The organism is endosymbiont of Acanthamoeba sp. UWC8 (assembly GCF_000730245.1).
Lineage (GTDB): Bacteria > Pseudomonadota > Alphaproteobacteria > Rickettsiales > Midichloriaceae > Jidaibacter.
On the sequence record NZ_CP004403.1, the window covers coordinates 1266040 to 1381382 of the forward strand.

General features: G+C 35.3%; 112 protein-coding genes, 4 tRNA genes and 1 pseudogene (2 of these 117 only partly in view). 51 read left to right on the top strand and 66 right to left on the bottom strand.

Features of this window, described 5'->3' with window-relative positions; genetic code table 11:
* The 3 genes from I862_RS06165 to nuoE all read left to right on the top strand — a co-directional run.
* Nucleotides 1–174, top strand: the end of a protein-coding gene (locus tag I862_RS06165) for an RMD1 family protein (RefSeq protein WP_038540149.1). 639 nt of this gene lie to the left of the window's left edge; 174 of the gene's 813 nt are visible here — the last part of the coding sequence; the start codon falls outside the window, past its left edge; its stop codon occupies nt 172–174.
* 97 nt (nt 175–271) lie between these two features.
* Complete coding sequence (locus tag I862_RS06170) at nt 272–1462, top strand: NADH-quinone oxidoreductase subunit D (protein WP_038540152.1); 1191 nt, start codon at nt 272–274, stop codon at nt 1460–1462.
* Nucleotides 1463–1466: 4 nt separating this feature from the next.
* On the top strand, nt 1467–2048 hold the full coding sequence (gene nuoE, locus I862_RS06175; protein ID WP_038540153.1) for an NADH-quinone oxidoreductase subunit NuoE: 582 nt from the start codon (nt 1467–1469) through the stop codon (nt 2046–2048).
* 63 nt (nt 2049–2111) lie between these two features.
* Here nuoE and dprA read toward each other — a convergent pair whose 3' ends face one another.
* On the bottom strand, nt 2112–3254 hold the full coding sequence (gene dprA, locus I862_RS06180) for a DNA-processing protein DprA (RefSeq protein WP_038540156.1): 1143 nt from the start codon (nt 3252–3254) through the stop codon (nt 2112–2114).
* A 71-nt stretch (nt 3255–3325) separates the two neighbouring features.
* Here dprA and I862_RS06185 point away from each other — a divergent pair, with 71 nt between their 5' ends.
* The 5 genes from I862_RS06185 to lpxK are packed head-to-tail and all read left to right on the top strand — an operon-like array spanning nt 3326 to nt 8146.
* Nucleotides 3326–4924: a DNA polymerase III subunit gamma/tau gene (locus I862_RS06185; RefSeq protein ID WP_052646510.1), complete on the top strand. Its 1599-nt coding sequence runs from the start codon at nt 3326–3328 to the stop codon at nt 4922–4924.
* Nucleotides 4925–4935: 11 nt separating this feature from the next.
* On the top strand, nt 4936–5247 hold the full coding sequence (locus I862_RS06190; RefSeq protein WP_038540159.1) for a YbaB/EbfC family nucleoid-associated protein: 312 nt from the start codon (nt 4936–4938) through the stop codon (nt 5245–5247).
* A gap of 16 nt (nt 5248–5263) precedes the next feature.
* Nucleotides 5264–5926, top strand: coding sequence for a lysophospholipid acyltransferase family protein (locus I862_RS06195; protein WP_038540163.1), 663 nt, complete (start codon nt 5264–5266; stop codon nt 5924–5926).
* Between the two features lies 1 nt (nt 5927).
* The gene (locus tag I862_RS06200) at nt 5928–7178 is read left to right on the top strand and encodes a 3-deoxy-D-manno-octulosonic acid transferase (protein WP_038540166.1); all 1251 of its coding nucleotides are present in this window, start codon (nt 5928–5930) and stop codon (nt 7176–7178) included.
* Nucleotides 7175–8146 carry a tetraacyldisaccharide 4'-kinase gene (gene lpxK, locus I862_RS06205; protein ID WP_075260599.1) on the top strand — a complete coding sequence of 324 codons (972 nt, stop codon included), beginning with the start codon at nt 7175–7177 and terminating at the stop codon, nt 8144–8146. The genes I862_RS06200 and lpxK overlap by 4 nt, the downstream gene beginning before the upstream one ends.
* Here the strand turns inward: lpxK and glmM are convergent.
* The 4 genes and pseudogenes from glmM to prfB all read right to left on the bottom strand — a co-directional run bounded on the left by glmM (nt 8143) and on the right by prfB (nt 12208).
* A pseudogene (gene glmM / locus I862_RS06210) lies at nt 8143–9487 on the bottom strand (phosphoglucosamine mutase). The gene lpxK and the pseudogene glmM sit on opposite strands and share 4 nt — an antisense overlap.
* A 113-nt stretch (nt 9488–9600) precedes the next feature.
* The gene (gene nuoI / locus I862_RS06215) at nt 9601–10089 is read right to left on the bottom strand and encodes an NADH-quinone oxidoreductase subunit NuoI (protein ID WP_038540169.1); all 489 of its coding nucleotides are present in this window, start codon (nt 10087–10089) and stop codon (nt 9601–9603) included.
* Nucleotides 10090–10168: 79 nt separating this feature from the next.
* A complete protein-coding gene (murB, locus tag I862_RS06220) occupies nt 10169–11071 on the bottom strand; it encodes a UDP-N-acetylmuramate dehydrogenase (RefSeq protein ID WP_038540171.1) in 903 nt (300 codons plus the stop codon).
* A gap of 5 nt (nt 11072–11076) precedes the next feature.
* Nucleotides 11077–12208, bottom strand: a protein-coding gene (prfB, locus tag I862_RS06225; RefSeq protein ID WP_148299501.1) for a peptide chain release factor 2 whose coding sequence is annotated in 2 segments (ribosomal slippage) — nt 11077–12138 and nt 12140–12208 — 1131 coding nt in all. Because the reading frame shifts where the segments join, the coding sequence is not laid out codon by codon here.
* A 149-nt stretch (nt 12209–12357) separates the two neighbouring features.
* On the opposite strand from prfB, the gene miaB reads away from it, so the two are divergent.
* From miaB to I862_RS06240, 3 genes are all read left to right on the top strand, one after another.
* The gene (miaB, locus tag I862_RS06230; RefSeq protein ID WP_038540173.1) at nt 12358–13692 is read left to right on the top strand and encodes a tRNA (N6-isopentenyl adenosine(37)-C2)-methylthiotransferase MiaB; all 1335 of its coding nucleotides are present in this window, start codon (nt 12358–12360) and stop codon (nt 13690–13692) included.
* Nucleotides 13693–13801: 109 nt separating this feature from the next.
* On the top strand, nt 13802–14224 hold the full coding sequence (locus I862_RS06235) for a phasin family protein (RefSeq protein WP_038540176.1): 423 nt from the start codon (nt 13802–13804) through the stop codon (nt 14222–14224).
* 209 nt (nt 14225–14433) lie between these two features.
* The gene (locus I862_RS06240) at nt 14434–15537 is read left to right on the top strand and encodes an ankyrin repeat domain-containing protein (protein WP_038540179.1); all 1104 of its coding nucleotides are present in this window, start codon (nt 14434–14436) and stop codon (nt 15535–15537) included.
* A 137-nt stretch (nt 15538–15674) separates the two neighbouring features.
* Here the strand turns inward: I862_RS06240 and I862_RS06245 are convergent, their stop codons facing one another.
* Complete coding sequence (locus tag I862_RS06245) at nt 15675–16061, bottom strand: hypothetical protein (protein WP_148299502.1); 387 nt, start codon at nt 16059–16061, stop codon at nt 15675–15677.
* 202 nt (nt 16062–16263) lie between these two features.
* Here I862_RS06245 and I862_RS06250 point away from each other — a divergent pair, with 202 nt between their 5' ends.
* The 4 genes from I862_RS06250 (at nt 16264) to erpA (ending at nt 18656) form a co-directional block, all read left to right on the top strand.
* Nucleotides 16264–17046 (top strand): 3-hydroxybutyrate dehydrogenase, encoded by a 783-nt coding sequence (locus tag I862_RS06250; RefSeq protein ID WP_038540186.1) that lies wholly within the window; start codon nt 16264–16266, stop codon nt 17044–17046.
* Nucleotides 17047–17074: 28 nt separating this feature from the next.
* Nucleotides 17075–18112 (top strand): patatin-like phospholipase family protein, encoded by a 1038-nt coding sequence (locus tag I862_RS06255; protein WP_038540191.1) that lies wholly within the window; start codon nt 17075–17077, stop codon nt 18110–18112.
* 101 nt (nt 18113–18213) lie between these two features.
* Nucleotides 18214–18300, top strand: a tRNA-Leu gene (locus I862_RS06260).
* A 23-nt stretch (nt 18301–18323) separates the two neighbouring features.
* Nucleotides 18324–18656: an iron-sulfur cluster insertion protein ErpA gene (erpA, locus tag I862_RS06265; RefSeq protein WP_038540194.1), complete on the top strand. Its 333-nt coding sequence runs from the start codon at nt 18324–18326 to the stop codon at nt 18654–18656.
* A 94-nt stretch (nt 18657–18750) separates the two neighbouring features.
* Here erpA and I862_RS06270 read toward each other — a convergent pair whose 3' ends face one another.
* Nucleotides 18751–19890, bottom strand: a complete 1140-nt coding sequence (locus I862_RS06270; RefSeq protein ID WP_038540197.1) for a hypothetical protein — start codon at nt 19888–19890, stop codon at nt 18751–18753.
* Between the two features lie 56 nt (nt 19891–19946).
* A complete protein-coding gene (locus I862_RS06275; protein ID WP_095666403.1) occupies nt 19947–20534 on the bottom strand; it encodes a ribonuclease HII in 588 nt (195 codons plus the stop codon).
* A 188-nt stretch (nt 20535–20722) separates the two neighbouring features.
* On the opposite strand from I862_RS06275, the gene I862_RS06280 reads away from it, so the two are divergent.
* The gene (locus I862_RS06280; RefSeq protein ID WP_158499288.1) at nt 20723–21826 is read left to right on the top strand and encodes a polyprenyl synthetase family protein; all 1104 of its coding nucleotides are present in this window, start codon (nt 20723–20725) and stop codon (nt 21824–21826) included.
* Between the two features lie 145 nt (nt 21827–21971).
* Here the strand turns inward: I862_RS06280 and I862_RS06285 are convergent, their stop codons facing one another.
* The 5 genes from I862_RS06285 to I862_RS06305 all read right to left on the bottom strand — a co-directional run bounded on the left by I862_RS06285 (nt 21972) and on the right by I862_RS06305 (nt 27039).
* Complete coding sequence (locus tag I862_RS06285) at nt 21972–22502, bottom strand: SspB family protein (RefSeq protein WP_038540205.1); 531 nt, start codon at nt 22500–22502, stop codon at nt 21972–21974.
* A gap of 144 nt (nt 22503–22646) precedes the next feature.
* A complete protein-coding gene (locus I862_RS06290; RefSeq protein ID WP_038540207.1) occupies nt 22647–23051 on the bottom strand; it encodes a dihydroneopterin aldolase in 405 nt (134 codons plus the stop codon).
* Nucleotides 23052–23055: 4 nt separating this feature from the next.
* Complete coding sequence (gene rpsD, locus I862_RS06295; protein WP_038541628.1) at nt 23056–23673, bottom strand: 30S ribosomal protein S4; 618 nt, start codon at nt 23671–23673, stop codon at nt 23056–23058.
* Nucleotides 23674–23910: 237 nt separating this feature from the next.
* Nucleotides 23911–25677 carry a hypothetical protein gene (locus I862_RS06300; RefSeq protein ID WP_038540210.1) on the bottom strand — a complete coding sequence of 589 codons (1767 nt, stop codon included), beginning with the start codon at nt 25675–25677 and terminating at the stop codon, nt 23911–23913.
* Between the two features lie 147 nt (nt 25678–25824).
* Nucleotides 25825–27039: a pyridoxal phosphate-dependent aminotransferase gene (locus I862_RS06305; protein ID WP_038540213.1), complete on the bottom strand. Its 1215-nt coding sequence runs from the start codon at nt 27037–27039 to the stop codon at nt 25825–25827.
* Between the two features lie 144 nt (nt 27040–27183).
* Between I862_RS06305 and I862_RS06310 the strand changes: the two genes are divergently transcribed.
* Complete coding sequence (locus tag I862_RS06310) at nt 27184–27954, top strand: type III pantothenate kinase (protein WP_038540217.1); 771 nt, start codon at nt 27184–27186, stop codon at nt 27952–27954.
* Here I862_RS06310 and I862_RS06315 read toward each other — a convergent pair.
* From I862_RS06315 to I862_RS06340, 6 genes are read right to left on the bottom strand one after another with little or no spacing between them, the layout of a single operon-like run.
* Nucleotides 27944–28591, bottom strand: coding sequence for an O-methyltransferase (locus tag I862_RS06315; protein ID WP_038540220.1), 648 nt, complete (start codon nt 28589–28591; stop codon nt 27944–27946). The two genes, I862_RS06310 and I862_RS06315, sit on opposite strands and share 11 nt — an antisense overlap.
* 6 nt (nt 28592–28597) lie before the next feature.
* Entirely contained in the window at nt 28598–28966 is a 369-nt protein-coding gene (locus tag I862_RS06320) for a HesB/IscA family protein (protein ID WP_052646513.1), read from the bottom strand.
* A 4-nt stretch (nt 28967–28970) separates the two neighbouring features.
* Nucleotides 28971–29375: a Fe-S cluster assembly scaffold IscU gene (gene iscU / locus I862_RS06325; protein WP_038540223.1), complete on the bottom strand. Its 405-nt coding sequence runs from the start codon at nt 29373–29375 to the stop codon at nt 28971–28973.
* A 44-nt stretch (nt 29376–29419) separates the two neighbouring features.
* On the bottom strand, nt 29420–30637 hold the full coding sequence (locus tag I862_RS06330; RefSeq protein ID WP_038540226.1) for an IscS subfamily cysteine desulfurase: 1218 nt from the start codon (nt 30635–30637) through the stop codon (nt 29420–29422).
* 9 nt (nt 30638–30646) lie between these two features.
* A complete protein-coding gene (locus I862_RS06335; protein WP_038540228.1) occupies nt 30647–31768 on the bottom strand; it encodes a cysteine desulfurase family protein in 1122 nt (373 codons plus the stop codon).
* Nucleotides 31769–31776: 8 nt separating this feature from the next.
* A complete protein-coding gene (locus I862_RS06340; RefSeq protein ID WP_052646514.1) occupies nt 31777–32205 on the bottom strand; it encodes an Rrf2 family transcriptional regulator in 429 nt (142 codons plus the stop codon).
* A 177-nt stretch (nt 32206–32382) separates the two neighbouring features.
* Between I862_RS06340 and I862_RS06345 the strand changes: the two genes are divergently transcribed.
* A complete protein-coding gene (locus I862_RS06345) occupies nt 32383–33087 on the top strand; it encodes an alpha/beta hydrolase (RefSeq protein ID WP_038540231.1) in 705 nt (234 codons plus the stop codon).
* On the opposite strand, the gene I862_RS06350 is transcribed toward I862_RS06345, so the two are convergent.
* From I862_RS06350 to ispH, 3 genes are read right to left on the bottom strand one after another with little or no spacing between them, the layout of a single operon-like run.
* Complete coding sequence (locus tag I862_RS06350; protein WP_038541637.1) at nt 33044–34144, bottom strand: anhydro-N-acetylmuramic acid kinase; 1101 nt, start codon at nt 34142–34144, stop codon at nt 33044–33046. The genes I862_RS06345 and I862_RS06350 overlap by 44 nt on opposite strands.
* Nucleotides 34145–34164: 20 nt before the next feature.
* A complete protein-coding gene (locus I862_RS06355) occupies nt 34165–34833 on the bottom strand; it encodes a glutathione S-transferase family protein (RefSeq protein ID WP_038540234.1) in 669 nt (222 codons plus the stop codon).
* Nucleotides 34834–34841: 8 nt separating this feature from the next.
* Entirely contained in the window at nt 34842–35783 is a 942-nt protein-coding gene (gene ispH, locus I862_RS06360; protein WP_038540237.1) for a 4-hydroxy-3-methylbut-2-enyl diphosphate reductase, read from the bottom strand.
* A gap of 230 nt (nt 35784–36013) precedes the next feature.
* On the opposite strand from ispH, the gene I862_RS06365 reads away from it, so the two are divergent.
* Nucleotides 36014–36481 (top strand): hypothetical protein, encoded by a 468-nt coding sequence (locus I862_RS06365; protein WP_148299505.1) that lies wholly within the window; start codon nt 36014–36016, stop codon nt 36479–36481.
* Here the strand turns inward: I862_RS06365 and I862_RS06370 are convergent.
* From I862_RS06370 to rseP, 5 genes are all read right to left on the bottom strand, one after another.
* Nucleotides 36478–37350: a hypothetical protein gene (locus I862_RS06370; protein WP_038540241.1), complete on the bottom strand. Its 873-nt coding sequence runs from the start codon at nt 37348–37350 to the stop codon at nt 36478–36480. The genes I862_RS06365 and I862_RS06370 overlap by 4 nt on opposite strands.
* A gap of 156 nt (nt 37351–37506) precedes the next feature.
* The gene (locus I862_RS06375) at nt 37507–39354 is read right to left on the bottom strand and encodes a peptidylprolyl isomerase (protein WP_038540244.1); all 1848 of its coding nucleotides are present in this window, start codon (nt 39352–39354) and stop codon (nt 37507–37509) included.
* A 72-nt stretch (nt 39355–39426) separates the two neighbouring features.
* Nucleotides 39427–39993, bottom strand: a complete 567-nt coding sequence (locus tag I862_RS06380) for an OmpH/Skp family outer membrane protein (RefSeq protein WP_038540247.1) — start codon at nt 39991–39993, stop codon at nt 39427–39429.
* Nucleotides 39994–40013: 20 nt separating this feature from the next.
* Nucleotides 40014–42284: an outer membrane protein assembly factor BamA gene (gene bamA / locus I862_RS06385; RefSeq protein WP_052646516.1), complete on the bottom strand. Its 2271-nt coding sequence runs from the start codon at nt 42282–42284 to the stop codon at nt 40014–40016.
* 83 nt (nt 42285–42367) lie between these two features.
* Nucleotides 42368–43480, bottom strand: a complete 1113-nt coding sequence (rseP, locus tag I862_RS06390) for an RIP metalloprotease RseP (RefSeq protein ID WP_038540250.1) — start codon at nt 43478–43480, stop codon at nt 42368–42370.
* Between the two features lie 60 nt (nt 43481–43540).
* Here rseP and I862_RS08280 point away from each other — a divergent pair, with 60 nt between their 5' ends.
* The 4 genes from I862_RS08280 (at nt 43541) to I862_RS06405 (ending at nt 46756) form a co-directional block, all read left to right on the top strand.
* Nucleotides 43541–44455, top strand: coding sequence for a deoxyribodipyrimidine photo-lyase (locus I862_RS08280; protein WP_052646517.1), 915 nt, complete (start codon nt 43541–43543; stop codon nt 44453–44455).
* On the top strand, nt 44391–44966 hold the full coding sequence (locus I862_RS08285) for an FAD-binding domain-containing protein (protein WP_084173814.1): 576 nt from the start codon (nt 44391–44393) through the stop codon (nt 44964–44966). Before I862_RS08280 ends, I862_RS08285 begins: the two co-directional genes overlap by 65 nt.
* 153 nt (nt 44967–45119) lie before the next feature.
* Nucleotides 45120–46520 carry a hypothetical protein gene (locus tag I862_RS06400; RefSeq protein WP_038540253.1) on the top strand — a complete coding sequence of 467 codons (1401 nt, stop codon included), beginning with the start codon at nt 45120–45122 and terminating at the stop codon, nt 46518–46520.
* A 161-nt stretch (nt 46521–46681) separates the two neighbouring features.
* Nucleotides 46682–46756, top strand: a tRNA-Thr gene (locus tag I862_RS06405).
* 285 nt (nt 46757–47041) lie between these two features.
* On the opposite strand, the gene I862_RS08430 is transcribed toward I862_RS06405, so the two are convergent.
* Nucleotides 47042–47218 (bottom strand): hypothetical protein, encoded by a 177-nt coding sequence (locus tag I862_RS08430; RefSeq protein ID WP_158499290.1) that lies wholly within the window; start codon nt 47216–47218, stop codon nt 47042–47044.
* 113 nt (nt 47219–47331) lie between these two features.
* On the opposite strand from I862_RS08430, the gene I862_RS06410 reads away from it, so the two are divergent.
* Genes I862_RS06410 through I862_RS06420 form a run of 3 tightly spaced genes read left to right on the top strand, consistent with a single transcriptional unit; the run spans nt 47332 to nt 48868 of the window.
* On the top strand, nt 47332–47631 hold the full coding sequence (locus I862_RS06410) for a transposase (protein ID WP_038540256.1): 300 nt from the start codon (nt 47332–47334) through the stop codon (nt 47629–47631).
* Nucleotides 47621–48556 carry an IS3 family transposase gene (locus I862_RS06415; protein WP_158499291.1) on the top strand — a complete coding sequence of 312 codons (936 nt, stop codon included), beginning with the start codon at nt 47621–47623 and terminating at the stop codon, nt 48554–48556. Before I862_RS06410 ends, I862_RS06415 begins: the two co-directional genes overlap by 11 nt.
* Before the next feature lie 48 nt (nt 48557–48604).
* On the top strand, nt 48605–48868 hold the full coding sequence (locus I862_RS06420) for a hypothetical protein (RefSeq protein WP_038540259.1): 264 nt from the start codon (nt 48605–48607) through the stop codon (nt 48866–48868).
* 257 nt (nt 48869–49125) lie between these two features.
* On the opposite strand, the gene I862_RS08435 is transcribed toward I862_RS06420, so the two are convergent.
* Both I862_RS08435 and I862_RS08185 read right to left on the bottom strand, forming a co-directional pair.
* A complete protein-coding gene (locus I862_RS08435) occupies nt 49126–49275 on the bottom strand; it encodes a hypothetical protein (protein WP_158499292.1) in 150 nt (49 codons plus the stop codon).
* 28 nt (nt 49276–49303) lie between these two features.
* Entirely contained in the window at nt 49304–49456 is a 153-nt protein-coding gene (locus I862_RS08185) for a transposase (RefSeq protein ID WP_075260601.1), read from the bottom strand.
* Nucleotides 49457–49933: 477 nt separating this feature from the next.
* Between I862_RS08185 and I862_RS06430 the strand changes: the two genes are divergently transcribed.
* Nucleotides 49934–50965, top strand: coding sequence for a class I SAM-dependent methyltransferase (locus I862_RS06430; RefSeq protein WP_038540262.1), 1032 nt, complete (start codon nt 49934–49936; stop codon nt 50963–50965).
* Nucleotides 50966–50972: 7 nt separating this feature from the next.
* Here the strand turns inward: I862_RS06430 and radC are convergent, their stop codons facing one another.
* The 4 genes from radC to I862_RS06450 form a co-directional block, all read right to left on the bottom strand.
* Nucleotides 50973–52532 carry a RadC family protein gene (gene radC, locus I862_RS06435; RefSeq protein ID WP_038540265.1) on the bottom strand — a complete coding sequence of 520 codons (1560 nt, stop codon included), beginning with the start codon at nt 52530–52532 and terminating at the stop codon, nt 50973–50975.
* Between the two features lie 634 nt (nt 52533–53166).
* Nucleotides 53167–53289: an IS3 family transposase gene (locus tag I862_RS08870; RefSeq protein ID WP_411572132.1), complete on the bottom strand. Its 123-nt coding sequence runs from the start codon at nt 53287–53289 to the stop codon at nt 53167–53169.
* 611 nt (nt 53290–53900) lie between these two features.
* Nucleotides 53901–55103 carry an ankyrin repeat domain-containing protein gene (locus tag I862_RS06445; protein ID WP_038540268.1) on the bottom strand — a complete coding sequence of 401 codons (1203 nt, stop codon included), beginning with the start codon at nt 55101–55103 and terminating at the stop codon, nt 53901–53903.
* Nucleotides 55104–55311: 208 nt separating this feature from the next.
* Nucleotides 55312–56265 carry an RluA family pseudouridine synthase gene (locus tag I862_RS06450; RefSeq protein WP_052646519.1) on the bottom strand — a complete coding sequence of 318 codons (954 nt, stop codon included), beginning with the start codon at nt 56263–56265 and terminating at the stop codon, nt 55312–55314.
* 48 nt (nt 56266–56313) lie between these two features.
* Between I862_RS06450 and fliI the strand changes: the two genes are divergently transcribed.
* Entirely contained in the window at nt 56314–57648 is a 1335-nt protein-coding gene (gene fliI / locus I862_RS06455) for a flagellar protein export ATPase FliI (RefSeq protein ID WP_038540271.1), read from the top strand.
* Nucleotides 57641–58024, top strand: coding sequence for a cytochrome c-type biogenesis protein (locus I862_RS06460; protein WP_052646520.1), 384 nt, complete (start codon nt 57641–57643; stop codon nt 58022–58024). The genes fliI and I862_RS06460 overlap by 8 nt, the downstream gene beginning before the upstream one ends.
* A gap of 74 nt (nt 58025–58098) precedes the next feature.
* Here I862_RS06460 and I862_RS06465 read toward each other — a convergent pair whose 3' ends face one another.
* The 3 genes from I862_RS06465 to I862_RS06475 form a co-directional block, all read right to left on the bottom strand.
* Nucleotides 58099–58284, bottom strand: a complete 186-nt coding sequence (locus tag I862_RS06465; protein ID WP_038540274.1) for a hypothetical protein — start codon at nt 58282–58284, stop codon at nt 58099–58101.
* Between the two features lie 20 nt (nt 58285–58304).
* Nucleotides 58305–60380 (bottom strand): zeta toxin family protein, encoded by a 2076-nt coding sequence (locus I862_RS06470; protein ID WP_038540276.1) that lies wholly within the window; start codon nt 60378–60380, stop codon nt 58305–58307.
* 223 nt (nt 60381–60603) lie between these two features.
* Nucleotides 60604–61959 carry an Npt1/Npt2 family nucleotide transporter gene (locus I862_RS06475; RefSeq protein WP_038540279.1) on the bottom strand — a complete coding sequence of 452 codons (1356 nt, stop codon included), beginning with the start codon at nt 61957–61959 and terminating at the stop codon, nt 60604–60606.
* Nucleotides 61960–62162: 203 nt separating this feature from the next.
* Here I862_RS06475 and I862_RS06480 point away from each other — a divergent pair, with 203 nt between their 5' ends.
* On the top strand, nt 62163–64058 hold the full coding sequence (locus tag I862_RS06480; protein ID WP_038540282.1) for an LTA synthase family protein: 1896 nt from the start codon (nt 62163–62165) through the stop codon (nt 64056–64058).
* Nucleotides 64059–64062: 4 nt separating this feature from the next.
* On the opposite strand, the gene I862_RS06485 is transcribed toward I862_RS06480, so the two are convergent.
* The 16 genes from I862_RS06485 to I862_RS06560 form a co-directional block, all read right to left on the bottom strand.
* Nucleotides 64063–65670: an NAD+ synthase gene (locus tag I862_RS06485; protein WP_038540285.1), complete on the bottom strand. Its 1608-nt coding sequence runs from the start codon at nt 65668–65670 to the stop codon at nt 64063–64065.
* A gap of 40 nt (nt 65671–65710) precedes the next feature.
* A complete protein-coding gene (locus I862_RS06490) occupies nt 65711–66085 on the bottom strand; it encodes a hypothetical protein (RefSeq protein WP_038540288.1) in 375 nt (124 codons plus the stop codon).
* A 170-nt stretch (nt 66086–66255) separates the two neighbouring features.
* On the bottom strand, nt 66256–67065 hold the full coding sequence (gene pgeF / locus I862_RS06495) for a peptidoglycan editing factor PgeF (RefSeq protein WP_038540291.1): 810 nt from the start codon (nt 67063–67065) through the stop codon (nt 66256–66258).
* A 20-nt stretch (nt 67066–67085) separates the two neighbouring features.
* On the bottom strand, nt 67086–69119 hold the full coding sequence (locus I862_RS06500; protein ID WP_038540294.1) for a TrbL/VirB6 family protein: 2034 nt from the start codon (nt 69117–69119) through the stop codon (nt 67086–67088).
* 197 nt (nt 69120–69316) lie between these two features.
* Entirely contained in the window at nt 69317–72037 is a 2721-nt protein-coding gene (locus I862_RS06505) for a TrbL/VirB6 family protein (RefSeq protein WP_038540297.1), read from the bottom strand.
* Nucleotides 72038–72053: 16 nt separating this feature from the next.
* Nucleotides 72054–74657: a TrbL/VirB6 family protein gene (locus I862_RS08565; RefSeq protein ID WP_038540300.1), complete on the bottom strand. Its 2604-nt coding sequence runs from the start codon at nt 74655–74657 to the stop codon at nt 72054–72056.
* Nucleotides 74654–77065, bottom strand: coding sequence for a VirB4 family type IV secretion/conjugal transfer ATPase (locus I862_RS06515; protein ID WP_038540303.1), 2412 nt, complete (start codon nt 77063–77065; stop codon nt 74654–74656). The genes I862_RS08565 and I862_RS06515 overlap by 4 nt, the downstream gene beginning before the upstream one ends.
* A 6-nt stretch (nt 77066–77071) precedes the next feature.
* Nucleotides 77072–77362 (bottom strand): VirB3 family type IV secretion system protein, encoded by a 291-nt coding sequence (locus I862_RS06520; protein WP_038540306.1) that lies wholly within the window; start codon nt 77360–77362, stop codon nt 77072–77074.
* A gap of 185 nt (nt 77363–77547) precedes the next feature.
* Nucleotides 77548–78936 (bottom strand): hypothetical protein, encoded by a 1389-nt coding sequence (locus I862_RS06525; protein ID WP_038540308.1) that lies wholly within the window; start codon nt 78934–78936, stop codon nt 77548–77550.
* 124 nt (nt 78937–79060) lie between these two features.
* The gene (gene holA / locus I862_RS06530; protein ID WP_038540311.1) at nt 79061–80074 is read right to left on the bottom strand and encodes a DNA polymerase III subunit delta; all 1014 of its coding nucleotides are present in this window, start codon (nt 80072–80074) and stop codon (nt 79061–79063) included.
* Nucleotides 80075–80134: 60 nt separating this feature from the next.
* Nucleotides 80135–81445, bottom strand: coding sequence for a methylenetetrahydrofolate--tRNA-(uracil(54)-C(5))-methyltransferase (FADH(2)-oxidizing) TrmFO (gene trmFO, locus I862_RS06535; RefSeq protein WP_038540314.1), 1311 nt, complete (start codon nt 81443–81445; stop codon nt 80135–80137).
* A gap of 19 nt (nt 81446–81464) precedes the next feature.
* The gene (locus I862_RS06540; RefSeq protein WP_038540317.1) at nt 81465–82070 is read right to left on the bottom strand and encodes a 50S ribosomal protein L25/general stress protein Ctc; all 606 of its coding nucleotides are present in this window, start codon (nt 82068–82070) and stop codon (nt 81465–81467) included.
* Nucleotides 82071–82094: 24 nt separating this feature from the next.
* A complete protein-coding gene (locus tag I862_RS06545) occupies nt 82095–83027 on the bottom strand; it encodes a ribose-phosphate pyrophosphokinase (RefSeq protein WP_038540318.1) in 933 nt (310 codons plus the stop codon).
* A gap of 81 nt (nt 83028–83108) precedes the next feature.
* Nucleotides 83109–84542 (bottom strand): hypothetical protein, encoded by a 1434-nt coding sequence (locus I862_RS06550; protein ID WP_038540321.1) that lies wholly within the window; start codon nt 84540–84542, stop codon nt 83109–83111.
* The gene (locus I862_RS06555) at nt 84535–85977 is read right to left on the bottom strand and encodes an ATP-binding protein (RefSeq protein ID WP_052646521.1); all 1443 of its coding nucleotides are present in this window, start codon (nt 85975–85977) and stop codon (nt 84535–84537) included. The genes I862_RS06550 and I862_RS06555 overlap by 8 nt, the downstream gene beginning before the upstream one ends.
* A 7-nt stretch (nt 85978–85984) precedes the next feature.
* Complete coding sequence (locus I862_RS06560) at nt 85985–86722, bottom strand: prepilin peptidase (RefSeq protein ID WP_038540324.1); 738 nt, start codon at nt 86720–86722, stop codon at nt 85985–85987.
* A 106-nt stretch (nt 86723–86828) separates the two neighbouring features.
* Here I862_RS06560 and I862_RS06565 point away from each other — a divergent pair, with 106 nt between their 5' ends.
* Genes I862_RS06565 through I862_RS07950 form a run of 3 tightly spaced genes read left to right on the top strand, consistent with a single transcriptional unit; the run spans nt 86829 to nt 89597 of the window.
* Nucleotides 86829–87776 carry a type II secretion system protein gene (locus tag I862_RS06565; protein WP_038540326.1) on the top strand — a complete coding sequence of 316 codons (948 nt, stop codon included), beginning with the start codon at nt 86829–86831 and terminating at the stop codon, nt 87774–87776.
* Between the two features lie 13 nt (nt 87777–87789).
* The gene (locus I862_RS06570) at nt 87790–88722 is read left to right on the top strand and encodes a prepilin-type N-terminal cleavage/methylation domain-containing protein (protein WP_038540329.1); all 933 of its coding nucleotides are present in this window, start codon (nt 87790–87792) and stop codon (nt 88720–88722) included.
* An 8-nt stretch (nt 88723–88730) separates the two neighbouring features.
* Complete coding sequence (locus tag I862_RS07950; RefSeq protein ID WP_052646522.1) at nt 88731–89597, top strand: type II secretion system protein; 867 nt, start codon at nt 88731–88733, stop codon at nt 89595–89597.
* Here the strand turns inward: I862_RS07950 and def are convergent.
* Nucleotides 89589–90182 carry a peptide deformylase gene (def, locus tag I862_RS06580; protein WP_038540332.1) on the bottom strand — a complete coding sequence of 198 codons (594 nt, stop codon included), beginning with the start codon at nt 90180–90182 and terminating at the stop codon, nt 89589–89591. The two genes, I862_RS07950 and def, sit on opposite strands and share 9 nt — an antisense overlap.
* A gap of 162 nt (nt 90183–90344) precedes the next feature.
* Between def and I862_RS08725 the strand changes: the two genes are divergently transcribed.
* The 6 genes from I862_RS08725 (at nt 90345) to I862_RS06605 (ending at nt 92373) form a co-directional block, all read left to right on the top strand.
* On the top strand, nt 90345–90785 hold the full coding sequence (locus I862_RS08725) for a UDP-3-O-acyl-N-acetylglucosamine deacetylase (RefSeq protein ID WP_199398798.1): 441 nt from the start codon (nt 90345–90347) through the stop codon (nt 90783–90785).
* Complete coding sequence (locus I862_RS08730; RefSeq protein ID WP_199398799.1) at nt 90769–91227, top strand: UDP-3-O-acyl-N-acetylglucosamine deacetylase; 459 nt, start codon at nt 90769–90771, stop codon at nt 91225–91227. The genes I862_RS08725 and I862_RS08730 overlap by 17 nt, the downstream gene beginning before the upstream one ends.
* A gap of 6 nt (nt 91228–91233) precedes the next feature.
* Nucleotides 91234–91431 (top strand): DUF6898 family protein, encoded by a 198-nt coding sequence (locus tag I862_RS06590; protein WP_038540335.1) that lies wholly within the window; start codon nt 91234–91236, stop codon nt 91429–91431.
* A gap of 88 nt (nt 91432–91519) precedes the next feature.
* A tRNA-Val gene (locus I862_RS06595) sits at nt 91520–91595 on the top strand.
* Between the two features lie 58 nt (nt 91596–91653).
* Nucleotides 91654–91730: transfer RNA gene (locus tag I862_RS06600), tRNA-Asp, on the top strand.
* Between the two features lie 16 nt (nt 91731–91746).
* On the top strand, nt 91747–92373 hold the full coding sequence (locus I862_RS06605; RefSeq protein WP_158499294.1) for a YdcF family protein: 627 nt from the start codon (nt 91747–91749) through the stop codon (nt 92371–92373).
* A 12-nt stretch (nt 92374–92385) separates the two neighbouring features.
* On the opposite strand, the gene I862_RS06610 is transcribed toward I862_RS06605, so the two are convergent.
* The 8 genes from I862_RS06610 to rpmH all read right to left on the bottom strand — a co-directional run bounded on the left by I862_RS06610 (nt 92386) and on the right by rpmH (nt 97747).
* A complete protein-coding gene (locus tag I862_RS06610; protein WP_038540338.1) occupies nt 92386–93123 on the bottom strand; it encodes a hypothetical protein in 738 nt (245 codons plus the stop codon).
* 258 nt (nt 93124–93381) lie between these two features.
* Entirely contained in the window at nt 93382–93705 is a 324-nt protein-coding gene (locus I862_RS06615) for an HI0074 family nucleotidyltransferase substrate-binding subunit (protein WP_324604787.1), read from the bottom strand.
* Between the two features lie 37 nt (nt 93706–93742).
* On the bottom strand, nt 93743–94081 hold the full coding sequence (locus I862_RS06620; RefSeq protein WP_052646524.1) for a nucleotidyltransferase family protein: 339 nt from the start codon (nt 94079–94081) through the stop codon (nt 93743–93745).
* Nucleotides 94082–94172: 91 nt separating this feature from the next.
* Nucleotides 94173–95252, bottom strand: coding sequence for a tRNA 2-thiouridine(34) synthase MnmA (gene mnmA, locus I862_RS06625; protein WP_038540341.1), 1080 nt, complete (start codon nt 95250–95252; stop codon nt 94173–94175).
* 73 nt (nt 95253–95325) lie between these two features.
* Nucleotides 95326–97011, bottom strand: a complete 1686-nt coding sequence (yidC, locus tag I862_RS06630; protein WP_038540344.1) for a membrane protein insertase YidC — start codon at nt 97009–97011, stop codon at nt 95326–95328.
* Nucleotides 96990–97274: a membrane protein insertion efficiency factor YidD gene (yidD, locus tag I862_RS06635; RefSeq protein WP_052646525.1), complete on the bottom strand. Its 285-nt coding sequence runs from the start codon at nt 97272–97274 to the stop codon at nt 96990–96992. Before yidD ends, yidC begins: the two co-directional genes overlap by 22 nt.
* Nucleotides 97271–97600, bottom strand: coding sequence for a ribonuclease P protein component (gene rnpA, locus I862_RS06640; RefSeq protein ID WP_075260602.1), 330 nt, complete (start codon nt 97598–97600; stop codon nt 97271–97273). Before rnpA ends, yidD begins: the two co-directional genes overlap by 4 nt.
* 6 nt (nt 97601–97606) lie before the next feature.
* A complete protein-coding gene (gene rpmH, locus I862_RS06645) occupies nt 97607–97747 on the bottom strand; it encodes a 50S ribosomal protein L34 (RefSeq protein ID WP_038540347.1) in 141 nt (46 codons plus the stop codon).
* A gap of 93 nt (nt 97748–97840) precedes the next feature.
* On the opposite strand from rpmH, the gene I862_RS06650 reads away from it, so the two are divergent.
* From I862_RS06650 to I862_RS06690, 9 genes are all read left to right on the top strand, one after another.
* On the top strand, nt 97841–98566 hold the full coding sequence (locus I862_RS06650; protein ID WP_038540349.1) for a uracil-DNA glycosylase: 726 nt from the start codon (nt 97841–97843) through the stop codon (nt 98564–98566).
* Nucleotides 98567–98568: 2 nt separating this feature from the next.
* Nucleotides 98569–99507: a bifunctional riboflavin kinase/FAD synthetase gene (locus I862_RS06655; RefSeq protein ID WP_038540352.1), complete on the top strand. Its 939-nt coding sequence runs from the start codon at nt 98569–98571 to the stop codon at nt 99505–99507.
* A gap of 100 nt (nt 99508–99607) precedes the next feature.
* The gene (locus I862_RS06660; RefSeq protein ID WP_052646581.1) at nt 99608–101860 is read left to right on the top strand and encodes a DNA translocase FtsK; all 2253 of its coding nucleotides are present in this window, start codon (nt 99608–99610) and stop codon (nt 101858–101860) included.
* A complete protein-coding gene (locus I862_RS06665) occupies nt 101860–102996 on the top strand; it encodes a ribonuclease D (protein WP_038540355.1) in 1137 nt (378 codons plus the stop codon). Before I862_RS06660 ends, I862_RS06665 begins: the two co-directional genes overlap by 1 nt.
* Before the next feature lie 38 nt (nt 102997–103034).
* Complete coding sequence (locus I862_RS06670) at nt 103035–104237, top strand: CCA tRNA nucleotidyltransferase (protein WP_052646527.1); 1203 nt, start codon at nt 103035–103037, stop codon at nt 104235–104237.
* A 53-nt stretch (nt 104238–104290) separates the two neighbouring features.
* Nucleotides 104291–105265 carry a pyruvate dehydrogenase (acetyl-transferring) E1 component subunit alpha gene (gene pdhA, locus I862_RS06675; protein ID WP_038541684.1) on the top strand — a complete coding sequence of 325 codons (975 nt, stop codon included), beginning with the start codon at nt 104291–104293 and terminating at the stop codon, nt 105263–105265.
* Between the two features lie 6 nt (nt 105266–105271).
* Nucleotides 105272–105832 carry a flavodoxin family protein gene (locus tag I862_RS06680; protein WP_038540358.1) on the top strand — a complete coding sequence of 187 codons (561 nt, stop codon included), beginning with the start codon at nt 105272–105274 and terminating at the stop codon, nt 105830–105832.
* A gap of 12 nt (nt 105833–105844) precedes the next feature.
* Complete coding sequence (locus tag I862_RS06685; RefSeq protein WP_038540361.1) at nt 105845–106831, top strand: pyruvate dehydrogenase complex E1 component subunit beta; 987 nt, start codon at nt 105845–105847, stop codon at nt 106829–106831.
* A gap of 176 nt (nt 106832–107007) precedes the next feature.
* On the top strand, nt 107008–108759 hold the full coding sequence (locus I862_RS06690) for an ABC transporter ATP-binding protein (RefSeq protein WP_038540363.1): 1752 nt from the start codon (nt 107008–107010) through the stop codon (nt 108757–108759).
* Nucleotides 108760–108802: 43 nt separating this feature from the next.
* Here I862_RS06690 and I862_RS06695 read toward each other — a convergent pair whose 3' ends face one another.
* On the bottom strand, nt 108803–110059 hold the full coding sequence (locus I862_RS06695) for an NAD(P)/FAD-dependent oxidoreductase (RefSeq protein WP_038540366.1): 1257 nt from the start codon (nt 110057–110059) through the stop codon (nt 108803–108805).
* Between the two features lie 185 nt (nt 110060–110244).
* Between I862_RS06695 and I862_RS06700 the strand changes: the two genes are divergently transcribed.
* From I862_RS06700 to I862_RS06710, 3 genes are read left to right on the top strand one after another with little or no spacing between them, the layout of a single operon-like run.
* Nucleotides 110245–110820, top strand: a complete 576-nt coding sequence (locus I862_RS06700) for a carboxymuconolactone decarboxylase family protein (protein WP_038540369.1) — start codon at nt 110245–110247, stop codon at nt 110818–110820.
* 16 nt (nt 110821–110836) lie between these two features.
* Nucleotides 110837–112174: a ribosome biogenesis GTPase Der gene (gene der / locus I862_RS06705; protein WP_038540373.1), complete on the top strand. Its 1338-nt coding sequence runs from the start codon at nt 110837–110839 to the stop codon at nt 112172–112174.
* A gap of 52 nt (nt 112175–112226) precedes the next feature.
* Nucleotides 112227–112670 carry a GNAT family N-acetyltransferase gene (locus I862_RS06710; RefSeq protein ID WP_052646528.1) on the top strand — a complete coding sequence of 148 codons (444 nt, stop codon included), beginning with the start codon at nt 112227–112229 and terminating at the stop codon, nt 112668–112670.
* A 146-nt stretch (nt 112671–112816) separates the two neighbouring features.
* Here I862_RS06710 and recN read toward each other — a convergent pair whose 3' ends face one another.
* The 3 genes in view from recN to I862_RS06725 are tightly spaced (at most 10 nt apart) and all read right to left on the bottom strand, a layout consistent with a single transcriptional unit that may run on beyond the window.
* A complete protein-coding gene (gene recN, locus I862_RS06715; RefSeq protein ID WP_038540377.1) occupies nt 112817–114472 on the bottom strand; it encodes a DNA repair protein RecN in 1656 nt (551 codons plus the stop codon).
* A 6-nt stretch (nt 114473–114478) separates the two neighbouring features.
* Nucleotides 114479–115165: a MotE family protein gene (locus I862_RS07955; RefSeq protein WP_052646529.1), complete on the bottom strand. Its 687-nt coding sequence runs from the start codon at nt 115163–115165 to the stop codon at nt 114479–114481.
* Between the two features lie 10 nt (nt 115166–115175).
* A protein-coding gene (locus I862_RS06725) for a DUF6468 domain-containing protein (protein ID WP_038540381.1) crosses the window boundary here: on the bottom strand, nt 115176–115343 show its end. Its footprint extends 321 nt past the window's final position; only the last 168 of its 489 coding nucleotides appear in the window; its start codon lies off the right edge, out of view; its stop codon occupies nt 115176–115178.

Below are 115343 nucleotides of genomic sequence, written 5' to 3' on the forward strand. Positions count from 1 at the left end.
ACTCGTATTGAAATACTTAATAAAAGGCTTAATGTAGTCCATGAACTATATGAGATTATGTCTAACGAACTTAAATATATACATACATCTCGCCTTGAACTGATAATTATATACTTAATTTTAATTGAGGTGTTGATTGCAGTATTTAGGGACTTACTCGGTGGGTTAAATTAATTAGCGGTTAATAAGGTTAACTAGTAAAAATAAACTTTATTGCTTTTAAATCATATGCTACAACTTGGTAAAACCGGTAATTGCACATCAGAGTCTAATGGAAGCAAAGCAAACTAAAATTGAAAAAAGAAATATTTCAATAAATTTCGGCCCTCAGCACCCTGCTGCCCATGGAGTATTAAGATTAATACTTGAAATGGACGGTGAAGTAGTTGAGCGTGCCGATCCTCATATCGGGTTACTTCATAGAGGGACGGAAAAATTAATTGAACATAAAAGTTATTTACAGGCTTTACCTTATTTTGATAGGTTAGATTATGTTTCGCCGATGGCGCAGGAACATTGCTTTGCATTAGCGGTCGAAAAATTACTGGGATGTGAGATACCGATTCGAGCTAAATACATAAGGGTTGCGTTTTGCGAGATCACCAGAATTTTAAATCATTTACTGAATATCCCGGCTCTTGCCCTTGATGTAGGAGCTATGACTCCACTTCTTTGGATGTTTGAAGAGCGTGAAAAGATGATGGAATTTTATGAACGTGCCAGCGGTGCAAGGCTCCATGCCGCTTATATCAGGCCTGGCGGTGTTGCGAAAGATATAGATGATAAATTAGTTGAAGATATTTTAGCATTCCTTGAAACCTTTCCTAAAGCTTTAGATGATATGGAAGGATTGCTTACCGAAAACCGTATATTTAAACAAAGGTTGGTTGATATTGGGGTAGTAAGTGTGAAAGAAGCCCTGGACTTAGGCTTTTCCGGCCCTATGCTGAGAGCATCCGGGGTTCCGTGGGATTTAAGAAAAGCACAGCCATATGAAATTTACGGAGAACTTGAATTTGATATCCCGGTCGGCAAACATGGTGATTGTTATGATAGATACCTGGTCAGAATGGAAGAAATCAGGCAATCGATCAGGATTATAAAACAGTGTTTAACTAACCTGCCGAAGGGAGCCGTGCAAACCCTTGACCGCAAGATAGCTCCGCCTTCGCGTGCTGAAATGAAGGATTCAATGGAAGCTTTAATCCACCATTTTAAACTTTATACTGAAGGCTATCATGTTCCTGAAGGTGAAACCTATACTGCAGTTGAAGCACCTAAAGGAGAATTCGGAGTTTATTTGGTAGCTGACGGTACTAATAAACCTTACAGATGCCATATTAAAGCACCCGGATTTGCTCACCTTCAAGCTTTAGATTATATTAGCCAAGGGCATATGCTTGCAGATATGGTTGCAATTTTAGGCAGTATGGATATTGTATTCGGTGAAATTGATAGGTAACTAGATGTCTTCGATGTTTAAAGAAATAGAATTTGAGCAGCCAAATTTTTTTGAATTTACCAAAGAGAATTTAAAGCTTGCTAATAAAATAGCTGATAAATATCCTAAAAACCAACAAAGAAGTGCTATTATGCCTCTTCTTTATTTAGTGCAAAAACAGCACAACAATTGGATTCCTAAAGTTGCAATGGATTATATTGCAAGCCTTCTTGATATCCCGGCTATGCAGGTATATGAGGTTGCAAGTTTCTACACTATGTATAACAAACAGCCAGTCGGTAAGCATTTGGTGCAGATATGTAAAACCACTCCTTGCTGGCTTAGAGGCTCGGATGAAATTATCGAGGCTTGTAAAACAAAGCTTGGGATCGATATCGGAGAAACTACTAACGACGGCAAATTTACTCTCGTAGAAGTCGAATGCTTAGGAGCATGCGTGAACGCACCTATGGTGCAAATTAACGATGATTACTATGAAGATCTTACTCCTGAGCTTATGACTAAAGTTCTTAATGAACTTGAAAAAGGAAATAAACCGAGTATAGGTTCGCAAACCGGAAGGCAGTGCTCCTCTCCTAAGGAATAAGCTTATCTTTGGTTGCATACTTTATAGCAGCGCTCATTTAGACTTAAATAAACCTTGAGCTTTTCAATCATGAAGCAACACTACTTTATTTCCGTATAGCCTTTCAGCTTTGCCTGCAAGTTCCATTTCAACTATAATTCTGTTTAACAGAGGCAACGGAATTTTTATCTGTTTGGTTAATTCTTCGATTGAACACGGAGTATATGACAACTTTCCTTGCACTGCTTTCCGCCACATTTCCAATTCCTTTTCACTTACTTCTTTATGGGTATGAGAGGGAGTAATAAAGTTACTTGAACTATCAAATAATGAGGTTTGAAACATAGGTTTCCTCATTTCGAGCACTTCTATTACGTCATTATAGTTCTCAAGCAAATATGCACCTTGCTTAATCAGGTTATTAGTTCCCTGGCACCTCATATCAAGCGGAGAGCCGGGTACGGCAAACACTTCTCTGCCCTGCTCTATTGCAAACCTTGAAGTTATAAGTGTGCCGGATTTTAAAGCAGCTTCGACTACAATCACACCTAAAGAAAGCCCTGAAATTATTCTGTTGCGCTGAGGAAAATGCTTCGCAATCGGAGAAGTACCGAAAGCAAATTCGGTGATTACCAGACCTCTTTCATACAAAAGATTAAATAGTTTAGTATTTTCCCCGGGGTAGATATTATTTATACCACCGGCTATTACCCCGATGGTGCCGGAATCTAAACTTCCCTGATGAGCATAATAATCTATACCTTTAGCTAATCCTGAAACAATTATATACCCGTTATCACCTAGCTCTCTTGCTATATTTTTTGCAAAACTGCACCCGTTTGAAGAAGCATTTCTTGAACCCACTATTGCAACCTGTTTTTCCATTTTTAACAGATCAACATTTCCTTTTACCGTAATCACCGGGGGTGCATCATAAATCTGTTTTAACAAGCTAGGATATATCTCATCATATGCAGTAATAATTTTAGCTCCAAAGCTTTCGGTAAGCGCGATTTCTTCTTTTATTGCAGATTTAGACGGAATAATAATTTCTTTTTTTCCACCCCCTTTCTTGGCCAACTTAGGGATTTCCTCCAATGCAATGCTTGGGTTACCGTAAATCTTTATTAAGTCCCAAAAAGTTCTGGAACCAACATTGGTACTTCTAATCAGGCGAATCCAGTCTAATCTAAACTGCAAATCCGAGAGTTGTGCTTGTGTTATCATAAATTTCTTTAGCAATTGAAGTTACAGCCAAACCTGTTATTATCGCATAATAACTATAAATCGGTTATTTAATGCAAGACATTTTTTTCAGCGAGGAAGAATTAATTCCTAAAGAATACCTGGCATTGGCTAGGAAATATCGCCCAAAGACTTTTGATGATATGATCGGGCAACCTGTATTAGTGCAAACATTAACTAATGCAATCAGTTCAAAAAGGATACCGCATGCAATCATCTTAACCGGAATTAGAGGGGTAGGTAAAACTACTTCAGCCAGAATAATCGCACGTGCGCTTAATTGCATAGGAAAAGACGGTAAGGGAAGTGAAACTGCACAACCTTGCGGAGTATGTGACAGTTGTGTAGCGATTTCAGGCGATAGACATCAAGACGTAATTGAAATTGATGCGGCGAGCAATACGGGAGTAAATGATATTCGTGAGATCATTGAAAATGCAAAATATAAACCTCTCTCGGCCAGATATAAAATTTATATTATCGATGAAGTTCATATGCTTTCAAACAGTGCATTTAATGCCTTGCTTAAAACATTGGAAGAGCCCCCTGCACATGTAAAATTTGTTTTCGCAACTACGGAAATCCGTAAAATCCCCATTACTATTTTATCAAGATGCCAACGTTTCGATTTAAAAAGAATTGATATTGCAGAGCTCACCCGACATTATGAAAACATTTTAGCTAAAGAAGGTTTCAAGGGGGATAAAGCTGCCCTTTCTTTAATTGCCAATGCTGCCCAAGGCTCGGTAAGAGACGGGCTATCAATGCTTGATCAAGCGCTCTCTTTAAGCGGCGGCGCGGTTGATGAGCAAAGTGTGCGCAGAATGCTGGGGCTTGCGGATTTAAATTTAGTTTTTAAGTTATTTGATAATCTGATCAACGGCAATACTTTAGAGATAATTAATAATTTAAAAGAATTATATGATATTGGTGCTGACCCAAGCTTAGTTATTCAAGATTTACTGGAAATAACTCATGGTGTTACAAAAACAAAAGTTGCCGACCTTAAAAATATATTTAATTTTCCGGAATTTGAGTGGAGCAAATATTCTTACTATGCAGATAAGCTCTCAATACCTTTTCTATCAAGGTGTTGGCAAACACTTCTAAAAGGTTTGGAAGAAATGAAAAGCTCGCTCTTTCCCTTTTCTAATTTGGAAATGATATTAATTAGAATTGCATATATGAGTCAGCTGCCTACCCCGGAAGAATTAATAAGAAGCGGGACTACTATAACAACTATAGAAGATACTGATAATCCCAATGAAGTAGCGCAAAAAACCGCCGTTACAAGCTTTGAGGATATGACCAGGTTATGTTTAGAACGAAAGGAGATGTTAATCTATCACCACCTTATTAGTGATTTAAGAATAGCGGAATTTTCTCCGCCCAACATTAAAGTTAAATTATTAGAACATGCACCGAAAAGCTTCCCGCTTACTTTACAAAATTTTTTAAATGAACACACCGGGCAAAAGTGGTCAGTCAATATTACTGATGGGGAATGCTCTAATCCTACTATTAATGAAATTGGGCAAGAAAAGGAAAGGAATCTAAAAGAGAAAATTGTAAATAGTGATTTAGTACAAGACATATTAAACACCTTTACAGAAACGGAAATTCTTGATATCAAAACAACAAAAAGCTTTTAAGGATAAGTACTATGAATATTCAGCAGATGATGACACAAGCTAAAACCCTTCAGAAAAAAATGCAGGACATGCAGGCAAAGCTTGATACCCAGGAAGTTACAGGGGCTGCCGGCGGCGGCATGGTGCAAGTGACCACTACCTGTAAAGGTGAAGTTAAAAAAATTAATATTGATAAAAGCTTATTGGTTCCTGAAGAAGGGGAAGTATTGGAAGATTTGATTATTGCTGCTTTTAATAATGCTAAACAAAATGCGGATACTAAAGCAAGCGACGAAATGAAAAGTTTAGGAATTTCTCCCGATCTAATGAAATTTTCCCTCTAAAAAGTATTCATAAATCGTGTTTTTAAAAAAACTTAAGAAAAGTAAAATTATAGCAATATTGGCTAATTATATAATCAGGCTATATATCAGTATAATTTTCTCTACTTGTAGATTTATCAAAAAAGAAGATCCTGAGTCTAAGAACATACTAAAGAACCATCAGTTTATCTTTTCAATTTGGCATAGTAGAATCCTTATTTTCCCTAAACTCAATTTACCTAAAGTGACGGCAGTGGTTTCTGCGCATGGTGATGGGGAGTTTATAGCTAATTTACTTAAGTCTTACGGGCATAAAACTACGCGAGGTTCTTCCAGAAGAGAAGGAGTTAGCGCAATGAGAGGGCTACTAAAAACCTTAAAAGAAGAAAAGCGGAGTATTTGTATCACTCCGGATGGTCCAAAAGGCCCTCGTCATAAAATTAACGGTAGCATTACCGCACTTGCTGCGAAACTAAAATTACCTGTTATTCCTTTATGTTTTTCCGCTTCTTCGGCAATAGTACTTAATACTTGGGATAGATTTATAATTCCATTACCTTTCTCTAAAATTTATATCGAATTCGGAAAGCCTATTTACTTTGAAACCGAAGCGGATAACAATGATGAAATATTAGCTGAAAAAATGTTTCACCAGATGATTACTTTAGATAAAAAAGCTTCTCTTAAGGTTGATTACTAATATGCTGCTGTATATTTACAAAGCTCTATCCGTAATACTTACTCCATTATTATGGTGTATTATACAATATCGCATTTTAAAAAAGAAGGAAGATCCTAAGCGTTATAAAGAAAAATTTGGTAAAGCAAGTTTAAAAAAAGATAACAAAGTTATATGGTTTCATGTTGCAAGTGTAGGCGAGATGAAAGCATTAACACCCATATTGGAAAAGTTTTCCGAATTAGATTATCAGTTGCTGATTACTTCAGGCACTTTAACTTCGGCAAAAATATTCGGAACGATAAAAATTAAAAATATTATTCATCAATTTGCACCTCTTGATTCCCCTTTATTCATAAAAAGATTCTTGGATTATTGGCAGCCACAACTTGGTATTTTTGTTGAATCAGAAATATGGCCGAATTTAATTATAGAGTCTTCCAAGCGCTTTAAACTTGCCCTTATAAATGCAAATATGTCTGATAAATCATTTCAAATATGGAGCAAAATCCCAAGTATTGCAAAGCTTATATTCAGTAAGTTTTCCTATATTGCTGCGTGTTCCCTAAGCTCACATAATAAACTAAAATTATTTTCTAATAATGTAGCAGATGAGATAACTAATTTAAAATATTATGCATCACCCCTTGCATATGATGAAGCCTTATTAAAGCATTTACAAAATATTTATCTTGGAAAAAAGATTTTGTTATGCGCAAGCACCCATGAAAACGAGGAAGAATTAATATTAAATGTTTATAATAAAATAAAGAAGGAGATACCTGATATTTGCTTAATTATTATTCCCAGGCACCCTAACCGTGGCGAGGAAGTTTATAAGCTTGCATGCAAAATATCAAAAGATGTCGCTTTAAAAGCTCTTAAGCCGAACATAACTCAATCTCCCGATATCTACATTATAGATACTCTCGGAGAACTCGGGGTTTTCTATCGCTTAACAAAATTAGTATTTGTCGGAGCATCATTGGTTAAATTGGGCGGACATAATATTATTGAGCCGGCGCACTTAAATTGTTGTATTCTCACGGGTAAACATTACCCTAATTTTTCCGATGTTATGCAGGAATTTAAAAATGCGGAGGCAGTTATTGAAGTTCAAGATAACCAAGAACTAGCTTTAAGAATAATATTCTTATTTAAAAATGAAAGCGAAATAGAACGTTATGCGGATAATGCTTATAAGTTAGTAAATAAAGAACGAGGGCTAATAGATAGAATATATAATAACCTTACATATCTACTTGAAAGATGAAAAACTTAAATAGACCGAGATTTTGGCAGCAATTTAATTGGCTTACCTTGTGTTTACTGCCGTTATCTTTTATTTACCGTTTTATTGTTTATGTGAAATACATAATTTCTAAGCCAAACAAAATGAACATACCGGTTATCTGTGTAGGTAATATTGTAGTAGGAGGTGCAGGTAAAACTCCGACCGTAATTGCCATAGCTGAATTTTTACAAAGTACAGGCAAAAAGGTTGCTATCATTTCAAGAGGATATAAAGGCTCTTTAAGTACAAATAAGGAGGCAACATTAGTTCAGGATCATTCCGCATATGAAGTCGGAGATGAAGCTTTGGTGTTATCAAAAATTGCATCCGTTTATATAAATAGAGATCGATTCCTTGCTGCATTGCGGGCACAGAGAGATGGAGCGGAAGTAATTATTATGGATGATGGGCTACAAAATTATACTTTGGAAAAAGATTTTTCTATTTTAGTAATTGATAGTAATTACGGCTTAGGTAATCATCAATTATTACCGGCCGGAGCTTTAAGGGAAAGTTTAAGCCTAGCTTTAAAAAAAGCTGATTGTATAGTTTATACAGGGGATGGCAAAACAAATATAATAAATACTAAACTCCCCACCTTCACTGCTAAAACCATAGTTAAAAATTCAGAACGATTACAAGATAAAATTTTCATAGCTTTGTGCGGGATTGCTTCACCCGAAAAGTTTTTTACTACTCTTAAATCTTTAAATATTACTTGCGCTGAAAAGTTTATTTTCGGTGATCATCATAATTATAGTAGAGAAGAAATCGAGGTTATAGTCGGCCTAGCTAATAAGCTTAATTTAGAGATAATTACTACTTCTAAAGATATAGTTAAAATTCCGCTTACATATCATACATTTATTGAGGTGGTAGAAATTGAATATATATTTCCAAATGAATTTTATAATCTGATTTCTAAGGCAACTAACAAAACTGACTAGCTGCAATACTCGGAAATTAGCGTTTCTATAGTTTGAGCAGCTTCAGTAATAATGTTTTTCTGTTTACCCTCAACCATAACTCTTACTAATTTCTCAGTTCCTGATTTTCTGATAAAGATCCTTTCAGCATTATAAGATTTATTTATCTTCTCAAGCTCTTCCTGCAATTTCAAATTTTCTAAAGGATTATTTTTAGTAAATTTTATATTGCGAACTACTTGCGGGTAAAGCTCAAAAACATGGCTCAGCTCACTCATTTTTTTTACCGCTTTCAACTAATAAAGAAAGCACTTGTAAAGCTGCGACTATCCCATCGCCCGTAGTTGAGTAGTTGCTTAATATGACATGCCCTGATTGTTCTCCTCCCAAGTTGCAATTATTTTTACGCATGGCATCAAATACATAGCGATCACCCACCTTCGTGCGGATAGTGTTTATATTATGGCTCTTTAAATATTCATCCAAAGCCCCGTTAGACATTTGGGTAACTACCACCATATCGTTATTAAGTCTTTTTCGATTGTGTAAATGAAGAGCTATTAAGCCGATAACATGGTCTCCCGATATTATATGGCCTTTATCATCAACAATCACTACCCTATCAGCATCTCCGTCAAGCGCAATTCCTATATCCGCTCTTGTTTCAACTACTTTCTTTGATAAAGTTTCAGGGTGCGTAGAACCGCAAGCTTCATTAATATTAAACCCATTAGGCTCAGTCCCGATTGATACCACCTCAGCACCCAGTTCCCATAAAATGGTAGGAGCTAAATGGTATGCACTGCCGTTAGCGCCATCAACCACTATCCTTAAGCCAGAAAGATTATTTTCCTTATTAAAAGAATTTTTAACATGTTCAATATATCTTCCCGGTGCATCATCAAGGCGCTTTGCTCTTCCTAAATCTATAGGAGGTACAAGATATCGGTTAATATTCGCATTTAAAATCATCTCCTGAATTTTGTCTTCACACTCGTCGGAAAGTTTAAATCCTTTGCTATCAAATAACTTTAATCCATTATCAAAATAAGGGTTATGCGATGCCGAAATCATTACGCCCAAATCAGCCCTAAGTGATCTGATAAGCATTGAAACCGCAGGTGTCGGCATAGGACCGACCAGAATTACATCCACACCGACACTTATGAACCCTGAAGTGAGTGCCGGCTCAATTAAATACCCTGAAAGCCTGGTATCTTTCGCAATTACTACTCGATTGCGATGTCCCGGTTTTTTATAATATGTGCCCGCTGCCATACCAAATTTCATCGCAATTTCAGCAGTCATGGGGTATTGATTTGCTGTTCCTCTTATACCATCTGTTCCGAATAATCTTTGCATTCTAAATAAACTTCCCTAGTTTTTAACGTTTTAACTTTTAAGCATAATATATAAGCTAATTACTTAAAGCATAATAAATAATTATATTTTATGTTTGTCAGCTAATATGAATCTCACTTAAATCGGGCTTCCTTCTCAATATTATGAGCGATAGCCTGCTCCCATTTTTCACCGTTATTTATAAGCTTATCTTTATTGTATAAAAGCTCTTCATGAGTCTCGGTAGAAAACTCAAAGTTCGGTCCTTCAACAATGGCATCAACCGGGCAAGCTTCTTGGCATAAACCACAATAGATACATTTAGTCATATCAATATCATAACGGGTAGTACGTCTGCTATGATCTTCTCTTTCCTCGGCTTCTATGGTAATTGCAAGTGCCGGACAAATCGCCTCACAAAGCTTACAGGCAATGCAACGCTCTTCCCCGTTCGGATATCTTCTTAAAGCATGCTCTCCCCTAAATCTGGAACTTAAGTATCCTTTCTCATAAGGATAACTTAAGGTTACCTTTTTTTTAAACATATAAGTAAGAGTTATGTAAAGGCCTTTAAATATCTCGGTTAGAAAAAATGATTTAAAGAAAAACTTAACAGCTTCCATGCAAAATGCGTTATAAAAATTTAAAATATACTTTTGTAGGTTATATTAAATATGCGAAAAATCAAGTCTGAAACAAGGTTTAAGCCTCACCGATAATCTTTATTTCCTCTTCTAATTTAATACCACAAATAGTTAGTACTCTTGACTGCACTTCTTTAATTAAGCTTTCCAAATCATGTGCAGTAGCATCGCCCATATTTATAAAAAAATTACAATGCATTTCGGATACTTGAGCGCCACCAATACGCAGGCCTCTACAACCTGCTTTATCTACCAATTGCCAGGCTTTATCACCTCGCATAGGGTTTTTAAATGTTGAACCGCTGGTTTTAGTTTTTATAGGTTGGGTTGATGACCTTTGGCTTTGAATCTCATCAATCTTTTCAGCGATCTTTTCTATTTCACCCGGTTTTCCTTGAAATTTAGCTTCTGTAAAAATCCAATCATTGCTTAAATTTTTACCACGATAATAATAACCTATTTCTTCAGCTTTAAAGGTTTTTACCTCGCCGGATTTTAGGTTAACTGCGGTTGCCTCAATCAATACTGATGCAGTATCATTACCGTAAGCACCTGCATTCATAGCAAGCGCTCCTCCGACTGTCCCTGGAATACCGGAAAAGAACTCCAGTCCGGTGATCGCTGCTTCTCTGGTGTATAAAGCGAGATTTAAATCCAGAACTGCTGCACCCGCCGTAATTATACAGTCAGTATTATGTTCTATATAGTTAAAGCCTCTGCCGAGCCTAATTACTACACCTCCGATTCCTCCGTCCCTCACCAATAGATTAGAGCCGACTCCTATTATATTAATTGCTAAACCAAGAGGTTGGCTTTTTAAAAACAGCTCTAAATCTTGTAGATCTTCCGGGATGAACAAAACTTCAGCTTTGCCTCCTACCCCGAACCAGCACATTTTAGCTAATTCCGCCTGCTCTCTATATTTTCCTTTAACAATTGGTAATCTCGAGATAATAGTCATTTGTTTTATTCAGTATCAAATTGCGGTTCCAAACCTTGGCCGGACATTTTAGCTTCAAGGCTCCTTAATATAAATTCATCAAGCTCACCATCCAGTACCGCGGAAGGTTCAGGAGAAGAATAGCCGGTTCTTAGGTCTTTAACCATTTGGTATGGTTGCAGTACATATGAACGAATTTGATGCCCCCACCCGATATCGGTTTTTGCTGCATTCATCTGGTTGATCTTCTCTTCTTTCTTCTTAAGTTCACGCTCATAAAGCCTGGATTTCAACATTGACATGCATTCATCACGATTTCTATGCTGCGATCTGTTCGTTTGTGATGAAACCACGATTCCGCTCGGTATATGAGTAATTCTTACCGCACTATCCGTGGTATTTACGTGTTGCCCCCCGGCGCCTGAAGAACGAAAAGTATCTATCCTTAAATCTGATTCATTTATGCTAATTTCAATAGAATCGTCAATCACCGGGAAGACCCATGCGCTTGCAAAGCTGGTGTGCCTTTTGCCGGCTGCATTAAATGGAGAGATTCTAACTAGTCTATGTACCCCGCTCTCTGTCTTCAACCAACCGTAAACATTTTCTCCCGTAATTTTCATGGTAACAGTTTTAATTCCGGCTTCTTCCCCGGCAAGATAATCTACAAGTTCAATTTTAAACTTATGCTTCTCAGCCCATCTCGTATACATTCTATAAAGTATCGAAGCCCAATCATGGCTTTCCGTTCCTCCGGCACCCGAGTGAATCTCTAAAAATGCATCATTATGATCCGCTTCTCCTGAAAATAAGCATTCAATTTCTTTTTGCTTTGCTGATTTTTCTAATACTAGAAGCTCTTTTTTTACTTCATTAATAGTACTTTGGTCATTATCTAATTCACTAAGTACAAAAAGCTCTATAAGGTTAGCTGTTTCTTTTTCGATATGTTTAACTGTAGCTATTGAGTTTTCCAAGTAGCTTTTTTCTCGCAGCAACTTTTGCGCTTTAGCAGTATTATTCCATAACTCAGGGTCTTCGCATTCTTTAGTTAAATTAGTGAGGCGAGCTTCAGCATTGTCCCAGTCAAAGATACCTCCTAAGAAGCGAGATAGACTTCTCAATATTGCTTTTTACAATTGCAAGCTCGAACTCCATAAATTCCTAAATAGAAAATCATTAAATCTTAGTTGAACTTTACCACCATAAAGAGCAATAGACAAGTTGAATAAGGAATCTATTGTCTTAAAGCTTAGTTTCAATTAAAATGCAAAAACATTATATGAACTAATTATCAAAATATCCCAATGGCTAAACTCTATATTAAAACCTACGGTTGCCAGATGAATGTTTATGACTCGGTGAAGATGGGTGATTTGTTGAAACCCCATGGCTTTGAGCTAAGCGAAGAACCAGAAAATGCTGATTTAGTTATTCTTAACACTTGTCATATTAGAGAGAAAGCAACTGACAAAGTTTATTCAGAGCTTGGAAGGATAAGAAAAGGCAAGGAAGAAAAGGCTGCAAAAGGTGAAAACATGATGATTGCGGTTGCCGGTTGTGTAGCTCAAGCTGAGGGTGAGGAAATTTTTAAGCGCGCGCCGTATGTTGATATAGTAGTCGGCCCTCAATCTTATCAAAATCTGCCGGAGTTAATCGAAAAAGCTAAGAGAAAAACCGGCTGGGCAATAGATTTAGAGTTTCCGCTTAACTCTAAATTTGATTCTTTACCTGAAGAATCGGGAGAGAGAGGAGTAACTGCATTTTTAACCGTACAGGAAGGCTGCGATAAATTTTGTAGTTTCTGCTGCGTGCCGTTTACCAGAGGAGCCGAATACTCCAGACCGGTACCAGAAATTTATAGAGAAGCATTAAGACTTGTCTCCTTAGGAGTTAAAGAAATTACTTTGCTCGGGCAAAACGTAAGTGCATATCATGCTGAAATGGAAAACGGAGAAATTTGGGGATTAGGCAAACTTATAAAAAGGTTAGCTGAAATAGATAAACTGGAAAGAATAAGATACACTACCTCCCACCCTAATGATATGCTTGATGAGAATTTAATGGAGATGCACGCTAATCATTCTAAAGTAATGCCGTTTTTACATCTTCCCGTGCAATCAGGCTCGGATAGCATCTTAAAAGCTATGAATAGAAAGCATGATAGAAAATATTATTTTGAAGTTATTGCTAAGTATAGAGAGATTTGCCCGGATATAGCGTTTTCTTCCGACTTTATCGTTGGTTACCCCGGCGAAACCAACCAAGATTTTGAAGATACTTTAGATTTAATAAGACAGGTAAATTTTGCGCTTTCTTACTCGTTTAAATATAGCCCTCGTCCCGGAACAGCCGCTGCGGTGCTTGAGAACCAAATTCCAGAAGAAGTTAAAACTGAACGACTTAATATACTACAGGAATTATTAAACCAACAACATCTTGAGTATAATAAAAGCAAAGCAAATTCAATAATGCCTGTGTTGATTGACGGTAAGAGTAGGCAGCAAAATAGGTATCACGGAAAAACACCTTACCTACAAACAGTTCTGGTTGAGTACAATGATGATAGTATAATCGGAACTACCGTAAATGTTAAAATAGAAAAAGCTACTCAAAATAGTCTTTATGGTTTAATTATATAATAATTAGCTACTTACGTATTTATTTAAAATATTTAGGGGTTGCATGTTGCATTGCACAAAAAATATGCTATGATAAATTTATAAAATAAATACTAATAATGGGTATATCATGGTAGCTAACAACTTTAAAAACTCTTTTACAAATTTTATGGGTAATTTCCAACCGATGGATTTAAACATATTTAAAGGAACAGTAAGCAAAAATGTGGAAGCTTTAACTGCTGCCAACCAAGTTTGGATGGAAGGAATGCAAGCTGCATCTAGAAGAAATACGGAAATAGCTCAAAATTCCGCACAAAAGAGCTTTGAATGTTTAAAAGATTGCTCTGTAAACCCGAATATGCAGGAAATGCAACAAGCTCATTCGAATTGCATGAATGATGTTATACATAACTTTACAAGCAATGTACGTGAAATGATGGAGATGTCTTCAAAAGCCTCTCTTGAAGTTTTTGATATTTTAAATAAAAGAGCTTCTGATGCAGTAAACGAAATGTGCTTAGTTTGCCAACCGCAAAAGGCCGGAAAATAAGTTTATAATCTTTAAAGGTTATTACTAATATTCAAAACTCCTAAGGCATTGTTTCTTAGGAGTTTTTTTTATATAATCCTACTAATAAAACAAATTTAGTATTTATGCTTTTGTAATTGCGACTTAATACAATTAACTTGATTTTACTATACAACTAACAATAGATTTATTACAAATTTGTTATTAGTTAATAATTATAAAGTATTAGTATGAAGCAAGGTTTAACAAATTTAAGTAATAACCAAAGAATTGAAGCAATTAAACATCATTACTCAAAGTTTAATGTACAAGAAGGTTATGACAAGACACTATTTAGTAAAACTTTTATATCCGCTTGTATTGATGGTAACATCGAAGTAGTTAATCATTTATTATCTTTGACCAGCAAAGAATTTCAGGAAGAAATGATTTACTCTCATGGAAATTTTGCTTTTATAGCGGCATGTGTTTGTGGTAATAAAGAAATAGTGCAACTGCTGTTGGATCTTACTCCTGACCAAACAAAAAGAGAGGAGATGATTCATGCACACGATAATAGGGGTTTTATTGGTGCATGCGCTAGTGGTAATAAAGAAATAGTGCAACTGCTGCTGGATATTACTCCTGACCAAACAAAAAGAGAGGTGATGATTCATGCTCAGGAAGATTTAATGTTTATAGAGGCCGTTAGATATAACCATATAGAAATAGTTGAGCTATTACTAGAATCAACTCCTGATCAAAATAAAAAAGAGGAAATGATTCAAGCATGGGGTAATCAGGTTTTTCTAGCAAATGCTCAGAGCGGTAATGCAAAAATATTTGATTTAATACTCGAACATGTTTCCGATAACAAGAGAGATGAAATATTAAGCCATGCTAAAACAGATCTTGTCCTAACAACCGCTGCCAATCATGGATATACAAAACTTTTAAATAAACTATTGGAACTTATTCCGGAACCAAAAAGAAGCGAAACTATCAATAATTATAAGCTTGAGCCATATATGGACATGGAAAAGCATTTTAGGATTGCTCAAGAGTTAGCCAATTTAAAATTAGTTTGTAAAGATGTCCAGCAACGATTGGAAACACAACTGCAAAATAGGAATAATATACCATGCGAACTCACTCGTTTTATTTTATCTTTTGCTACAGATGCAGCAAATGTGGATCATATGAACAGAGTAAGCGATATTATGAGTAAAGTAACTGAACAAGCTAAGTTTTGTATATTTCCTAAATCTCAAATTAAATCTCATAATAGAGGTAGCTTTGTACGTCAAATGATTGAGCAAAAGCTAGATTCTGATACACAACATTTAGGATTCTAAACATTATTTTAAAACATGAGGGTTTTTTTATACTCCCCCGAGATTACTTTAATTAATGCTGATATAATTATTTATCAAATAATTATACATATAGGGTAAGAACCTCTATATGATCCATATTTAATCAACCGAATAAATTAATTACAAAATGCAGTGCACACTTTAAAAGATTGAATTTGTCCGCCACAATTAGTATGACAGTAATCTCTGTTCTGTTCACATCTCATTTTACAGTCGTAATCCGAACACGATCTAGGAGATATTGGAAAATCATTAAAGTTATCCGAGTTTTTACTATTTTGTTTAATAATAGTTTCAGTATAGCGCTTAATATCTTCTACCGTCTGGCAGTTTGCTTTATCCTGCTCGCATCTGAAATAACAATTATTAAGCTCGGTTAAACATTGATTTGCGCAAAACCTTCCGGCCTCGGTTTGTGGAGGTATATAATTTTTCCTTGTCTCATACATAGGTCCACATGCTGAAAGAGCTAAGAGTACTATAATACAAAATATTTTTTTCATATCCGAAAAAACTAATTATTAATTTTAAACAATTTTACAGTAAGCCGTAGCCTAACACAATATAGAAGTTTTTTAAAATTTAAATAATTTAAAGATTATTAATTGTTTATTATAAATATTAATTATATTACAATAATATTAAGGAGATATATTTTAATTATTTTAAATAAATAATTAAATAAAACTGAAAAAAGGGGGATATATGGTAGAAGGAAAAGTTGCGCTTATAACAGGGTCAACAAGCGGGATAGGGTTAGGCATCGCACACAAACTTGCTGAAATGGGCTCTAATATTATGCTAAACGGCTTAGGGAAGGCAGAAGATGTTGAAAAGCTAAAAACCGACTTATCAAAAGAATTTAATATTAAGGTTTCTTATTCATCCGCTGATATGAGTAAACCCGAACAAATTAGAGAAATGATTAAACAAACTGAAGTTGAATTAGGTGGCTTGGATATACTGGTAAATAACGCCGGAATTCAATTTGTTTCCCCTATAGAAGAATTTCCAGATGATAAATGGGATGCTATTTTAGCCATAAATTTATCAAGTGCTTTTCATACGATTAAGGCTGCTTTACCCGGTATGAAAAAAAGAAAATTCGGAAGAATTATAAATATAGCTTCCGCCCATGGCCTGGTTGCTTCAGCGAACAAGGGAGCATATGTTGCAGCTAAGCACGGCATAGTAGGCCTAACTAAAGTAGTCGCTCTTGAAAATGCTATTCTGAATGTTACTTGCAATGCAATTTGCCCGGGATGGGTACATACCCCCCTCGTTCAAAAACAAATAGAAGATAGAGCTAAAAATGAAGGCATTACAATTGATGAAGCAACTCAAAATTTACTTAGTGAGAAGCAACCTTCGCTAAGGTTCACCACAATTGAAGATATAGGAAATACGGTTTTATTTTTATGTAGTGAAGCAGGAAGATCGATTACCGGAACAGCACTTCCGGTTGATGGCGGATGGACAGCACGCTAAAACAAGCTAAAATATAGGAAAAAAGATTATGGAGAAGAAACAAAAAATAGTTCATATGGCTCTACAAGGCGGAGGTGCACATGGAGCTTTTGCCTGGGGGGTATTGGATAAGATACTTGAAGACGGGCGCTTATCAGTTGACGGCATGTGTGCAACAAGTGCAGGTTCTATGAATGCCGTGGTTTATGCATACGGTAAAATGAAAGGGGGAAGAGAGGGGGCGAGAGAAGCACTACATAATTTTTGGTATAATATTAGCCAATCAGTCGGATCGCTTGCTCCTAAATTCCCTCCTTTTTTTAATGATATATTGAAAAAATGGACTTTTAATCTATTTGATGCGATGAGCCATGTAGTTTCTCCATATCAATTTAACCCTAATAATGTAAACGTTATTCGGGACGTGCTTGAGAAAACGGTTAACTTTGAAGAAATGAAATCATGCAACTGCACTAAGCTATTTATTAGTGCGACCAATGTTCGTACCGGCAAAGTTAAAGTATTTGATAATAAAGAATTATCCCTGGATGTAATACTCGCTTCAGCATGTTTGCCTTATTTGTTCCATTCGGTAAAAATAAAAAACGAATACTATTGGGACGGCGGCTATATTGGAAACCCTGCAATTTTCCCTCTATTTTACGAAGGCACTACCAGAGACGTAATTGTTGTGCATATTAACCCTATAGTTCGTAGCAAACTCCCGACCGAAGCAAGCGAAATTATGAACCGGATTAATGAAATTACTTTTAATGCTTCTTTATTGCATGAGTTTAGGGCGGTCGCTTTTGTTAATAAAATGATTGAAGAAGGATGGATAAAAGATGAGTACCAGCACAAACTACGCCATATTCTTATGCACTCAATACGTGCTGATGAGGCTTTGCATGATTTTGATATCTCAACAAAATTTGATGCGAGTTGGATATCATTAACCAACCTTCGTGACTTAGGGCGCATAGAGGCAGAGAGTTGGTTAGAAAAGAATTTTGATAAAATAGGCAAAAAGTCTTCAGTTAATCTTAAAAAAGAAATTCTTGAAGGTGGTGATAATCATATCGACTAAACTAAAGTTAAAATTATAAAAAAACCGCTGCTAATTAAATTTTTAAGCTATAAGCCTTGCAAAGATTCATTCACTTATGGTATATATTATTTCACAAATATGCGGCTGTGGTGGAATTGGTAGACACGCAACGTTGAGGTCGTTGTTCCTGAAAGGGATTGAAAGTTCAAGTCTTTTCAGCCGCACCATTTAGGGGTTATGCTTTTTATATATGGTTCAAGATTTTACATTAAGTGAAGCTGCTGCTAGAAGAATTCTTAGGCTTAAAGAGTTAGAAGGTGATCCTAACTTAAAATTAAGGATAGGAGTCTTAGGGGGTGGTTGCTCGGGTTTTCAATACCAATTCGTGCTTGATGCTACACCTTCACCACAAGATACGACTTACTCTTTAAACGGTGCAGAGGTATTGATTGATGATATGTCTTTAGAACTTTTAAAAGGTTCTATGCTGGATTTTGAAGAGGATTTAGGAAGTGCAAGCTTCGTAATAAAGAATCCTAATGCGGCTGCAAAATGCGGTTGTGGCAATTCTTTTTCAGTTTAATTATATTAGTTGAAATTCCTAACCATTTTGCTATTTGAGCATGCAGTGATAACTTAAGAAATGGCTACTTATACAGAATATACGCTTTTAAAATTTATATTCCTCTTCCGGTAGCATTTTTAGTAGCTAAGCTTTCAGGAACATCTAAGGGTTTTGCTTTATAACTAAAAGTTTCTATTTTTTTAAACAGCTTCGGGTATTCCTTTGCTTCAAGATTTGCTCCAACTAGCGTTTCTCTAATCAAATTTTGAAATTCATTGCTTTCAAGTAATTCCTTGGTAAATTCATTTTTCCATTTTAGCTTACCATGCTCTATAGTTGTAATCTCAGCTATATGCTTTTTAAAAGTGCTGTAAAGGCTTTCGTCTTGGAATATCTCCAGTAGTGAGGAGGATAATTTCTCAATGGTTTTGGTTTTCTGAAATACCTTTAATAACCTCAAGCTGTTTACTTGCAGAATACTTTGCTTAGAATAGTCTATATGAAGTTTTTTTAAATCCGTAGGCAATGACTCTATCAGCTTTGCCCTTTCTTTAATAAAATCTTCCGGTTGATTCAAGGTAGCATTTTTAGCAACATATAAGCAAATCACTTCAATTAGTTCTCCCTCTACATTAGGAGTATTTTCTCTATTTAAAGAGAATTTTTCAGGAATTGTTGTATAGTCCTGTTTTGCTTCAGGATTAATGACTTGAGAAATATCTTTTAATATTCTCAAAACTTTTTGCTCATATCCAAGTTGGTTTTTAGGCTGTAATTTATTTAAATTAAATATATTGCGTTTAAGCCAATCATTTATTACTTCTTCAATTGCAATCTTTACTGAAGAAGAGGATTTGATTTTATCAAGTATATTTTTTATTATCTGCTGCTCTTCTCGGCTTAGCTCAAAATTTAATTTTACATCATGGTATGGGCGCTCTCCTGCTTTAAGCAGACTCTTTATAGACTTATCCACCTCGTTAAAATCATAATCTTTTTCTTTAAGCACATTTAAAAAAACACCTAGGGATATATCCTGATCTATTCTCCTTTGGTGCAAGCTTTTCTTTAGGCTTTCCAAATAAGGTGCTAAATCCTCTTCTCTTATCTCTTTTAAAGATTCAATCAGATCCTTAATAAGTTTTTTTCTTTTACCGCTTATATCATACCCGAAGAAGTCTAGAGCACCAGGCTTATAATCATTAATTTTAGTCGTTAAACTATTATATTTATTTGATTCTATGCTTTGCATAGCATTCCTGCTCGCTAATTTATAATTATACTATTCTATAAATAGTTAACAAATGGTTAACGAGAGATGTTTCGCAGGAATGTTTTTCTATGATGGGTTGTTATGCCTGATGTTTTAATTGCTTCAATATGTAATTTAGTTCCGTAACCTGAGTTTTTATCCCAACCATAATGAGGGTAGGACATATGAAGGCCATTCATAATACCATCTCTAGTGACTTTAGCTAAGATTGAGGCGGCAGCGATAGATAACGATTTAGCATCCCCTCCGACTATCGGAAATATATTTTCGTGTTTTTTATAAGGAGAGATATTGCCATCGATAAGAATATTATCAAATTTTATTTTTATCAATCCTATAGCTCGGCGCATTGCAAGCAGGGTTGCCTGTAAAATATTCAGCTCATCAATTTCTTCAACGCTTGCCAATGCTATTCCATATTCCGCGTTTTCCTTTATTAAGCTAAAAAGTTTTTCCCGCTTAAGCTTTGAAAGTTTTTTAGAATCATTTACTTGTCCTAATAATGCAGGGTTGCAAATTATAACAGCCGCTGCAACCACCGGACCTGCTAAGGGACCTCTGCCCGCTTCATCAACTCCGACTACGATTCCGCCTACCTGTTCCTCAATCCTTAAATCCGGCATATAATTAATCTTTTTTATATGAGATAATTTAACTATTCTATTTAAGCAACTATAAATTCTTCACAAATAACATTTGCGTTTATTAAGGTATATGTTTATTTTGCAGACATATGCTAGGCTCTTTTAGAATTGTTATAATAAGGAAGTTTGAGGTATGAAGTTCTAAAAAGTATAAAATGTATTTATTTATGTTTAATATTTTTTTAAGCTTTAAGACCTATACAATTGCCCTAAAAAAAGAGCCTGTTTACGCCTTAAAGCTATTTAGGTTAAAATATATAATGCCCGGCACAAAAGAGATTAATAATAATTCAAATTCCAGCGTAATAAAGCTTAAGCACCTTGTGCAAGCTGATTTAGAAAAAGTTAATCAAATAATTTTAAATTATGCTAAAAGTGAAGTTACAGAGCTAATACCTACTATTACTAATTATATTACCAACTCAGGCGGTAAAAGAATTAGGCCTATACTAACTCTTGCTTGTGCGCATATGTTTGATATAAAAACTTCAAGGCATGTTCTGCTTGCTACCTCAGTAGAATTTATTCATACTGCAACCCTTCTTCATGATGATGTCATTGATGAAAGCAGCACGCGAAGAGGAGTAGCAACGGCAAACCAATTATGGGGGAATAAGGCAAGTATCTTAGTCGGCGACTATCTGTTCAGCCAAGCTTTTAGATTAATGGTTGAAACTTCATCTATTCAGGCGCTAAAAATACTCTCAAATGCTTCCGCCATTATTTCGGAAGGTGAAGTGTGGCAACTCTCAAATATTTCTAATATAAATATAACTAAAGAAAACTATTTTAAGTTAATACGATCCAAAACCGCACAATTATTCTCTGCGGCATGTGAGGTTGGGGCTGTCATTGCAGATGGCGAGCCAGAGTATACGGAAGCACTGGCACAATACGGTATGAATTTAGGTATGGCATTCCAAATTGTTGATGATGTATTAGATTACACGACAAATGACGAGCAATTTGGTAAGGAGGCCGGTGGGGATTTTAGAGAAGGCAAAGTCACCCTACCGTTCATTATTGCATTAAGTAATGCTGATGAAGGAGATAGAAAGTTTCTTGAAACCGTTATTACCTCTGAAAATAAAGATTCTATGTTTTTAGAATGTGTTAAAATTTTGAAAGCATATGATGCTTTTGATAAGGCTTTAAATATAGCAAGGCAATTTGTCGAACAGGGCTTAGAAGCTTTAGAAATATGTCCTGATTCCGAGACTAAATTATTGTTTAAAAATTTAATTATTGAGTTACTGAATAGAAGCCATTAACTTTCAACAGTTATTATTTAGCTCACCTTGACAGGCGTCGAGCATACAATCTTTTCAATAATATTTTAGCTTATAATATTAAAAGAATAAAGGGGGAATAGAGATTTAAGTAGTTTGTATTACTTCTGAACTTAATTAGTTATATTTACTTTTTTCTAAATTGGTCTAAAGAAATTACATTATTTCCTTCAGCTTTTTTATCCCTTTTCTCCCTTTTTTCTCCCTTGGACTTAGATTTCAAGCTATGATTAATATTAGCTTGCTCATCCTCAAACTCTTCATCGTCAAGAAACTCAATATCTACCTCATCATAGTCATATTCTATTTCTCTAAACTGTAAACCGAATTGTACGCTTGGGTCTGCAAAGGTAGTTACCGCCGAATAAGGAATATAGACACTTTCTTTATGACCGTTAAAACTTAAAGTTACTCCGAACCCTTTATTATCGACTTTTAAGTCCTGATATTGGTATTGCAGTACTATTGTCATTTCTCGCGGATATTTTTCAAGCAAAGCTTTTGAGATTTTTACCGCAGGATGCTTAGTAATAAATGAAATAAAAAAATGATGTTCTCCGGGAAGCCCATTTTTTTCTACAACTTTTAAAACTTTGCATACAATAATATGCATTGCCTCATCTACAAGTTTCCCATAATCAATAATATTTCTGCTCATAAAAATTCTCTCTTACAATTCGATAAATTAACTAAAACTTTAACTCTAACTTTCGTTAGCTGTATACAAAACCATCTCCCCTATACTATTTTTTATACTTAAAATGTTAACAAATGGTAAACAGAAATATTTTTTTTAAATATTTTATTCAGTAATTTCAAATGCGGTATAACCTTCAAGATTTTTTATACTTGGAAATTTAGTAACCTTTATATTAAAGGAATAATCTAAATAACAAGATTTAAGGTTATTGTAAATATAAAATGCTATATGCTCAATTAACTTAAATTCTTTACCTAAAAGTAAGGCATGCACTTTACTACATAATTGATCATAACAGATAACATCAGTTATATCATCACTCTCACACCCTAGCGGTAGCTCAGGGTAATGAAGTTTAATATCAACTAATAATTTTTGCGGAGCTGACCTCTCCTCTTCCCCTACTCCCACTTTAACTAATACAGCATAGCCGGAAACAATAACAGCACAGTTAAGCTTTTTATTTTCGCTTCTGTGCTGCATTGCTGTTTTATTTAATTTAATCAATTTATTATCTTGAATAGAATTCCACCACTAAATGCGGCTCCATTATAACCGGATATGGTACTTCGGAAAATTCCGGTACTTTAGAATAAGTAGCTTGGAATTTATGCTCATCCACCTGAATATACTCAGGCACCGATCTCTCACCGGATTGCATCGATGTTTGTAAAATCAATAGTTGTTTTGAAGATTCTTTAACCTCAATTACATCACCAGGCTTTAACTTGTAGCTTGGGATGTTAACTACTTTACCATTAACAGTGATATGCTTATGGTTTACAAACTGCCTTGCTGCAAAAGGAGTAGGTGCGAACTTAGCACGATAAACTACTGCATCTAGCCTTGATTCAAGTAAACCAATTAGATTTTCACTGGTATCGCCTTTTCTTCTTGCAGCTTCCTGGTAAATCTTTTTAAATTGCTTCTCGGTAATGTTACCATAATACTTTCTAAGTTTTTGCTTAGCGTGAAGCTGCACACCATAATCAGTAAGTTTACGATAGCCTAAAACTCCATGTGCGCCCGGAGGGAAATTTCTGGTATTAACCGGATCTTTCGCTCTACCCCATAGGTTAACTCCCAACCTACGGCTAACCCCAAACTTTCTATTTAATCTTTTTGACACGTGATTCCATTTATAAGTTTTCTCGTTCTTAAGTTGTTTTTTATACAAATTTGCATACTTTATGTCAACTAATATATAATTAATTTTGAGTGCATACGCCATGCTTTGCTTAAGAATAAGCTAAACTTAGTGAAATAGGGTAGTAAAGGAATAAAACAATAACTAAAAAGATTAAAAGGCGCTATATGGTATTTTTTCAGTATTATAGTAACACCTTTTATCTTGTTTTAACTTAGATTAAGCAGCAAAAAGCTCCATGTCCAACTCAAAATAGCTTTCCGCACCTTCCATTAATTCGGCCTGTATTACAAGTATATCTTTTTTCATATTTTCCGTTGCGGAGGAAATTTGCAGCATTTGATCATATAGAGATTGATCCCTAAATTCAGCAAATAAAGGGTTATCAGCTTCATTCCCACTCATTAGCTCCAAAAATCCACTGTAATCCGAAAGATTATCTTTCACGCTTTCATCCCCATAAAGCTTACTAGCTATATCACTAATAACCCCGCCCAGATCCTGGAATATGGTTTTATAAGTCGCACTATGTGCCCCGTAATCATTTTGTATAGTTTTTAACGCTGTTGCATACTGATATAAAACCAAGTTTTGCATTTCTGCAATATCACAATAAACATTGCTTAAATTGATTACATCTTTATCTGTTATATAAAGCTTGCTTCTATCAACTTCACCGGGTTCATTGTATTTGTAAAAAAATCTATACGGTACCTGCTCTTTAAGCATATCAGCCTTACACTCATTGTTAGATTTCTTATATTCTTCTTTATCTTCCAGATAGTTAATAAAGAGTAAGTTTTGTTCAACCATTTGGTAAGCCAAATCTATTATATCACCGACTTCCCGGGCTTTATCTTCTTCCAAAATATTAATATTTGCTCCCGTATTGCCTGAGTCTAAATATTCCGCATTGTTATTAGGAAATTCGAAAGTTTCATCATTTTCTTCACCCTGCGTCAATTTTGCCGCTAATTTGCGGATAGCATCCATATTAGCTTGAAACTTAATATTATAAACTTCTCTATTATCCCTGCTTGATGAACCCATTTGCGATTGAATAGATAATATTTTTTGCGTAAAAATTAGTAACGATATTTCAGAGGTAATAAATTCTTTATCTTTAAGCTTCCATATATATTTATATATATCTTCATTAGAGTATAGTTGCTCTGCCTCATCCTTAGTAATAAAATGTTTTGTTGCTTCTTTTCCTTCAATATTGTTGAATATATTTTCATCATGAGCAAGATTAATTTTGTCCGGGTAAATGTCATTATAAGTGTAAGTGCTGATAAATTTGCTAAATTCATCAATATCTATATTATGTGAAGGGCTAAATTTAGCTAAATTTTCTTGTTTTGCTTCTTCTAATATATTTTCTATGGATATTTCTTTATAACTTAAATATTCTAAATCTAAAAACTCGATAGCCAGCTTCTCTTTAGCAACTTCTAAATCATGTTGCAAATTTTTAATATCCTTGCGAGCAAGTATTAAACTCTCCATACCACGCTTTATTTTTTCTATAGCAGGTTGGATTTCAGCGGCTGTAAATATTATATCTATACCACCACTAAATAAATAATTTATTGTAAGGCACGGAAGGGTTATATCCAGTTTTTCCTCTACATTTTTACCGATCATCACACTTAGCTGAAAGTTTCCATCGAATAAGACTTTATTATCATATGTACTTAATGCCACTCTATCAATTTCACGGCTATATTGCTTTAATTCCTGGTTTTTATAATATAGCAAAATAATGTTATTCGCTTCTATGGTATTGTCGTTTGCTTCTTTATATAGTGCTTTAACTATATCATATAAATGCCCTACTGTTTGCAAAGCATTTTCTAATATCCCCTCTCCGTACTCAATATCCGCTATGATTGCCTTAAACTTTATAAGTTCAATCATTTTATCCTTTGCTATAGGCGACTTCTTATTTAATAAATCATTTAAGTAATGCTTTGTATTCTCCATATCTTTTTTCCCTTTTATTAAGTTAACTTAATAAAAGTAGATTAATTAATTTTGAAGTAAAAGGATAATTTAAAGGCTAAGCAATTGTTTTACTTTTAATACTACCGCAGTCATACTTTAAGAGCCTATTCTTCTTTAACTTCATTATTACTTCAGTGCTTCACAAGCAGTTTTAATCCGTTTACATGCTTCGATTAAAATGTTTTCAGAGGTTGCATAGGAAATTCTAAAGAAGTTCTCCATGCCGAATGCTGCTCCCTGCACAACCGCTACTAGCGCATGTTCAAGTAAATATTCGGTGAAGTCACAGCAGTTATTAATAACCTCGCCGCTCCGAGTGCGCTTTCCGACCAACCCTTCACAGCTAGGGAACACATAAAACGCGCCGTTGGGGTTTTGACATTTTATGCCAGGGATTTCATTCAACAATCCCACAACCAAATCCCTTCTTTTTCTAAACAGTTCCGCATTCGGCTTTATAAAATCCTGGGAGCCGTTTAACGCTTCTAGTGTCGCATATTGGCTGATAGAACACGGGTTTGAAGTACTTTGCGATTGAATAATGGAAATTGCCTTTATCAAGGCTCCGGAACCTGCTGCATAACCTATCCGCCAACCGGTCATCGAATATGATTTGGAAACACCGTTTACGGTTAACACCCTTTCTTTAAGCTTAGGCTCAACTTGGGCGATTGTATAAAATCTTTGATCATCAAACATAATATGCTCATATATATCATCGGAAATGATGTTAACATGCGGATATTTAAGTAACACTTGCGCTAAGGCTTTTAGTTCATCTGAGGTATAAGCTGCTCCCGTCGGGTTACTTGGTGAATTAAGAATCAACCACTTGGTTTTATTGGTAATTGCTTGTTCCAAAGCCTGTGGGGTGATTTTAAAATTATTTTCCACTGATGAATCAACTATTATGGGAACACCTTCAGCTAGTGCAACCATATCGGGATATGACACCCAATAAGGCGCAGGGATAATTACCTCATCGAGCGGGCTAAGAGTAGCAAGCAACGCATTAAAAATTACCTGCTTTGCGCCACAACCTACGGTTATTTGCTTAGTAGTGTATTCCAACTCGTTTTCATTTTTAAATTTTCTACATATAGCCTGCTTAAGTTCTATAATGCCGTCTACTGCGGTATACTTAGTTTTCCCGTCATTTATGGCTTTAATTGCTGCATCTTTAATATTTTGCGGAGTATCAAAATCAGGTTCGCCCGCTCCTAAACCGATTATATCCTTACCCATAGCTTTTAACTCCTGAGCTTTTGCAGTTACTGCAAGAGTCGGAGACGGTTTAATAAGTTTAAGCCTGGTAGCAAGAAATTCGGAAGAAGTAGCCATAATATTAATACCATGATCAAATTATTCAATATGAATTCTATATAAAACATATGTGTAATAAAATCTACCCGTTAAATATTCTATATTGATTTTTCTTAACCAACCATCTAAAGCTAAACTTAAATCTTTAATTAATGAGAAATTATGATTTTATGTATTGATGCCGGTAATACTCAGATACATTGCGGAGTATACGGTGAAGGACAGCTTATAGCTGAAGCGAGATATGCTACAAACGATGGTATTACTTCCGACGCCTACGGCATCTTTTTAAAAGCTATTTTATATGAACAAAATATCAATATAGCAGATATAAAACAAATTATAATTTCTTCCGTTGTCCCTGCGTTGGATTATCAAATTAATAATGCATGTATACGCTATCTAGCTCTCACTCCTATATTCTTAAATGTAGAGAATTATAAAAAAATAAAGAATTGCAAGCTCCCGGAAAGTTTAGGTGCCGACAGAGTGGCTAATTTTATTAGTGCAACTACCTTATTTCCAAATAAAAATTTAATTATAGTTGATTTAGGTACGGCAACTACAGTTTGTGTGATTAGCAAAAATTATGAGCTTTTAAGCGGGTCAATCATGCCCGGGCTTAAAACCTCAGCCAAGGCTTTAAGCAGCTCAACGGCAAAACTTCCCTTTGTGGAAATAGAAAAAATAGATATAGGAATAGTTGAAACTACTGTTGATAGCATACAAATCGGTTTATTTTACGGCCATTTAGGCGCAATTAAGGAGCTGACCGCCCGCTTTCAAAGTAAATTTTTTACTAAAGAGCAGGCAACCGTAGTTGCAACCGGTGGTTTTTCCGAGATATACAAAAGAGAAGAAATTTTTGACTGTATTATCCCTGATTTAGTACTTCGAGGATTATATATTTATTCTCAATTAATTACTTCTTAATTGTAATGCTTAATCCTTCTCGGGTGGGTATAATAATACTTTCAAATTTTTCAGGATCACTGATTTTTCGGTTAAATTCCTGCATGGCGATTTTAAGCTTTTCTGGAGATTTTACTTCATCATTATATACAGCTCCGAATAAGAATACATTATCCGCAACGATAAGTCCGCCAGATTTCAGTAAATTGTAAGCAATATCCGAATATAGCGGGTAAGCCTGCTTATTAGCATCTATAAAAACTGCATCAAATTCTATACCGCTTACATATTTCTCTATGTTGCTTGCATCATCATTGATCAGCTCAATCTTATCTTTTTCCGAGCTTGCTTCAAGGTTACTTTTTGCAATATTATAGTGTTCCGTTGACTTCTCTATACTGATTACCTTCCCCCCATCTTGCAAACTTCTTGCTAACCAAAGCGTGGAATAACCGACACAAGTCCCGATTTCCAAAATATTTTTAGCTTTAATAAGCTTTAGCATTATATAGATTAGCTTTCCCTCTTCAGCGCCGATCTGGATGCCTTGCTTATCGGCTGGGGCAGATTGCCTAATCTTTATTAGCTCTTCATCTTCCTGAGCATATAGTGTTCTTATGTAATTAATTTTTGCCGAAGCTTCAAAGTCGCGTGCCATTTTTATTTAAACATTAAATGATTTACCGCAGCCGCATGAGCCTTTCTCATTCGGGTTCACAAAAACAAAACCAGATTTAATTTTTTCATCTATATAATCCAAAGTTGTGCCTACTAAATATAAGACCGCTTTAGGATCTATAAAAATAGTTACTCCTTTTTCGTTTATCTCTTCATCAAAGGCACTTTTCTCATTAGCATATTCAAAAGTATAGGCAAGCCCAGAGCATCCTCCCGACTTAACCCCGACTTTAATACCGGCACACGGTTTATCCCTTTTCTCAATGAGGTATTTCACTCGCTCGACCGCTTTATCAGTCAAGGTAATTACAGCCGGCCTCTGTTTAGAGGAATTATTTTCACTAATTTGCGACATATTCTCACTCTTCTTCTGAATTTTGTTTTTCCAAAGATTGTTTTAAATTAGTAATTGCAGCCTTAATAGCATCCTCTGCAAGTACCGAGCAGTGAATTTTTACCGGAGGCAATGATAATTCTTCCGCAATATCAACATTCTTTATGGTTAAAGCTTCATCCAAAGTTTTACCTTTAACTTTCTCGGTAACTAACGAGCTTGATGCTATAGCTGATAAACAACCGAAAGTTTTAAATTTAGCATCTTCGATTACTTTAGTTACAGGATTAACCTTAATCTGAAGTTTCATTACGTCTCCGCAACTCGGCGCACCGACTAACCCCGTGCCGACGTTTTCCTCTTCCTTATCAAAGGATCCTACATTTCTAGGGTTTTCATAGTGATCTATAACTTTTTTACTGTATGCCATAACCTTTTTCCTAAACTAACTTTTTTCATATTCTTATATTTATCTTAGTGTCCCGCCCAATTAACCGATTTAAGATCAACACCTTCTTGCAGCATTTCCCATAGCGGGCTTAAATCTCTTAATTTTTGCACACTGTTTTTTACACATTGTATTGCATAATTCACCTCTTCTTCAGTGGTAAATCTGCCTATACCGAATCTTATTGAAGTATGTGCAAGCTCCTCATCCACACCTAACGCTCTAAGCACGTATGATGATTCAAGCGAAGCGGAAGTACACGCAGAGCCTGAAGAAACCGCTAAATCTTTAATTGCTCCGATCATTGATTCACCTTCAATACAGGAAAAACTGATATTTATATTCCCGGGTATCCTGGCTTTCGGATCACCGTTAATATAAACTTCGGGAATTTGCATTATTTCGTGTAAAAACTTACCCGCAAGTCTTTCGACTCTTTGGGTTTCTTCCGCCATCTCTTCACGTGCGATTTTTGCTGCAATTCCTAAGCCCACTATAAGCGGGGTTGGAAGAGTTCCCGAACGCATTCCTCTCTCTTGCCCGCCGCCGTTTATCATTGCCTCTATTCTTACTCTTGGCTTACGACCGACAAATAATGCCCCTACACCTTTAGGTCCATAAATCTTATGACCTGAAATACTCATTAAATCTATATTCATGGCGATCACGTCAAGCGGAATTTTACCGAAAGCCTGTGCTGCATCAGTATGCAGAAAGACTCCTTTTTCTCTACATATTTTCCCGATTTCCTCTATCGGCTGAATCACTCCTATTTCATTGTTTACTGCCATTATAGAAACTATAACAGTTCTATCAGTAATAACTTCTTTTAATTTATTTAGATCGATTAAACCGTTCGGTTGAACGGGTAAATACGTCACTTTGAATCCTTCCTGCTCCAAGTGCCTACAGGTATCCAAAACACATTTATGTTCGGTTTGCGCGGTAATAATGTGATCTCGCTGATCACGATAAAATTTAGCTACACCCTTAATCGCCAAGTTATTGGATTCGGTTGCGCCTGAAGTGAAGATAATTTCCTTTGCACTTGCATTTATCAGTTTTGCAACATCTTCTCTGGCTTGTTCAATAGCTTCCTCCGCCTCCCAACCGTATGAGTGACTTCTCGAGTGAGGGTTACCGAATTTATGGGTAAAATATGGAAGCATTTCTTCCACCACTCTCGGATCAGTCGGAGTAGTTGCCTGGTAATCCATATAAATCGGAAGTTTCAACTGAGTCATAATCTTCTCCTATGCTGCATCGGTTAATCTGGTTTTTAAATATAAATCTTGCCAAACTTTTATAAATTTCTTCACTTGCTCTAGAGTATTTTCTATCCCCATACTCACGCGTATTGCACAACTCGCTTGCTTTTGTTCATACCCCATCGCCATATGCACATAAGGCAAATCCACTCTTCCCGAAGAACAGGCAGCACCCGTACTTACCGCAAACCCGTTTAAGTCAAAATGAATAACTTGTGTTTCATTATTTACACCCGGCATGGAGAAAGAGGAAACATTTGGCATTCTTGCCGCATTCTTACCGAATATTATCGAATCTTTAGCTATCCGCATAATTTCTTCTTCTAAAAAATCTCTATATTTTTCAAGCTTAGTAAATGAAGCTATGATCTGTTTAATTTTACTACATGCAACGCCAAGGCCGTGAATCGCCAGAATATTTTGTGTCCCTGGACGAAACCTGAATTCCTGGCCGCCTCCTTTCATTATTGAAGTAAGCGGCAACTGCTTTTTAAATATCAAAGCACCGACTCCAACAGGTGCACCAAATTTATGGCCGCAAATAGTTACCATATCAGCATCTAGCTCAGCTACATTTATCTCTGCTTTGCCGATATATTGTGATGCATCCGTATGTACTAATGCTTTATATTTTCGTGCAATCTTAACTACTTCATGTATCGGCTGAATTACTCCGATTTCATTACTTGCCATAATTACTGAAATCAGTATCGGTTTATCGGAAGTAGACAAAATCTGTTCTAAAACATCTAATTTTATCACTCCGTTACTGTCTATCGGTATTAACCCTTCTCCCACAACTTTCAAAACCGCCGGGTGCTCAATTTGTGAGGTAATACACTTGTATTCTTTCATCCCCGTGATAGCTAAGTTATTTGCTTCCGTTCCTGAGGCGGTAAAAACTGTTTTATACTGATCTGTTGCGCATAGGGCGTTAGCAACCTCATTCCTTGCATCCTCTAAAAGTTTTTTTGCATATCTTCCGTAAGAATGCACGGAGGAGGGGTTAAGCGGAAGATGTGCAATATCCTCCGTTGCTTCCCTTACTTCTTTAAGAAGCGGGGTAGTCGCATTATGATCAAAATAAACTTTTTCTCCTAATATCATAATTCTTTCTATGCACTCTTTTTATTAATTCTTCCGTTACAAACATCCGCAAGTGATACTGAATTTAAAAAATTAGAAATTTGCGCTTCCAACTCCGCCCACAGTTCATGTGTTTCACATCTTTTACTATTTTTGGCACAGCCGTTTAAACTTTTATTATTGCACCTGGTCATCCTAATCTGCTCCTCAACCGCAGCCATAATATCAAATACTTTAACTTCTGTCGGCACAGCCGCTAATTTATAACCACCCCCCGGCCCTTTAAAAGCTTTAACCAATCCTTCGCTTTTTAATTTAGCAAATATTTGCTCCAGATACGCTATATCAATACCTTGCCTCTCGGAAATCAAAGATAGCTTTTGCGGAAAACCACTGTCATTTATAGCTAAATCAACCATAGCCATAACTGCATATCTACCCTTTGTTGTTAAAAACATCTTCCCTCATCAATTCTTTACTTCTAATATTCAAATGGTTTATTATAATATAAATATGATTTAATATAAAAACCCAATGTTTTACTTGGCTATTGTTAATGAAATATATAATGCATTTTCCTTATGTTTTCAACAATAACCTAATAAAATACTAGGAAATTTTTAAGGAGCACCTTGATGGTAAAAGAAATTATTTTTAACGGGCAAGCAGGGAAGATTGAAGGCAAATACCACCAAAACCCGGATCCGCAAGCTCCGATTGCACTCATACTGCACCCCCATCCGCTGCATGGCGGCACTATGAATAATAAGGTTGTTTACAATATGTTTTATACTTTTGTTAAAAATAACTTTTCCGTGCTTAGATTTAATTTTAGAGGGGTAGGCAAGTCAACCGGTATTTTTGATAACGGGGTTGGTGAGTTGATGGATGCTGCGGCTGCAATGGATTGGTTACAAACCCAAAATCCTGAAGCCTCCAGTTATTGGATCAGCGGGTTTTCTTTCGGTGCATGGATAGCTTTACAGCTTCTGATGAGAAGGCCTGAAGTAAATGGGTTTATTGCTGTTTCACCTCCGGCTAATTCTTATGATTTCAATTTCCTTTCTCCTTGCCCGGCACAAGGGTTAATTATTCAAGGTACTAAAGATACGGTCGTCTCCGAAGAAGCAGTTTACAATCTATATGAAAAGCTTGAAAAGCAGAGAGATTCTAATGTTGAGTATGTCCCGGTTAATAATGCCGATCACTTCTTTGCCGGAGAATTAGATAAGCTGAATGAAGCTATAGAAAATTATATTAAGCCACGTATAGCAGTAATGCAAAGACCAAGAAAAGTTAAGCGCGACAGAAGACGCCGCCAACTACCGGATGCCGGCTAGAAGTTGTTGTCGGGAAGCTGATATAAAGGTTTTTATGACTGCGCACGGCAAGATATCCGAAAGCATACGCTTCTATAAGATCTCCGTTTAGAGGCTTCCCTTCAATTATAATTTCTTCTATAGATGTTACTTTGATACCAAGCAGATCACTTAAACATTTCATTATAAATTTATTTTTTCTTCCGCCGCCGCAAACATATAAATGTAGCGGCTTTTTAGGTAGCAATGATATTCCGCTCTTTACTGTTTCAGCAATGATTGCACCTAAACTTGCAGCCCCATCTTCTGTTGTCATACTTTCTAAAAAGCTAAAATCAAATGCATTTCTATCTAAAGCTTTTGGTGGGAGTTTTGAAAAATAATCATGGACTAAAAACTTGTTTACTATACCGTCATCGACTTTTCCGCTGAAGGCAATTTGCCCCCCTTTATCATACTCAATATCCAACCTTTTATTAAGAAGATCATCAATGGGAGCATTACCGAAGCCGGTATCAAAAGCAATTAGCTCATCTTGATCTATATACGTGATATTTGCTACGCCTCCGATATTTAAAATAGCACAGGGTTTAGCTAAGTTTGCAGCTATTGCCTTATGAAATATCGGTACAAGAGGAGCTCCTAATCCTTTAGCAGCAAGATCCTTCCTTCTAAAATCACTGATCACATTTATTCTTGTTTTATAAGCAAGTAAACTCGGGTTACCAATCTGCCAAGTTAAATGCTTTTCAGGTATATGTATTACAGTTTGACCATGAAAACCTATAAGCTGTACTTCTTCGGCCTTTAAGTTATTTAACTTTAATACCTCTTTTACTGCTTCTATATGTAAATGAGTAATTTCATCTTCAATCTCTATAAGCTCACTAAGACCGGCAGATTTAATGTTTCTTAGTTTATGTTTAACGCTTATAGGGTAATCCAAAGTAATCCCCTGACCACATTCTATTTTATTTTCACCGTCGCTAATTATCAGCGCGGCATCCACCCCATCAAATGAGGTGCCGCTCATAAGCCCTATTGCAAGTAAAGGATTGTTTTCATCCGCCAGTTTCATCTTTTCTCTTTTCATCAATTTTAGAAATCCGGATCTGCATAATTTTTCGGGGGAAATATTCCCTGCACTTTATCAAATAATAAGGGTTTAAAGCTGGGTCTGGATTTAATTAAAGCATACCAATGTTTGACTCGATGGCTTCTTTCCCAAGAAATATCTCCTATAAAATCTAAAACTGAAATTTGCGCAGCAGCAGCAAAATCCGCTAAAGTTATTTTCTCACCACATAAATAATCATTTTTTTGTAAAAGATGATCTATATAATCAATGTGATAGCTTAAGTTTTTTTTAGCTGCCCTTATTGCATTAGAATTAGGTTCACCGACTTTCGTCACCACTTTAATAAATTTTTCCGTTACTAAATATTTTGTGATTTCAGTATAAAATTTATTATCGAACCAATCACAAACACTCCTAACTTTAGCTCGTTCAAGCGGAGAATCTCCGATTAAGTTTTTTTCACTCATTACTTCTTCAAAATATTCAAAGATAGCGGAATTACTGTATAAAATAACATTATCCTGTTTTACCACTACTGGCGTATCACACGCAGGATTCAGTGCTGCAAATCCAGCCCTCCTTTCCCAATACTTTTCTGCAATCAACTCAAATTCCACCCTTTTCTCATTAAGCACAATTCTTAATTTTCTTGAAAACGGACAAATAGGGTGGTGATAAATTTCTAGCATATATTTTTTTATACTGAGTATAACTCTTTTGGTAATTTAAATTTCACGTTTTCTTCTACTCCTTCCATAATCTCTATTTTTAGCTTAAATAATTTGTTCAATTTATCCAATACTTTTTCAAGCAATATTTCAGGCGCAGAAGCACCTGCTGTAATACCTATCTTATTTGCTTTTGAAAACCACTCAACATTAATATCTTCTGCCCCGTCAATAAGATAAGATGTTATTCCCATCTCTTCACCCAAGTCCCTTAGTCTATTAGAATTTGAACTGTTTTTAGCACCGATTACCAATATTATATCTACACTCTTAGCCAAATTTTTTACTGCATCCTGGCGGTTTTGTGTAGCATAGCATATATCTTTTAACTCAGGCCCTTCAATATTAGGAAATTTTTTCTTTAAAGCCGCAATTATTGCTCTTGTATCATCTACACTTAATGTAGTTTGGGTTACATAAGCAAGTTTATCAGGGTTGTTAACCTTTATACTTTCCACATCCTCAAGCTTTTGGATTAGTATAACTTCGTCTTTCACTCTTCCGCTGGTACCTTCAACTTCAGGGTGGCCTTTATGTCCGATTAAAATAATCTGATGCCCTTCTAATTCGTGTCGTTGAGCTTCTTTATGAACCTTTTTAACTAGTGGGCATGTTGCATCAATTGTAGGTAAATCACGCTTTGCAGCTTCTTCTTCAACTTTTTCTGAAACGCCATGTGCGGAAAATATAGTTAGTGCACCGGGGGGTATTAAATCCACTTCATCAACAAAAACCGCCCCCTTGGCTTTTAAGTCCTCAACCACATATTTATTATGAACGATTTCATGACGAACATACACCGGAGCGCCATATTTTTGTAAGGCTTTTTCAACAATATCTATTGCCCTTTCCACTCCGGCACAAAAACCTCTAGGCCTGGCCAAAACAACCTTTAATTCACGTTCATTCATTAAAGCAACTTCTTATATTTTTATATATTCAAAGCTTATAATATGCCAAAAATCAGGTTTTTTCCAGACCTATTACAAAATATATAATTTCTATAATTTAACTAACAACCTTCCATTTATAAAAAAATAACTTCCCCAAAGTGTTATTAAAAAATACTATAGTATTAGGGGATAATTCAAATATAACTATAACTCTTCATTATTCTTTAAAATATATATATATAAACATTATGATTAATTATAGCCAGCTCTTCACCATATATGATAATGTGCTAACCCAAATGGAAAAATGGGTAAACGGTAGTAAAATCTTTCTATTTAATGTCCATTTATCTCTGATGTATGCGCCTTATAATCATTTACTTTATAACAATATTAAATCCTTTAAAGATATTATAAGCGGATTGGAAAGAATTTTAATAAGTTTTAAAGAAGCTCATGAATCTTTAGTAAAGTGTAAATTTAATGAGAATATATATTTGTATGATTGCTCCAAGCAACAAATTGATACACTTAATCTGCTAATTTCAGAGCATAAAATATTATTAAATAAGCATGAGGTTATAAAAAACAACTTAGAAAATTATAAATCAGCCGAAGCTGAAGGAATTGTTCTTAACATAGGTAACGCTCATGATGATCAGCAAAATGAGTTCTTATCAGTCATTTTTGTATCAGGCTTTGAGCCTTTAGATTAATTAACAATATGCTGCTCATTAATTTTAACTTTGTTTCTTTGTAAAAATCTATTTTCTAATGAAGGGCAATTAGTTACTAATTTTATATGACTTAAGTTAGCAAGGGTAGTAATTATAGCATAATTCAGTTTTTTGCCTATGTAAGTGTTACTATTATAAGGTAGCTTAAGCCCTGCCTTAGCTGAAGGACTTTTAGGTACCGCATATCCTAATTCCGTTACTTTAAAAGCTTCGTTTTTATAACTGGTGTCATATTTGCACTCTCTATCCATACAGTCGCAAGGTAAATCTTTTAACACTGCTTTACTGAAATGAGCTTCCCTACGGGGAGCCTTTGCCTGCTTATCCGGAACTCCGAAGGGCTTTATTTTTACAATGCTGCCGTCTTTGTGTATGTAAATATCAATGGGTACAATATTGCTGTGATCTGCATCAGCAGTAGTTGTGCCGTCTTTGAGCCAAAATATTTTATTGTTTTTAAGAATATGCAATGGCTTTCTTTGATGCTCAAAGCCTTGCTTCAATAATAATTCATGTAGCTCAGCGGCATTTAAACCTGATAATCTTAACTTCTTGGCTGCATGCCCGCGTTTATTAACTTTGTATTCTTCGATTGCTTTCATAAGCTCAGGATCTTGCTTAATAAAGTTTACATCCCAAATATTATCCACGGTTCCGATATCTTTAGCAATTGAGTTATAGGTATTAATTACTACATTATATATAAGCGAGTCTTTTTCAATTTGAGAAAGATCTTCATTTATACAAAATGCTTGAGTATCCTCGAATGCATAGCATCTGAAAGCTAAAGAAGAATAAAGTATAAAAATAATAGCTTTGCTTATTAGCCTTCTACTTTTTAAGAGCATAATGTTGTCTACAGAGTAATTAATTTACTTTTAAATAATATTAATATAACTTAATGGTCAACTTTAATTTTAAGCTATATTAATTAATTTCATTTAAAACTATTTTTAATAAATTAATTTTATAAGTTTTTTTAGTAAAAACATATGCAGGCTAATTTATTTTAGAACTTCATTATTAATTTTTATATCATATTTCTTTTTGGCGTCAGCTATATATTCCTTAATGAAGATATCTTGTTGTGTCTGCGCAAATAATGCTTGAGTTTCAAATTTATGTTTATCTAATAATTGTTTATTAGGTTTGTTTACCTTAATAAGCCTTGCTATCAGATATTTATTATCAAGCCTATAAGCAGCGGTAGCTTGCTTTAACTGTGTCCGGTAAATCTGATCAACCAGTTCGTTAGGTAATGATTCGGTATTATCCCTATTTAATTTTAGCTTTTTCAAAGTAACAAGTTTTTGTATATCGTTTGGTACAGGTTTATTATTCTTTAAAAGTTCGGCTAAATTTTTCGAGCTTTCTTCAAGTAACATATCCTTTTGCTCGTTAGCCCAAAACTTCATTAGCTTATCTTTTACTTCTTCCTTAGATTTAAATTGTTTATTATTTATTTTCTCTGTCTTAAGTACAAAGAATATATTGTCATCATAAGGAGTAACCATTGAAGTAGTATTTAAATCAGTAGAAAAAGCAGTAGTTCTAAATGCCGGGGAATTTTCCAAGTTTTTAGAAAATTTAGTATTAGGTTGCTCGGCTATTTTGGTGCGAATTAATTTATAATTACGCTCCTTAGCAATCTCTTCAATTGTTTTGTTATTAACTATTTCATTATCTATACGTTGAGCAAGAGTTGAAAGCCTTTCAAATAGCTTTTCTTCTATAAGCTGAGTTCTAAGAGTAGGTTTTGCTTCTTCAAAAGTTAACACTTTTTGAGGAATAATTTTATTTATTTCGAATAAATGGATCCCCATCGGTGATTGAATAGGCATGGAAATCTTACCTTCTGAGGTAGTGAAAATTGCATCTCCTATTTCTTTATCAAATCCTTCTCTGGTTAATGTCCCAATTGAGGTTTCCTGATTAATAGCTTTTAAACTTTTACCGACGGCAGCCAATTTTTCACCGCCTTCAACCCGTTTCTTAGCTTCTAAAGCTGTATCCATATCTTTAAAAATCAATTGTGATATAGTGCGCTTTTCAGGTTGAGTAAATAAAAATATTTTTGATTTATATTGAGCTTCCAACTCTTGATCAGATAACTCTACTTTTTGTTCAACATTTTTGATGTTGAAAGTAAAATAACTAACTTCTCTGGTTTCAGGAGTAGAAAACTCATTTTGATTCTTATCGAATATTTCTTGTAGTTCCTCCTCGGAAGGCTGCTTAGATAAAGTGATTTTATTACCGTCAATCTCATAAAGCTCTATTTCTCTTTCAGAATTAGCTATTAAGTTAACTTGTTCAATGAATTGCGGGGAAGGTAAGTTAAAAGACATAAAAGGCTGCACGAGATTATTAACTGCAACATCTTCTTTTAATGTGTTAATGAATTTATCTTCAGTAATACCCATACTGCGTAAAGTATTATCAAAAATTTCTTTATTAAATTTACCGGTACCGTCTTGGAAGCTCGGGTGAGAAGCAATATCATACTTCACCATCTCATCACTGACTAGGATCCCTAATCTTTTTGCTTCTTGGGAAAGCACTGCTTTATTAGTAAGCTGTTCTAATAAATTTTTAAAAAACTCGGAACCCTTTAAATCCTCTTCTGTAAGTTGCTGCCCGTAGGTTTGGCTTAAATGCTGTATTTGCTTGGAAACTGTTTCTTTCCACATGGATTGGGTGAATTCCTGGTTACCCACTTTAAATACATAGGGTTCATTACTTCCCCCTCCTAACATATCTCCGACACCCCATAAAATAAACGTAAGAGCAAGCAGAATCATTAGTGCCTTAATTGCCGCACTTTGTAAACTATTTCTTAAAAAACTAAGCATACTATATATAAAAAAATTAACAGCGCATATCTGTTAATACACGCTGTTATAACTTCGATCAAGTAATTTTGTTTACTTAGAAAACTTTACTTCAACTTTTGGAAGCGCCTTATCTAATTCAGCTAGAATGCTTGCTGTAATATCTAAGTTCTCATTACTGTATACAGTACTCATCTTAAATAGAACTAAGCTGTAATTATCTTGTTTTGCTTTACGCTGAATAATTTCATTGATGGTTTTTTCAACCTGAGACATTGCATCGGCATAAGCTTTTTCTATCTTCATTCTTTCTTCATAACCTTTTTTTTGAAAGTTTTCAGCTTCTCTGCTAAATTTTTCGCTTTCCTGTTCGAAAGCTTCTTTAGAAAGTTTTCTTTTATTACTTTCAAGTTCATTGAATTTTTTCTTTAATTCTTTTTCCTTGTTGGTTGCTTCCTTTTTAAAGCTCTCGGATTTTTTATTTACCTGCTCTTTAATGCTTTTAAAAGCCTTTGATTCTTCAACCATCTTTTGAGAATCAACTACGGCAATTCTGTTACCTTCAAAGTTATCTGATTTAGCAGAGGCTAAATTTGGCAAAAAGCTTAAAGTAGTGATCAACGGAAGGGTGATAATAAATTGTTTGATATTCAGTCTCATATATTTCTCCAAAAAATTAATTAAAAACGCGTACCGAAAGAGATCCTAAATGATTTTTTCTCATCATAGGATTTCTTTCTAAACGGTATACCATAATCTATTCTAATATTTCCTAATGCGGAATTCCACTTAATTCCGACACCAGCAGAAGCTCTTAATGAGTGATCATTATAAAATCCTTCTTTATCTTTCTGTTTTTGCCCTGGATCAAAAAGAGCTCCAAAATCAGTAAATGCCACCCCTCTAACCCCAAGTTCGGAACTTAAACCTACCGGGAAAGTGAGCTCTAAAGAACCGGTATAAAAAGTTTTACCACCCAATGCCTCTTTCTTTTCTTTAGTTCTCGGACCTATACCTGCACTGTCGAAACCGCGAATGTCATCACTGCCTAAAAAAGTTCTATCATTAATTCTCACCGGCTTACCTTTAAGTCCGGTAATGTTTCCGGCCTTAGCTACGAAGCTAAGGATTACATCTCTTTTATAAACAGGATAATAAGCAGCACCGACCAGCTTGTGGTCAATATAATAAGTTTGTCCACCCAAACCGGCTAAGTCCTGGTTGAATTTTAACAAATATCCTTTGGTTGGGTCTATCCTATCATCTAATTTATCATAAGTTAAACTATGGCCTATAGAAGAAACGGTATTTTTGCCTTCCTGCTCCCTAATATAAATAGAAGCATCAGAGGGGATATTACTGATCCTTTCCCTTTTAGCGGAATATCTGACTCCATGATATAAATGTTCGGTAAGTTCATAACCTGCACGGAGGACAAAACCTACACTTTTACTATCATAGGAACTTTCATGCGCTCTATTTTTACTATTTGAAAAAAGATCAAAGCCGACTGAAAGTGGATAATCCAAAAACTGCGGTTCGGTAAAGCTGAAACTTACATCAGCTGCTTTTTTAGCTCTGGTCAACTCAATCCCGACCTCTTGACCTTTTCCTAAAAAGTTGGATTCGGTTAAAGCAATCGAGCCTAAAGGGCCGCTGGAAGTGTTATACCCTGCTGCAAAGTTTAATGACCCGGTTGAAGTCTCCTGCACCTCAACGTCGATATCCACTTTATCAGGCTCATCAGTTTTGGAATTCTTGAATTCAACGGAATTAAAAAAGCCTAAATTTTTAATCCTTTGCTTAGATCTAAACACTTTCGTAGTGTTATAAGGATCGCCTTCTGCAAGCTTGAACTCTCTTCTGATTACATGATCCAGCGTTCTGGTGTTATTTTTAATATTTATCCGATTAACATATATTTTATAAGTTTCATTAATTGTAAATGTTATATCCAAGGCTTTGTTTTCAGGATCTTTTTCTATAGAATCTTCAACGTCTACAAATGCATAACCCATATCGCCCAGGTGGTCGGTAATTTTCTCAATACTGTTTTCAACCTGATTAATGCTATATAAATCCCCTGACTTCAATTCGAGTAAACTATAAAGTTTATCTATATCAATATTAGGAATTTTACTTTCTATTTTAATATTCCTTACATTGTAAGCAGGGCCTTCATGTACTACAAAACTTAATATAAACGAGTCTTTGTTAGGTGTAAGCTCTGCGGTTGCCGAGCGCACTTCAAAATCTGCAAAACCTTCCGATAGATAAAATCTTTTTAAAAATTCCTGGTCAATATTTAATTTATCACCATCATACACATCACTTGATGAGAAGAATTGGTACCACCTTGATTCTTTTGAAAGAATAGCGCTGCTAAGTTTTTGATCAGTAAAGACATGGTTGCCAACAAAGTTAATTTTTTTTATCTTGGCAACGCTGCCTTCATTAATTTCATAAACTATATTTACTCTATTTTGATCTAGTTTAATTAATTTCGGCTCTACACTTGCCGTATATCTACCGCGTTTTTGGTAAAGGCTTAAAATCTTTTTAACGTCTTGTTGTAGCTTGGCGTTGGAGAAAGAACTTCTTTCCACCATACTTAATTCTTTTAGGAGATCTTTATCTTTAAGTCTTTTATTACCTTCAAATGCCACTTTATTTATTAAAGGGTTTTCTTCAACCTCTACAACCAAAGTTGATTGTTGCTGATAGATTTTAATATTAGAAAAGAATCCGGTAGAGAATAAACTTTTAATGGAGCTATCAATTTTTTTCTGATTATATTGATCCCCTACTCTATTTTCTAAATAAGCCTCAACAGTTTCAGGCGATATCCTTTGATTACCGGTAACCTTAATTTGTTTAATGCTTTCAGCGAGAGTGAGAGAGGGAAATAAAGCAAAAGCAAAAAAGTTAGCTAACTGTAAAAATCTTTTCATATAAAAAAAACTAAATTGGAATTCTTAACTGGATTATATAAATATTTGCTAGATTGCAATCTTTTTTTCAATAAATAACTTTGCTATTTGCCAAGCAGAAACTTTATATCATTAAAAATCGCAAAAATCATAAGAGAGGCAAGCACAACGATTCCAATCCTAAACCCATGAGCCTGAAGTGTTGCAGATAAAGGCTTACCTTTCAAAGCTTCGATCGCATAATATAACAAGTGTCCGCCGTCCAGTAACGGCACGGGAAATAAATTTATTAACCCTAAGTTGATTGAAATTAATGCAATAAACCACAGTACACCACCTAAACCGGCTTCAGCAGATTCTTTCGAATAAGACGCTATTTTTACAGGCCCCCCTATTTCTTCGCTTCCTCTTTGCCCGCTTAGAATCTGCCAAATACCCTTAAGCATAGAAGTTGATATACTATAAGTTTGCTTTAATGATTCATAAACCGACTCAAACAAATTCAAACTCACATGTTCAATATCCCTGGAAGCGATTCCCAGCATTGCCATTTTAATTTTATTTCCTTTTTTATCAGCAATCTCTTTAATCTCAGGAGTAACCCTAATATTAAAAGTTCGAGAATCTCTCATGATCTCTAAATTTATAGAGCTACCGGTATTAAGGACAATATTCTCCTTAAGCTCATTAAAACTTTTAATATTCTTTCCGTCTATGGATGTAACTATATCTCCTATTTCAATACCTGCTTTTTCAGCAGCACTCCCGGTAACGACACTACCGATTTCAGGTGACATAACCGCCTTACCGAAGCTAAAAAACATTCCGGTAAAAATAATAATTGCAGTCAGATAATTTGCTAAAGGACCCGCACCTACAATCATTGCTTTCTGCCATAACGGCTTAAAATAAAAAGATTTGCTTTTTTCTTCTTCCGATAACCCGCTAATCTTCTCAAAATCCGGGGTACTTGCTGGGTTAGCATCACCAAACATTTTTACATATCCGCCCATAGGAATTAGCGAGACTTTCCATCTGGTACCATACCGGTCATTCCAACCGAACAACTCTTTACCAAATCCTATGGAAAAAGTTTCCACACCTACCCCAAACTTTCTTGCAAAAAAGAAATGCCCACCTTCATGCAGAAAAACTACCACCGAAATAGTAATTACAAACCAAAAAATGGTAAGAATAATTTCAATTAAATGTTCCATTATTTTATTCCTGAGATTATAACAGCTTTAGTAGATTTGAATTTTTCTATATATTATGCCATGTCTGAAAAAGTAGCAATAGTTTGGTTTAGAAATGATCTTAGGATTTTAGATAACCCTGCTCTCTTCCATGCCTACAGCAATTATGATAAAGTTATTTTACTATATATATATGATGACCAACTTGGGGGAAGTTGGAAAATGGGCGGAGCTTCAAAGTGGTGGTTACATCATGCTTTATTTCACTTAAATAAAACTTTGGAACAAGAAAACTGCCGTCTGATTTTAAGGAAAGGCGATAGCTTAGAGCAGTTAAAACAAATTCTTTTTTCCACTAAAGCTCAGGAGATATTCTTTAACGGCATGTATGAACCATATAATATTAAGCTTGAACAAGAGATAGAGATACTTTGTGACTCATTAGAAATAACGGGAACCAGATTTCAAGGAAATTTACTTCTTGAACCATGGGAAACGAAAACTACTACAGGTAAGAATTTTTGTGTCTTCACTCCTTACTGGAATGCTTGTAAAAAACTGATAAATACTAAAGATCCGTTACCCAAACCGAAATTCAAACCTTATCATCCTGAGGTTGCCGACTGCAATTTAGATGACCTTAATTTGCTTCCTGCCATTAATTGGGCAGGCGGATTAAAAGCAACCTGGGAACCTTCGGAGAAAAAAGCTTTGGGACTGCTCGAAGAATTTATAGGTAACCAATTAAGCGGTTATAGTGAGCTTAGGAGCCGTCCTGATATGGTAGGTACCTCATCTCTTTCACCTTATTTACATTTCGGGCAAATTAGTGTTAGATATTTGTATAATAGTTTAAGATTTTTAAGTTATCAAAAACCCGCCCTTTCTACTCAAGTTGAAAAATACCTTTCTGAAATAGGCTGGAGAGAATTTGCTCACCATTTGCTATTTTTTTATCCTAATTTACCCAAAAAAAAACTTTCGAGAAAATTTTGATAAATTTCAATGGAATAGTGATACGGAACTACTGAGAGCCTGGCAGAGGGGGATGACCGGATACCCGATAGTTGATGCAGGTATGCGCCAATTAAGGAGTATAGGTTGGATGCATAATAGAGTCAGAATGATAGCTGCATCTTTTTTAACTAAAAATTTACTAATTTCCTGGCAAGAAGGAGCTAAATGGTTTTGGGATAACTTAGTTGATGCAGATCTGGCCAATAATTCCGCAAGCTGGCAGTGGGTAGCAGGCTCAGGCGCAGATGCCGCACCGTATTTTAGGATATTTAATCCAGTGATCCAGGGAGAAAAATTTGATCCCAAGGGAGAATATGTGAGAAGATGGGTTCCTGAGCTTAAAAGCTTGCAAAATAATGTAATTCATCAGCCTTGGAAAAGTTTTTTATCCAACAAATTTAATAATAGTATTAATTACCCGCAACCTATTGTTAAACTTGATAGTTCGCGCGCCAGGGCACTTGCTGTTTATAAACAAATTAAGCCTTGACAAAAAATACAAAAACACATAAAAAATAATAACTTAACAAAAATAGCACCTTCTATAAAACATTAAATTTTTGTTAAATCACACATATTTAGTTGACCCTAGCTACCCAAAGTAGTAAAATAATTACAATAATTAATAAAACCAGTTAAAATTATGGCTCTTGAAAGCTTAGATATTCCTTTAGAAAATATTATTTCTAAGAAAGAAGTAAGAGAAAAAACTAGTTTAGAAACTTCCCCTTCGGAAGAAGAAGTAAGGGAACAGATTAAATTAATGTTGAGAGAAAAGCTTCAGGTAATGTATTCATACATGCAAGAATCTAAGAAGGCTTCTAATAACATGACTGCCTCTCAAACATTTGAAAGTGATGCTGTAATCATACCTAGTATAGAAGAATCAAAAGAAGCTTTCAAAGAGATTGATATGGGAGGTTCGGCATTTCATATGTTTGATGCTCCTAAGAGTGAAGCCCCTACTCAATCAACAGCGACTGAAGACGAGCTTGAAGAGTTTAAGCGCGATGCTGTTGTTATACCACGAGCAGTTGCAAGTCTGAACATTGCGCCTCAAAAAGCAAAACTACTCTCAAGCTCAAATGAAAATCAAACAATTGTTGAGCTTTCGCCAAAAGATGAATTTGAAGAAGGTTTTGTACATGTTGACGAGCCGACATTTGTGGAGTTGTGCTCTACTAAGTATTTTGACTCCATTTTAAGCGGTGCAAAAACCTTATGGGCTGCGAAGTCTCACCTTCCGGTTGTAACTTCTACTGCACTCGCTCTTTATTCTAATTTCTCGCTTATTACCTGTGCAGGAGTTTCTCTTTCGGTAATAGCCGGCTTAGATTATGCAATTAATGAAAATTGTGATAGAACTAAGGCCTTGCTTGGAGCTGCAGTTACTATCAGCGGTCTTGGAATCGGTGCACCGATAGCACAAAAATTGCTTGTTGCCGGGATTAGTTCAGTCGGAATCTTTGCAGTTGGTGCTTCCATATTTAACCCTGCTACTTTTGCAGGAATGGTTATAGGTGGAGCATCTACTTTCATGCTAAGTAAAACAGGTTACTGCCTTACAGCTGCATCTTGTTTAGGTCTTTCTACATACTTATCTAGTGTACTATCTACCACAGATGCACAAGATTTTGTGAAAGATGCTGTAAGAGCAGCAATTACTGATGAAATACAAGGTGAATTAGGTCGCCAAGTTGAAAATTGTAATAATCAGGTAGTGCTTGGTTTTATTCCTGTCGGCAAAATATTTAGTCCTATTACCAATTATTTAAATAATAAAGCATGCAATAAAGTTGAGAGTGTTGTTAACAACACTATTACTGACCGTATTCTTAATATTGGAGAAAATGGTCAAACCTCAGCACTTAATTATTGGAAAGGAAACGGGGACAAATTTTTAAACAGCCTTATGTTCTTCCCTAAGTGCCTTGTTGAATTTGCACCAATGGCGCTTGAATCTTGCAAGAACTATTATCAGAAAAACTTTAATTCTACTGTGATTGGCTTAGGTGGCTCAAATGCAGAATTGATGCAACGTTAGTAAAAATAGTTATTAACTAATTATATATTACCAATCTATAATGTAGGTTGGTAATTTTTTATTTGCTGCATTAACTAATTTTAATAAAAAAAATTATATAAGAGCTAAATTTACCTTGAAACTTAGCTTGTTATTGTATAAAAATAATCCAGTACGGTTTTGCCGCCGTAGCACAGTGGTAGTGCACTTCATTGGTAATGAAGAGGTCGCAGGTTCGATTTCTGCCGGCGGCACCAGTTAAAGCTTAGGATACAGCGTTTTTATAAAATTTATAAAATCTTAGTTTTCTACATATTTTCTACACTTGGTATAAAAAGATTTGGTAAAAATATAATTTATTAAATTTAGTATTTATAAAGGTTATAAATATAAAAGAATGATTTGCATAAGCAAAAAGGCAGCTTGTGCTTTCTTCATACTAATAAACTTTATTTGAACAAAATTTCTTGTAATTTCTTTACCAGCATAGAATGCTTAGTCGGGTTCTCTTCTTTAAGCTTTATAATATTTGCTAATTTCCACTATACGGCAGGTAAGGTATTTAGTTTCTCAATCCCACATAAGCTCCAGTCCGGATTTCCCTTCTTAAAGCTAATCAGCAAATGTTTGTCATTTTCAGTTAAAATATTTTGTATAATGTTAGTTACCTTTTTCCAGGTTACTTTTAAATCAGCATAGCTAAACGGCTTTATAGACATTCCTAAAAAATGTTTTATAAAAAGTTCTTCTTGGTTTATATAATGGCCCCTAGTTTTTGGACAGAAAAAAGACTAAAATGAGGTAAACAGCTCTAAGAAAGAAGGAGCAAGGAATGAAGAAACAAATAAAACACTACAGTGCTGAAGAGAAGGCTAAGGTAGCAATAGAAGCTTTAAAAGGAGAGCTAACGATAGCCCAAATCAGCAGCAAATACGGGGTTCATGCGAATCAGATATACCGGTGGAAGCAAGAAGCTATAGAGGGCATGATATATGGGTTTAAGAGCAAAGCAAAAGTGAAGGATAATAGCGAGGAAGATCTAATAAAGAGCTTATACGAGCAAATAGGACAGTTAACCGTAGAACGGGACTGGTTGAAAAAAAAATCTAAGCTGTTTGGCATTGGAACATAGAAAGGAGCTGATAGAGCCTGGGCATGGTAATTTGAGTGTGGCTAGGCAATGCAAATTGTTGACCCTCAACCGCTCGACTTACTATTACAAGAAGCAAGGATTAAAAGGAGAGGATTATAAGATAATGAAGCGAATAGACGAAATATTTACACAGCACCCTTATTATGGAGCTAGAAGAATGGCGCAGGTTCTGAAAGATGAAGGATATGAGGTAGGGCGCAAGAAGATAAGTAAATACTATAGATTAATGGCTCTAGAGGCTATTTATCCGAAAATGAATTTAAGTAAGAGGAACCAAGCCCATAAGGTCTATCCGTATCTATTAAGTGGTTTAGAGATCAATAGGCATAACCAAGTATGGAGTGCTGACATTACCTATGTAAGGCTCAAGCAAGGTTTTGTGTATTTAGTGGCGATCATAGATTGGTATAGCAGATATATCCTAAGCTGGAGGGTATCTATTAGCCTTGAGAGTGAGTTCTGCGTGGATGCCTTGAATGATGCTCTAGCTCGAAATGGAAAACCTGAAATATTTAATACCGATCAAGGAGTGCAGTTCACTTCTAAGGCCTTTATTGAAACCCTCGAAAAAAGCAAAATAGCTATAAGTATGGATAGCAAAGGCAGAGCTTTAGATAACATATTTATCGAGCGCTTTTGGCGATCATTAAAGCAAGAGAAAATATATAGGATAGAGCTAAATACCGTAAAAGAAACAAAGGAGGCTATCAATGAATACATGAATTTTTATAACAAACACAGGCTGCATCAATCATTAGGGTATAAAACCCCTAAAAATGTGCACTTTACAACCGTTAAAACCAACCTCGTAGAGGAGAAAAGTGGGTTTACCTCTATGCCTCTGCAAGACCAAGAACTTAATTTAATTGATAATAATTTTAAGGAGCTTTACACCTCTATTTAATTAAAAATTTGTCTAGACATATGGTGCCACGATAATAGTATTGTAAAATTGCTTTTAGATCATGGTAGTGATCCTTGGATAATTAATAAGAATGGTAAAAAACCAGTAGAACTAGCAAACGAGGATACTATTAGAGATTTGCTTAAGAATAAGCAAAATGAGAGGTTAGGATACAATTTACCATGGTCATCATCATATTCATCATATTTAATAGAAGGCTCCTTAGGAAATGGTACTGCCTCTAGGGATAAAGGTTGGGTTTCCATAATAAAGCAAGAGAGAAACAAAGAGAGCGAGCATTACCATGATTAATATTTCAAGAATTAGAATTTATAATATTTAAAGTGTTTTTCTCTTAATAAGATAAAGAATAGAGAAGAGTTTTTGCAACAAACTGTGTAAAAAACCAAGTAAGTATTATCAAATAATTATTAGGCTTAGGTTAATAAATTATTTATATATAACTACAAATAAATCGCGAGGTTGCATCATTTTATATACTTAAAGTATTAACATTTATATTAACAAATAATTATATCAAACTCATAACCAACTGTATATTTTATAAATTATTTTTCACCTTCCAGTAGCTTTCCCCCCGCTTCTTTGCAAGAACCGTCGCCATTAACATAGTAATATAACCTAGCCTTCTTTATCCCTAGTTTCTTTGCAACTTTCTCAGCTATTGACTTACGATTTGACATGGCAGCCACTGCCATCTGTAATGTTGCTACGTCCTTATCTCCTTTATTGCTTAATACCTGCCCATTTAGCTATGGTACTTTTACTGATCCCTAGACCCTCCGCTGCTTGACTGAGGCTATATCCTTCTTCAGTTATTAGCCTTACTGCTTCTACTTTAAATTCTTTTGTATAATTCCTTCTTGTTTCTTTTCTCATTTCTTTCCTCTGATCGGTTATTTCTTTTTTATCAGAGTTCCTTTTCTCCTTCTCTACTTTTTCGGGACAACATTATTCTAAAAAACCTCATAAAACTAGATAACTTCTTCTTTTAATTTCATTCTTTGCAACGCTACCAATTAACTAAATTGTTATTTTGGCGCTTACCGGTGCTTCAGTGATTCAATTATATTCTTCATTTATTTAGTAAATTTAGTAAAACACATCTTTATTACTATTTATTAAAAAATATTATATTTTTATTTAAAGTGGACTTCCATAGCAAATTTTTAAATATTATAATGCGAATATAACTTATAGTTAAAAACCTTAGTCAACACAAAAAGCTTATTACACTACCTTTTAAAGCTTTTCTTATAATATTTTATTACCGGGTAATTAACTATTAAGTAAGACTGCTCTAGATACCCGCCAGTATTTAAAGCAGTATTTTTTTAATTCAAATAGGAGAAAATAATGCGTAATATTTTAAATCCCATTTTCACTAATTATTATAATACTACTCAATCTGTTAATAAAGAAGAAATTGAGCAGTATTTCAAGAATATAACCAATGAACGGGTAGGACGATGGTTTGAAGCTTTTTTGAAGTTTACAAATCAAAAAATGATCACAGGTATGGTAATGCAAAACCTATTCCAAGATTTACAAGAAGCCCAAATAATCACTACTCCATTATCTATTTTAGATGTGGGGTGCGGAGAAGGGGAACTAGCTATGCAAATTTTACAAACTTGGTCAACACAATTACACTGTATTTGTTATTACGGCATAGATACTGATACAAGTTTTATTAATACTATTCATAATGCTTTAACCGATTTACAAGTTCTTCATCGGCTTAAGCAAGGTAGTTGTTTTAACTCTGATATAGATGACTTGCCAAATAGTATGAACATCATCTTAGCTTCAAATGTTGCATACTATGCTCCTAACATCGATAGATTCATGCACTCCCTTCTATCAAAAAAGAGTTCGGATGGTATTTTAGTCTCTATTCATGAATCTTCTACCTCTATTCCGAATTTTTTAAGAGAAAAATATGGTGCTGAAGTAGATACTAAAACAGCATATAAGATCAAAGTCTGCTTAGATAATGTGCAAGTAAAGTATTGTGAATTTATGCTACCATCAAAGATATCTTTACCCGAAAATTATCATAATATGGCATTGCAATTGCTGAAATCTACTCAAAGTACTGCGAGTAACCTGGACATTCCTGTTTTAAATGCTGATCATCAGCAATTTAAAATGCTTCTGGAGTTTGTGGTTCAGAAAAGTTTAGAATCATTAAAACATCAAGGCTCACTAAATAATTATATTAACGACGTACTTGATATAGCTAAAAAGAATAAAGGCTCTATACCGATTAAATCTTCTGTGGTTTTAGTTGTTCCGGAAGATGTACATAACAAAATTTATAGCATTGTAGACAAAAAAGGATTCTCTAAACCTGATGATATAAGTTATTCTCATTTTATGCTATAACCGTTTATTAAAGGCAGGAGAGTTTTCCTGCCTTTATACCTGTATCAATAACTTTATCTATATAATTAGCCTCTATAATTTCCAAACAATAAAAATTTTCATACACATTATTCACAATATCTAATATGGTTTTATGGTCGTAATTAACTTTATGAGTTTTTAAGGCTTTATCAACCTGGAATATTGCTTGTTTGAAAAGTTTATTTTTTAGTTTGAACGGTTGCTCATTTGAAGAAATAGGTAGTATTTCTTTTAAAGATGATAAATGCTGGCTTACAATTAAGCTTTCAATTTTGGATTTCGTAATGAAAGAAAATACCCCTCTCACCTTTCTTTTATCTAAAGTAAAGTTAGGTATGTAATGTATTTCTAAATACATGAATTCCTGTTCTTTACATTGCCATAAATAATTAAAAGTAACTTCTTCTCCTAAAAATGCTTTATTTAAAAATGGTTTACATATCGTGTATCCTTGCTCCCCTACTAATTCTCTGAGGTTTTTTCCAACTATATCTTTACAAGGTATATTAAAAATATTTTCATATGTTTTACTTAAAAATAAAAGTTTATGACCTTTATCAATATATGAGAAAAACATAGGAGAGTCTAAATTTAGAAGTTTTAAATAACTGTTATCAAAACATTCCAGCGAATAATCTTGGCGATAATCATATTTTCTATCCCTACTTATTAAAGTAGAATCCAGTTCATTAATAGTTAAAAGCCATTCATTACATATTACTATACCTATATCCTTAAACATCTTATATTGTTGTTTAATAGCAAACTGGTTAGTATCAATGCTTTTAAGTAGTTCGTTTGATTGCTCAGTATTCTTTTTTATATATTTCTGACTTATAAGGATTAGAGATTTTATATACTGTATTTTTTCATTAGTACTTAAAGAGTATTGCCTTACTTCACCTCTTATTAGATCATTAGCTCTAAAACTATAGTAGTTATATTCATTTAATATCAAATGATCTAGCAAAGTTATATCAAATACTTCTAAGGATTTAAATAGTTTTGAGGTTACTTTTATATCTTCTCTTGATGGCAGTAGAATGCCGCTAGGATGGTTGTGTGCAACAATTAATCCTTTTGCTCTATATATAAGTGCTTTTCTTACTATGTCTTTAGGATTTACCCTGACCGATTCCAGATTACCGTCGGATATAAATTCTTCTTGAATTACTTTATATTTATGATCTAAATATAATACAGCAAAAACTTCCTTATTGTTTCCTTCAAAAACTAGCCTACAATATTCAGATACCATCTTAGTATTATTTAATACTGATATTTTATCTAACTTTTCCTTTTTGCTTCTTCTAATACCTTCTTTTATATATTTAAGTAGCAGTACTGATTTATCATTAAGATTTGCATATTCTTTAATGCAAGCTTGCTCAGTTTTAATTATCTTTGATAAGCAGCCGTATTTGTTAATTAGCTTTCTTGCTTTGCTGGGTGCTTCTTCACCTTCTGATTGTAGTAATAAATTTTCAATAAACTGGTAATCTTCAAGAGAGCTTATTTTATCCTCTTTAAGATGATTAGTGCCCATTCTTTATACTCAAACAAACTTAAAAGGTTATATTATTTTTTAAGTGATATTACTTATTTTTCATTATTATCAAAGTGATATATGGATTAATAAATAATTATTTATATGTGAAATATTGTTTATATTAAACATTTATAAAGATGTTCAGCAGCCATCCTACTTGATAACTATACTAGTTATTATAACTTTCAGCTGCCAGCGACAGTACTTTACTACTACATTACTGTACTAATGTAGTAGTAAATAATTATTTATACTCAATTATAAAAGCTTATATATTAGCACAAAATTTAATAGGGTATTTAATTTATCATTAAAGACAAATAGTAAGATTAAATTAGAAAATATATTTGAAGGAGAGAATTATAATTTAATCTCACAACAACTAAGCAAGGCTTTAGCCGGAGAAATTGAGTTATATAGATATTATAAGTATAATACTAACCAAAGTCCAACCTTTATAAACTTATATTTTTTACCATTACACTTTGAAAATGACATCTATGATAAAATCCTAGGTTGCTATTTATTTCATATACCGTAAGTAGCTATGCTGTCTTGAATATTTAATATTTTATGGATTCAAGGCTAGAAATTTGTATGAAGTTCCCTCTGTGAGGTAGACATTTGCTGTCTATATATAATTATTATAATAAAGGGTTTTAAAATCATTAGGCGATAAATAGCATAAAGAAGAATATCGACGTTTATTATTATACCAGCACTCAATATATATCAAATATACTGGTTTCAGCATCGTGTAAATTATAGAATTTACAATTTACTTCAGTTTTCAAATTACTAAAGAAGTTCTCTGCAACTGCATTATCATAACAATTACCTTTAGCACTCATACTACAGCTGATTTGCTTTAAAGCCCAAATTTCCTGAAATTTAATAGCAGTATATTGGCTGCCTCCATCAGAGTGAAATATTAAACCTTCTTCATAATATAATAAATAAAATAAGCTTGCCTTAAAAGATTTTCAGCCAAGAATTTAAAACCATCTAAATGATTATTTGCAGTCGTCCATTTAAATATTTTGTAATTATCTAAGCATAATATCTTATCCTTTATATAAAGCTCAAATTTATCTAACCAACTAAAAATTTTCTCAAAATTATTTTTTCTTTAGTATCTTGGTTTTCTAACTAGCTAAAACTGTTTTTATTTGAATGCTTTTTTTATCGCATATTAATTAACCTGAATTAGTTCTTAAAATATTACCTAACACTAGAAGACAGCATGTGTGATACGCAATTAAGCTCACTTTACTTTTAACATTCTTAGGGAAATAAACGTATTAATTAGCAATGTGACTTTTAGGGAAAAATAAATCTGGTATTAAAGCCAAGGGTGAACACTAATTACTGAGAAAATTCCCAAATTAAATTATTTGCCGGTGAGTATTCGCTCTCATCATGAATTTCGATATATTCTTTAATTTTTTCCTCAACAACGGTTTCCCAATATATCTTGATCGGCTCTAATATTTTTTGCACTAATGGATTATCATCATAGCATTTATCTGATATTATCTGCGGGTATCTTACTATAAACTCACTATCTTCAAAAAATGAGGAATAATTACCATCATAAACACCTAACAAAATATTTATTACACCATTAATACATTTACCTTTTAATACTTCCTCCTCAAAATGTTCCATGAGAGGAATTTTACCCTCCAACATTGATGACTTGATAAACTCGGCCATACTATTACTAATAAGTGAGTCATGCTTGGTAGTAAGTAAGCTGCCGATTTCACAGGTAGTCGCTGAATGATAGTTAGGCATAATTTCCAGAATACTTTGCAGGCCATCAACTTTATAATAATCAATAAAAATATTTTCCAATACTTCTGCTATAGCCTGCTTATAGAGCATTTTCTCTCTTTCTTGAGCGTATGGTGAACCCATATTATTAAAAATTTGAAACATAAGTTTATGAGACAATTCATGGATCAGAGTACCTTTCGGTAAGGTGTTTTGTTCACTAAGCTTTACTGCTAATCTTTTATTGAAATCGATATAATAACCTTTTGAACCCTCCTCATTAAAATTATTTACCAGTTCTATAGTATAATTTTCATCCAAACTGACAGTATATAAAATTTTGTATAAAGTATTATTTTTACTCAAGTTCAGTAGAGTTTCATATATTTGATCATCATTTAAAAATTGCGAATAACTATATGATAATAACCTGGTAATCGGCATGCTTATACTTTTTACCGGGCATTGATTATATACGGGGAAATTATCGATTAAATTCAGATAATCAATATATTCATCCTCGTCAAGAGATTGAGGAACTGCACCTACTTTAATAAGAGCTTTTGCCGCTTCATTATTCCAGTGAATTGTGGCTATTTTTAGAGGAGTAGATCCAAAAGAGTTACACTCATTCCAATCAACGTTCTGAACATGCTTTGCAATATACTCTATAAGTTTAATATTATTTTCTCTTGCGGCATAATGTAATATACCTGAAGCCTTAATCACCGGATTAGGAGCAGATAAAATTTCTTGATAGTCAAGGGGTAATAAGGAAATAAAGTCTTGCATATAGATTATGAACCAATTATTGGAATTAGCACATTATAACTAAAAATAATATCTTTTCATTAAATAAATTGTAAACTTTTTATTAAATCAAAATATATCATCGTTATTATCTATAATTAAAAAAGAGCAAGTTATGCAGCATAAAAATGAGCTAGCAGTTACAATTTTAAAACCGAACTTTTTTATCCTTTTTCAAAATCAGCGACTTTTATATTGTTAAACCAAAACGATCTAACATATCTTTAAAATAATCCGGAAGCGGCGCTTTAATAATTATATCTTTCCCTTTATAATTCAGCCTGGTTATATAAGAATGAAGATATAGTTTTTGCTCAAACTCAAAAGCCTGCTCTTTACTATTATATTTCGAGTCCCCTAAAATTGGGCAGTTCATTGAAGCACTGTGTACTCTAAGTTGATGAGTTTTTCCGGTAATCAGCTTAAATTCCACTAAGGCAGCTGTATTTAAGGCATAATCGAGCACTCTATATTGAGTAATAGCTCTTTTCCCTCTATCGGTTACCTTTACACTTTCAAAATTTTCATCGGCTTCTTTAGCTAAAGGAAGATCAATCTCCCCTGCATGCACTTCCGGCACCCCGCAGAGTATAGCAAGATAAGTTTTGTTCATCTGCTTAGTTCTGATAAGTTCCGATAGCTCCGCAGCTGCTCTATTATTCCTTGCGACAAGCAGAACACCACTGGTTTCCTTATCCAATCTATGGATAAGCTTCGGCCTATCAGCGCTTTCAAATTTAAGCGACGGCAACAGATCATCCAACGAAACTCCTACTTTAGTCCCGCCTTGGACGGCAAGGCCTGCAACTTTATTGATTGCAAGTATATCCTCATCTTTATATAAAATATTTTGCTCAATCATCTCCAGCAACTTATGATGCTTAGGATGCAGAGTCATCTCAGTTCGTAATTTATTTTGCGGCTTACTTTCTAATTCGGTAAGGTCAGGGAATCTAATTTCCTGCTCCGCAAGTACTCGTGTCGAGGTTTGGACTCTTTTACTATCCACTCTTATTTGACCTTTCCTGGCTAATTTAGCAATAGTTGTAAAACTTATATTAGGAAAATTTCTTGTAAACCATCTATCAACTCTTATCCCATCATCTTCCGGTTTTATCTTAATATGATTTATCTTTATTGCCATTTGTTATGTTACCTTTTAAATTAGAACTAAATACTTGTTATTTATACAATGAATAATATCTTAAAAAAGATTGCCGAAGAAGTGAACAATATACCAGACGTTATTATAAAAGGCAAAGTTTCCGGTATAAAAGGTTTAATTATTTCCGTTCGGGGCTTAAGGAAGTTTGCGAGCATCGGCTCAAGATGTGAGATTTTCTCAAGCGGCGGCAAAATAACTTCTGCTGAAGTGGTCGCAATTAATGCTCAGGAAATACTGCTTATGCCTTTTGATGATGTAACGGGAATCAGTGCTAATGACGATGTTGCGTTAAAAGCTGCCGAACAATCAGTTTATCCGAGCCTGGAATGGCTGGGAAGAGTGGTGAATGCTTTCGGTGAACCAATAGACGGCAAGGGCGCTTTAAAAAAAGGAACTACTCCTTATTTTTTAAAAAGATCCCCTCCTCCCTCACAGTCAAGAACAAGGGTGGGCGAGAAAATGAATGTGGGAATCAGGGCAATAAATACTTTTTTAAGTTTATGCAGAGGCCAGAGAATGGGCGTGTTTGCAGGTTCGGGGGTAGGTAAATCCATGATGATCGCAATGCTTGCCAAGTATGCTGAGACTGATGTCAAAGTTATCGGGTTAATCGGCGAAAGAGGTAGGGAAGTTCAGGAATTTATCGAAGATTATTTAGGCGAGGAAGGGCTTGCGCGCTCGATCGTAGTAGTTGCAACCTCTGATGAATCTGTGCTACTTAGAAGGCAGGCTGCAAACCTTACTCTCTCCTTGTGTGAATATTTCAGTGACCAGGGGAAAGAAGTTTTATGTATGATGGATAGCGTCACCCGCTATGCTATGGCATTAAGGGAAATAGGTCTTTCCGTCGGTGAGCCCCCGACTGCCAAAGGTTATACGCCGGGAGTGTTTGCCGAGCTACCGAGATTGCTTGAAAGAGCTGGGCCTATGCTTAAAGGCAGGGGAGCAATAACTGCCCTATTTAGCGTTCTGGTTGAAGGAGATGACCACAATGAGCCGGTCGCCGATGCGGTAAGGGGGATTATAGATGGACATATTGTACTTGACAGGAACATCGCTGCCAGGCGATATCCGGCAATTGATATTCTAAAAAGCGTTTCCAGGATGATCCCCAAATGTAATAATGAATATGAAAACAAATTAATCAGTAAATCGAGAGGGCTTATTTCAACATTTGAGGAAATGGCGGATATGATTAGAATCGGTGCTTATAAAAAAGGTTCCGATCCTTTAGTGGATGAAGCAATTAAATATCGAGAAGGGCTGGAAAATTTTTTGAATCAAGCTTATAATGAACACGACGATTTAGAATCCTCTTATTTAAAATTAGCCGGAGCTATTGATTTCAAACCTAATGCATAAAACTTTATTTATTATCTTAGTTATATTTTACAGCAACTTTGCCTCAGCATTTGAAGCAATTTTAGTCGACCCACAACAAGAAATGAGAGCAAAAAGTTTGTTTACTTTAATTCGCTGCACCCAATGTAAAGGCCAATCGATTAAGGATTCTAATGCAGAGATTGCACTTATAATCAGGCAAAATATACGTAAACAGGTAGAAGATGGGAAAACTGATGAAGAAATATTAGATTTTCTTGAAGTAAGATACGGCGAAGGAATAAATATGAACCTGAAATTTAATAGCAAAAATATTATATTATGGCTCCTTCCTATAGTACTGCTTTTAAGCGGCGGCTATCTAACTTTAAGGAAAGCTAAGCTTTTTGGTGTTTAGTTATATACAGCTGATAATATAACTTATTCCATCTTTATTTACAAAATATACAAAAATAAATAAACTTATTTATATTATTCACTATCTTCTTGTGTATTCTGAACATAACTATTTTCTTTTTTAATCGCTCTGATAATCTCCAAATAATCTTCCCCTGAAAGGTAATCCGCTTCGTATCCGTAATCTTTTTCATCATCAATTGTAGAAATTAAAATATATTCCTCTTTACTGATCTGTTTTTCTTTTCCTTTCTTACTCATTTGAAACCCTATGTAATATTTTATTTATTTATTGAATTATTTAGTATTTTATTCTCTTTTTTTTCATTTACAAGTTTAATTTTAAAAGTATCTTTTTCTTCATTATGATTCAATTTCCATTTTTCATCTATCTCAGCTGCTTTGCTATAAAGAAAATATCCTGAAATCCCTACAATTAGCGCTGAAGCTCCTAATACAATGCCGTATGCTAAAGGATCATAGCTTACCGCACTTGTTAAAGAGGTGGTAGCATTTCCCATAACTTGCGCTGAAGAGCCCGCTAACATCGCGATAGGGGATACGACGGCTCCCAATAAGGTTAACACATTACCTGAAGGTATGCTTAAATAGTCGCTAACTAAAGGAGGAACTTGAGAATGTAATTTATGCTGCAAAATAAGCGGTGTTTTAAATTCATTATAATTTTCCGTGATATTATAATTTCTCAACGACTCTATTTCAAATGCTTGCTTTGATAATTTTAATATATTTTCTATTTGCGCTTCGGCATGTCGAGCTTCTTTATTTACAGCATTTATAAATGCCTCATCATGCAATGCCTGCTTTAACTCTTGCTTTTCACTACCGTAAACTATTCCTTCCTCTAGTCTTAAAACCGATATACCCTGATATTGCACCCCTACTTGCAAATCATGATTTGATAGATAAGTTTCTAAAAATTCATTAGATGATGCTTTCTCACCTCCCGACCAAATATCCCCTATTTCCTGAGCCTTAGCATTCAAATACTTTCTTCCGTGAAAAGTACAGGCGCTTGAAAGGTCATGTACGATTATTTCACCTGTTTTTAGGTTTCCGCTTTTAACTAATTTCGGCCTTGCCCCAAGCGGTACGTCAGTATCATATAACTCAAACTCTATGTCTTGCCCAATATTTCCGGCAATTATATTTTGTAAATTCCCCGGCGCTTCTTTATGGGATTCCAAAATAAAGCTTGTCGGTACGAATCTTCCTGTTCTCTTTCCTCTTTCATCAGCACGTTTAATTGATATCTCAGGTTCAAGTGAAACCATTTTAATATGAACCCGGCCACCCTCTGCTGTTCCCAAATTAATTTTTTCTTGAGAAAGAGCAACCCCGTCAAACAGTATGTGGGGCGCTTGCCCGGTTTGTACCCTATCGCGTTGCGTCTTAATTATTTTGTAAGTAACCAATCTGGCTTCATCATGATTTAATTGGGCATGTTTCCATACTTCCGATCCTAATCGACTGTTTTCTGATAATAATGAACGATAATTATCCGTATTCAATTTTATTACATCATTCCAAGGAACTCCTAAATTACCGGCCTGCTCAATCATTAAACTTTCCGCCGTTCCCTTGCCGCATGCTGGAGCGCCGGCTAACATAAAAGTGTGGCGTTCATTGCCTGAATACATACTAATAGGCCTTACTACAACAATGTTCTCTTCGCCTTCCTTTTTTTTTGGATTATCAGGAAGCTTAAATGCTGCTTTCTCTTTTATTATGTCTTCTACAACCCCATTAACGGTAACTTCAATTATATTTTCCAGAATTTCTTTTTTTATAGCATCTTTAGCAATCTTCTCTATAATCGTTTTTCTTGTCTCGCCTAAGTTAAACTCTTCAAGCTTATATTTACCGGATGCTATTCTTTTATTTACCAAGGCTTTTATTTCTTCCACTTTAGCCGCTATAGGATTAAGCCTTGAAAAGGGATCCTTGTATGACGGTCGATCTAAGGTTTTTATAGCAGCACCTACTTCTCTATCGACATAATTAGTAATGAGAGGGAGCTGTTTTTCAATAAATATATTTAACTTAGGTGTAACTTTATTGTCGTATATTTGTTTAACTAGAGGATGAAAATCACGTTCGTCTTCTATTTGAATATTACTTACTACAGAAGCGATAGTATTCTGGAATGCTATTCTATCAGGGGTAAAATTAATCATATCAACAACGTTTTTTACTCCTGTTGCTGCTACTATTTCAGCAATTTCCAACTCATCTCTTTCGGAGTGATCGATAATTGTAAACCTACCTGGATCGCAAGTTCCATTTTCATCCCGAAGGGCAGCTAGATACTCATCTACTCTTATAGTTGTTTTCATAATGAAACTCTTATACTTTATATCCTCTTCTATTTCATAATAATTCAAATGTATTAATAATCAGTTAATAAATAACAAATTTTTTAAAAATTACACGTTATGTAAGCAATTAACTATTATTGAGCATATATTAATGATGAAGTGAGGCAAGAAGCCGATACTCTACCTTTAGTATAAAAACTTTCGTTATTTTTATTTCCGATAAATGGTCTACAAATGAAATCTAAAACATTCTGCTAAGCAAAAGCACTGCTGATATCCAAATTATGACCACTATTAGAAATATAAAAAAGATATAAGGTGAGATGCTTACTAAAGTTGCACCCGCTATAAAAGATAACATACTCCACTGAATAAAAGCTCCTAAAGCTTTTCCTCCCTTCTCACCCAGTACATCAGCAACACTTTTACCTTTACTTTTTAATTCGTCATCAAGCGGGATATAGAGCATTTCTTTTGTCGGCTCAAAGAAAGAATACTTACTTGCTTTAACTACTATATTTTGTATAGCTCCTATTATCACACAAAGAAAAAGTATATTATGATCTCCCCACCCTTGAGAAATAGAGCCTTTAAATACGATTAGTATAAAAAATAAACTCCCGGTAATCAGCATAGTAATAGGTGTAACCAATGCCCCGACCTGCCACCTCAATTTTCTTAAAACAATAGAACTGCATAATATAAAAAATATACTGCTACAACTCATGGCCACTTGAACTTTAGCTATAAAATGGCAATAATCCAACGAATGGGGATATAAAAGACCTAAGTGTTTTTTCCATACCCCCTCAACTAAATTAATCGAAACTCCGTAGCACATGATGATCACTGTTATCAACATGATATACCTTGATGACAATATAGCTTTAAAGCTCTCAAGCAAACCCGGTTTAGCTGAATTTATCGGTCTCATAGTTTGCTCTGAGCTAATATATTTTTTAAGAAAATGAACACTTAGGCTAATTATAAGCCCTGCAATAAATATGGTGATGCAAATATATTTCAATGATATTTCCCAACTAACAGAGGTTTTATGCCGAGTTAGAATAGATAATGTGACTCCCGATAACACCGCCCCTACTTCCCCGACCAATGCAAGCAGGGGATAATATTTTTTAGCTTCTTCAACCGAATAAATTCGGTTAGCTATCTGCCAAAACATTAAAGGAAGCATTACACTACCCCACATTTCCGATAAAATATAAAATAGGGAGTAAGACCAGTTTGCAAACATTAATAGCTGATATTTGAAATAAGGGTAACGCAATATAACTTCACTAAAATCAAAGTGTATGAGTGAGGTATTGGGATATAGAAAAAAGCAAAAACCAAGAAAATAAGAAATAAAACATCCGTTTAATAAATGGTAAATTTGTATCTGTGTTAGGAGATTGCTAAGTTTAGTATAAAATAAAGTGAATATTACAGCAGCCGGCAACACACCATATAGCTTAACAGCACTGATTAATTCTGCTCCGAGCTCAGTGATTATTATAGTATCTTTAGTACCCTTTAAAATACTAAGCACATATATAGTACATACTATATTCAATGAAGAAAATATTAACTTTGCCAACTCGCACCTTCATTAATATTTCTCACAATAATGTAGCAAATATATTAAAAAAACAAAGCTTTATATCATCTAATCTAAAGCTCTGTATATAAAGAAGACAATGTGAGCTACTTAATTTTCATTTATATAAAAGTAATTTATTTATCCTGCTTCATATGTTAAGGTTCTCGGCAATTAATTTTATATAATAAAAAACTATTTCTATGCTGTTTAAAAGACTTCTGCCTTACATTTCGCTGTATTTTTTAATTGAAACTCTACTTCGGATCTCTCTACTTATCCGTTCTTTAAGCGACATTGATTACAGCTTTACCGATATAGCTAAAGTATTCGTAATCGGCTACTGGTTTGACCTGGCTACGCTCGGTTTCTTTTTAATTCCGATAATCTTATATCATATATCTTTACCTAGCAGCAAACACGGCAGTCGCTTTGACCAAGTTGCGACTAAAGTTTTGTGTTTTATTTTTACTTTTATATTACTTTTTGATGCTGTTGCAGAGCATATATTTTGGAGCGAATTTAATACACGCTTTAATTTTATTGCAGTAGATTACTTAGTATATACCTCAGAAGTCATAGGAAATATTATAGAATCATTCCCAATTTATCGATTAATCGCTGCTCTCATAGTAGTTGCTTTCTTTCTTACATGGCTCTCTACTTCAATTTTTAACCCTAAGGCTCTTATGGCGCGAAATTTTTCCAAGCGCTTAAAAAGCTCTTTAATGACTTTTTCTATTCTTTTGCTCACTTATTTTTTAAGTTCGGTAGAGCAAGCTAATTTTAAAAATAACGCTGAAGCAACTGAGATAGCATCTAACGGAATACATAATTTATTCCATGCCTTTTGGAATAATGAAATTGATTACAATAGGTTTTATGCCAAACAGGATGATAATAAAGTTAATCAAAATATAAGAAAGCTACTCACCTCTGAAAATACTTCTTTCATTGATCAGGATATTACTCGAATTATTAAAGCCAATACCCCGATAGATCATAAAAATATTATGCTGGTAGTAATGGAAAGCATGAGTGCAGAATACATGCAAGCATTCGGCAACAATGAAAATTTAACCCCTAATTTGGATCGTTTAGCAAACGAGGGCTTATTTTTTACCAAGCTTTATGCCACCGGTACCAGAACAGTTAGAGGTCTAGAGGCAATCACTCTTTCAATCCCTCCGACTCCAGGACAATCGATAGTTAGACGCGGTGGAAACGAAAACTTATTCTCTTTAGGCTTTATATTAAAAGATCATGGATATGATACCAAATTTATCTATGGCGGATTCGGCTATTTTGATAACATGAATGCTTTCTTTAGTGTAAATGGTTTTGACGTAGTTGATCGCACCAATTTAGATGATAAAGAAGTACAATTTGCTAATATTTGGGGCGTATGTGATGAAGATTTATTTAAGCGTGCAATAGTAGAAGCGGATAAATCCTATACTACCGGCAATAAATTCATGCAGCTGATTATGACTACCTCGAATCACCGTCCCTTTACCTATCCGGAAGGGAAAATTGATATTCCTTCTCATTCAGGAAGAAGCGGAGGAGTAAAATATGCGGATTATAGTGTAGGAAAACTTATAGAATCGGCTAAAGAAAAACCCTGGTTTAATGATACTATTTTCGTATTTATTTCTGACCATACCGCAGGTGCTGGCGGCAAAGTTGAATTAAATTTAAATAAATATCACATACCGATGATAATTTATGCTCCGAACTCTATAAAGCCGCAGAAACATAATGATATAGCAAGCCAAATAGATTTAGCTCCTACTCTTTTAGGTTTAATGAATTTTAGTTACTATACAAAATTCTTCGGGAAGGATTTGCTGAATTCTAAAGTAAACTCACCTTATGCGTTTATCAGCAACTATCAAAAGGTGGCTATGATGAAAGATAATAAAATTACCGTACTTGCTCCAAAGAGTAGTATTAGCCAATATACCTGGCCAAATGGGGAACATGTTGAGAATATGGAAGAGGCTCTAGTGGATGATACCATAGCTTACTATCAATCTGCTTCAAAATGGCGTGAGGTTTACGGTAAGATTCCTACTCCTTTAATTGCCGAAAATTAAGCGCTTATCCTTTATACAGATTAGTAATCGGATATCTCCGCTCCTTATCCAAAGTCCGGGTGGTTAGTTTAACGCCGGGAGCGGATTGTCTTCTCTTATATTCCGAAATCTTTATCAGCTTTATTACTTTTTCAACCGTTTCTTTATCAAACCCTTTATCTATAATCTCTTCTTTTCCTAAATCCTGCTCTATATAAGCTTCCAGTATTTGATCTAATATACTATATTCCGGTAACGAATCACTATCTTTTTGATCTTCTCTCAGCTCTGCAGAAGGTGGCTTGGTAATTACCCGCTCAGGCATCACAGGGGAGTTTGAATTCATTACTTGAATTGAAGCCGGAAGCTTAGAATTACGAAATTTGGCTATATTAAACACACCGGTTTTATATAAATCCTTGATCGGGTTGAATCCTCCGCACATATCTCCATAAAGAGTTGCATACCCGACGGCATTCTCGCTTTTATTACCAGTGGTAAGCACTAAACTTTGCGTCATATTTGAAATACTCATCAGTATTATTCCTCTAGCCCTCGATTGTAAATTCTCGTAGGCAATTCCGGAAGCACCTCCTATCCCGCTATCAATGGTCTCAACTATATCAGTGATCGCAATAACCCGGTAAGATATTCCGAGCATTTCAGCTACCCTCTCAGCATCCTCCAAACTTTCTCTGCCAGTAAATTTCGACGGCATCATTATAGCGTGCACATTTTCTTTTCCCAAAGCATCAACTGCGATTGCCGCAACTAATGCAGAATCTATTCCGCCTGATAACCCGAGCAACACCGACTTAAATCGATTATTATGCATATAATCTCTAAGACCTAGCACCATAGCTCCATAGAGCTCATCTTCCTTAGAAAAGTTTTCTATATTATTTGTAGTTAAAATTTTATTTCCCTGAACATCTACTAATATGCTATCTTTTCTAAATGCCGCTAAACAAAATTTTAAACTTCCGTCGTAACCAAAGCTTCTTCCTTCAAAAACTATGCCGTCTTGCCCGAGTACCTGATTACAATATATAATCGGAAGCCCTACCTCTTGATATCTTTTTTTTATTATTTCTAAGCGAGTATTAAATTTTTCACCATCATACGGGGAAGCATTGGGTACCAGTAAAATTTCAGCACCCTCCTCTTTTAATTTTGAAGCCGCCTCAGGAAACCACATATCTTCACAGATAGGTACTCCGATTTTATACCCGTTGATATCTATAACTCTGGGCTCCCCGCTACTAAAATATCTTTCTTCATCAAATACCCCGTAATTAGGTATACATTGTTTATAGCTTTTTCCTATAACTTGGCCGTTTTGAATAGCTAAAATTGCGTTATAAAGCTTATCTTTTTCTTTAATTACAGTGGATAATAATATTGCCGGTGCTTGAGAATTTTTTATCAATAAGGCTGTGTGCTTTTCTAATTCCGTTAAGAATGAAGGTTTATGCAATAGATCTTCAGGCGTATACCCGACACTGATCATTTCAGGAAATAAACATATATCAACATTATTCTCGCATGCTTTCAAATAGCAATTTTGAATTAAATCAAAGTTATACTCAATATCTCCTATTCTAGGCTTTACCTGTGCTAAGAATATTTTCATTCCATCCTACTTATTATGTCACATTATTAACTAGTATTCTTTATAATGATTTAAATTTACCTTGTTCTTTTTCTATAACTTTTACCCATGTATTTTGAGGACATGGGCCCTTTTCATTATATTTATGTAAATCTTTATATTTATTAATATTCCATTTTGCAGTAGCATTTTCAAGCTCAATTCTTAGGTGCGGTAGATTATAAAAATCTATCAGCATTGAAGCCAAATTTTTTAAATAAGTTATATCGGATTCTGAATCCAATAACTTATGAATAATTTCTTTAACTTCCAAATAAGCATTTTTAATCTGCTGCTCAAATGTTATTCTCTTTTCTTCTTCCTCATTAGTTATATAACCGGCATTTTTTTCAAAAGCACCGCCAAGTTCACTAACCTCCCCCAAGGTTTTCTCCATCCTTTTTAACTCTATATAATCTCCTTAAAACATACCTTAAATATATCAGGTTAACAGAAGGTTAATAAATTATGGTGAAGTAGAAAAACAAGTACTCTAATACTTAATTTATTGAAATAAATTCCGACAAAGATTTAGTAAAATTTGTTAGCGAGTATTTATAATATAACTTAAGAACACATTCCCACTACTGAAAGCTGGGTTCCGTATTCCATTTTTCCTTCTTTATTAAAGCTCTTTTCATGAGTGGCACGTCTATAGCTAAAAAATTCAGGATTAGAATAAGTATCTATTCCTAAATTATCAATATGCTGAATTCCAATATTTTTAAGTCTTGCCATGCAATAAGCCGGCAGATCGAACATATAGTGGTCAGCTTGCTTTGAATCAATAAAAAATTCACGGCTAGTCGGATTAACACTTATAAAATTATTATAAAATTTTTCATCCACCTCATATGAGACTTGCTGAATGCATGGTCCGATTACACAGATTATATCTGCTATATTTGCTCCTAAATTTTGCATAGCCGCTATAGTATTATCTATAATACCTGATACAGCCCCTTTCCAACCTGCATGAGCTGCCGCAATGATCTTTTCTTTAGGATCAAAAAATAAAATAGGAACACAATCGGCGGTTTTTATCCCTAGTAAAATTCCCGGTAAATTAGTAACCAAAGCATCTGCCGCCGGGTGCTTAATATGCTCGTCTCCATCCTTCATAGTAATTACATGGTTGGAATGAGTTTGTGTAACTGTAATCAATTTGTTGTACGGAAAACCTAAACTATTGCTTATAATCTCACGATTGGTAATAACGTTTTTTTTACTATCAGATGAGGCTAAATTGCAATTTAAAGATTGAAAATGTAAATCTTTACTCACACCTCCTTTCCTGGTAAAAAAGCCATGTACCAGGTTAGCTTGCTCTGCTAGTTTTAAACTAGAATATTTAAAGGTCTTACTTTCTTTATTCATACTAAATTACGTTATTTATTTTACTCTTTTTTACTACCCCTTTCAAACCCCTCGTTTAATTTAGCTCCCACATTTTCAGGCATAAAGTTTGTTCCTTCATTACCTCCTATTTGCCCCCCGTTGCCGGGCATCATAATTTTATCCATACCCTTTTTAAGCATATTAGGGTTTTGTACAATTTTTTCCCCCATTTTTGCTACATCTCCTACGAGCGGGATACCCTGTGCTTTCTTTAATACCATACCTACAGGGTTTAATCCTTTAACCATATTCATACCTTGCCCAATAAATGATCCTTGAATTGCACTTTGCATTGCTCCGGCCGAAGCTGCCGAAGCCGGTCTACCACTACCCATTAATGAATCTGCGATAGTCGGTACTTCTTCCAAAAAGCCGTTAAATATCAATGAAACAATCAAAAAAGCAAACAAATGACCGATCGTTAATGCTGAATTAGCCTGGCTGGAGAAAGTCGGGTACCAAAACATTAAATCAAAAATATCAAGACCTGCAATACTAACATCCCATACACTCACCCAACAAACCTGATAATATAATAATTTTTGCAGCTGCTCTGTAATAATACTCATCATAAGTGCAAAAGTAGAAATGACAAGAATCATAAGGAATACACTATTAGCCATTAATTTGATCCATTCATCAAATAAATTTTTAGTCCACTGAAATAATAACATTATAATAAATATTGGAGCAGAAACCATAAGCAAAGCTAATTGCATAACTGAAAGTAAATATAAAAATACGGCTCTAAAAATACCAAGTAATACAAAATACCAACATATATATATTGCGGGAATAAAGTAAAGTTTCCAGTCATAGAATAAAACTGCTACTATTTTTTTATGTATAGGAGCAGAAATTAACATTTTAAAAAACAGATCAAATATTGAAAGCGCAGATGCATTTTCTGGCATTAAGAAAATAGGATCATTTATATTATTATCATAATACAATGTAGAGGTAACAATAATTTGAGTAATACTTGCAGCTCCCTCGGTAAACAAATTAAATAGGTTATTATTAAAAAAGTCCCAACTATATTCTGAGAGCAGGGTGGCAATTAAACCGACTTTTATCAATCTGATTATTAACTCCTTTTTCTCAATTTTAATTAACCCCATCATGAAACTTACACCTGTAAAAGCTACGTATAATACAAGCATAGCTCTACAGATAGTAATAAACTTTAAATCTCGAGTAATGGTAATATAAATAGAGGCGGTAACTTCCTTTATAGTATCGGTAATAAGCTCTATAACTTCTTCAATAAAGCCTTTATTAGAAAACACCCCGCTAATTAGGCTAACCAGATATTTCCCCCCATTATCTTCATAATACCTATCTAATATTTTGAAATATAATCTTCCTCTTACAACATAATCTAAACCTTGTGACTGCTGGTCTTTAGTACAAACCGTTTTCTGCTCATCATTGTTTTGACAAAATTGACTATAGTTTACTTCAAAATATTTTTGATCTTCACTTGAGTCTTCATTATTTTTAACTGTTGCATGAAAAGTTCTAAAGAAAGCAGTCGGTAAAGTTAAAGCATTCCCAAGCTCATTAGGATCTAATGTTTTGCCATTATTATCTATTGCAATCAAACCATACAATCCTTGCCCTTCTTTAAGCACGCAAGGATATGCATGGTCAGGATTACTATCTACTATTTTCCCGTTATCTAAGCAAATTGCATGATTTGAAATATTTTTTGCACAATCAAGCATTATACATTCGGTTTTAGTCTCCGCACCCCAAGGATACCACTCTCCTTGAATATACCCTTTAAGCTTAGAATAAGAAGAATTTTCGGAATTATTGGCAATACCGGTAGTATATAGCCCCGTATCCACCCATGGTGCTATTTGCTGCCCTTTAGGGAATGTTCTTAGTAGCTTGGTATTAATAGTTTTTCCGGTTTTCGGATCTTTAGCTTTATATGTAGTGCCGCCTCCGCTTTGATTAGGGTTAGCAGGAACATATAATGACCCCCCCAAGGCCAAAATCAGAAGCAAGGACGCAGCGCTCGGCATACGACTTCTGTGGGCTACCAGAAATGCCTATTAGTAGAATCAGTAGAACTTTTATAGAACTTAATAGTTTTTTCCGCATATCCCCTCTAAGATCTTTTCTACTTTTACTAGATAGTTAAAATGAATAATAATATTTTTTCTTTTTCCTTCTAAGTAAAAATATAATTTACCTGGCATAATTTTCCTTTTCACATTATTCAACCATCAACCGGGGGCATAGGTATCGGCGGCTTAGGTACCGGTGCACCGTCTTTTTTAGTTTTTCCCTGCTCTCTTTGCTCTCCCCTTTGTTTCCCCTGTAGGAATGGTTGTGTTAAAGTATCTCTGGCCTGAACTGACTCTTTATCAGTTCCGGTAATTGCGCCGAAACCCTCCAAGCCTTTCGCTAAAGGATCATTTTTATCAGCCATATTACTAAGATTACTACCTATAAAACCTCCGCTGACAAGTTGCATTGCCATTGAAGAGCAATGACCCATTAAAGCATAAGTAGATTGTGACATTAAAAACAAAAAGAGTATAGCTGCTATCTGAGTAAGCGGCAGGCCAAGAAAATCATCAGACGGGTAATGCATATTTAGCAAAGTGGTCCATCCCGGGATTAAGCACAAATCAATATCTATAACACCGGCATTAAGTTGGAACCCTAAGAAGCATATCTTACATGCAGTAATTGCTAAGCTTGTATATAAACCTACCATTAATAGATTATTTATCATTGTAATCATAGCGAATACAAAAACCGGTTGTAAAGTAAATGATAATAGCTGTTTCAGCCAAGCATCAAAGAACTGCCGGGTAAATTCAAATAAGATAAAAGATATAAATAGAGGAGCAATTAAAAGGAGTAAAGCTATCCCGATCATTGACATTAAGTAAATTATAATAGCTTTACCAATACAAAATATATAAGTTACGGCGGCAATTACAATTAATATAGCTATTATAAACCCTAAAAAAGAAGACATAAGCACAGCGCATACTTTAATCCATACTTCTCTACTGAATAGCTGAGTAAACGGCTTGTCGAAAACGGAGAAAGCTAACGACGGGTCTTGCTGTATTCGTCTAACTTCTTCTGTTGAAGCTGAGGTTTCAACTACTATTCTTGCTATAAGCTCTAAGCCTCCATCAGTAAATAAGTTAAATAAATATGTATTAAAAAACTTCCAACTATTTGGTGAAATTAAAGTTATTACTATTCCTATTTTTATAAATCTTATTATAGCTTCTTTTTGAGTTATTTCCGCAAATCCTGCTATAAAACTTAAGCCTGTATAAGCAATATATAAAATAAGTAGAGCCCTGATTGCATTAACTAGTTGAGTATCTAAAACCATTCGGTTGAATATCTTCTGAACTTTTCCTTCACTATTTGTATTTCCAAACAAATATTCTCTTACCGTTCTGATTAAATCAGAAATAAAACCGGTTATGCTTGGGGGATCGCCCTCAATTTCTACCTCTACGAAATATCCTCCGCTTGTTTTCCAAGGAGCATAATTATTTTTAGCGGATTCATTACTGGATTTACATTGTGATTCGTCATTCGGGCATTGAGGAGCTTTATCTTTTTCAAATTCCAACGGCTTTATCCTAAGGAACACCCCACCTCTATTCCTTCCTTGCAATACTACTTCGCCGCGGCTCATAAGCGCTTCTTTAGGTACATCATACCACTCAACGCTTGAATCCCACGGTTTGTAACTATTTATATCGTCCTTAGTATCTAAGGGTACTATAGCATATTGCAGCCTATCCCCATCATAATGAGGGCACCCTTTCCAAGAGACTTCTACATACTGTCCCCCGAGATTATCATCCCAATTATCAGCATCTCCACCATCATAGTGCTTTAACCCTAGTCTTGTCCAATATTTTGAAAACCCTGAAAGATATCCTGAATAAAAAATCATTTTATAAAAATAATTTTCTTGTTTTTGGTTATCGACTATTACATTGGTTCTTATGTTTTCTAATATTTTATTTTTTAAACCGTAAAAAGTATATTTTGCATTATTTTTATTTGCTTGTGCAGGTGATATTGTATAACTTCCTTTAGCATTGCTGTTCGGAACCTGTAATTCGCTCCCTGCCAGATAAAGTAATTCCCCGTCATCCCAATCATTATAATAAGGGGCTCTAACTCCTAATGAATACTGCATCGGCACACCTTCACAGCCATCCGAACATAGAGAAGCAAACCCCCAGCCCATAGTTATAGAAAGGTAGTCACCGTTTTTAACATCAATTCCTGTATCAGTCCAATGAGGGTTACGTGCATTCCATGTACTTGGAGATGTGTTTCTACCCGACCATTTACCGGTATTCCAATCCCAAATATTATCCTTAAAGGAATAAATGGTAGGAACTAATTTAACTGTTTTCATGCCGCACATATATACTGCATTGCCTTCGGTTCCCCCCGGGGCAAATACCTTAAAATATGCCTTTGCACCAGGGTTTATAGTGACGCCTGTCTCATAGTAATTATTAGCTGCCGAATCAATCGCAGTTTTATTAGTACTACACTTTGTTCCGATTTCAACTGCATCTTGCCACACGAATGGCAGCCAGGCAGTACTGTCAGTGTTAGCTTGTCTAAATGCTTTTTTAAAACTTTTTCCTGCTTGGCATTCCATTATACAATCATCGATTATATCCTGGTTTAGTTCCCCGTCATAACTGGTTCGGGAAAAAGCATTACATTCTATTTTACACCTTTCCGCACAGACACGACCTATCGGCTTCACCTCAATAACTTTTCTTTGGATATCACCGAATTCCCAGCTGAATATACAATCATCATATAATGCATAGGAACTCTTAGGTGTAAATATCAGCAACCCCCAAATAAGTGCGAGAATAAAAGCAAAACTTATATTTTTTAAATATTTTAAACTTAATAAATTCTTCATTTTTTACCTAAATTCTCTATCCACCCATACCAGGCATTCCGCCGCCGCCACCGCCACCGCCACCGCCGCCTCCCATCATACCACCCATTCCACCCATCATTCCGCCACCGCCGCCACCGCCGCCGCCTCCCATCATTCCGCCCATTCCACCACCGCCACCGCCGCCACCGCCGCCGGTGAGACTACCGGTCATACCGCCAAGCTTAGATGTAATCCCTCCCATTGCTTTTCCACCCATTTTTTGAGTCATCGCAAATAAATCTATCGAACCTTTGGCCATACCTCCTAAGTCCTGCACTCCGGTTAAGACAGCAAGGAAGCTGGTAACGGAACCTAAAAAGAAGTAATATATTACTGCAAATAACATCATTTTCACTACAACATTTAAATAATCGGATGCCGCACCTGATTTTAATCTGGTAAAGCTGCCTAAAGGGCCAAGATCAAATTTTTCCGTAAGTGTATCACTCATTTTACCCACACTGACTAAGCAAGGATCAGCTTGAAGGTGTTTAACAGTATTACAATAAAGCGAGTCTATTCCTTGGCATTCCGCTAATACATTATTTAGGTTACCTCCCGATATTTTAGGCCCTCCTGCAAGCACTAAATCTCCATAATATATTGAATCGAAAGTAACCAACATTAAAGCAACGAAAGCAAACAAAAGAGCAGGATATAAAATATATCCTAAAATCATCTTTATCCAGTTGTCGAATATGGATTTAGTTGCTTGAAATAGTGAAAAGCATAAAAAGATCGGGGAAAGCAATACTAATATTGCTATAATGAATACCGCGAGGATAAACATATGAGCGAATTTGAAAACTACCAGTAATAATATAAGCACATATATAAACGAAACTATTGCTAATAAAAATCCGACTGCTCCTACTAAGAACGCCGCACTTACCATCCACATGCCTATAATTCCGCCCAGTGAATAACTGCAAGACCCGAGGTTCATGTAGTTTATCAATTTACAATCCACTAAATCCCACATTGTCATTTTAAGGCTGTTGAAACCTATAGTCGGTTGCACTCCGCTACCGATTGATGAAGGCGGTATATCTCTTTGAGCTAATAATTCCTGTCCGCCCAGTATATATCTACACATCCCTACCGGGTCATTTGCATTTTCCGCATTCATAAAAAATGCCCCTATTTCATCGGATGCCCATACCAGCGTCGGAAAGAGCCCTTGCGCCTCCCCATTCACAACATAGTACCATGCACTTGGAGTAGTAAAATATACTACCAGCCCGAATTTAATTATAAACATTAAGAACTCCCCTTGGCTTGGAACCTGCGGTGAACTAATTATTTTAATACCAAGTAATGCCACATATAAAACAAGCGCTGCATAAACTATGCCTCTTAGCCTATCTTGTATAACAATAAAAAATCCTGTGTTCACATAACCGGGATTATTCTCCGGGCTTAAAAATACTTTTATTATAAGGTCTTTAACGCAACCGACTACCGTACTGGTAATATGAAAATCACTTTGCAGGAACCCCTTCATAGCAGTCGCATCATGCCCGTTTTCATCAGTTTGCTTCAGCGCTTTACCTAATCCGTATAAATCGGTTCTTCCGGTAAGCAGATAGTAACATCTGGTTCCTTTCGTATAAAGCTCAAGGAACGGATCAAGCCCTGATTGCTCCGCAGGCGGTGCAACCTGACTACACCCGACTTCCAAGGGAAGTAAAGTATAAGGGGTTGCAGCACAAATCTTAATTTTAGCATTGGAACTGTCATAATGGTAATAGCCATAATACTGCACAGACCCTTCATCTAAATCAAGCTCACCTGCTTTTAGCCAAATTTGAGCCCTTCCAGAGGTTACACACCGATCATATCCACTCCAAAACCTACCCACCCAACCACGGGTAACTTCGACCAATACTTGCCCTACTCTTTCTTTTTTCTCATAATTCTTAGCTTCGCCTACACAATATGGTGAGGCGGCACCCATATATCCCCAAACCCTACCGATATATGCAGAATCCGCACTACCTTCCGCAATTTCTTTACCTGTTGAGGGATCATATTTAGGATCACAGGAATAATAAAACGGTACATCAGTCGCCGTTAAAGCTTTAGAACCGGCATTATAATATTTACCGTTATTTCCTTTCTGACACTTCCAATAATCCCCTCCTTTCTCCCTATTAATATATTCCCATGGTTGTACTATATATGAGTTTGTGCATACTTCGAGCATTATCATTAGCTCAGTACCAATTGCAAGAATAGCAAGCCCTCCGGCGAAACCACCATAATACATCATCATAAAATAAACCATCGACCTACCGATAGAGGATAACGCCGAAGTAACCATTGATACTCCGGAATCTGTTTGGGTATTAGGCCTGCTATCCTTCCCTAATACGGGAGGAATATAAGTATTACTGAAATCCGCTACATCGCTTGGACCCATTACATACCCGTCTTCAAAACAAAAGCTTAGATTGCCGATATAATCGAACATAGAGCCGGTATCCGACCTTGACTCAAATTCCATAATACTATCAAAAGCATTAGCTTTATTTATCGGACATATGAGCAGCATAAAAATAAATATGCTCAATTTTGCAAGATTCCCCCAAGACTTCATTCTTCCCTTTCCCTTAAACGGTTGTTAAATATCGGGATCCAAATATTCGGATCATCGCCGTGTTTTTTTCTTATTTCATCAAGTATCAGTACTGTATCCGCTCTTCCTGATAGGATATTTACTACATCTTCCAGGCCGCTTAGATCAATTTTAGCTATAACTGCATCATTACCTTGTTTAATCAAGAAGAAGCGGCTACCGGGATCAGTAGTTTTAATTAATTGAAATTCTCTCTCACTTAGCATAAAAGTTTGCCGATAAGCAGCGGTTGCTTTTAAGTTCGGTAAGAATATTTGAGTTGCGGTTTGCTGAATTAGAGTATCACTAATCGCACTTTTACTGGCATCTTCAACGCTTTGAGTAGCGAATACAACAAAGGTATTGAGTTTTCTTAAAACTTTTAACCAATCCTTAATTTTAGGTGCGAACACCGGATTATCAATTAGAGCCCATGCCTCATCAAGTACAATCATGCATGGAGTTCCATCGAGTGATAAATTAATACGGTGGAATATATATAGAAGCGCCGGCCCCAAACTTGCTTTATTCTTCAGTAACTCTCCCATTTCAAAGCCGAAAACGCTAGCTTTACTGAAATCTATCACATCCTCATCATTATCAAAAAGGTTGGCATGCGAGCCGTTGCTGTGCCACATAGCAAGCCTACCGGCTAATGTTCCCGGACCTGCCATACCTAAAAACGGCGCTATATTTCTTAGTTTTCTATCCTTCTTCTCTAATTTAAAGTTACCGTTCATTGCCGCGGTCAGATATGCTATATCCTCAGCAGTAACTTGCTCTCCGTTAGTTGAAACAAGTTGCTTAAGCCACTCAAGAATAAAAGTTTTATTCTCACCGGTTTCAGGAAGTTGAAGCGGATTAAACCCGCATTTTCTGCTCGGATCAATAATAGTATATTTCCCGTTCAATGCTCTTAAGAAGATTTCCGCTCCCCTATCCTTATCAAAGAAGAAAAGTCTACATTTATATTTCTGAGCTTGCGCACACAGGAAGTTCATCATTACGGTTTTACCCGCTCCTGTAGGTCCTATAATAGTAGTATGCCCGACATCTCTTAAATGAAAATTAAAATAGTACGGCGTTCCTGAAGTAGTATCTAAAACGGTTACCGCCTCTCCCCAATGATTTCCTTTCTGTTTACCCAAAGGGTAATTGTGCATTGAATTAAATGCAGCAAGGTTCATAGTATTTATGGTTGATTTTCTAACAATAAAATCATAATTACCGGGGAGCTGCCCCCAGAAAGCCGGCTCCAAGTTAGTTCTTTCTCTTACCCCTATTCCGCCCGAATTAGTAATCTCTACTGCCGCCATTGATAATATATTTTCCAACTCTTTAGGATTTCTTGAAATACACATTACGGATAAATGATGGGAACCGAAGTGGATTTCTCCGCTCATTGCTTTATCCAGAGCATCGGAAATTTCTATAATTTGGGAGACGGCTTTATCTCCTGCTTGAATCATCCTGTTTTGCTGTAATTGCATTCTGTGCATTGCAGCTTGCTTATTGGTGAATTCAAATGATTGAGTGAGAATAAACTCAAAAGGCATTCTAAGGAATGAATCTAAGATACCCGCCCAGGTTTTAGGTCCATATTCTTTAATGCTTACTATTCCTGCGAACCTTTCGGCGCCGTTTAAAGATTTTGCTTCAATAGATTTTTTGCCGAAATATAACCTATGGTTATTAATATATTTATCTATATTTCCCAGCGGATAAAGCATACGGGATTGTGCACCACAGTTAACAATCCTACCGAAGAACTCACATAGCTCTGAATAAACTCTATCTTGCTTTCTATCTAAGCCGAGTAATTTCGGGTTATATTCTCTAAGTGTATTAACTACTCGGGTAGTTGCTTCTTCAAGCTGCTCATAGGCTTCCCGCATTGCTATATCTCTTGCACCTTTATCACCGCCTTGCATCAGTTTTTTAATCATGGATTCAATACCACCTATACTAAGCCCGGCTTCAATTTTTCTAACTACTGAAATATACAATTCATTGGTAAAAGCTTGCTTATCCTTATTTTTTTGAAACCATTTCTGGTCTAAATAGAGGGCAAAACCATCAGGCATATCAATACTTGCATAATCATCGGGATAAACCTGCTGGCGCTTTCTGATTACATGGAAATAAAGGCCTAAGTTACCTGAGGCCATACCTTTAAATAATTGGTTACGGATTATTTTCTTTATATCTAAATCTTCATCATCGGCAGTCTCGAAAGAATAACCGCTAATTTTTACTACTTGAACTAAATCATTGCTCTTAGTAATTACGGTATTACTATTCCAGTGAGTTAAATAAGGTATGAAACCGCTACTCGGATACTCTCCGCTTGCTACTTTTTCTCTTTCAGCTTTAGTTCTAAATAGCTTCATCATATCTTAATATTGATCATAAGAGTTAGCACCATGATAAAGCTTGTTTTTACAACGAGAGCATTTCTCCGCTTTTACTCTAAACAGCTCGATAAATAATGGTTCTTTAGAACATATATAATATCCAATTGCATGAATCGGGAACATCATAGCAAAATATTTAAAATCACTGGTGGAGATATAAGCTATCATCGAACCTATTCCATTGAGGACAGCAAATCCGTAACTTACACCGAAAAGCATCGGCGGCCTGGTAAGCCCGACAAATAGAGGATCAGCGTTCAAACCTCCTGCCATATCTTTTCCCTCCCAAACTTATGAACTATATATTAATCTAAAGATAATACGCTTGTATAAAAATGTACAATATAAAATTCACATATGAGCTTGAATAATAACAATATATGAGTCTTGTATATAAAAAAATAAGGGTTACATGATGCTTTAAACCATGTAACCCCAATTTTAATTTTTTTTATAATTTAGAAAGTAAGCCTGGTACCTATTAAATAAACCACACCTTGATTACTTTTCGGTGCATTAGCATCTTTAAAATGGAAACGCGAAGCTTCAGCATACGGCATGAACCCCGGAGCTGCTTTATATTCCACACCTAAAGAAATATTAGTAAATTTATTATATGTAGTATCTGAGAAGGACTTATTTGGTGAAATTGCAGCGCCTGGAAATGATTTTTCGACAAATCTTCTTTGAACATCAGTTCCGATTGATTCCAAACCGCCTGCTTTCTTACTTTTCATAAAATTTAAACTATAGCCTAAATTTCCATATTGGTAAGCTGCCCCTATGGTCCAGTACTGGCTCCCTTGCTTTGTACCTTCGAGTTTAGTTTTATAGGTTCCGGTTTTCATCCAACTACCGTAGGTTCCGCCGATTACAAAATCCTGATACCCGATTGCAAGGCCTGCTTCATAGGCTTTAAGGTCTCTGAGCAGATCCGTGCCTACAAATTTTTTAGCTTTACCGATCTCTCCGACTAAGCCTGCTTTAATGTTCCATTCCTGATTGAAGTTGTGCTTAAACTGAACACCGCCGCTGATTATATTTTTAAAGGTTGGTCTGTTACCTGCTATTCCTATAGGCTTTCTGTCGGTATCAACCGGTCCGTCGTCTCTTGAAGCTCTGGTTGCCACACTTCCGGTGCTATCCATATCGGGAATAAAACTAACCCCTATCGTTAAAGTTGGATGCGGCATAGTATAAGCGGTAAGCTTAGGAGCGGAAGCATAGTATTGCGCAGAATAATTTGACGGAAGATTAGGGCTTACGATAAATTTATATCCGCTTAAATTATCCATTTTAGTTAAGCCGAAAGGTGAAAAAGGTGAGACTCCTGATAAATCAATATAGGCAGTTTCACTAGCCCATTTTGACCAAAACCCGTCAACCCCGTAAGCCGCTTTAGCAAGTGCCGCAGTGGTATCCATTTCAAATACCCCGCCGGCTCCGTAATAGTTACCGCCTTCAAGTCTTCCTATACTGTCATGCTGAATATATGCCATGGTTTTTTCGGCAATTCCGCTTTGATTAGCGGTTGATTTACTTGTATCAGCATTAAGCCTGATTAAACCGCCGTATTTAATAAGCCCGGAATCTGTAACTCCGTCAATATTAATATCTATCTTGGTATCATTTACTATTGCCGATCTGTTCCCCTTACCTTCGGATTTGTAACCAGGGATGCTTAAGAGATTTACGTTATCTATCACATCTCTATATTCACCTGTTTGCCTAACATGCCCAACCATAGTATCAAATCTGCCGCCCAGTTTAACGGTCGGCGGTTCCGCTGCATTAGCAGCCGCAGCTATTACTGATAAGATTGCCGATAAAGTAATTTTTTTGTACATTATGATCACCTTTTGTCATTTTTGCACTTAAACAACTAGCATAGATACGTTAAACCACAAGTTTTTTATATGCGCATAATATACAAATAAACTAAACGTGGTTTTATTGTCTAAAGCTTATTTGCTAGGTATTTTGCCTGATATTTAGGCTCAATTCCTGATTTAGAATTACCTCAGGTTGAGCCAGCCCTTTTTTACATTTCAGCTCTATATCAACCATTGTTTTAAACATTGAGAGAGCTTGATCTAAGCTTAATTTTTTAGCTGCTGTTATTAAGTTATCTTTTTGTTTAAAAAATACCGGCGGTTTTAAAGAAAAGATAGCCTGCTCTAAATCTTTTCCTCCCTCAATCAAGCCTTTTAGTTTAATTACTTTAACTAAAAAATTAGCAAGCACTCTAATGATCAACATAAAATTTACATCTGCGCTTTGTAAGCTGTTAAGATATTTTTGTACTTGATTCACATTCCCCGCAACTAAAGCCGCACATAGATCATCCAAAGAAATTTCGGCATTTGCTCCGATTGCATTAATAATATCTTCATATGCTATTTGTTTCTGCTGCCCTAAATAAATACTAAGCTTATTAAGTTCATTCCTTATAATATGCTCATTGGCCGGAAGGATTTCAACTATAGTATCAACTATTTCATTTTGATATTTGAATCCTTCTTTATCTAGGTATTCTCTAACCATTTTTTTCAGCCTCATTTGATCAGGCTTATAGCAAGCAATCGCAAGTATATTTATTTCTTCTTCAAAAAATTTACGCATAGATGAGCTTTTGCTTAGGTCACCGGCGATAAAGATTACCGTTGAACTGCCTTTACTGCGCTTTATTACTTCCGTTAATTCTTTGCTTATGGTTGCTGCCGCATCGGTTACAACTATTACCCTCTTATTATTAAGCAATGACAGTGAAGCCATTTCATCCCTTAAAGCTATCGGGTTTTCTCTTACCGCAGCATATGGTATATTTATAACTTCAATTTCCTCAGCTTCGGATTTTTGTAAAAATTTAATTATTTTCTGCTTTGAAACATTAACTTCCGCCTCTTCAGGGCCATAAATTAATATTAACTGAGGCAGGGGCTTATTTCCGAACAAGCTTTGAATATTGGAAGAGATGAGTTTCATAGCGACCTTAATTTACCATAAAAGCGATAATACTTTCTCTCAATAGAAATGCAAAATTATTTATGATAAAATTTTAATCCATTCAGCTAAACTGTTTACGGCTCTTCTAGAATATTCCGCTTTACGATCAGCTACCCTCTCGGTGAGCGGTGGGAAAAGCCCGAAATTTACGTTCATGGGCTGGAATGTATCACTTTCGGCATTTTGTGTTATATGCCCTATTAATGCGCCTAAAGCAGTGTCTCTAGGAATTTCAGGTATAGCAAGATTGTTTAATTCAAAGTAGGTAAATAACCCGACTGCAAGACCGATTGCCGCACTTTCAAGGTAACCTTCTACTCCGGTAATTTGGCCGGCGAATCTAATTTTATGGTTAGCTTTAAGCCTAAGCTTCGTATCCAATAATTTCGGGCTATTGATAAATGTATTGCGATGCAATCCGCCGAGCCTAGCAAATTCTGCATTCTCCAATCCCGGTATCTTTTTGAATACTTCTTTTTGCGCACCCCACTTTAACTTAGTCTGGAAGCCGACAATATTATAGAGCGTACCAAGCTTATTATCTTGCCTTAATTGTACTACCGCGTAAGGCTTTTCTTCAGAATTAGGATTAGTCAAACCCACCGGCTTCATAGGCCCGAACCTAAGCGTCTCTTTGCCGCGCTCAGCCATTACTTCAATCGGCAAACACCCGTTAAAGTAAGGAGTATCTTTCTCCCATTCTTTAAATTCTGTTTTTTCTCCCTCTCTTAAATCTTCTATAAAACTATAATATTGCTCTCTTGAAAGAGGGCAATTTATATAGTCTTTCCCGTCACCTTTATCATATCTTGATTGAAACCAGGCTTTGGAAAAATCGATGCTCTCCTTATAAACAATCGGTGCTATGGCATCAAAAAAATATAGGTACCCTTCACCTTCAGTAATATTTTTAATTTGTTCGGATAATTTATCACTGGTAAGCGGGCCGCTTGCGATTATAACAACTTGGTCATTCGGGATTTCAGTAACTTCTTCTCTTCTAACTTCAATATTATTTCTACTTAAAAGCGTTGCTTGCACCATTTCAGCGAATGCTTCTCTATCTACGGCAAGCGCTGACCCGGCAGGAACCTTGCACTGATCTGCACATTTCATAATCAGTGAATCCAGCTTACGCATTTCTTCATGCAATAAACCGACCGCATTATTAATATCATCAGACCTGAAAGAATTTGAGCAAACAAGCTCTGCGAACTTATCAGTCGAGTGAGCCGGGGTGGATTTCACCCCCCGCATCTCATGTAAAACAACCGGAATACCATATTTGGATAATTGCCAAGCTGCTTCACTACCCGCTAGTCCTGCACCTATTATATGCACAGGTTTCATAAAATCACTCTATAAGTATTTAAGCAGTCGGAGCTTCGGTAGCAGCCGTTTCTTCAGTAGACTCGGAACGCCCGGAAACAGAAACAACAACAAAATTGCTCTGGTCAAGCGGAACAACTCCCTGTGGTAATTCTAAATCATTTATATGGATATTTTTACCGATTTCCAAATTAATAACATCAACTATAAGGTGTTCTGGAATATTGGTCGGGTGACAATAAACAAGGAAAGATCTGGTTGCAACGTTAAGAACACCACCCCTTTTAACACCGGGAGATTTCTCTTCATTAATTACTTTAACATGCACGGAAACTTTAACAGTGGTATCTTTGCTTACTTCCTGAAAATCAGCATGAAGAGGAAAATCAGTTACAGGGTGAACCTGAACTATTTTAGGAATAGCGGTAATTGTTTCATTCGCTAATTCAATTTCGAATAACTTTGCTTGGATATTCCCCTTATTATATTCTTTAATGAATTCATTTTGAGCAAGCGATATCATCACTTCCTTATGGCTACCGCCGTAAATAATAGCCGGGATTCTTCCTTCTCTTCTTAAAGCCCTTGCTGTACCTTTTCCGTTTTTCTCTTTCAGTTCAGCTTTCATTTTAATTGATTCGGCCATATACCTCAGTCCTCTTTTCAAAAATTAAATAAACAAACCCGAGACAGATTTTTCATTAGCAATTCTTTTTATTGCCTCTGCCATCAACGGAGCAATAGATACAACCTTTATTTTTTTGCATCTACTTAATTTTTCTTTGTCATATATACTGTCGGTGATGACCAAAGTTGATAACACTGATTCATCTATTCTCTCAACAGCTGACGAAGATAATACCCCGTGGGTTACATACGCTGCAACGCTATTTGCGCCACTTTTAACCAGTGCCTTTGCAGCATTACATAAAGTACCCGCAGAATCTACTATATCATCAATTATAATGCAATCTTTTTTATCAACATCCCCTATTATGTTCATAACTTCGGAAACTCCTGCACTTTCCCGCCTTTTGTCGATTATTGCCAACGGCACCTCTAACCTTTTAGCTATAACTCTTGCCCTAACTACACCACCCACATCCGGAGATACAATTGCCAGTTGCTTAACATCATATTGCTCCCTAATATCTTTAATAAACACAGGTGCTATAAACATATTATCAAGCGGAATATCAAAAAAACCCTGAATTTGAACGGAATGAAGATCCAGAGTAAGCACCCGATCCGCACCTATTTTCGAGATCATCTCAGCTACAACTTTTGCGGATATCGCAGTTCTTCCCGAAGTCATTCTATCTTGCCTTGAATAACCGTAATATGGTATAACCGCAGTTATACGTCTAGCCGACGACCTTCTCAATGCATCAATAATTATCATAAGTTCCATGATATGATCATTTGCCGGATACGAGGTAGATTGTATAATATAAACATCTTCACCTCTTATACTCTCTTCAAGCTCGACGAATATTTCATGATCTGCAAAATATTGGACGCTTGCCGGGATTAAGCCGGTATTTAAAATTTCAGCAATGGATTTTGCTAGTGCTAAATTACTATTTCCCGCAACTAATTTCATAGAATTAATTTATCACCCGTTTTTTATATAATATCAAAGGTATAAACCCTGGCAAGAATTATAGCTAAGCAAGCATATAAGTTATCTAATTTTAATAAAGATTTTCCCATATTTACCACTATATACTTCTTTCCAATTTCCAAAAAAGTTATAAATCTCTAAATATTTAAGCTCGCTATGTGAGATAATCGCCCCATCTATGGAGTATTTATTAAAAATTTCCTGCCAACCGGAAGTTAAACTTTTAAATTTCAGGTAATCCGATATCACTTCTTCACTAAATACAGTTCCCGCCCTGCCGTCAATAAAGTGCTTAAGCTTTTCTTCTCCATAATAAATAATATAACCCCCTATATTATAATTATTAAATATTTTATAACTCGGATAATTTTGTTTTATATATTCTATCTCTTCTATAGGGATAAAAGCTTGATTCCTAATTACCGCTTTATCTTGAAATAACATAGTATAAACCGCAAATAAAATTGCTAAGCTTATAACAACCTTCTGAAGTTTTTCTAAAACAGTAATTTTCTTTATTTTTTCCTGTTCAATGTAATCTTTAATTCTGCATGCCATATAGGGAGCAGCTAAAACTGCTAATATAGCAAAATATCTGATAGAAAGCAGTGAAGCGAAAACGGAAGCGAAAGCAACTACTTTATCAACAGCTCTAACTTCCAACTTAGGCCGGGGTAATAAATCCATAAGTATATATAAAGATACGACTAAGCTCGTACCATACATTGCTCCGAAATTAAACTGCCCCCATTCTGCAATGTGTTTGGAAACTTCACTGTTTAAAGTTCTTAAGACCGCATAATAAATATTAATACCATAAGGGTTTAAGGCGACCGCAATAATCGAAGCAATTAAGGTTATAGCAAGATACTTTCCTCTGCTATATTGCTTTAAATATAAGGCATCGAGCAGATGAACAAAAATTATACCCAGCCCCAATATAAAACTTCCGTGAATATTAGCCCACAACGCTAAAAGTAACGGAATATACGCAAGAAATTTCTGCTTTAATCTATCTTTATACAATTTAAGTAAAGTATTAAGCGCAAGAAGAAGGTAGCATGCAATGATCTGAGGCCTTAGGAATACGAAGTCCCATATTATAATACCCGACAAACTGGCAACAACCAGTCGGGTTTCTTTAGCTTCTTTAACCCATAATTTCAACGAATGATAAATCAAAACTAATAGCAAAGCATGAATTAAGCAATTTAGCGTATAGAGCTTATTTAAACCTAATCTTGCATGAACCATGCTAATACATGAATCCCATGCCCATGAAATATTATACCATTTTTGGGAAGAGGAAGTAAAACTCCAATTATCATACCTGGGAATAGAGGCATTTCTCATAATTAAATCCCCCGCCTTTATATGCCACGCAACATCCGGGTCAGTAAACAGGAGGGGAGCAAACAGCATATAAGTAATAAAAAAAAGTAAGGCAATCAGAAGATCATCTCTTAGTAAAAAACTAAAAAATCCTCTATTCATATCTATCACTTAAAATAGGTAAATATACAGTAAATATGCTGCCCTTACCAACAGTGCTTTCGATGTTTAAAAATCCTCTATGTCGTAAAAGAATTTGCTTAACTATAGCAAGTCCGAGGCCGGTACCGCCTAACTTCTTAGATCTTGACGGCTCTATTCTATAGAACCTTTCAGTCAACCTTGGCAGGTGCTCGCTGGCTATACCGTTACCCTGGTCTGCTATTGAGATGAATATAGCTTTACTATTTTCTTGGGTAAAAACTCCGTTTCTTGGAACTACGTCAGTTACTCCGATATCAATTTTAATTTCTTTATCATGACCGCTGTATTTAAGAGCATTAGCTAAAAGATTAAATACTACTTGGGATAATTCATTAAAATCTCCTAAAACACTAGGAAGATGTTCATCTATGTTTCTTATCACCGCTATTTTAGATTGCATCGCCTCCCATTCCAGTTGCTTAACTACCAAATCCACTACCTGGGCAATATCTACTATCTCCGTAGGAGGTGTGTTAAGCCTCCTTTCAATACTTGAAAGAGAGAGTAGATCATCGATCAGATTCTTCATGCAATAAGCCTGTTCTCTTATCATAGGGATAAAAAGCTTTCTCGCCTCTTTATCATCCCATCCGTCAATATCCAAGGTTTCAATTATGCCTATTATTCCGGTAAGCGGAGTTCTAACTTCATGGCTTGCATTAGCAATAAAATCCGCAAGCATTTTTTCAGTACGCTTTAGTTCTGATACATCATGCATCATAATGATTAAATTTTTCTCACCGTTTTCTTTGGAGTCATATACCTCAATTAACACCTGATAATCTCTTTCGATCGGAGCACCTAAATAAAGCTCCACTCTCTTGCTTATTTGATCATGCAGCACCCATCTTACCGCACCAAGTAAAATTTTATTATCAGTTATTTCTCTTAAACTCATTCCGATTAAATTACTTCCGAACACCTGCTCAGCTGCATTGTTTACTTTAGAAATAATTAAGCTTTCATTTATAATAAACATGACCTCAGGGATAGAGCTGAATAATAACTTTATCTCAGCAATTTTTTCCAGTACTTCTCTTTGCTTCTTCTCCCAAGATTTCTTTAATAAATCAAGAGACTCGGATAGCTCTATAACCGCGATAGAAGACTCCAGTTTCGGAGGTTTAACAATTCGGTCAAAACTCAAATGCTTTACATAACCTGCAAGCTTAGAATAATCAGACATAAAGGGGAAAATAATATACATTGCAGAGAAAATTATAATTAAACAAATAACAATGTAATAAACCCAGCTTTCTTCTGAAGTAACATAATGAAATGTTATTAGCGCAATTGGGAAAAGCGCAATGGCTAACGCTACCTTTAGTGCCGCAAGGAATATGCCGCTAAATTTATTTCCTCCGGTAGTAATTTTCTTTATAAAGTGGCTCACGTTTTTTTCAAATCATAAAGTTTGCAATATCAACTATCTTCGGAAAAACCAAGCATAAATAAAGAGAAACAGCCAACGCGGGGCCAAACGGGAACTCTTCACCTTTGCTTAATAATCTCCAAATCAGCGCAGTAAATATACCTATTACACCACTTATAAGAAAAAATCCAGCAAGCATCTCAATTTTTAAAAAAATTCCTGCAACAGCAAAAAATTTTACATCACCTGTGCCTAACCCATCTTTTTTCATAAAAAGCTTAAAGCCTTTTTGTAGTACAATTCCGATAATATAGCAGAGCAAAGGAGTAAATAAAAGCTCGGCTAGCGGGTAATTATTAAAGAAGGCATAAAAAATGCCTAAAATTGCAAGTATAAACTGAATTATATCCGGTATTATATAATACTCAAAATCAGTAATAATCATTATTATTAAAGTTGCTGCCGTAAGGCATAACAAAACTTGATTAATATGACCTTCAACATTGTATCCGACTATAAAAAAAGAAAAAGCAGTTAACAATTCTATCAGTGGATATCTTAATGAGATAGGCTGAGCACAGCGCCTGCACTTACCTTTTTGAAATGCATAGGAAAATACCGGGATAAGCTCAAAAGCTTTCAACACATGATTGCATTTCGGGCATCTTGATCTAGTAAGCAAGCTCTCTTGTATTACCAACCTATAGCTTGCGGCACTAGCAAAGCTACCAAAGATGAACCCTAATGCGGTTACCAAAAAAAACATTTATAACTCAACCCCAAAATTATTTTTATTTACATAATGTTAATATATATACCATTATATAGATATAATACTGATCATACTTAAGCTTAAATAAAAATAATAAATTATGCCAACAAAAAAGAAATTTAATATTCGCGGTTTTACTTTACTTGAACTATCGATTACTTTGGTAATCACAGGTATTATAGCGGTTGGCTACCTTTCTTATAAGCAATTTAATTTAGACAATACCGCACGAGCTGAGACCCTAAGAAGAATTAAAGTTATAGAAGATGCTATACTTTTATCTTTAGCAAAGGACGGTAACCTCCCATGCCCCGCTAATCCATCAGAAGCTATAGGCTCAACTCTATATGGGGTTGTAGGTATGAGTTTTACAAATCCATATATGTGCAATCCGCATGCGGGGAATGACTTAGGTAGCATGAACTTAGGCGGAGATACGTTATACTACGGGACAATACCGACTAACAGCATAGGAATCCCCAGCGAGTACATGATTGACGGATGGGGCAACAGGTTTGGTTATGCGGTACAAAGAACATTTATTAATAATCAAACCAGTAGCTCTGCATGCACAAATACGGCAGGTGATTCCGCACAAGACAACCATAGCAATTTTGCTTACTTTTGCTTTAAAGGGCAAGCTTCAGGATCAGCAAATCTCTCTACTCCTGATATACAAATACTTAACAGAGCCGGCGGTAGCGTTATAAGCAATGATGCCGTTTACGTTATAATAAGTTATGGCCCTAATGGCTATGGGGCTTACTTAAGAAATTCCGATCGTCTCTCCAGTACAAGCGATGGGTCGAATACAAATCGCAACCCTATGCCCCCAACTGCAAATGATGATGAGCAACTTAACTTGGGGTGCAACCCAACCACTGATTCATGCAGTAAAACATTCTACAGCCCGCAATTTGTTAGTCGCCCGCCTTCAAGTGATTTTGATGATATAGTGGTTTATAAAGATCGCAACCAGATGGTCAATGAATGCAATGCTTACTTTAACAATGCTTGTACTAATAAACATGGTATATATATAAAATGATTAATTTGAAATTATGGATTTAAAATTAAACGGAACAAAAGGTTTTTCTCTAATTGAGCTTTCGCTGGTTCTTTTAATTTTAGCGGCATTGATTGCCGGGGGTATGTCTTTATCTTCTATACAAGCATATAAAGAGAAATATGACACTACTATAAATAAAATGAGAACAATAGAAGACGCTTTAACCGTATTTGTCGCTTTAAACGGGAGGTTACCGTGCCCGGCAAGCCCGGCTCAAAGAATTCTGAATTCAACTTTCGGCAGAGAACAGGTGACTGCCGGGGCAGTAGGCACTGCACAATCCTGCAATTCAACCACTACTAATATTTTTACCGGCAGCATAGGCGGCAATACTCAATATTACGGCGCCGCTCCCGTAACGACCCTAGGTTTACCTGATGAATACATGTTTGATGGCTGGGGCAACCGAATCGGCTATATAGTAACGAGACCATTTGTAAATAGTTCTAAAACTAATACATCATGCACCAGCGGAGGAAGTATGGCGAATGTTTCAAATAATATTTATTTTTGTTATAGAGGGCAAGCAAGCGGAACCGATAGCACCAGCATATTAGTTCTAGGTGAAGGTTATTACGCAAATTATGCTCCTGTATATATTTTAATCAGCCATGGTGAGAATGGGTATGGTGCATTTTTGAAAAATGCGGACGTTGACTTGGATAATGGCGGTTCAAACGGATCAAATGCTGATAGGAACCAAACTCCTCCTCCTGCCAATCCTCAGGAATTACTCAACCTTAATTGCCAACCTTCAGGGACATGTACAAACAACGGCCTAACACAGAATTACGTGCAAAAAGAAATATCTACCCCGATTTTTGATGACATACTGTTATTTAAAAATAGAAATAACATTCTTCTCGATTGTAATAAATACGGCAACAATGCCTGTACGTTAAATGAAGGAATAATTATAGGGTAATTTTTAATATGAAGCAAAAAGGATTTACTTTGATAGAACTTTCAATTGTATTAATAATTGTCAGTATTTTGATCGGCGGCGGCGCGGCATTAAGCTTAAGCCAGATAGAAAAATTCAGATATGATACGACTTTAGCAAGGTTAGATATAATCGAAGAAGCTTTAACTCAATTTTTATCCTTAAACGGCAGACTTCCCTGTCCTGCCGATAATGCCATACCTTCATCACACCCGCTTTACGGCTTCGAGCAAACGGCTTCTACTCCAGGAGCGCCCCAAACATGTTCGGCGACTAATCTTCTAACGATTCCTTCAGGGACTTATGAGGTACCATACGGTGGTGCCGTGCCGTTTAAAACACTCGGTTTATCTAATGATTTTATGCTGGACGGATGGAACAATAAAATACTCTATACTACCATTAGATCTTTGGTTAATAACCAAATTACTAATTCTTCTTGTTTGACTTCTAATTATGCACAAAATGGTCACTCTAATCCCTCTTACATATGCTTTAGAGTAAAAATAAATTCATTAGTTTTTATATTCAGATATATTTCGACTCCATCCGTAACGGCAGTTACTGATGCAGCATATACCTTAGTCAGCGCAGGAGCTAACGGGTTTGGGGCATATAGAAACACTGCATCTGGCTTAGCAATTAAAAATCCGGATTCCACTTCTCCTAATGAAATAGAAAATTTTGATGGAAATTACGGATTTGTACTCTCAGGATATCAAAAATCCGCTTCAATATACACATTAAACCAATTTGATGACATAGTAAGGTTCAAGGCCAGAAACTTATTAGTATATGAGTGTAATCAAAAATATGATCTAGCATGCACTAATACATGGGGGATTGATTTAAGATAAGCTTTCCTTCTCTCCCGTTCTTTGTAATAATTTCTTATACTTTTCTACTTTCTTCATCTGCATTTGTCGCTTAAGCGGAGAGAGATAATCAAGAATTATAACCCCGTTAGTATGGTCAATTTCGTGTTGAATACATGCAGAGAGCAAACCTTTTTCAACTTTTAATATCTGTTCTTTACCGTCATAATCTAGGTACTTTACCTTAATTTCTGCCGAACGCGTAATGTTTACATATACATTAGGTATCGACATACACCCTTCGTCCATAGTTTCCAATTCGGAGGATTTTTCCATTATCTCAGGGTTAACCATATATAGAGGTTTACCTCCATGCATTTCAGGCACATGATCCTGCTCAAGCTTTTTATGTACTCCGTCAATATCGATTACAACGATTCTTTTCATTATACCGACTTGTACAGCTGAAATCCCTATACCCTGGTTAGCATGGATTGTTGCAAGCAACCTGTCCATACATTGCTTTATCTCATTATTTACTTCCAAAACAGGTTCAGATTTTTGATTCAACCTTGCATCAGGCACCAGCACCAGGTTATAAGGTTTAGCTTGAGTTATTGTATCCATTATAATTATTAATTTTTATAAGTTAAATATTTTCAGAATTTTATAGATTAATGGTTTATTTGGCAACTCTTTCAAATTGTAAAATTTTGCAACAATATGTAATTTGTCAATCTAAGTTGCTTTTATTATAATTATTATTATAAGTAATTTTACTCGGAAATTATGTCGGATTTTCAATACACTATTTCAAAACCTATCGAAATACAGGGTATAGGCGTACATAGCGGCAAAGAATCATATTTAAAATTACTTCCCGCCAAAGAAAATCACGGTATAGTTTTTAAAAGAATCGACCTTAAAGAAAATAATATAATTGCAGCAAATTTTGATAATGTTATCGATACGACCTTATGTACCGTAATCGGCAACCCTTACGGCGCCTCGGTTTCAACAGTGGAACATTTAATGTCCGCATTATGGGGTTGCGGTATTGATAATGTAATAGTAGAGGTAGATAGTGCGGAAGTTCCCGTAATGGACGGCAGCTCCTTAGCTTTTACCAATCTGATTATAGAATCCGGCATCAAAAAACAAAATGCTTTTAGAAAAATACTTAAAATACTTAAACCTATAGAACTTATAATAGATGATAAAAAAAATTGAAATTCTTCCGAGCGAAGATTTTATAATCGACTATACAATTCAGTTCGCAAGTAAAGCTATCGGGGTGCAATCTTTTATATTCAAAGAAAATCAAACTTCTTTTAAAGAAGATATAAGCAAAGCCAGAACTTTCGGATTTATGAAAGATTTAGCCGCCTTAAATAAGATCGGATTAGGTAAAGGGGTGAATTTAACTAATTCAATCGGTATAACCGATGAAGGTATTCTTAATAAAGAAGGACTTCGTTATGGTGATGAATTTGTCCGGCATAAAGTTCTCGATTGTATTGGAGATTTATATCTTGCGGGAGCACGCATTAAGGGTCATGTAAAAGCTTTTAAAGCCGGCCATGCTTTAAATAATAAATTACTGAGAAAATTGTTTGCAAATAAAGATGCATATGTTTTTATAGAAGAAAGGGAACAATTTTACGCAGCATAAGAAGCAGTGCAACAAGACTCGTTTATTATAGAATATTTTAAAATTAAAAACCTCCTAAAAGTTAGTGCTATAGACCCTCACACTAAAATTGAAGTTTGTGTTTTCGGCTCGGTTTCAACCTCAAAAGAATTTATAACCGATTTGGCTATACAGAAGCTAAAGTACCAACTAAACAAGAAATTGATTACCCCTGTAAGCGGGTAATCGTAGAATCTCTACTTTTTTATAATATTTTTCTTGCCTTTTTAATTAAAACCTATTATTTATTTGAGCTCACAAGACCTGTTTAAAAGGGCGGTTAGCTCAGCTGGTAGAGCATCTCGTTTACACCGAGGAGGTCGGCAGTTCGACCCTGTCACCGCCCACCAAAGTTTAAAAAACTTTGCTTTTTAAAACTATTAGGTTACCCTAGGCCTGATATAAAGGGGGGATGTAGCTCAGTTGGTTAGAGCGCCGGCCTGTCACGCCGGAGGTCGCGAGTTCGAGTCTCGTCATCCCCGCCACTAAATGTTTAAGTTTATGATCTTTCAAACTCGTTTAAAATTATTAGCTTTAGTTTTCTTGTTAATCTTCTTTATTTGGTTTTTCGGTTTTATTTCTTTTATTTTTTATATTCCTCAAGAGAATTGTAGTGATAATCAAGTAGATGCTATTGTAGTGCTTACCGGAGGAAAAAATAGGATTGAAGAAGCAATTAAACTCTTTAATAATAGCGGCGCTAAAAAAATTTTGATTTCAGGGGTCGGGAAAGGCGTCATTAAAGAAGATTTTTTTAAATTGACCGATAAATATAAGGTTCCCAGAGAACACATCATGCTTGGTAACCTTGCGGAAGACACTTTCAGCAATGCGATTGAGACAGGAATCTTTATGAATTTACAAGGTTATAACAGTTTATGTCTGGTAACTTCTAATTATCATCTACCTCGTAGTTTTAAAATATTTAAGGATATGATGCCCCGCATCAAAATTAATTATTATCCCGTATTCACCCCCCTTGATAACAACAGCTCGTTACCCGTTAAGCTTAGGTTTTTTAGAAAAATCATGCTGGAATATAATAAGTACTTAGCATGCTACGCTATCTATTATTTAGATTTGCTAAGTGATAAATACTATGAGCTGCTATATAAGTATTTAGTTTAAAAGTTTTGTTCTTTAAGCCCCCATACTTTTCGATACCTCAGATTTTATTACTTCTTTTGCAGCTGAACTTAGTTTTTCACATAGCTTTTCCAGTTTAGGAACATTATTATCAGCAAGATTCTCTAAATCTTTATTTTCTTCTGTATTATTTTTATGGTTATCTTTACCTGATATTAAATAGCTTATTGCTTTGGAAACAGCTTTACCGATAGAAGCAACAACCTCTCCTATGATAGTTAAAATACTGGATGTTTCCATTATCCTATCCATTTTTCTCTCTAATAATTCATTCTTAATTTTTTCTAGAGATTCATTTATTTCTTTCCCTATCTCTGCTATATTTTCTTTTAATTTATTATTTACATCTGTTGTCATATCCAGGCTTTCAAAAAGATCATTAAGTTCGACTGTTTTAGCTTTAGTATACTTTTCCTTTAGATTTTCTGAAAAAAATTTTTCAAGAGAGCCAATATTTAATTTAATTTCATTATCTTGATAAATTATTTCTATTTTGGCATCTAAATTAGTCAAGTAACCAGAGATGGCCTCTGCTATTTTCTTGCATGCATTATCCTTAATTTGAACCCCTTCATTATAATGAACCGTTAAATCTTTATTATTCCCTTCCTTTGTATAATTGGCATATTGTTTAGTATATTCTCTAACAATATTTTTTATTTGCTCGTTCATGTTTTTGGTATGTTTTTCGACATCTAATCTATCCTTATGTGATAGCTCTGGATTACCCATATTTTCTCCTATAATTTATTTCTCTATATTAATTTAACTATAAAAAAGTTAACAATTAATTAATTACAAAAATAATTTTATATAGTTATATATTATTTTTAATAATTAAATGTTAATGACAATTATAAATAACCTTGAAGAATATTTAAGCCCTGAAACTTATGATGCTGAGTACGGGTGCTTTGAAGAAGAAAATAAGATGTAGCCCTGTTATTATTCTCTTATGCAGGTTAAAAAAATAAAATCTTTATACATGAATTACTCCTTCAGGAATTTTTCACACAATGTATTATATGTGCTTTGCATAACAGGGTGATATAACTTTATATTACAGTAAATTTTATAAGCCAGCTCTTCATCATATGTATGCGAAGTTTTATTACGATCCTCCAACATTTTAAGCCACAATTTTTCATCTTCAATCATTTTTGCCGCATATGCCTCTCTTAAAACTTCTTTAGGAAAGTTTACCTCCTTACCTAAATTTTCGATTATGCGCATTAGAAATTTCCAAAAAAGTTCAATACTGAATTCAAATCTTTGTATAGTTGCATCTATATTAGTATCATCCGAACCGATAATAGGTTTCTGTAAAACACTTTCTAATCTGTTTAATGCCTTACTGTAGTTTTTTTGAACTCTCTTCTATTTTTAAATCCATACTTATTTGCCTTTTATATAAATATTTTCCGTCTTTTAAAATAGCCCTTCTCAAAGGATTGTTTTCATTCATAGAATCTAATCTTATGCAATCGATTTTAAGCAGAGTATCAGCATCCTCAATTAAATTGATCACCTCCAGCCAATCATCCTCACTTGCATCAGGGCAATAAACAGCTAAATCCAAATCCGATCTCTCATTATTATCTTCACGTGCCCTGGAGCCGTAAAGCAATATGGATTCAATATAGGGAAGTCGGATTAAATTTTGAAAAAAAATATATTCAGTCAGATTCATGTAAGTATTACTTATATTTAATTATAATTACTTAGTAAGCTTAAAAATACAGTATAATAGAAAGTAAATATTATCACACTAAAAAGCTATATCAACTTTTAGTAATCCACCCACCACCGAGCACGCGAGTATCATTATAAATTACACATGCCTGCCCGGGAGTAATACCTTCATAAGCTTCTTCGAGCTCAGCTATGGCTTGGTTATTACCTGAAATTTTAATCCTAGCCCTGGCGCCTTTATGCATTGAGCGTAATTTTACTATACATTCCATGCCTTCACTCGGAATTTCTTCGCCAAGCCAATTTAGATCTTTAATATAGACTATGGAATTTGCTAAATCCTCTTTTTCGCCGACTACTACTTGGTTGGTTTTCGGATCAATTGCAATTACATAGAGCGGGGTACTATGAGCAATCCCTATACCGCGTCTTTGGCCTATGGTGAAATTAATAATACCGTTATGTTCGCCTAAAACCGTTCCGTCTTTATAAACAACTTTACCGTTATCCAGCGCTCCGGGTCTTAATTTTTCAATAATTGAAGCATAAGAACCATTTGGCACAAAGCAGATATCTTGACTATCCGGCTTATCGGCGATTTCCAATCCGAATTTCCTTGCAAGCTCTCTGGTTTCATTTTTAAGTCTCCCGCCAAGCGGAAACCTTAAAAAATCCAGTTGTTTTTGAGTGGTCGCAAATAAAAAGTAACTTTGATCTTTAGCCGGATCCATGCCCTTATGAAGTTCTGCTTTTCCGTTCACTTCTACCCTCTGTACGTAATGCCCGGTAGCAAGCGCATCAGCACCCAAATCTTCTGCAACTTTAAATAAATCTCTAAATTTTACGCTTTGATTACATTTCACACATGGGATAGGAGTTTCCCCTTTCAAATAACTATCAGCGAAATCTTCCATAACTGCTTCTTTAAAAATACTTTCATAGTTTAGCACATAATGCGGAATACCGATTTTTTCAGCAGCCATTTGAGCATCATAGATATCCTGCCCTGCGCAACAAGCACCTTTTTTTTCAAGTGCGACTCCATGATCATACAGTTGCAGGGTAATACCGATCACTTCATGCCCTTCACTTGCAAGCAGCGCTGCAACCGTAGAGCTATCGACACCACCTGACATAGCTACGACAATCTTTTGTTTTTTGCTTGGCATAAAAGTTAAATGAGTTACTTTAAAGTTTAAGGCAATTATAGCCGAAAACCATACAACAATCCATTACAAAAAGTTAAGCTTTTTTAGTATCCAGCTTTTTAATAGCAACCTGTTGAACAATTGAAAGTATGTTACTCCATGCCCAGTAAATAATAAGCCCGGACGGGAAGGTAGAGAACATAAACATAAATATCCACGGCAGCATTTTCATTACTTTAGCTTGCATAGGATCTGAAGGCTCAGGACTTAAGCGCTGCTGAATATACATGGTTGCCGCCATCAAAATAGGGAGAATCCCGATATGCAGGAAAGCGGGCGGGTCCCATGGGATTAAACCGAATAAGTTAAATATATTAGTAGTATCCGCTCCCGATAAATCTTTTATCCAGCCGAAAAAGTGAGCATGACGCATTTCAATAGTTACATAAAGCACTTTATATAAGGCAAAGAATATCGGCATTTGCAGCACAATCGGCAAACATCCGGCAAGCGGGTTAACCTTTTCCTTTTTATAAAGTTCCATTATGGATTTTTGGAACATCATAGTATCATCTTGGTGCTTTTGCTTTAATGCCTGCATTTGAGGTTGTAAATCTTTTAGCTTATTCATTCCTCTAAAACCTTTATATGCAAGCGGGAATAACATTAGCTTTATTACTACCGTTAAAAGAAGAATAGCCAACCCGAAGTTACCGATCATTTTATAAAAATAACTTAGGAGAATGAAAATCGGTTTAGTAATAAAATATAAGATACCGAAATCTACTGCACGGTCAAAAAGGGTGATATTATATTGTGCTTGGTATTTATCCAATAAATCCAGCTTTTTAGCTCCTGCAAAAAGTTTCACGTTTTGTACGGCACTTGCATTACTTTTTACTTCAAGCGTATTTTGAATTATGTCAGCTTGAAATCTTTCCAAATCCCCGTCTTTAAACGCTATGAAACTACCTCTTCTAACCTGATCCTGCCCGGGGATAATTGCCGCAAGCCAATATTTATCGGAGAAACCTAACCAGTTTATATTATTTTCATATTTAAGTTTTCTCTCACTGCTTAAATCTTCAAAGCTAACCTCTTTTAATGAGTTATTGAAAACTCCTATGGCTCCTTCATGGATAATCATATTTTTATCTTTGCTTTCAATATGACTACGGCTTATTAAAGAATAAGGTTGGATTTTTATAGGCTTGTCGGATTGATTTTTAGTTTCCTGTTTAATATCAAACATAAAATTTTCATCTAAAGAAATAGTAATTATAAACTCAATATTTTGGGAATTAGTCCAAGATAAGCTAATGTTGTCATTTTGTTTTAGCGAGGCTTTATTTGCCTTCCATAAAGTCTCTTTATTCGGAAGCTCCAGATTTTCTTCATTACTAATCCAACCAAACTCTGCAAAATATACTTCCCTGGTTTTAGACGGCGAAAATAAAACAACATTAGCATCATTTGCGTTCGGATGGACTTTATATTGCAGAAGAGTTAAATCATCAATCCTTGCACCCACCAAATTAATGGATCCTTTTACTGCTTGGTTATTGATTAACACCCTGGTATTATTCTTAAATCCTTCTTTTACTATTTCTTCTTGTGATAAATTAGCTTCTTCTAAATCAGGGGTAATTTCAGCTGTGCCGCTTTTTTGTTCAAATGCAGAAGGGGGGGGAGGAGGAGGCGGAGCAAAAAAATATTGCCAAGTAAATACAATTAAAACCGAAAGTATAACAGCTATAGTTAATCTTTGTTGATCTGACATTTTTGTTTTCCTTTGTTTTGTGGTACTGGGTCAAAACCTGCACTAAAAAGCGGGTTGCATTTTAAAATTCTAATTAAACCATAAGTTATTCCTTTTAGCATACCATGCTCATTTATTGCAAGCATCGCATATTCGGAGCAAGTGGGCTGGAATCTGCAGGTAGGAGGAAGCATCGGAGAAATAGTATATTGGTAAAATTTAATAAATATAAATATGAAAGATTTTAAAATTTGAGATATGAAAGATAGAATGCACTTAATCATCTTAAATTTTCTAACCCTTTAACAAATTCGTTTTTAAGATTTATATACTTTTCTTTAATTAGAGTAGGCCTTGCAATTATAATTATTTCTGCAGGCTTAAATTTATTTTCTTTAATAATTTCTTTGGTAATCACCCTGATTAATCTTTTGCAGTAGTTGCGTTTTACTGCGTTACCAACCTTTTTGCTTACTGTAAAACCGACTTTTAATAAATCATCTTCCATAAGCAAGTTGTACAAAATCAAAAAGCTTCGAGAGTGAAGCTTCCTTGAGTTTTTTGAGATTCTGGAATAATCTTTCGTTTTTACAATTCTTTCTAAGTTCAAAGCTAATTACGCGCTTAAAACGTGTCTACCCTTCGCTCTTCTAGCGTTTATTACTTTTCTGCCGCCTACGGTCGCCATTCTGGCTCTAAATCCGCCTCTGCGTTTTTTCACTAAATTACTCGGCTGATACGTTCTTTTAGTTGCCATTTTCTTTTCCTTGAGGTTAAATACGATTAAAAATGTAGGTGTTCTTATAACTCCTATCGTTTAAAAAGTCAATAGTTACAACTTTTAAAGCCTATGAACGATGCAAAAAATTTATTAAAATGGTATGTGGAAATGGGTGTGGATAGCTTTCTTTCTGAAAAGCCTATTAATAGACTCAAAAAACGTGAAGAGAAACTTGAATTGAAAGCGAAAGCACCTGAGTATAATGCTTCAAGAGAAATTGCAGATAAATGTAATGATTTACAAAAGCTGGAACAAGCAGTCAGAGCTTTTGACGGGTGCGCTATAAAGAAAGGTGCTACAAATACTGTTTTTAAAGACGGCGACCCTAAATCTAAAATTATGTTGATTGGAGAAGCACCGGGTGCCAATGAAGATGAGCAGGGAATACCGTTTTGCGGATTAAGCGGCAAATTATTAAACAATATATTACTTGCGATCGGGTTGAAGCGAGAAGAAGTATATATCAGTAATACGGTCTTTTGGCGCCCTCCTGGAAACCGGCGCCCTACAACGGAAGAGATTAAAATCTGCCGCCCTTTTGTTGAAAAGCATGTGGCTTTAGTTGCACCAAAACTTATTATACTGGTCGGCAATACCGCAGTTGAGTCTTTACTTGATTTGAAGGTATCAATGGCTTCGCTACGAGGAAAATATTTCGATTACTCAAATCCTTATTTAAGCAAACCTATTAAAACTGCTGTAATTTTTCACCCGGCTTATTTATTAAGACAAGCTCTAAAGAAAAAAGAAATGTGGATGGATATTCTTAAAATTAAAAAAGAGTTTTTAAGCTGAATATGATAGTTATCAAAGATTTAAAAAACCAAAGTTATAAAAATTTAGCTGTAGCATTGGGAAATTTTGACGGCGTACACATCGCACATCAGGAAATTATTAAAACTTGCACTAATTATGCTAAAAATCATAATATCCAATCTGCGGTAATAACTTTCACTCCTCATCCGCGCGAGGTTATGAACCCTTCTGCCAAGCATGAAAGTTTAATTACGCCTGAACAAAAGCTGGAGTTGTTTGAACGCTTAGGGGTAGATATAGTTTACTTAATTAATTTTACTCCTGAGTTTGCAAATATACCGGCTAATGAGTTTATCAGTAGAATATTGGTTCAGACTTTGCAGGTACAACATGTCATAACCGGATATAATTTTCTGTTCGGTAAAAATCGCCGGGGTAATTCTAATCTTCTATCCAAAAGTGCTGAACATTATAATTTTTCTTATCAGCAAATTGGTAAAATAAGTTATAATTATCATGATATTTCTTCTTCAAATATTAAAGCACTCATGAAGCTCGGTGCATTTGGTATTGTTAATGAATTACTGGGAAGGGAATATTCCATCTCGGGAAATGTAGTAGAAGGTAATAAAAGAGCAAGAATGCTCGGGTTTCCGACAGCAAATATCGCCCTAAAGCAGGAATTGTTTTACCCGTTATACGGAGTCTATTTGGTTAAGGTTGAAATTGAAGACAAGGAACTATACGGTATAGCTAACATAGGTCTTAGGCCTACTTTTTCAGAAATTGAACCGATTTTAGAAGTACATATTTTTGATTTTGATAATAACATTTATGATAAGCAGTTAAAAATAAAATTTCTTCATTTCATTAGACCTGAAAGAAAATTCAGCGATATTGATGAACTTAAAACCCAGGTAATATCTGACATACAAGGCGCAAAGTATGCTTTAAAAAACTTACCCGGCTCATGTATTTAATGCTTTTTAACCAATATAAAAAGTATTATTATACGGGTTCCGGATTGCAAATTCCGAAGATTTTCTATAATAATTTAACCTACAGCAAAATGGAGTGATTGTGAGTAAAGCTAAGTTTAATTTAAATAGCTTTTTTTTAAGATGTTTAGGAGCACTAATCATTGCGCTTGCAATATTTTTATTTATATCCTTCATAAGTTTTAATGCAGGCGACCCTTCATTTAATCAAGTTAATGATAATGAAGTTAAAAATTTAGCGGGCTACTACGGTGCTTTTATTGCCGACCCAATTTTACAATCCCTAGGCTTTGCTTCTTATTTTATAGTAATATTTTTAACTACCTTAGGGCTTAAAATACTAACCTTAAAAGAGATAGGCTTTCTTACTGTAAGAATCGCGTTTTTAATACTATTACTTCCGTTTCTTGCCGCCTGTCTTACATTTATAAAGCCTATTCCTAGCCAAAACTTTATCAGTTATGGCGGTTTTATTGGGGTCTTCGTCAAAGAAGAGCTCAGTGTTTATTTTAATCCTAAGCATATTTTTTATAGTATTTTCCCTATTATTATAATTGTAAGTTTGCTTACTCTAAATATTAACTACAAAGAATTTAAAAAATTTATTATTGTTATAATCAGGCTTTTCACCTATGGTGCAAAGCTTTTTGCCTGGGCTATGGTTTCATTATATATTTTAATTAGAGGAAAAATAGCTAAAAAAACAAATGAAACTACGGTAGAAAATCAAGAAGCAAATATAGAAATTGAAAAACCGAAACCTATATTAACAATTAAAAATAAGATGCCGAGGTTTGAGCCGAAAAAAGATGTATTATACTCTACCCCCCGGAGTAGCTCAAGTGATTTTCAACTTCCGCCTACAGCTCTTCTTAAAGAACCGCCGATTACTTCCAAGAAGAATCAATTAAGCGAAGCGGCCTTAAACCAAAACTCAAGACTTCTCACCCAGGTTCTCCAGGATTTCGGAGTTTATGGGAATATCTTAAGTATACGGCCGGGGCCTGTGGTAACATTATATGAACTTGAGCCGTCTGCCGGCACGAAATCTTCCAGAGTAATAGGGCTTGCCGATGATATTTCAAGGTCAATGAGTGCGGTTTCGGCAAGAATTTCGGTAATACCAGGCAAAAATGCGCTCGGTATTGAGCTTCCTAACACGAGCAGAGAAATAGTATACTTAAGAGAGTTGATGGAAAGTGAAACCTATGTTGCAACCGAAGGGAAGCTTCCTCTGGTTTTAGGTAAAAATATTGGCGGAGACCCGATCATTGCCGATTTAGCTAAGATGCCGCACTTATTGGTTGCAGGAACTACGGGATCGGGGAAATCGGTCGCTATTAATACTATGGTGCTTTCACTGCTATATAAGCTTTCCCCGAAAGAATGTCAGTTTATTATGATTGACCCTAAAATGCTGGAATTATCAGTTTATGAAGGAATACCTCATCTTTTAACTCCTGTCGTAACCGAGCCTAAAAAAGCCGTAGCTGCTTTGAAATGGGTAGTTAAAGAAATGGAAAACCGTTATCGCTCAATGTCAATTTTAGGAGTAAGAAATATCCAAGGCTTTAATAAGGCTATCGAAGAGTCTATAAGTAAAGGCCAGCGTTTAGAAAAACAAATACAAACCGGGTTTGATCAAGAAACAGGCAAGCCGACATTCGAAACAATTGAAATGCCTGCCGAGCCTTTGCCTTATATTGTAGTTATTGTTGATGAAATGGCTGACCTTATGCTGGTGGCAGGTAAAGATATCGAAGGGTATATTCAACGACTTGCTCAGATGGCTAGAGCAGCGGGAATTCACATTATTATGGCAACACAAAGACCATCCGTAGATGTTATCACGGGGGTAATTAAAGCTAATTTTCCAACCCGTATCAGTTTCCAGGTAACTTCCAAGATTGACAGTAGAACTATTTTGGGTGAACAGGGTGCCGAGCAACTGCTCGGTATGGGAGATATGCTTTATATGATGGGAGGCGGAAAGATCGAACGTGTTCACGGCCCATTTGTAGGTGACAAAGAAGTTGAAATGGTAGTTGATTACTTAAAATCCCAGGGGAGCCCTAAATATAAGATAGAAATTACTCTCGATGAGGATGAGGAAGGGGATAGTATAATTAATATGGCAGGAGGTGATACTGATGACCTCTACTCACAAGCAGTAGCCATAGTACTAAGAGATAGAAGGCCAACAACTAGTTACCTGCAAAGGTGTTTAAAAGTCGGATACAATAAAGCCGCAAGCTTAATTGAAAAAATGGAAAAGGAAGGGATTCTTAGCCCTCCTAATCATACAGGCAAAAGAGAAATTTTGGTAAATGACTAATGTTAATTACAGATAGTAAAATATTAAAACGATACTGTGAAAAAGCTTTAAGCGAAAAAGTAATGGCTTTTGATACTGAATTTATGCGGGATAAGACTTATTATCCGAAATTGTCACTAGTCCAAATAGCAACTAAGGACAGTGTTTTTGCTATTGATATGTTATGCGGACTGGATTATTCACCATTAAAGAAATTGCTTTCAGCTCCTGATATATTAAAAGTAATCCATTCGGCCAGACAGGATTTGGAATTATTGTATAATTTCTTTGGGATCATTCCTCAAAACCTGCTTGATACGCAAACTGCCGCATTGTTTTTAGGCTATAAAGACTCCCCAAGCTTCGAGTTATTAGCTGCCGACTTTTTAGATAAAAAAGTCAGCAAAGAATTACAGTTTTCTGATTGGCTTATTAGACCGTTATCTGATGAACAGTTAAAGTATGCAATTACGGATGCAAATCTACTTTATGATTTGTTTTTTAAAATTGAAGAACGGTTAAATGAAGTAGATAGATTCGTATGGGCTTTAGAAGAATCTAACCTGATTAAATGCGGCAGTAAATTTATTACTTCTATTGAAAGTATACTAAACAAATTTACTTCCGCTATTAATAAAGAAAGTGATTTAATTAAATGCTATGATCTGCTTTCCTGGCGTGAAGAGAAGGCAAAAGCATTGGATGTACCTCGTAATTACGTGCTAAAAGAAGAAGTGATTATTCAGCTTTGCCATAAAAAACCTCTAACTATAGAAGAACTTTTAAAATATAAATTACATCCGAATCTGGATGAAGAGAACTTGTATGAAATTCTGGAAATTATGCAGGATGAAACTTTAGATGAGGCTAAAAACGAAATAATAAAAAATGTTTTAAATAATAAAAAGTTTATTTTTTTAAGCAAAAACAATCTTTTTTTTATGCTCAAAATTTTAGTGGAAATTATTTCTAAGAAATTAGGAATTCATGAGCAGCTTCTTGCAACCACTACCGATATTCTCCTTTTTGCTAATGATAAAGAATCAAGAGTTAATCAGGGATGGAGAAGAGCAGCGATAGGCAATTCTATGCAGGACTTAAGAGAAGGAAAATTATTGCTCGGTTTTAAAGATGGAATTTTTTTTATTTCCGGATAATATATAACCTTATATTCTTAGTTGATTAGCTAATTTTCATGACTAAAATAAATATTCCGCCTTACATTCCTCTTGAATTGATCAGGAAGCTTTTTAACCTATTATCTGAGGCAGGCGAATCAAGATTAGTCGGCGGGTGCGTTAGGGATATCATCTGTGGAAAAATGTCGGATGATATTGATATAGCAACTACAGCTCTTCCCGAGCAGGTACTGGAAATTTTCTCCAAACATAATATAAAAGCTATCCCCACAGGCATTAAGCATGGGACAGTTACCGGAATTTTTGATAAACATATTTTAGAAATAACTACCCTCAGAAAGGATGTTGAATGTTTCGGAAGGCATGCGGTTGTAGAATTTACCGATAACTGGCAGGAAGATGCAGGCCGAAGGGATTTCACAATAAATGCAATGTCTATGGATTTGGAAGGTAATATTTATGATTACTACGGCGGGATAGAAGACCTAAAAAACAATCTTGTTCGCTTTGTCGGGATTGCTGAGAAAAGAATTCAAGAAGATTACTTAAGGATTCTAAGATATTTCAGGTTCTACTCTTATTTCGGGGGTAACAATATAGATAGGCAAAGCCTGTCCGCAGTATCAAAGTATGCACCACAAATGGCAACTCTTTCAGGTGAGCGCATTAGGCAGGAAATGCTTAAAATAATTAAAAAAAAGTATGCTTTTGATACAATAAAATTTATGGTTGAAAATGGGGTATGGGAGCATTTAAACTGTGAGAATCCAAACCTTACTAAACTTTACGGTTATAAATTTAGCAGCGAAGCTTTAATAAATTTAGCAGCAATTATACGATCTACCTCTGATCCGATATTAAATTGTAGAAACATCAGATTAAGATGGAGGCTATCAAATAAAGAAATGACCACTCTTGAAATGCTTTGTTCAAAAGATTATGAGCTAAATAGCAATGATGAGATAAACGCGAAGAAAGCACTTTATTTTTTAGGTAAGCAGAACTTTCTAATGCAACTAAAGTTAAAATTTGTTGAGGAGCCGAATAAAGATTTAAGTAAGCTGTTTGAGCTCGCTGAAAACTTTATAATTCCTATTTTTCCTTTAAGCGGTAGGGAGGTTAGAAGGATAGGATTTGAAGGTAAAGAGATTGGGGAAATAATTTTATATGCAACAAATGCTTGGATTAATAGTAATTTTAGTTTAAAAAAGGAAGAGCTGCTAGAGTTAGTAAAAACATATTATATCTCTAGAGCTTAAAAGAATTTTTAAAATAATATTAAGAGATGCTCAAGATGGCAGCTAAAAAAGAAATGAAAACAAATAGTAAATTATCCGATAAACAACTAAAGGAAGCATATTATGATATGCTTTTAATCAGAAGGTTCGAAGAAAAGGCCGGGCAGCTTTACGGAATGGGGTTGATAGGAGGATTTTGCCACCTGTATATCGGGCAAGAGGCAATAGCAGTCGGTGTGCAAAGTGTGCTTAAAGAAGGTGATGGAGTAATAACCAGTTACCGTGACCATGGAATTATGCTTGCAACAAAGAGTGACCCGAAATATGTGATGGCTGAACTGCTTGGAAGGGCGACAGGTTGTTCAAAAGGTAAAGGCGGTTCAATGCATATGTTTGATCTTCCAAAAGGATTTTATGGGGGACATGGTATAGTTGGAGCACAGATTCCGATTGGTACTGGAATGGCTTTTGCATACAAATATAAAAAATTAGATAATGTTGCCGTTGTTTACTATGGCGACGGGGCAGCAAACCAAGGTCAGGTCTATGAAGCTTTCAATATGGCTAAGCTATGGGATTTACCGGTGCTGTACGTTATAGAAAATAATGAATACGGAATGGGTACTTCGGTTGCCAGATCATCGAGCATAGTTGATTTATATAAACGCGGAGAATCATTCGGCATTTCGGGTAAAAGAGTTGACGGAATGAACTTTTTTAGCGTCAGAGAATCGGTACTGGAAGCAGTAGAACATATAAGAAGCGGGAAAGGCCCAGTATTACTTGAGATGAAAACCTACCGTTACCGCGGGCATTCGATGTCTGATCCCGGCAAATACAGATCCAAAGAAGAGGTTACGGATTATAGAGAAAATCGTGACCCGCTTATACTGTTAGGTAAATACCTTGAAGATAATAAGATTTATAAACAAGAAGACTTTGATTCCGTAGAGAAAAGAGTTAAGGATGTTGTTGTTGAAGCAGTCGAGTTTGCTCAACAAAGCCCGGAGCCATCGGAAGATGAATTATTTAAAGATATTTACGCTTAAAATATTATGGTAAAAGTTGCAATAATTCATCATGGGGATTACGGATATACAAAAGCTATAGCTGAGCATATAGCACATGGTGCTAAAGAAATAGCTATGGCCGTTGAGCTATATCAATCCTCGGAGATAGAGAAAAATTTAAGCGCGCTTGAGGAAGCGGATGCTATTATCTTCGGTAGCCCCACCTATTTTGGCTCCGTCTCTGCCGAGTTTAAATCATTTATGGACTCAACTTCTCAGCTTTGGCTTAAACAGACCTGGAAAGATAAGGTAGCAGCAGCATTTACCTGCGCTAATTCCCCAAGCGGCGACCAGATGAGCACATTAATGCAACTTTTTGTGTTTGCTTCACAGCATAGTATGATTTGGGCAGGGTCGGACTTAATGCCTAAAATGAAAGAGTATAATGAAGGTTTGGAAGTTTATAACAAGCTTGGTAGTTGGGTAGGATTTGGTTTAGCGGTAAGAGGTGAGCAAGGAGAAAGAATAGAGTTAGAAGAAATAGATATAAAAGCCGCGAAACATTTTGGTAAAAGGATAGCTAAAGTTGCTAAAAAGTTAAAATAGAGAGATGAAAATATGAAAACAGTAACAGTTAGAGAAGCGATTAGAATTGGAATCAGGGAAGAAATGCTTGCTGATGACAATGTCTTTATCATGGGTGAAGAAGTAGCAGAATATAATGGCGCATATAAAATCACTCAAGGATTATTTGATGAATTCGGCGGGAGAAGAGTTGTTGATACCCCGATCACCGAGCACGGCTTTACAGGGCTCGGTGTTGGTGCGGCGTTCGTCGGACTAAAACCGATTATTGAATTTATGACTTTTAATTTCGCTATGCAGGCAATTGATCATATCATCAATTCCGCAGCTAAAACAAATTATATGTCAGGCGGCCAGGTAAGATGCCCCATAGTATTCAGAGGACCGAACGGTTCAGCTGCCAGAGTCGGTGCCCAGCATTCGCAGTGCTACGCAAGCTGGTATGCTCACATCCCGGGTTTAATAGTGCTTGCACCTTATACGGCATATGACCATAAAGGACTGATGAAAGCAGCTATCCGCGACCCGAACCCCGTTGTTTTCCTCGAAAATGAAATACTTTACGGACATGCGCATGAGGTCGGTGAAGATTTTGATACCGATTACACAGTTCCGATCGGTAAAGCGGCGATTATAAGAGAAGGAAACGATGTAACGATAACTGCTTTTTCACTCCAAGTCAAAACTGCACTTGATGCAGCCGAAAAGCTGGCTGAAATTGGGATTAACGCTGAAGTAATCGATCTTAGAACCTTAAGGCCTTTAGATACTGAAACTATAGTAAACAGTGTTAAAAAGACTAATAGAATTGTAGCAGTAGAAGAAAGCTGGCCGTTCGCCGGGATGGGAGCTGAAATTGCCGCACAAATTATGGAGCATGCTTTCGATTACCTTGATGCACCCGTGAAAAGAGTTACCGGTAAGGATGTCCCGCTTCCGTATGCTGCTAACCTTGAGCGGATGGCAATAGTACAGATTGAGGATATAGTACAAGCTGCTAAAGAAGTCTGTTATAGGTAACTTAATTCTTTTCTTGCTTCCAAGCTAAAAAACTATTTTCTTAAAAAAATAATTGTTGGTTATAACCTTATAAGTTTATGGTGCAATTATCGGCAGCTTAGATATTTTATCTTGAAAATAAACTTGTGTTTATATAGCTTGTAAGGTTAACGTTACTAGAATTGAAGGAGTATATAATGAATACAGTAAAATTCATTCGTGAATCAATAGCTCCATATAAGCTCTATATATCAATTCAATTAACAATAATTCTCTTCTCTGCGGTTAATCATAGCTTAAGCCCCTATTTAACCAAGTTAATTATAGATAAGCTAACCATTACTCAACCCGACCAGGCTGTTCAAGCAGTTACTAATCTTGGTATAATTTATATCTCGTTACAAATATCAATAATCGGGCTGTGGCGCATATATGATTATTGCTACCTGAAATATGTTCCGTTAATTAGGACAAAAGTTGCTCATAGAATGATGATGTATACAACTGGGCATTCACATAATTATTTTCAAAATCAGTTTGCTGGAAGCTTAACTAATAAGGTTATTGATGCCTCCAAAGCTGTAACCAGTATCAGTCAAATTTTAATTAATAATTTTACCGGTGCGGTTCTCAGTTTATTGGTTGCGGTTTGTGCGATGTGGAGTGTACATGTGTGGTTTTCTTTATTGGTATCCGCCTGGGCTGTAATCGCTGTTTATTTTTCAACAAAAGTATCTAAAAAATCCAGTAAGCTTGCAAAAAAGACTGCTGAAGCTTCATCAAAAGTCGTAGGCAATATAGTCGATACTTTAGGCAATATTAATAATGTTAGAGCTTTTACCGGCTATAACACGGAAAGCTCCCGTTTAAAACTTATTCAGGGAGATTTTGTTAATGCTGCTCGTGCAAGAGGTTGGTTTCTGCTAAAAGCATATTCCGTACAAGGTACCTTATTCGGGGTTTATCAATCTTTGTGTTTAGCTCTTTTAATTTATTTATATAGTAAAAGCCAAGTAACCGCTGGTGATTTTGCTATGATACTTACCATAAATCATACTATTATTGATATTATTTGGCAGTTATCCCACTCCATGCGTGATTTCAGTGAAGACTACGGAACTTTAGAGCAGGCACTGCAAATTATACAGGAACCTTATGAAATTACGGATGCTGCAAATGCTAAAGAATTAGCCGTCACTAAAGGTAAAATTACTTTTGATCAGGTTGGCTTCCATTACAAGGGTGCTACTCCCCTATTCGGGAATTTATCGGTCACCGTTAAACCTAACCAGAAGGTGGGGTTGGTCGGGTATTCAGGCAGCGGAAAATCCACTTTTGTAAATCTGATAATGCGCTTATATGATATAAACTTCGGTAGAATATTAATTGATGATCAGGATATTAAGTATGTAACTCAAAACTCTTTAAGAGAAAATATTTCGATTATACCGCAAGACCCTTCCCTGTTTCATAGAACACTAATGGAGAACATTCGTTACGGAGCTTCAGCAACTGATAATGAAGTGATTCAAGCGGCTAAAAAAGCACATGCAGATGAATTTATATCTAAGCTTGCTCTAGGCTACAATTCACTTGTCGGTGAGCGCGGCGTAAAATTATCCGGCGGCCAAAGACAAAGGGTCGCGATCGCAAGAGCTATTTTGAAAAATGCACCTATACTCATTCTTGATGAAGCTACCTCCCAGCTTGACTCTGTTACGGAGAATCTTATTCAGGAAAGCTTATTTAAATTAATGCAGAAAAAGACCGCTCTTGTTGTGGCACATAGGCTTTCAACCCTTTTACATATGGATCGCATACTTGTTTTTGATCAAGGAAAAATAGTTGAAGACGGCACTCATGATGAACTTCTGGCTTTAAATGGATTATATAAAACTTTATGGGATGCACAGGTAGGCGGATTTTTACCGGATAAGCCGGGAGGATAGGCTCCAGTGGTCAAAATATAATTTTAGTACTTTTGTATTTTTATCACTTAATAATTATCCGTTCTGCTTTGCCGTGTGTTACATAACTCCACAACCATTTTACAAAAACAGTTAATCGATTACGAAAACCGATTAAAAAGTATATATGTGCTAAATCCCAAATTATCCAGGCTAATACTCCTTTAAATTTTATCCAAGTAAAATCTGCTACCGCCGAATAGCGGCCGATAATAGCCATGTTTCCGAAATTTAAGTATTTAAATTTATATTCTTTTTCAGAGCCGGCAATACGTGCTCTAATTACCTTTGCAATAAACTTTCCCTGCTGAGTTGCAGCGGCAGCTAAAGCCGGAACAGCCTTATTATCTTTTCCTTTGATTTCAGCAGCATCGCCTACAATGAATATATTGGAACTAAGAGGTAATGAGAGATCATTGTTCACCAGGACTCTTTGATTTGTGCCTAGCTTAATCTCATCTTTATTTAATAGATGCTTAATTGATTTTGCTTTAACTCCGGCTGCCCAAATTATTAAATCGCTTTCTATCTCTTCTCCTCCTGATAATTTTATTTTATGCGAGCTAATATCCATTACCTTGGAATTTAGCTTAATTACTATCCCTTTTTCTTCCAAAGATTTTTGAGCAATTGCTGATAATGAAGAATCCAAAGAAGATAAGATTCTTGACCCGGCTTCTATTAATATAATTTCGGTATCAAGAGGGTTAATATGTGTAAAATCCGATCTAATCGCCTGCTTAGTCAGTTCGGCGATAGCTCCTGCCAGTTCTACGCCTGTAGGCCCTCCTCCGATTATCGTAAAAGTCACATGCTTTTTATGATTTGCAATTTCTGCTCTTTCAAACGTCTCTAGTAATTCTTTCCTGATTTTTAAAGCATTTTTTAATGATTTAAGCCCGATAGTATGCTCTCTCCAATGCTCATTCCCGAAATAATTATCTTCACTACCCACTGCAAGAATTAAGTAATCATAATTCAGAGCAGTAGCATTTTTAGTAAAAACTATTTTTTTATTTGAGTCTATCACGGTAACCTCATCCATAATAACCGAGATATTTCTATAATCCTTAAATTGCTCCCTTATCGGCACTGCAATATCGGAAGGAGCAAGATCCCCGCATGCAACCTGATATAAAAAGGGCTGGAAAACATGGTAGTTGTTAACATCGATGATAGTGATTTTTATATTTTTTTGTTTTTTTAAATTTTGCGCGGCAGTAAGCCCAGCGAATCCTCCGCCTACTATTACTATATGAGAAAATTCCCCTTGCATGGCCATAACAATTACCTGTTTTATTTAATTCTACCTAAACCCCTTTTTAAATTTTAACTTAGTTTTTTTGCATAGCAACATATAATAAAATTAATAGAGCTATAAAACCGCTTAAATAATTGATTACTAAAGTTGCAATTTGGTTATAAGAGAGTTATAATTTATTTAAAATCTTCTTTTTCTATTGATTTATGAACTTTATTGGCCTTACTTCTCTTGTTAAACGCCTCCCATTTTATGCTGACGATGTTAAGCAAAATATAAAAGAACTTTTTTCAAAGGAACTTGAAGGCCTTGCAATTAGGCAGATGTACGGGATTGCTCTTGCAGCAGGGTATTACTTAAAAAATGAGCAGATGTTAAATTGTATCCGTGCAGAAGCTAAAATCCATTTGGAAGAAGCAGATGCTACTGCCGCTAAATTTGCCGTAGTGGTCACAAGTATGACCAGCACTTACCATAATTTTAATTCAAGTGTTACTGATGAAGAAATAAAAGCACTACCTGCAGATTTGCACTTAAGTGCTTTTTCGGATCCTTCCATCTTAAAGACTGATTTTGAGCTATATTGCTTAGCTATTTCTATATTTTTAAAGTGTAAATACTGTACCGACCTTCATATTAAATCTTTAATTTCCCAAGGGGTGTCAAAGGCAGCTATTAATAATGTAGCAAGAATTGTTTCCGTACTAAGGGCAGCAAAAGCAGCTCTGGAAATTGAAAATATAAGAAGCTATGAGTTCATAGCACGAGGCCCTAACTTTTAAATTTAATTAAAAACATATGACATTTACAGTTGCGATTACAGGTAAGCCGAATGTCGGCAAATCCTCACTATTTAATAAACTAAACGGCAGAAGGCTTGCAATTGTCAATGATATGCCTGGCGTAACCCGCGACAGCAAAGACTTTACTGCTGATATAGACGGTCACTTGGTTAAGTTTATTGATACTGCCGGATGGGAAAATAAGGATACTATTCTAAGTAAAAAAATGGTTGAGCAAACTTTAAAGGCCATCTCAAGAGCTGATTTGGTGCTGTTAATGCTGGATGCCAGGAATGGGATCACTCCTGATGACATACAATTCGGCAGTATTGTAAGGAAATCAGGCAAACCTTGTGTTATAATAATTAACAAAAGTGAAAGTAAAATTAACATTCTTGAAAATGAAATTTATAAATTTGGTTTTGGTGAACCGATTTATATTTCAGCCGCACACGGCCGGGGTATTGCTGATTTATTTGAGAAGGTAATATCTCATAAGACGAAATTCTATCATGAGCAGGAAGAAGAAAATCCAGAAGATAACCAGTTAAAGCTTACTATAGTGGGCAGGCCTAATGTCGGTAAGTCTACCCTATTTAATGCTATTCTCGGTTTTGAAAGAGCCATAACCTCCGATATTGCAGGTACAACCAGAGATGCCATCAACCATTATTTAACTTATAAAGATACTGATATTGAGCTCATTGATACGGCAGGACTCAGAAAAAAAGCCAATGTTAATGAAATTATTGAGGAGCTTTCCACTGCGGAAAGCATTAATGCGATTAGAAGATCTCATATAGCTTTCTTAGTAGTTGCAGCAGACCAGCCCCTTGAAAAACAGGATTTAGCCATAGCACGAATTGCTATACAAGAAGGGAAGCCTTTAATCTTGGTAATCAATAAATGCGACTTAATCAAAAATTTCAGGGAGTTTGAAGAGGAAATAGAGTATTTAGTTGCCGATAATTTATCTGAAGTAGTCGGACTACCTATTGTTTATATTTCAGCATTAAAACAGCAAGGTATTGATAAAATATTTGATAAAGCTCTAGAAGTCGATCAAAAATGGAAGATGAAAATTTCTACAGGCAAGCTTAACAGCTGGTTATGCAATGCTACTACTCACTATATTCCTCCACTTGCAAACAACGGGCGCAGAATTCGTATTAAATATATGACCCAAACTAGAGTCAAACCTCCAACGTTTAATTTTTATTGCAATATCCCTGAAGATTTGCCTGAAAGCTATAATAAATATTTACGTAATTCTTTGCGAAAAGAATTCGATTTACAAGGCATTCCGCTTAGAATGATTTTTCATAAGAATAAAAACCCTTATAAGAATAGGTAGGATCAACTGACAAAAAATATATTAAGTTAATTGAAATAGTAAAATTAGATATATGATAGAATTTGTTAATGTAATTCCTAATGAAGTTGAAGAAAAAATGTATAAAGACATGGTAAAATATGAATATAATCATGGTATTGATGTAAATTACAAACAATTCTCGCTTATTCTTACTGAAGATAGTAATGAAGTAGTAGGCGTTTTAAAAGCATATACTGCCTTTGCGGAAGTGTATATTGACGAATTATGGGTTGATAGTTCACATCGTGGGAAAGGGTATGGTAGGAAGCTTATGCAAGAGCTTGAAAACCATTTTTACGGCAAAGGTTTTAATAATATAAATTTAGTAACAAGTAATTTTCAAGCCCCGGACTTCTATTTAAAATGTGGATTTACAGCTGAATTTGTAAGGATAAATAAGAAGCACCCAAAGCTAACTAAAACATTTTTTATTAAATATTTTACTGAGGAGTTACAAACCCAGGGCATCCTTTAAAAAGAATAGAAATATAATAGACTTTATATATTTAAATTTATTATATTTATGTTTCCTTGGCTTGCAAATTAGCTATTAAGATAATAAACTCATGACATGTCCACGTTAATTTTGTTCACACAATCTAGAGTTATACTAACAATATATTATTTAGCCTTCTTAATTAATGTTTCAGCAGCTATGACTGATTCTCTAGTTACATCTTCTCCTGATAACATTCGGGCGATTTCATGCAGTTTCTCCTCGTAAGTTAATTCTTTGACATCTACGTTCGCTTTATTATTGATAATGTTTTTACTTACTAAATAGTGATTATCTGAGTATGCCGCGACTTGCGGTTGATGGGTGATTACCAGCACTTGGTGTTCACCGGATAAAAACTTTAGCTTCTTACCTATACTGTCCGCAACTGCTCCCCCGACACCAACATCAATTTCATCAAATATAATTGAAGGTGATGATTTAACCTTAGCCAGCGCGACTCTTAAGCTTAAAAACAACCTTGAAAGCTCCCCGCCCGATGCAATTTTATTTATATAACCGAATTCACTGCCCGGATTTGTTCTGGCTAGAAACCTTACCTTATCAATACCATGCGCTGCCCACTCATTTTCATTTGCAGTAACACTTTCTATCATAAAATCAGCATAGCCCATTTTTAGCTGTTCTAATTCAACTTTGACCGCCTTCTCTAAAATTATAGCATTCTGTTTTCTAATTATTGAAACTTGCTCGGCAATCTTAAAATATGCTAATTTGCTTTTCTCAGTATCAGCTTTAAATTCCTGGTAAAATTTGTCATAGTTACTTACTCGATCTAATTTTTCTTTAGTAAGTATTAGAAATTCTTCTAAACTATTCGGATCAACTCCGTATTTCCTGGCAATGTTTTTAAGATTAAATAGCCTTTCTTCAACTGAATTTAGGTTGAATTTTTCAGAAGCTATTGTGCCATAAACTTTTTCAACTTGGGAGATACCCTCATTGATTTCAATCAACCCAATTTCAAAGCTTTTTTCAGCTTCTTTAAATAAATTCGGTACTTTTGTAAGTGCTTTAATTAAATTATTTAGTTTTGCAACTATTCCGCTACCTGAGTTAGCCTCATTTAGTACTAAATTAGATATATCCTGAATTTTTGCTTTTTCCCTTAAAGAATTTCTTAAAGTGCTTAGGTATTCTTCTTCACCAACTTTCGGATTGAGCTCGGATATTTCCTGAATAATATGAGTTAAATAATTTCTCTCATCTTCAGCTTTTGATTTATTTCCGATAATCTCATTTAATTTATGCTCGTTCTCCTTCCATAGCTTGTAAGCAGAGCCCAGTGCCTCCAATTCTCTATAATTACCGGAGAATTCGTCTAATATTAAGCGATGGTGTGAAGTATTAAACAAGCCCTTTTGATCATGCTGGCTTGAAATCTCAACTAACAGCTCTCCGATTGCTTCCAATGCGGCCACACTGGAAAGAATATCATTAACATAGCATTTAGTCTTCCCGCTTTGCTCTAAAACCCGCCTTAATATTAAAGTTTCGGCTGGCTCAAAGCCTTGTGAGACTAAGTATTCTTTTATATGAGGGAATTGCTCTATATTAAACGCGGCTGAAATAACTGCATTACTGCCCTCACTTTTTATCAGTTTGGCGTTCGCCCTTCTTCCTAAAGCTAAGCCTAATGCATCAAGGATAATAGACTTGCCCGCACCGGTTTCACCGCTTAACACGCATAGGCCTTGATTAAAATCCAGATTTAAGGAATCAATCAGAATAAAATTTTTAATTGAAAGCGAAACTAACATAAAATATTAGTTAAAATTACTTAGATCTATCTTTCTACGATTAGCAAGCTCAATAGTCAAATCTTTTGCTCGATCCGAGCTCATTAAACCAAGTATAGCTGCAAGTTTAGCTTCCTTCATTTGAGATGAAACCTCGACCAATATAGGCATTTCAAGCTCATCAAATATTCTTGCCGCATCTTTCGGTTTCATGTTTTCATATATCTTAACCAGGGTAAGTATTTCCTGATTTCGCTTCTCATTATATTTATCAAGGATGAGTTGAGCTTGAGTAATTAAATTTTGTAAAGCATCAATTTTTTGTTGAATACGCTTTTCGGTAACTTTGAGTACATTTTCTTTTAAACTTATATCCTTTTCTCTTACGTCAAGCTCTTCTCTTCGCTTAACCAGGCTTCCAAGAACTTCTACTTCTGTAGAGGAAAACTGGTTTTGCCAACCGGATTTATTGTCACTATCGCCCTCTGAACTCAGTTCTGCGGGATTCGTAGGGTACTGTTTAGTATCTTCCGCATTTAAAGTCGGGCTAGATGTAGAGACATCCTTAGGAGCTACAGGCTCTTTATTACTTGTATCTTGAGCATTCAATTCGGAGGCTGAGAAAATTTCGGGAATATGCTCAGAGACATTCATTACCTTTGAAAACACTAAGATAAATAAAAACCCGATCAAAAATGGTAAAAGTCTAAGCATTATATAATTCTCAAGTTTGTTTTATTAGTTTTATTGCATTACGTAAATCATCTTTAGTTTTTGAAGATCCGTTACTACCGCTTACTTTTGAATTATTAAGTACAAGAGGCTTCGTCACCTTACGGTCGAGTGCATTTGCAGAGGGAAACTGAGCTTTTGACTGCCCTTGCTGAGCTAC

Coding starts and splice junctions, on each gene's coding strand:
- I862_RS06520 (WP_038540306.1), bottom strand. CDS start 77,362: ATGGCAGGAGGTTTGAACGCTGATCCTCTATTTGTCGGGCTTACCAGG.
- I862_RS06525 (WP_038540308.1), bottom strand. CDS start 78,936: ATGTACAAAAAAATTACTTTATCGGCAATCTTATCAGTAATAGCTGCG.
- I862_RS06710 (WP_052646528.1), top strand. CDS start 112,227: ATGATAGAATTTGTTAATGTAATTCCTAATGAAGTTGAAGAAAAAATG.
- I862_RS08730 (WP_199398799.1), top strand. CDS start 90,769: ATGATAAAAAAAATTGAAATTCTTCCGAGCGAAGATTTTATAATCGAC.
- yidC (WP_038540344.1), bottom strand. CDS start 97,011: ATGTCAGATCAACAAAGATTAACTATAGCTGTTATACTTTCGGTTTTA.
- I862_RS06695 (WP_038540366.1), bottom strand. CDS start 110,059: ATGGCCATGCAAGGGGAATTTTCTCATATAGTAATAGTAGGCGGAGGA.
- I862_RS06680 (WP_038540358.1), top strand. CDS start 105,272: ATGGTAAAAGTTGCAATAATTCATCATGGGGATTACGGATATACAAAA.
- I862_RS06335 (WP_038540228.1), bottom strand. CDS start 31,768: ATGATATTAGGAGAAAAAGTTTATTTTGATCATAATGCGACTACCCCG.
- I862_RS06235 (WP_038540176.1), top strand. CDS start 13,802: ATGGTAGCTAACAACTTTAAAAACTCTTTTACAAATTTTATGGGTAAT.
- yidD (WP_052646525.1), bottom strand. CDS start 97,274: ATGATTAAGTGCATTCTATCTTTCATATCTCAAATTTTAAAATCTTTC.
- I862_RS06305 (WP_038540213.1), bottom strand. CDS start 27,039: ATGGCTACTTCTTCCGAATTTCTTGCTACCAGGCTTAAACTTATTAAA.
- nuoI (WP_038540169.1), bottom strand. CDS start 10,089: ATGGAAGCTGTTAAGTTTTTCTTTAAATCATTTTTTCTAACCGAGATA.
- I862_RS08725 (WP_199398798.1), top strand. CDS start 90,345: ATGTCGGATTTTCAATACACTATTTCAAAACCTATCGAAATACAGGGT.
- I862_RS06550 (WP_038540321.1), bottom strand. CDS start 84,542: ATGAATAGAGGATTTTTTAGTTTTTTACTAAGAGATGATCTTCTGATT.
- bamA (WP_052646516.1), bottom strand. CDS start 42,284: ATGAAAAGATTTTTACAGTTAGCTAACTTTTTTGCTTTTGCTTTATTT.
- I862_RS06315 (WP_038540220.1), bottom strand. CDS start 28,591: ATGGCACGCGACTTTGAAGCTTCGGCAAAAATTAATTACATAAGAACA.
- holA (WP_038540311.1), bottom strand. CDS start 80,074: ATGAAACTCATCTCTTCCAATATTCAAAGCTTGTTCGGAAATAAGCCC.
- I862_RS06610 (WP_038540338.1), bottom strand. CDS start 93,123: ATGGGTAATCCAGAGCTATCACATAAGGATAGATTAGATGTCGAAAAA.
- I862_RS06490 (WP_038540288.1), bottom strand. CDS start 66,085: ATGGAGAAAACCTTGGGGGAGGTTAGTGAACTTGGCGGTGCTTTTGAA.
- def (WP_038540332.1), bottom strand. CDS start 90,182: ATGGATACAATAACTCAAGCTAAACCTTATAACCTGGTGCTGGTGCCT.
- I862_RS06655 (WP_038540352.1), top strand. CDS start 98,569: ATGATAGTTATCAAAGATTTAAAAAACCAAAGTTATAAAAATTTAGCT.
- pgeF (WP_038540291.1), bottom strand. CDS start 67,065: ATGAATAAAGAAAGTAAGACCTTTAAATATTCTAGTTTAAAACTAGCA.
- rseP (WP_038540250.1), bottom strand. CDS start 43,480: ATGGAACATTTAATTGAAATTATTCTTACCATTTTTTGGTTTGTAATT.
- I862_RS06340 (WP_052646514.1), bottom strand. CDS start 32,205: ATGTTTTTAACAACAAAGGGTAGATATGCAGTTATGGCTATGGTTGAT.
- miaB (WP_038540173.1), top strand. CDS start 12,358: ATGGCTAAACTCTATATTAAAACCTACGGTTGCCAGATGAATGTTTAT.
- I862_RS08565 (WP_038540300.1), bottom strand. CDS start 74,657: ATGAAGTCTTGGGGGAATCTTGCAAAATTGAGCATATTTATTTTTATG.
- murB (WP_038540171.1), bottom strand. CDS start 11,071: ATGACTATTATCTCGAGATTACCAATTGTTAAAGGAAAATATAGAGAG.
- I862_RS07950 (WP_052646522.1), top strand. CDS start 88,731: ATGAAGCAAAAAGGATTTACTTTGATAGAACTTTCAATTGTATTAATA.
- mnmA (WP_038540341.1), bottom strand. CDS start 95,252: ATGCCAAGCAAAAAACAAAAGATTGTCGTAGCTATGTCAGGTGGTGTC.
- trmFO (WP_038540314.1), bottom strand. CDS start 81,445: ATGAAACCTGTGCATATAATAGGTGCAGGACTAGCGGGTAGTGAAGCA.
- I862_RS06255 (WP_038540191.1), top strand. CDS start 17,075: ATGGAGAAGAAACAAAAAATAGTTCATATGGCTCTACAAGGCGGAGGT.
- I862_RS06240 (WP_038540179.1), top strand. CDS start 14,434: ATGAAGCAAGGTTTAACAAATTTAAGTAATAACCAAAGAATTGAAGCA.
- I862_RS06450 (WP_052646519.1), bottom strand. CDS start 56,265: ATGGCAATAAAGATAAATCATATTAAGATAAAACCGGAAGATGATGGG.
- I862_RS06410 (WP_038540256.1), top strand. CDS start 47,332: ATGAAGAAACAAATAAAACACTACAGTGCTGAAGAGAAGGCTAAGGTA.
- I862_RS06700 (WP_038540369.1), top strand. CDS start 110,245: ATGAACTTTATTGGCCTTACTTCTCTTGTTAAACGCCTCCCATTTTAT.
- I862_RS06670 (WP_052646527.1), top strand. CDS start 103,035: ATGACTAAAATAAATATTCCGCCTTACATTCCTCTTGAATTGATCAGG.
- I862_RS06665 (WP_038540355.1), top strand. CDS start 101,860: ATGTTAATTACAGATAGTAAAATATTAAAACGATACTGTGAAAAAGCT.
- I862_RS06565 (WP_038540326.1), top strand. CDS start 86,829: ATGCCAACAAAAAAGAAATTTAATATTCGCGGTTTTACTTTACTTGAA.
- I862_RS06445 (WP_038540268.1), bottom strand. CDS start 55,103: ATGCAAGACTTTATTTCCTTATTACCCCTTGACTATCAAGAAATTTTA.
- I862_RS06500 (WP_038540294.1), bottom strand. CDS start 69,119: ATGCCGAGCGCTGCGTCCTTGCTTCTGATTTTGGCCTTGGGGGGGTCA.
- I862_RS06370 (WP_038540241.1), bottom strand. CDS start 37,350: ATGCTCTTAAAAAGTAGAAGGCTAATAAGCAAAGCTATTATTTTTATA.
- I862_RS06280 (WP_158499288.1), top strand. CDS start 20,723: ATGTTTAATATTTTTTTAAGCTTTAAGACCTATACAATTGCCCTAAAA.
- I862_RS06620 (WP_052646524.1), bottom strand. CDS start 94,081: ATGAATCTGACTGAATATATTTTTTTTCAAAATTTAATCCGACTTCCC.
- I862_RS06270 (WP_038540197.1), bottom strand. CDS start 19,890: ATGCAAAGCATAGAATCAAATAAATATAATAGTTTAACGACTAAAATT.
- iscU (WP_038540223.1), bottom strand. CDS start 29,375: ATGGCATACAGTAAAAAAGTTATAGATCACTATGAAAACCCTAGAAAT.
- fliI (WP_038540271.1), top strand. CDS start 56,314: ATGAATAATATCTTAAAAAAGATTGCCGAAGAAGTGAACAATATACCA.
- I862_RS06350 (WP_038541637.1), bottom strand. CDS start 34,144: ATGAAACTGGCGGATGAAAACAATCCTTTACTTGCAATAGGGCTTATG.
- I862_RS08280 (WP_052646517.1), top strand. CDS start 43,541: ATGTCTGAAAAAGTAGCAATAGTTTGGTTTAGAAATGATCTTAGGATT.
- nuoE (WP_038540153.1), top strand. CDS start 1,467: ATGTCTTCGATGTTTAAAGAAATAGAATTTGAGCAGCCAAATTTTTTT.
- ispH (WP_038540237.1), bottom strand. CDS start 35,783: ATGAATGAACGTGAATTAAAGGTTGTTTTGGCCAGGCCTAGAGGTTTT.
- I862_RS06185 (WP_052646510.1), top strand. CDS start 3,326: ATGCAAGACATTTTTTTCAGCGAGGAAGAATTAATTCCTAAAGAATAC.
- I862_RS06170 (WP_038540152.1), top strand. CDS start 272: ATGGAAGCAAAGCAAACTAAAATTGAAAAAAGAAATATTTCAATAAAT.
- dprA (WP_038540156.1), bottom strand. CDS start 3,254: ATGATAACACAAGCACAACTCTCGGATTTGCAGTTTAGATTAGACTGG.
- I862_RS06430 (WP_038540262.1), top strand. CDS start 49,934: ATGCGTAATATTTTAAATCCCATTTTCACTAATTATTATAATACTACT.
- I862_RS06345 (WP_038540231.1), top strand. CDS start 32,383: ATGGTAAAAGAAATTATTTTTAACGGGCAAGCAGGGAAGATTGAAGGC.
- I862_RS06380 (WP_038540247.1), bottom strand. CDS start 39,993: ATGAGACTGAATATCAAACAATTTATTATCACCCTTCCGTTGATCACT.
- I862_RS06200 (WP_038540166.1), top strand. CDS start 5,928: ATGCTGCTGTATATTTACAAAGCTCTATCCGTAATACTTACTCCATTA.
- I862_RS06560 (WP_038540324.1), bottom strand. CDS start 86,722: ATGTTTTTTTTGGTAACCGCATTAGGGTTCATCTTTGGTAGCTTTGCT.
- rpmH (WP_038540347.1), bottom strand. CDS start 97,747: ATGGCAACTAAAAGAACGTATCAGCCGAGTAATTTAGTGAAAAAACGC.
- erpA (WP_038540194.1), top strand. CDS start 18,324: ATGGTTCAAGATTTTACATTAAGTGAAGCTGCTGCTAGAAGAATTCTT.
- I862_RS08435 (WP_158499292.1), bottom strand. CDS start 49,275: ATGGCAGTGGCTGCCATGTCAAATCGTAAGTCAATAGCTGAGAAAGTT.
- I862_RS06685 (WP_038540361.1), top strand. CDS start 105,845: ATGAAAACAGTAACAGTTAGAGAAGCGATTAGAATTGGAATCAGGGAA.
- I862_RS06365 (WP_148299505.1), top strand. CDS start 36,014: ATGATTAATTATAGCCAGCTCTTCACCATATATGATAATGTGCTAACC.
- lpxK (WP_075260599.1), top strand. CDS start 7,175: ATGAAAAACTTAAATAGACCGAGATTTTGGCAGCAATTTAATTGGCTT.
- I862_RS07955 (WP_052646529.1), bottom strand. CDS start 115,165: ATGCTTAGACTTTTACCATTTTTGATCGGGTTTTTATTTATCTTAGTG.
- I862_RS06310 (WP_038540217.1), top strand. CDS start 27,184: ATGATTTTATGTATTGATGCCGGTAATACTCAGATACATTGCGGAGTA.
- I862_RS06465 (WP_038540274.1), bottom strand. CDS start 58,284: ATGAGTAAGAAAGGAAAAGAAAAACAGATCAGTAAAGAGGAATATATT.
- I862_RS06400 (WP_038540253.1), top strand. CDS start 45,120: ATGGCTCTTGAAAGCTTAGATATTCCTTTAGAAAATATTATTTCTAAG.
- I862_RS06470 (WP_038540276.1), bottom strand. CDS start 60,380: ATGAAAACAACTATAAGAGTAGATGAGTATCTAGCTGCCCTTCGGGAT.
- I862_RS06300 (WP_038540210.1), bottom strand. CDS start 25,677: ATGGAGAATACAAAGCATTACTTAAATGATTTATTAAATAAGAAGTCG.
- I862_RS06355 (WP_038540234.1), bottom strand. CDS start 34,833: ATGCTAGAAATTTATCACCACCCTATTTGTCCGTTTTCAAGAAAATTA.
- I862_RS08870 (WP_411572132.1), bottom strand. CDS start 53,289: ATGCTGAAACCAGTATATTTGATATATATTGAGTGCTGGTATAATAAT.
- I862_RS06460 (WP_052646520.1), top strand. CDS start 57,641: ATGCATAAAACTTTATTTATTATCTTAGTTATATTTTACAGCAACTTT.
- I862_RS06650 (WP_038540349.1), top strand. CDS start 97,841: ATGAACGATGCAAAAAATTTATTAAAATGGTATGTGGAAATGGGTGTG.
- I862_RS06570 (WP_038540329.1), top strand. CDS start 87,790: ATGGATTTAAAATTAAACGGAACAAAAGGTTTTTCTCTAATTGAGCTT.
- I862_RS06275 (WP_095666403.1), bottom strand. CDS start 20,534: ATGCCGGATTTAAGGATTGAGGAACAGGTAGGCGGAATCGTAGTCGGA.
- I862_RS06540 (WP_038540317.1), bottom strand. CDS start 82,070: ATGGCCGAATCAATTAAAATGAAAGCTGAACTGAAAGAGAAAAACGGA.
- I862_RS06330 (WP_038540226.1), bottom strand. CDS start 30,637: ATGACTCAGTTGAAACTTCCGATTTATATGGATTACCAGGCAACTACT.
- pdhA (WP_038541684.1), top strand. CDS start 104,291: ATGAAAACAAATAGTAAATTATCCGATAAACAACTAAAGGAAGCATAT.
- I862_RS06690 (WP_038540363.1), top strand. CDS start 107,008: ATGAATACAGTAAAATTCATTCGTGAATCAATAGCTCCATATAAGCTC.
- I862_RS06545 (WP_038540318.1), bottom strand. CDS start 83,027: ATGAAATTAGTTGCGGGAAATAGTAATTTAGCACTAGCAAAATCCATT.
- der (WP_038540373.1), top strand. CDS start 110,837: ATGACATTTACAGTTGCGATTACAGGTAAGCCGAATGTCGGCAAATCC.
- I862_RS06190 (WP_038540159.1), top strand. CDS start 4,936: ATGAATATTCAGCAGATGATGACACAAGCTAAAACCCTTCAGAAAAAA.
- I862_RS08430 (WP_158499290.1), bottom strand. CDS start 47,218: ATGTCTATAAAGCCGTTTAGCTATGCTGATTTAAAAGTAACCTGGAAA.
- I862_RS08185 (WP_075260601.1), bottom strand. CDS start 49,456: ATGAGAAAAGAAACAAGAAGGAATTATACAAAAGAATTTAAAGTAGAA.
- I862_RS06605 (WP_158499294.1), top strand. CDS start 91,747: ATGATCTTTCAAACTCGTTTAAAATTATTAGCTTTAGTTTTCTTGTTA.
- I862_RS06250 (WP_038540186.1), top strand. CDS start 16,264: ATGGTAGAAGGAAAAGTTGCGCTTATAACAGGGTCAACAAGCGGGATA.
- I862_RS06485 (WP_038540285.1), bottom strand. CDS start 65,670: ATGAAAATATTCTTAGCACAGGTAAAGCCTAGAATAGGAGATATTGAG.
- I862_RS06505 (WP_038540297.1), bottom strand. CDS start 72,037: ATGAAGAATTTATTAAGTTTAAAATATTTAAAAAATATAAGTTTTGCT.
- I862_RS06245 (WP_148299502.1), bottom strand. CDS start 16,061: ATGAAAAAAATATTTTGTATTATAGTACTCTTAGCTCTTTCAGCATGT.
- recN (WP_038540377.1), bottom strand. CDS start 114,472: ATGTTAGTTTCGCTTTCAATTAAAAATTTTATTCTGATTGATTCCTTA.
- I862_RS06480 (WP_038540282.1), top strand. CDS start 62,163: ATGCTGTTTAAAAGACTTCTGCCTTACATTTCGCTGTATTTTTTAATT.
- I862_RS06515 (WP_038540303.1), bottom strand. CDS start 77,065: ATGAAGCTATTTAGAACTAAAGCTGAAAGAGAAAAAGTAGCAAGCGGA.
- I862_RS06375 (WP_038540244.1), bottom strand. CDS start 39,354: ATGCTTAGTTTTTTAAGAAATAGTTTACAAAGTGCGGCAATTAAGGCA.
- I862_RS06320 (WP_052646513.1), bottom strand. CDS start 28,966: ATGTCGCAAATTAGTGAAAATAATTCCTCTAAACAGAGGCCGGCTGTA.
- radC (WP_038540265.1), bottom strand. CDS start 52,532: ATGGGCACTAATCATCTTAAAGAGGATAAAATAAGCTCTCTTGAAGAT.
- I862_RS06285 (WP_038540205.1), bottom strand. CDS start 22,502: ATGAGCAGAAATATTATTGATTATGGGAAACTTGTAGATGAGGCAATG.